This is a genomic window from Paenibacillus ferrarius (assembly GCF_002027705.1).
Taxonomy (GTDB): domain Bacteria; phylum Bacillota; class Bacilli; order Paenibacillales; family NBRC-103111; genus Paenibacillus_E; species Paenibacillus_E ferrarius.
The window spans coordinates 57,672-173,014 of record NZ_MBTG01000034.1 but is presented as its reverse complement, the minus strand read 5'-3'; the positions used below and the strand labels follow the sequence as shown (position 1 = coordinate 173,014).

The window sequence follows — 115,343 nt, the reverse complement described above, 5'->3', positions numbered from 1 at the left end:
CTCCGATCCGTCTGCGAGGAGTCTCGCCTTCTTAATTTTCCCCTTAAGCCCTTGGAAATAAATCGGACCGATACCCCGATCAAATACATGGGCATACAGCATATTGCCGTTCTGCGTATACCGTCCCCATTCTGGCTTAGGCAGCTCAGATGCTCCACATCCATAGATGCTTTGGCCATTACGCTGCATCCAGTCCCCAACTGCCGTCAGGATTTGAAGGGACTGTGTTGGAATCTCTCCTCTAGCATCCGGGCCGACATTCAGAAGCATGTTGCCGTTCTTGCTGATGCATTCTACTAAGGCGCGCACGACCTGCTTCGGTGACTTATAGGCTTGGTCCTTCGCATGATACCCCCAGTTGTCATTGAGCGTGATGCAGGCTTCCCATGGAACATTCAGCCCATTCTCATCAACAATGCCGCCAGGGGGCACGATTTGCTCCGGAGAATAGAAGTCGCCGGCGTACACCTCAGGCTCAGCCGCTTTAATATGACCGCCAAGCCGGTTATCAATAATTATGTCAGGCTGCAGAGAGCGAATCAGATTAACAAGCTCGGTTGCCCGCCACTTTTCTCCCGTCATATCATCATAAGAGAAGTCGAACCACATCACATCGATTTGCCCGTAATTCGTAAGAAGCTCCTTCACTTGTGCATGCATATAGTCCACATAGCGTTCGAACTGAATGCTGCGATCTTTATAGGCTTCATTGTCTCTCATTGGATGAATACGGTCCCCGTATGCGGGATAATCGTCGTGGTACCAATCAATCAAGGAATAATAAAAGCCGACCTTCAAGCCTTCCTCACGAAAAGCTTCGACATATTCCTTGATCAAATCCCGCTGTGCGGGTGTATTCGTTGCTTTGTAATCCGTAAACTCGCTGTCAAACAGACAGAAGCCGTCATGATGCTTCGTCGTCAAGACAGCGTATTGTTGTCCCGCCGCCTTCGCCGCTTTGGCCCAAGCCCGCGGGTCATAACGGTCCGGGTTAAACTCACTAAAGTAAGACTCGTAGTCGCTATTGCTCAATTTCTCAAAGCTGCGAACCCATTCCCCCCTCGCGGGGATTGCATACAATCCCCAGTGAATAAACATGCCGAATCGTGCTTCCCGGAACCACTCAGTTCGCTCCCAACGTTTGTTCATGTTTTTCCTCCTTTTTGAGCTGCGCAGCTGCTTCTATTTCTTATACACTTTGTTGTAAGCATCTTGATAAATTTGGATAAATTGATCCATGCCGGAATCTTTAAGGCCTTTCACGTAAGCATCCCAATCTTTATCGATGCTTTTGGCCCCCATGATGAACTGCAGCATGGACTGTTTGACATAATCCGTAATAATCGGTTTCAACTGCTTCACTTGATTGGCCTGATCATTCGTCAAGAAAATATCCGTCGGGAACTCTTCTTTTGGTTGATGTCCTTCATACAATTCCTTGGTAGCTTTGTACAAGCGAGTTTCCAAGCCATCCATCGTATAGAGATCCTGACTGGCAGCGTACGCAGTTTCGCGATATTCAGCCGAACGAAGGTTAGGTCCCATTTGATTCCAATGGTCATTCTGAACTTGACCTACCCCGTAAGAGGTTTCTTTCACTTTGAACTTGGCTGCTGTTCCACGCGTATTTTTGTCGTTCGCTTCCGCCTTGACCCAATTGCGGCCTTCCTCTCCAAAGTTGGACAATGTCGTGCCTTCATCCGAGTACAGATAATCGGCGAGACGAATGGCCGCTTCCGGATTTTTATTTTTGTTCGTCACAGCAAACACGGAGTTGCCGATACCGATGTAGTGCGGCGTGAACGAAGCTCCGTCTGGTCCTGTAAGTGGTGCGATCGGATCATAGTCTTTGTGCCGTGTTGCCGTAGGCGAGGCATCGGTGAATTCACCGAACCAGCCTGCCGGAATAGCGCCGGCAATCGCCGTATCAGGGCTATTCCCTTTCTGCGAAAGCGCATCCGATTTTTGCGTAAATGCTTCCTTGTCAATCAAGCCTTCCGCGTACAGTTTGTTCAAGAATTGCAGACCTTTTTTGAACCCTGGCTGATCAACAGACGTTGCCAGCTTGCCGCCGCTCATCATGAAATAGTTGTTATCCGCATTGTAATAAACGAACGCGTTCATAATGAACGTTTCAACATCCGTATGCCAACCGGTCGGCGATCCTGTTAACGCAATTTCATCAGCTTTGCCATTCCCATTCGGGTCCTTTTCTTTAAAAGCTTTCAGCATATTGTAGAAATCATCGGTCGTCTTCGGCGCGGTAAGGCCAAGCTTCTGCAACCATTTCGTATTTACCCACATCTTAGCGGAAAATTGGCAATGGTAGCACTCATTCACGGAAGGGATCGCGTAGATATTGCCATCCGGTGCCGTGATCGCTTTCTCCAAATACGAAATGTCTTTAAACGCCTTCTTAATGTTTGGCGCATATTGGTCAATCAACTTATTTAAAGGAATCAGAACGCCTTGTTGCCCATAGAGCAGCTGCTCTTCTTTCGTTAGATCCCCTGACATGAAAATATCGGGATAATCGCCACTGGCTAGCAGCAGCTGTTTCTTTTCCTTCAAAGCGGCTGCTTCTCCCGGTACAAGCTGCCAGTTCAAATGAATATTCGTCTTGCCTTCCAAATATTTGGTAAACCAATTCGTATTCAAGTCAGCAATATTAGCGGATTGCGGCGCGAAAGCGCTCATATTTATTTTATTTTTGGCGATTGGAAAGCCTGTTGCATTCACATTGCTTCCTCCGTCTGCGCTTCCACCCCCATTAGGGCCAGCACTGCCTTTGGGCTCATCGCTAGTGGATGTGCAGCCGATTATGAGCAAAGTAATGGATACAATCAGGACCACCAATAACCCTGTTCTTCTGGTTCCTTTACTTACCATATGCAAAACCCTCCTTGTTTTTCATCGCTAATCAACTGTGGGTGAAAATCTGATCTGTTCGCTGCCCCGCATCCCTCCTCTCATTAGGGCGCTTCATTCAACCTTTCAGAGAACCAATCAATAGCCCCTTCACGAAATGCTTCTGTACAAAAGGATATAGAATGAGAACGGGGGCGCTTGCGACGACAATCAGCGAGTATTTCAACAATTCCTTCAAGCCTTGTCTTTCGGCTAGCTCCCTGACATCCTTAATCATCGTAGGATCGATCGAGTTCAGGATCAGAATGTTCCGTAATATAAGCTGAAGCGGATACAAATTAGCCGTTTTCAAGAAAATCAACGCTTCAAAGTAGGAATTCCAGTAGCCGATTGCATACATAAGTACGAGTACAGCAATGATGGGTTTGGAAAGCGGGATCACAATACGAAGCAAAAACTTGAAGTCGCTGCATCCGTCCAAATGTGCGGCCTCCGTTAATTCCGATGGAATCGACGTCTGGAAAAACGTCCTGGCGAGAATCACCTGCCAGACCGAAATCGCACCTGGAATAATCATGGCCCATCTCGTGTCGAGCAGTCCCATCCCTTTAACGGTCAAATAATAAGGAATTAATCCCCCATTGAACAACATTGTGAAAATGAATAATGCGGTGATGACGTTGCGTCCATAAAAGTTTCTGCGCGATAGCGGGTACGCTGCCGTAATCGTCAAGGAAACGCTAAGCAGCGTCCCGAAGAATAGATAGAACAAGGAGTTGCCGTACCCCGTCAAAATTTGCGGATTTTGAAACACCGCTTTGTAGCCACGAAGGGTAGGTTCAACTGGGAACAGCCACACTTTGCCTGAGATAACGGCTGATGACGAGCTGAAAGATGAACTAATAATGTAAACAAGCGGATAGGCCACAATGACTAAGCAAATGCTCAAAAACAAGTAGACAAAAAACAAATACACTCTGTCGACACTATTTTCAAGAATGCGGGTAGAAGTCTTCTGCGCCTCTAGCTTCAATGTCTGCTCTGGATGGACCATAATAGTTACCTCCTACCACAAACTCGTCTCGGAATTTTTCCTTGCCACATGGTTGACCACAATGAGCAGCAGCAAATTAACGATTGAATTAAAAAGTCCAACCGCAGCGGAGAAGCTGAAGTTCGCTCCAACCAAGCCCATTTTATAAACATAGGTAGAAATGACCTCGGACGCGCCAACATTAATCGCATTTTGCATCAGATATACCTTCTCGAATCCAACATTCATGATTTGTCCTGAATTCAGAATGAGCAAGATGACGGCCGTTGGCATTAGGCTTGGCAAATCGATATGAATCACCCGCTGGAACCGGGATGCCCCGTCCACCTTGGCCGCCTCATACAAATGGGGATCCACGCCTGCCAGAGCGGCAATGTAGATGACCGAGGCATATCCTGTGAACTGCCAAACGTCGGATAGGACATAAACGGTTTTGAAATACTCGGGCTTGGACATAATATTTTCCGCTGGAAATCCGAATTTATCCGCTAAGAGATGAACGAAGCCAAGCTGCGGAGAAAGGAACAGCATAATGATCGAAACCATGATGACCGTGGAAATGAAATAAGGCGCGAAGGTGACCAGTTGTACAGTCCGCTTAAAAACCCCATTTTTCAATTCGTTTAAGGCTAAGGCCAGAATAATCGGCGCCGGAAATCCGACAAGCAGCGAGTAAAGGCTGAGCAGTGACGTGTTTTTGATAACCCTCCAAAAAATGGGCAGATGGAAAAAGTCGATAAAATGCTTAAAACCGATCCAATCACTCCCCCAAATCCCTTTGGTGACCATATAGTTCTTGAAAGCGATTTGCACTCCAACCATCGGTACGTATTTAAAAATAAGTAAGTAAACGAGTGACGGCAAAATAATCAGATAAAGCTGCCAGTTTTTCTTTGCCAATCTTAATGCTATACTCATGATATTCCCCCTCACTGCATTTACAATTTGCTATTATTAAGCGCTTACAGAATCTATGATAAAGGAGCTGCAAATAAATTTATAGTGCTCATTCTTAAGCAGCAGTGTCCGTTTATAAGGTGGTGTGCGGTGTGAAAAAGAAGCCTGCTTTTAACTATCAAAATTTGTCAATTGTGAAAAAGATGGCCATAGGCTACATTGTTATTATCTTCATCCCGATTATTTTATTCGGCCTCTTTCTCTACAACCAGAACTACAACAGCTTTCTCGAAGAATATGCGCAAGGCCGGCAAAAAATTGTTAATCAAGTGCTTAACAACGTTAGTGTCAGTACGGTGCAGATTGAATCCGCTTATCAATTATTTCAAAATAATTCGAATACAATTGCTTATTTAAGTGGGAACTATCGAAGCGATTTTGAGCAAGTATCCAATTTCTTGACCTACATCAGACCTTTGTTTTCCTATATTTTGTCATCCAATCGAATGATCGATAGCATGACCATTTACATGGAGCAGCAGAACGGTATGATTTTCCGGCCAGAAATGGCCAAGATGGACGAGTTCAAACTGGACGAGAGCATGAAAAAGCTCCCGCTTGGCGTTGGCAAATGGATTACTTATAATAATGGATCAGAGCCAGATATCAACCTCCATTATTTCCACAAAATTGGAAACCGCAACTTTGAACAAGACATCGGACTTCTCGATATCAAGGTGACTCCGAATTTAATAAAACCCTTGTTGGAATCGCTGAATACGAACAGCAAAAGCAATCTATATGTCCTTGATCAGGATCGTCAAGTCATAAGTCATATTGAAAAGATCTCCTTATCCAAGGATTCAGAGAAAGCCTTGCTTGCCGATGCTTTCCAAGCCAACACTAAATACGCCTATCAAAATGTGAACGGGAATAAGCTGCTGATTGAATCGTTTTATGCCGACACGCTTAAGCTGCATTTTGTCATGATGGAGCAAGTGGACGACGTCTTTATTGGGATCAAGAAAAACAAATATGTGCTTGTTTTGACGGTCGCTACCCTTCTATTGCTTCTTTCCGGTATATACTACTTGATCGCCAGTTCTATTACGAAGCGCATTTTGAAGCTTTCCAAACATATGCGGCAGGTTGATGAGAACTATTTCCCTCTCTATCGTGGGGAAATTAATAAAGACGAAGTCGGACATCTGACTTCCTCTTACAATGCAATGATCAGGCGTATGGATGAGTTGGTCAATACCGTACATCGTTCGGAAATGCTGCGAAAGGAATCGGCTTATCTCATGATGCAAGCACAAATCAAGCCTCATTTTCTGTACAATACGCTCGAATCGATTCGTATGATCGCGGAGGCCAACGATGACCCTGAAGCAGCCGAGATGTCCTATACGCTAGGCAAGCTGTTCCGCTATAGTCTGTCAGGGACGAAAAGCGAGACTTCCCTGCGGGAAGAAGTAGACAATGTCAAAGACTATATCAAAATCCAGCAAATTAGGCTGGCTGACCGGCTGCAAGTATCTTTTGACATTGACGCAGCTATCGATAACTTTATATGTCCCCACTATATGCTGCAGCCAATCATTGAAAATAGCATTGTCCACGGGATCGCAAATGTAAGAAAACAAGGCTCGCTTTCGATTCGCATTTGGGAAGATTATACGTTCATGTTCATTGCCGTTGTTGATTCTGGTGCAGGTATGGAGGAAGAGCGCCTCGCACTTATCCAAGCCGTCTTAAATGGAAGCATGGATGCCAAACTTTTGCAGAAGGGTGAAGGAGGCCTCGGTATTATGAATGTAAACGAACGCGTGAAAATGTTTTATGGCGAGCGATCAGGCATTCAAATGGAAAGCAAGCTTAACGCGGGGACGACATGTTTACTCAAGCTAGCTAAGGGGGCAACGCAATGAGGCTGTTGGTTGTCGATGATGAACCTATCATTTTGAACGGAATTATCCGTATGATCCAAAAAGCGCATACACCGTTTATCGAGATCGTCGGCGCCGCTGACGGCATTGATGCGCTGCAGAAGCTTGCCCACTTTCAGCCCGATTTGATCCTCACGGATATTCACATGCCGGAAATGGACGGACTTGCTCTAATTAAGGAAATACAAGAGCTGAACCTTTGCAACCGATTCGTTATCTTGACCGGTTATGGCGATTTTGCGTATGCCAGACAAGCACTGCGATATCAAGTTCTCGATTATTTGTTGAAGCCGATTAACAAGGATGAACTAATCAGCGTACTGGGGCGAATCGGGAGTACGATTGAGGAAGAGCAGGAACGAACCGTCGCGCGCGACCTGCTGCTGCTCAAAGAGCATATTCTATACAACACACCTTTGGAGGAACTGCCGCTCAGGGCCGAGCAATTGCAGCTTCTTCTTCCCCATCCGTGTACAACCATCATCGTATTTCAGGCTTGCGAAAGTGAACCGCCTCTTGCGGCCGAACGTCTCGAGGGTATCCTTCATGCTTTAGGGCCTGTTAGCCAAAAGCTCTACATTACGCAGTCGCACTTTTTACGGCAAACCGTCCTCATTGCGAATGATACGCATATTTTGACGGATGATGAGCTGCACCGTGCCTATGGCGAGTTTATCCATACGAAGGACAGCGGCTATTGCATGGGGGCCAGCGGGAGCAAGAATGATAAGGGAAACATGCGCAATCTGTATATAGAAGCGATGGCATCCCTGTTATTCAACCGGTATTTTGGCAGCTGCGGCTTAACCGTCTTCAAGGAGAACATCTATAGCTGCTATGACAATCTTGTGCATTATATTGAACATTCGCTGCAGCATCAAATCTCGATAGAGCAGATCGAGAAGGACATGCAGCCGATCCTTCTATATTTCTCCGGCGATTCCGATTGCCAAAGCAAGCTGCGCGAGCAGTTTCTAGTCTGCGTCGGACTCTATTTGCAGAACGTCGGCCTTGCGCCTGAAGCGATCTGGGGCGAGCAAGCGGCAGCCAATCTATTTTCATCCAGCGGTGCAGTCCTTGAGGATGCCCGTGTAGCGGAGATCCTTTCACAGCTCATTCGCTATTTGCGCCGAACCAACGATTATCAGCCTAATATACAGGCCATTGATAAAATCGTCGCTTTCGTGGAACAAAACTACAAGCTGGATTTATCGCTCGATGCTGTTGCCGATCACGTGCAAATGCATCCAAATTACATCAGCATGTTGTTTCGCAAAGAGATGGGACTGACCTTTCTTCATTATTTGCATACGTTTCGACTTGCCAAAGCGAAGCAAATCATGCAAGAGAACCCGGAATGGCCGATTAACACGATTGCCGAGCTTGTTGGCTACGAAAATCCGCGGCACTTTTTCAAAGTGTTTAAAAAATTCGAAAACATCACACCTGGGCAATTCAGGCTTGGAAATGCCTCTTGTTGAAGAGCGTTCCACCCGCATGCCCCTCTAAATGAAGATAGGGCTGTCCCAAAGGTCATAAGACCTGATGGACAGCCCTTCCCTGTTCGGCAAATAAGAGCCTCTATGAGCTTCTATTTGTCCAAAAAATGGTTGTTGTTCGCGAATAGAAGTCTTTGCAGACTCCTATCAGTGGTCAAGACCACCACTCCCAAGCTTGAAAACAGAAAAATGGGGCGTCCTGCCAAAATGTGGAGGCTTACGCCTGAGGCCAATCGACTGTTTCCTGATGGACATGGCGATCTTGTCGTCAGTTTAATTGAATCCATGAAGGAAGCCTTCGATGAAGAAGGATTGGAGAAACTGCTGGAAATTCGCAATCAGAAACAGGTAGCACAATATAAGAATAAACTAGCATCCTGCGTTCTTTTGCATGACAATTTAATAGCTCTGGCAGAATGCCGCACAACGGAGGGATACATGGCGGAAGTTGCCGAACATGCGGATGGATCTTTTTCTTTCGTGGAGAAACACTGTCCGATCTGCGAAGCAGCCAAAGCATGCTCAGGTTTTTGCAGCAAGGAGTTGGAAATGCTCCAGCAGGTCTTGGGTAACGATGTTGAAATTGAGCGGATTTCACATATGTTATCAGGCAGCAACCGCTGTGTGTATGCGATTAAAGCTGTTCATTGAACTCGGGAAGCGTCGAAATTCCCAGCGCCTCCATACAAAAAGATACCCATAGATTAAACACCTTTGTCGTGTCTAGTCTATGGGTATCTGTTATTCAACTATCAAGGTCATAAATTTGCTGTGAAATGCGTTTTGTTGTCCTTGCCAACAAATGTCCTTTTCAGAAAGACATTCAATCTTTCCGAAAACAGGAGCATGGCTGCTGCGCACAAAACGAGATACAAAGGAAGGATACTGATCGTTGCATAGGAAGCAAGCAATCCGAGAAGTGGAGGCATAAATGTACTGCCCGTATACGCCACAGCCATTTGATAGCCCATAATGGTCTGGGAGTGCTTTTTCCCAAAACGTACAGGCGTTTCATGCAGCATACACGGATAAATCGGTGCCAAGCCTAGACCTATGATCAGGAAACCTGCAAGCGAGAAACCAGGCTGCAAAGGCAGAATCAGCAGCGCTGCCCCAATGAGTGCCGTGATTTGACCTGAGCGTATGAGCAGACGGTTGCTTATTTTGAAGGTGATAAAACCTGTTATCAATCTGCCAACTGTTATCCCTGCGTAATAGAGTGAAATCCATTGTGCGGCGGTGGCGGCGGGCAAATCCTTGATATTGACAAGGAAGCTGCTTCCCCACAAGCCAATCGTTGCTTCAACTCCGCAATAAAACAAAAAGGATACAAGAGCCAGCTTAACCCCCTTAATCTGCCATGGTTTCACAGGTTTGCTAATTTCATTATTTATTAAGCTATCTTCAACTTCCGGCACATCACTTAAATGTACCTTGCTGTTTTTTGCAACCCGATTCCACAAAGGCAATGTGAAGAAGAGAATGACAACTAAGCCAAATTGAATACCGGCAACTGTCAAATAACCGTGTCTCCAAGTGTTTTCCCCTGAAATAAACTGCGCCATAATGATCGGGCCCATCGTAGCCCCGACTCCCCAGAAACAATGCAGCCAACTCATATGATGTGCTTTGTAATGCTCAGCTACGTAATTGTTTAGCCCTGCATCTACGGATCCTGCGCCTAATCCAAGAGGGATGGCACATATCATTAGCCAAATAAGCGAAGGGGCAGCTGCAAAACCAAACAGTGCACCAGCTGTCAGCAGACAACTGACAAGAGTTACCTTGCCTGTGCCAAATCGTTTGAGTACGGCTCCGCTTGCCAAACTAGACACAATCGTACCTGCTGCGATGACCATGAAAAGCAAACCAGCGGTCTCCAGCGGCGCTGCGAAATCCAATTGCATCACAGGCCAAGCCGTCCCCAGCAATGAATCCGGCAATCCCAAGCTAATGAAGGCCAAATAGATAATTAATAAAAAGAATGTAGCCATAATTTGCTCCTGCTCATCAATAAGTTTTAATTGCTTTTTCCAAGTCCGATACTTATTAAATAACTTTAATAAGTATCGTCATAATAGCAGAAATTGAATGATTGCGCAATGAAAAAACAAATTCAGCCAACTTCCGATTCCTAGTTATCGGCAGTTGGCTTCCATTTTACCCGCTTGCGCCATCCATTAACTTTCCATAGTCTATTAAAGGGATAGTAACTTTAATCTCCGTTCCTACTTCGTTGCTCTTTAATATTTCAATATAGCCGCCGTGAGAATTCAAAATGCGCTGAGAAATGGACAATCCGAGTCCCATCCCCGCTTCTTTGGTCGTATGAAATGGCGCGAATATGCGATCCCATTCATTTCTTGGAATTCCTGATCCGGTGTCAGTAAATATAATATTGATAGCATTGTCACTCGTATACGTGTTAATTTTGATGATTTTAAGTTCCTTTTCATCCATTGCTTCTATGCTGTTATTAATTAAATTAATAAATACTTGTCTCATTTTATCTTTATCTATGTTCGCAACCCTATTTTTCTGTTCATTCAGTTCGATGAATACATCCTTTTCTTTTATTTTTATGGACGTTAATACAATCGATTCTTTAATAATTTCCATAACATCGGTTTCTTCTGTATTAATTTTACCGCTTTTTATAAATTGATTATAGTTGATGATAATGCTGTGCATGTGGGCACCAGCTATTTTAATTTGCCCAACCATCCCTTTGGCACTTACATCCAACTGTTCGTTGCGTGACAGAAGTTCTGAATACCCTTTCATAATCGTTAAAGGATTACTGATCTCATGAATTAAGCCAGAGGTGGTTATCTCAATTTGCTCTTCTTTTTCTTTTCTTTTTAAGATTTGGGTTGTTTCCCTAATCATCTTCGTACTCATATGAACAAAAATAAAGAAAATAAAGATGGAAAAAATCATCACAGCAATCTGACTTGAATAAATAAAAGTTCCTGCCTGCAAATTTAAGACGCCAATCAAATAGGTCAGAAGAAACGTCAGACTAAATAAAGTCAGAAAATTTTTCACATACTTATCGGTTACTTTTCTGCTCGAAATGAGTGTTAATAGAATACTAACGATCAATAGTTTAATGTGGTTTACAAATAAGTAACTCCACTCACCGTAAACGGGGTAGAGAACGCTAATCGCGCTTCCAAACCCTTCAATTTTCTTCAAACTTAATACACCATGATCGGTCCAATTGATCACATAAATGAATAACGACCAAGCACTATACACGCCTAGGGTGTACTTATTGATAACCCAGTTCATCCATTTCGCTTCTTCTTTTGTCAAATACTTCAATGTAACATAACCAACGTATAGAAAAGCTGGAGGAAGCATAATCGAACCTATCCGAAAAAGCTTAAATAAAAAAAACAGGCTCTCTTCCTTCAGCAAGTCAATGCCATATAAAACACTTACATCCAACTGCCATAAGCTCATAAAAATCATAAAGACTAACATGGCGTTAGTTAATTTTGTTTTAAACAACATTTTACAGGACATTCCTAAGAACAGCGGTATGAAAGACATTGCTGCCATAAGGATAAAATTCATAACTTAACCTACTTTCGATACCACAATTGTATTATTATTCCCACCATATCCATGAGAAGTGATTGCGATATTCTGAATGTCACAATTCATTGCTTCTTTGACAATATTCACATGCTCATAACCTTTGAAATCACTCAGTGTTGTTGGTGGAATAAAGTGCTCCCGCAAACTGATTAACGAGGAGATGAGTTGGGCAACGCCAGAAACAGCGAAGGGATGACCGATCATTCCTTTAATGGACGTGATAGGTGTATGGGCACCTAACTTTTTCATATGATTTTTGGCTTCATTTTCGTCTTGCAAATCAAGTCCGAGCGCTAGACTATTCGTATATGTAATTTTTTTGCTTCCAACAGCTTGATCAAATGTTTGATATAATCGTTCGCCATTTTCGTCCATTTGATGAATGCTCACACCATCGTTATTCGCAGCGGCACCTGTTAAATATCCATAAATGTGCTTGTTCTCCTGATTGGCTTGCTGCTCTGTCTCCATAACAATAACTGCTGCACCTTCAGAAATGACGAATGAATTGCTGTTTTTGGAAAAGGGATTCCCTGTTTCTCCAATATTGACATTGAATTTGATCGCTTTCTGTTTGGCAAAACTCGCTATAGCGGAATCACAAAAAGGTGTCTCCGCCGCACCAACAATGCAGATGTCAACCGTGCCATTCTCTAATAGTGTCTTTCCTAAGAATATGGCATCCGAGCCTGACGAACAACCGTTAGTTAATGTAAATACAAGATTGCCATCTCCCAAGCCAAAATAATTGGCTATACCAGAAGAAAGACTATGAATATTCGTCATCCCTGCATTGAAAGCACTGATTTTATTATATTGATTGCTTCTATACATATAAGAACATTGTTCTATTTCAGGAAGACTTGAAGTCGAAGTACCTATAATAACGGCTAGTCTCGCCTTCGGACTCGCAATTTTTGCTTGTTCCAGCGCTTCCTTTGCCGCAGCGATACCGAGTAGAGCGGCTCTAGGGTATCCATGCAGTTTTCTTTCACGGGCTTCTTCCAGCTCATCTTCAATCATTCCGCAGACCAGACTTTCTTTCTTGGGGCCTATTCCAGTGACAATCGATTGTGTACAAATCCCATTTCGCAACACCTTTTCAAATTGCACAACGTTTTGAATTTTAGGTAGTCTGAGTCCAAAACCTGTAATGACTGTTTTGTTTTTCACGGTTTGTAGCCCCTTCACTGACAATATCTATACATCATCGTCCATTGAAAAAAAATAGGCCTACAACGGTTAAAGTTGTAAGCCCAGTTTGTATGACAGAGCTGAACAATTAAAGTATTAATCCTTCTGGCTCAATTCAATTTGTACTCAACAATGCAGACACAGCAACTCCTGATCATCAATATGAGTAATCAAATACGCGAGAATTATACCATATCTTCCGTGCGCGTGGAATGGCAATTGTAAAGATTATACTAGAATTGGAACTAGAGATGAATTAAATTTTATCAATCCAATTGTGCCGAAGATACAGATGCTGTTGTGACGGATGCAGCAACAACTGTCACATCCACGATCGTCATCGAATAAGGCTTCAATTGGATCTCTCCAGCGAAACTGGAAGATGGCGTCTCCGGTAGTGGATTAACTTGTGGCGCATCCAACCAACTCGCATTCGGGTTCGTCAGAAACGATGGCAAAGGATTAGCGCCCCCATAAACCCAATTCGTCTTGAGCTCCCAGCCTGGTATTGAAACATTGACAGGGTTCATGGTCCGATTGGCGAAAACGACCTTCTTAATGCCATTTGCATCACCAAAACCCCATGCACCAACATCCGCAACGTTGTAATAGACATCCGTTGCTATGAACCGCAGCTTTTCATTTTGTACATCGCCTTGTGAAAGATTGAGCTTGAAGTAGCTGCTATTGGTATTTAGCAGACCTCCCAAAGCTTTAAATACATAATAATTCGGTAATTCAACGAGTTCACCCGCCGCGGTTTGCTGAACGATGCCAAACCCTTGTGGATCTACCATCGCATGTACGTCAGTAATCGTCACTGCGCCCGACTCGATCATTTGCAGCACCCGTTCCATATTGTGCATCGCAAATGCCGGGGTTTTCATAAATTGTTTGCGTGCCTTTTCGTTAGGGTCTTTCTCGCCGAATAGGACGGTTGGAAGAGATGACCATTCCGTAACCCATATTTCCTTGCCAGGGAATTGGTTTTTCTGAATAGACAGACCTTCCAATGCACTTTGATTATACGTGTATAAGTATCGCATCATTTTGCTGTTCGTTAGATCAAATAGACTGGGAATCGGTGAATACACATGAACGATGATGGCGTCGTAAAAACTGCTGTCTGTCATTAGCGTTTGATTCCAAAGCGCAACTCGTCCCCCTTGTGTAGATCCCCAATCCACATCAGGGTCTGGCAGATTATTAGGGTCGGCAGCTATTCGGTCTTCCAAATCTTTGGCCACAGCCACAATTCCGATTCGAATGGTCGGATCTATGTCTTTGATTCCCTGATAGATCAATTTGCATTTAGCTATATATTCAGAAACTGATGGGAAGCTTGCATCGAACAAGATGGAATAAAGCTCGTTCCCCATTTCCACATAGATGGGTTGTGTCGTTTGCTGCTTCATCTGCTGGACTTGTGTCAGGATTTCACTCACTGACTGAGAGATTACATTTAGTACAAATATGTAGGGAACCTCCAGCGTATTGGCGAGATGATAGGAATCCGCAAGATATAACCCCGGGTACCCAGGCTGGAGATTCACACTCTCTACCGCCCCAACAGTTCGATTCCCATAGAATTGCTGATACCGCGGATCTTTGGAATTCATGACCGTACCTTCGTTGTACAAATAGTAATTCGCCCCCGTACCATCGGGTCCACGAACATTTTGCAGCTGGAGGTCCATTCCTAGATTATCAAAGCTTTCCAGTTGAAAATCAGTCACCCTTCCAACCTTAACGAGTTGTTCGTTATGTGCTCCTAAGAAATGGGACGGCAGAGCATTCGGATTCGGATCAATCGCGAATTCGGCCATCGATACGGTTGGTTCCGGCACAGCATTCACAACTACTTGCGTCGAAGCCGAAAATCCGCCATCTACGGTAGTAACGGTGATGACCGCAGTGCCTGCAGACAAAGCTTTAATCGCTTTGGAAGTACTCGAACCTCCTGCCAAACTGACCACGGAAGGATTACTGGACGTCCATATGGTCAACGGGTTATCTACATCCGACGGGCTAACCGCCGCAGTAAGCTCCTCAGCTTCCCCCATGTATAGGGAAGTACTAGGCTTGTTGAGGGTAACCCCTGTAGGCCGGACATATACGACGATATCGCTCTTTTCCTGATAAGAATTATCATAAGTTGCCGCAGTTACGACTGTCTGACCCTTCACTATAGCTGTAACCACTCCCATCTGATCTACTGTCGCCACCTGCGTATTGCTTGAAGTCCACGCCACACTTTTTTCTGTCGTATTGTTCAGCTGCAGCGGTTCGCTATTCCCACTTGCAATCGCAGTTAGTTTGGCGCCCAAGACAAAGGGCGAACTTTCATGATTCCATATTTGGATGTGATCAAAAGCAGCCTTCACATTGTAAGTTGTCAGCTGCACCTTGCCGAAGGCATAGGAGACATTGGAAATGGCACCTGCATACGTATAGTCGAGGTCAGTTGCGCTTTTCACATAAACCTGAACCCAATTATCCAAAGCGACCAATTTAATATCGTAATCCGTATCCATGTTAAAAGTCATGGCATACATCGACTGCTCTGTGCCACCCGCTTTGACGTAACTTAATCCCGTGCTTCTGATTAGTAAACGTGTATAATCGACCTCGCTGACATACCTGAATTTCACTGAAATAAAGTTGCCTGCCAGATTTTCACCCCGATTAAACCTCATAGCAATCGTCTGGTTCCTCCACATTGCTTCTGCCCCTTTCATTTCGATCAATGAGGAGGCCGTTGAGGTGGAAGATAGCCGAGAATTATCAACCTTCCAAGTCCCATACACCGCTTTCCAAACGCTCATGCCCTCGCTGAAATCGTCCTGGAACTGCAAGATACCAGTAGGATTAATCGGATCCATGACCACGATTTCAGCTTTATCCTGATAGATGCTGTCATTCGTTGCTGCGGTAATGATCGCCTGCCCCCGCGCGAGCGGGGTCACAGTTCCAGTCTGATCTACGGTCGCTACCTGGTTGTCGCTTGAACTCCAAATCACACTTTTCCCGGTCGTATTCGTCAACTGCAGCGATTCGCTATCGCCCTTGTTGAAAACGCTTAACTTTTTGCCTAGCATAAGCGGTATCTTTTCAAGGTTCCATATTTGAATGTTGTCTAAAGCCGCCTTGACATTGTACGTTGTCAGTTGTACTTTGCCGTAATTATAGGAAGCATTGGAAATCGCACCCGCAACAATGTAATTAGGATCAGCAGCGCTTTTTACATATACTTGCACCAAATCGTCAATGGCTACCAATTTGATATCATAATCCGTTCCCGTATTGAAAGTCGTTGCATAAAAAGACTGCTCCGCTCCACCTGCTTGGATATAACTTAATCCCGTGCTTCTAATCAGCAATCTTGTATAATCCGCCTCGCTGACATACCTTAATTTGATCGAAATGAAATTGTCATTTGAGCTTGTGGCGAGTCTATTGAATCTCATGGCTACCGTCATGTTCCGCCATTTGGTAAATATCCCTTTCGGCTCAATCAGTGAGGACGAAGCGGCCGGAGAAATAAGCTGCGAATGGTCAATTCCCCATGCTCCGGATGCGGCATGCCACAAACTCATGCCGTTGCTGAAATCGTCCTGGAACTGCAACACGCCTATCGAATCGAGGGGATCCTTCACATAAATATCAAATCTGACTTGTTCCAGACTATCTGCCGTGGAAGCCGTAATCGTCACCAGACCCCTGCCGGCAGCAGTGACCACACCATTGCCATCTACGGTTGCCCTTGTCGTGTCACTTGATGTCCAGGCAACGGCTTTACCAGTTGTATTGATTAGCGGCAAAGCAGATTGACTTCCCAAATTCAAAGATGACAACACGCTTCCATTCGCCATAAAAGCGGAAGATTGCGTATTCGATACTTTGACATTATCCAGCAGCACCTTGTCGTTGGAGGTTTGGAATTTCAGCTTTCCGCTTTGTACGGGCAGTCCCGCAATCGTCCCCGCGCTCGTGTAATTGGATTCCCAATCCTTCTTGGCATAAATGGTTGCCGTGCTTCCAGACAGCATCATCTTTACGTCATAGTTAGTACCCACGGTAAATGTATAACTGGAAAGGTACGACTCCGCAGCTCCATTTATTGTATAGCTTAACCCCGTAGGTCTGATCAACAAGCCCAAATTGCTTGTGTTACTCACATATCTTGTAAAAACTCTTGTAAAACCGCCTCCTGGCGCTCCCACTATTTGGATGCGAAACTCGACGATTTGATCCTGCCAAATGGAATTCGATCCCTTAGGCTCTATTTCGTTAGTGCTGCCCGAGGTAACCCGGAGAGCACCGTTGTCAACCACCCATGATCCTTTTACCCCCTTCCATAACGACATACCATCGCTAAAATCGTCTTGAAATTGCAGTACGCCCATATCTCCAACCCCAACAGCCAGGCTTGCTGGTGCTCGGAATAACCATGCAGCCAAACAAATACTAATAATCACACCCCAGATAACTTTTTTAGACATACCGCAAACAGCCTCCTCTATGAATATGAAAATTTAACATAAATTGTAAGCGCTTTAGTTTTATCGTAAAGCGAAAACAACAAGGTTGTTCCGTGCCGACTTGAACACAAAGCATCCTTGCTGTTCCCTCTTTGCAGTTACCTATTCCACAATTTCACATACAAGTTCATTGGCTCCCAAACGAATTACTCGGTTCTGGAAAGAGATCAACTTCTCCTCCGTGGAATCATTCCAGAATACGAAGAGTCTTCTCGTCTGATGAACGTATTCCGTTTTGACGACTCCCTCAGGCAGTTCCATATCAGTATCCAGCGAGAAAGTCCCGTGATAGAAAAATTCGGAGTAACGATCGCGTAAGGCGATCAGTTCCTTGACGTGGCTCGCATAGGCCGGAGCCGCAGTCACTGTCGCCCGAGAGCGGTAAATGGCAATGTCAAAGCGGTATCCATACACAAAAGCGAAGTGAAGCTGCTGCTTAAAATCGCTTCTTTCATCATGCATGTAGCGATTGGACATAATCGTCTCGGGGAACGTTTGCCGATAAAGCTCTGGGAACGATTCCTCATCTTTAAAGCTCGCATATTGGCAGCTATGATGGAAATCCAGAAGAGGCGCATAGCAATCGACAACGAATTCAGAGCCGAAAGCTTTATCTCCTGTGCATAATTCACGCATTTGCTGCAAATTGCGCCGCCGATAAACCGTCTCGTTATCTCCACGGTTTCCATGATCATGCGAAGCATCGAAACAGAGATGTGGAAAATGTCCAGCAATCTGATCGTAGAAAATAGAGTCCGGATTGTAGCTTAATTTTTGTTGACCGATCTGGGTAAGATGCTTATTCCATTCATCGGTGGCCTGACAGGCAGACACAAAGCTTTTATAGCCAAAATTGCGCAGCAGCATGCCGTCATTGTTGAATTTATAATGCTCCCTGTACTCCATGCCATCAATATTTTTGCGGCAAATCCGATGCCCGGTTTCCTTGTAATAGTCGGATTTCACATCGATCAGCACACCATTTGTGTAGAGAGCAACCCGTCCCCCCCGACGCTGCACTTCCGAAATCGCTGCTTTAAACCCTTCTTCTCCGCCAAGGGCAGGGTCAGGCTCATAGACGGGATAACCGTTGTCGAATCCGCCTTTCCACCAACCGAAGAGCAGAATCATTTCCACCCCGACTGCTTTGCCTTCCTCGTAGACGCGCGGTAAATCTTCATACCGGAAGTAAATTTTGCCGAACTGATGCTTCATGATGATGCGCTGCCAACCGGGAAGCTCCTGTACCCACTCAGGTTTCTGCGGTTCACTGAACCAACCGTCAGCCCATTGCCGGTAAATGGCCGAGCCTTGCCGCCAATCTCCGGGAACGAACGCTACGACAGAGGTCGGAGAGGAAACCTCTTCTCCGCTTTGCACTAATGGGAACTGAGAAACGGCTAGAACAAGACGCGGATCGCTGTTGCGCGGACCTATTCCTGCGGCCAACACACAAGTAGTGAAGTTGTCATCATGCCGACCTACATATAGGAAATGCGAACCACTCTGCACGCCAAACCATGCCATGCTGCCGAAACTCGGATAGGTCATGTCGAGCCAAATCTCATGGTCATCACTGGACATGTATTCCGTGTGAGCCTTGTCAATTGCCGGCCAAGGATCTGCAAGCCGGTGTCCATGCCCCTGACTGCGGAATAGGACATCTCGAGAACGCTGTTCATCTGCAACGACGGATACATCTACGAATGGAAGTTTGACCTCATTGACCCGTACTTCGCTTTGATTGGTTACCTTGTAGGAGAAGTGCAATTGCTCGCCTACTACCAGGACCTGCACCCGAAACAATACGGGATACGTATTGCCGTCCTCTGCTTCGAGCTGATTGTATTGAATAGCCAATCCACCCTCAATTTCGGTTACGGTCCCGCTTTGAAAACTTGAACGAACGGACATGTCGCGAAACTCGCCGTCGTCGAGTTGAATTCTCCAGAAATCTGCTCCTGTGCTCTCTTGTAATAGAAGTCCCTCAGCCGACCAACGTACGAACCGCCCCTGCGAATCCAGGGCAAACTGTAACTTCCCTGCCTTAATTGAATGTGTCATGTCCCAATCTGTCCTTTCCTTATCTTAAATATAGACCGCCGTTCACATCCAGAATAACTCCGGTAATGTACCTAGCTTCGTCGCTTGCCAGGAATACCGCTGCAGCCGCAACGTCTTCAAGCTTCCCTAAGCCTAGGGGAACAGACTCCGTTAAAATCTTCACCTTCTCATCCCCATGCGTTTGATGCAACAATTCAGTTTCGATGATGCCCGGAGCGATCGCGTTAACAGTAATGCCATAAGGAGCAGCCGTCCGAGCGAGCGTTTTCGTGAAGCCGATCTGTCCGCTTTTACTAGCAGCGTAGTGAACATGGCCATATAAAGCACCCTGATGTCCAACGACGGAACTGATGGAAATAATCCTGCCGCTTTTTTGCGGCATCATGATGTCCATGGCATACTTGGAGCATAAGAAGGTGCTCGTCAAGTTGTTGTTAATAATTTCATTCCAACTTTGCAGCGAGGTTTCGACTATCGTTTCCGCCCGGGAAGTGCCGGCATTGTTGACCAGTATATCTAGGCGTCCATACTTCTCTACCGCCATATGAAACAATCTCTGGACATCCGCTTCCTGGCTGACATCCGCTTGGATCACAATGGCATCCCGCCCCATCACCTTGACTTGCTCAACAAGTTGAAGTGCGCTTTCCGTAATCTCCAGAGCGTTAATAATCACATCAGCTCCCGCTTCAGCCATACCTAAGATCATCCCGCGTCCGAGACCTTGCGATGATCCCGTTACCATGACCACTTTGCCAAATAAATCAAACATAACGATTCTTCACCTCGGTTTCTAAAATGACTTAAAAGTAGTGCTCGGCAGCCGGCGGTCGAATTTGAATAAGTTGCCCGTTATAATGCCTTAAATCGTGCGGGGCATAAGGATGCTTAATGGCTGAGTCTTCATACAGTTCAATGCCTAAACCCGGTTTATCCGGGATTGTCATATAGCCATCCTCGAAATGCAACTGTTCGTCCGTGATCTCTTTGCGCCAAGGCACATCACTTGCCATAATTTCCAGATAGAAAAAGTTAGGCGTGCAGGCGGCCAATTGCAGTGTAGCTGCGTTAGCTACAGGACCGCTTGGATTGTGCGGGGCGAATGGAATATAGTTCGACTCCGCCATCGCAGCAATTTTGCGGCATTCCATAATGCCTCCGGCATGGCTGATATCCGGCTGCACATAGTCAAGCGCTCTTCGCTTGAACACTTCGCTAAATGCTTCGCGTGTAAACAATCGTTCCCCGCCTGCGATGGCCACCGGAGATTTCCGCCTTACGTCTACCATGGCGTCCAAATTATCAGGTGGAACCGGTTCTTCGAACCACACCGGTTTGAAAGCCTCAATCTCCTTAGCGATCTTGATCGCAGTAGGTACATTAAAACGGCCATGCCCTTCAATGAATAGATCCATATCATAACCGACGGCATCTCTCACAACGCCAATGCATTCGAGAGCCTTATCCAGTTCCTCATTCGAGAGGGTCATGTACGCTTTGCCGAACGGGTCCCACTTCAATCCCTTGAATCCTCGATCCATCGCTTCCTTGGCTTTAATCCCAAAATCCGCTACACAAGTGGCACCCGCAAACCACCCATTGGCATACACCTTCACCTTGTCGTGAACCTTGCCACCAAGCAGCCTGTGAACCGGAACGCCCAGTGATTTACCGTTAATGTCCCACAAAGCCATTTCCACTGCACTGAGCGCAGACATCAGAACGGCTCCACCCCGCCAGTAGGCATCGCGATATATATTGTGATAATGAGCTTCGATATCAAACGGGCTTTTACCGATCAGGTACCGTTTAATATCTTCAATTGCCCCAACTACAGCATTCTCTTTATACTCCAGCGTCGCTTCGCCAACCCCTGAAATACCTGCATCTGTATAGATTTTAACGAATACGAAGTTTGTACGGTAACAATCGACGACAAACGTATTCACGCCAGTAATTTTCATCTACGCACCCCTATGAACCTTGTTTTTAATTTATCACTCTATTTCTTCTCTGGATGTTCCTTTTTATAAATTTCGGTGGCTTGCTCGATCCATTTCTGACCGCCAGCGTCCAAATATTTTTTCTTAAACGACTCGTATTCTTTGTCGAGATCGCCTTTCGATAAAATCAAAGAGGAAAAGCCTTCTTTCGTAATATCCTGCAAAACTTTTCCCGTATTGCGTTCGATTTCCGGTATATCATAGAGATAAGCGTCTTCGATCGCATTGTCTGATGAAAGCTTCAAGCCGGCTTTTGTTTGATCGTTCAACAATTGAACCGAGAAGCCATTGATACGATTCATCACTCCGTTGTAGGCGAACCCACCCTCATTTCGCAAACTGGCGGCATCGTCATATGGTTTGATCCACTCGAATTTCCCGTTCTCCATTTTGTAATGCTTGCCTTCGATCCCTGCCCAAGTCAATTTGTCGCCTTCATCGCTGATCAAGAAATCCAACACCTTCATAACTTCTGCCGGATGCTTGGAAGCTTTGCTGATATGCATCCACGGACCGGAATCCTCAAGATATAAACGCTGGGTACCGCCTTGATTGTTCGGGCCTTTAATTACGGTAAACTCAAATTGCGGTTTTGGATTTTCTACGTAACGGGTCAGCCAGTTTTGCGTAATCCCGTTCGGGGTGAATTCAAACGTCCCCATCTTTCCGTTCCATAACTTCTCAAATTCCTTCAAATTAGAAATCGTAGCAAACTCGGGATCCATCAAACCTTCTTTATACAATTTATTCAGGAATTTGATTCCATCCATAAATCCGGGCTGCAATACCCAAGGTATCACTTTCCCGTCAATTAGCTTGCCCCTTCCGACCGGAACGCCGTAAGCTGCGAAGATATGAGAAAACGTACTGTAAACGTCGCTCTCTTTTCCTCCCGCAAAGTAAGCACCCACGCCAATCGTATCCTTTTGACCGTTGCCGTCAGGATCCTGATTAGCGAATGCTTGCAGCACCTTATAGTATTCATCGATTGTCTTAGGCACGGGCAGCTTCAATTTATCCAGCCAGTCTTTACGAATGGTCAACACGTTTCCGAATCCCCAACCACGCGGAATGGCGTACACTTTGCCATCAACTTGAGAAGCGCCTTTTAATATGGAACCCTTGTTGTCCAAAATATTTTTCCCGTTGGATTTCAGTAAATCATCCATAGGAATAATCACTTGATTACTAACCAAATCTTTGATTTTTGCTTTATTCGGGTTCAGGAACGCATCGGGCATATCACTTGACGCGATCATCGTATTTAATTTCGTTTCTAAATCCGGAGCATCCACGGTCAAGAACTGAACATTCACGCCCGTTCTTTTGCGGATTTCCTGAACAACTGTGTTATCTTCAGGAAAATTAGTCGTTTTGTCGATCAAAATTCGTACCGTTACTGGTGCTGCAGGTTTGCTGCTTTCACCTGTTTTATTGTCTTCTTTTCCTGTGGTTCCTGGAGCAGTGCAAGCGACCGCACTCATCATCATCACGCTGATTAAACTAAAAGTGACTGTTTTCTTCAATTTCAATTTCACCATATATATACCCCCTAAGTAATGTATCTATTTTGAGAGCTTGCAATAGCTCTTCAAAACCTAACCTTTGATGGATCCTACCATGACGCCTTTAACGTAATATTTTTGCAAAAACGGATACACGATCAGCATTGGAATCACGGAAACAACAACCGTAGCCATTTTGACCGATTCTTCCGTGACCAATCCGATTGAGGCAGCAAAGTTATCTGTCCCCTGAACCTGCTGTAAGGAGCTGCTCTGCAGCATCGTTCGCAGAAACACTTGAAGTACTTGTTTCGCATCAGAGTTGATGTAGAGAATAGCATCAAAATATGAGTTCCAATGGGCTACTCCGTAAAATAAAGCGATTGCAGCAATAACAGGACCCGATACGGGCAGGATGATCGAAAATAAAATGCGCATCGGAGCGGCCCCATCGATGTTTGCCGATTCCTCGAGCTCAGCGGGCAAGCTCTGAAAGTAATTTTTCAAAATAATCAAGTTCCACGCACTGAGAGCAGTTGGAATAATGAGCGACCAAATCGAATCGATCAAACCGAGCTCTTTGACAATCAAGTAAGTCGGGATCATGCCCCCGCTGAACAGCATAGTGAAGAAAATCATGAGCGTAATGAAGTTTCTTCCCACAAATCTTCGAATGGAAAGGGGATAAGCCAACATCGCGGTCAACACAATATTAATCGCGGTTCCGATTACTAAGCGAAAAATGGAGTTTCCATAAGCATAATAAATCCCTTTGCTCTTAAGCAGCAGTTCATAGGAAGTAAGAGAGAACCCTTTCATCCATAAAAACAGCCCTCCACCCATTGCTAGCTTGGGATCACTTAACGAATACATCAGCACATGCCAAAATGGATACAAGGTAACGATCGATAACAGCAGCATGCCTGCGTTCAAAATGAAATACCATAAACGTTCCCCAAATGACTCTCTCATCAGGTGAACCTCCTTCGTACGAAATCGGTTACATCAAACCACTATCTGAATCAATTTTTTTGGCAATAAAGTTTGTAAATAAAACTAGGACTAGACTAATTAACGATTTGAACAAACCTGAGGCGGTAGCCAAATCATATTTGGCATCTTGAAAAGCCAATTTATAAATATACGTGTCTAAAATTTCACTAACCTCGTAAACCTGAGGGTTATAGAGCGCAAACACTTGATCCAGACCCGTGTTGAGCATGCTGCCCACACGAAAAATAAGTAAAATGACAATCGTCGTCCGTAAACCCGGCAGCGTTATATGCCAAATTTGCTGCCATTTCTTTGCGCCATCCACTTTGGCCGCCTCGTACATCTGTTGATCAATCGTTGCAATGGTAGCTAGATATAGGACCGTACCAAAGCCCGCTTCCTTCCAGATATTCGATATGACAAGCAGGCTCCGGAAATATTCCTTGCTGCTCAGCAGGTTGAAGGTGAAATTCTCATATCCGAAAAACCCTGCGATTTCTTTGATTACGCCAGTAGAAGGCGATAAGATGGCAAACAAAATACCTGAGATAATAATCCATGACACAAAATGAGGCAGATAAATCGACGTTTGAACGAATTTCTTATACAGTTGATGCCGGATTTCATTCAGTAGAATAGACAAGATAATTGGAAACGGAAAAGCAAACACCAATTGGTAGAGCGAAATGATAATGGTATTCTTGAAAGCTCTGTCGAATCCATACATAGTGAACAACGTTTTGAAATTATCCAACCCAATCCATTCGCTGGCGAAAAATCCTTGATAGATGTTGTATTTTTTAAATGCGAGCAAAATGCCGTACATCGGTATGTAATGGAACACGATAAAGAACAAAATCCCTGGAATAGCCATGAGGTATAATAGCTTATCTTTCCGAATATGGGACCATTTCCTCTTCCGCTCCAGTGACTTTGAAGACACCTTAAGTTTTGTCACCGTTTGATCATACAACACGCTCAACCCCCTTCTCTTGTAAGCGTTTTAATTTCTGAGCGAAACGGCCATCTAAGTTTTAGATGGCTTTCCCGTTGCTTTCATTCTTGCAATCAAATCCTCTTTGGCCTTATTGACATGATCTCTGGCTATGTTGGCGGCAGCTTCAGCATCTCGATTTTTCAAAGCCTCCAGCAGCATCCGATGATCGTTAACAATATCGCTCCCACGGTTCGAACCAAAGATTTGGCGCATGCTGTCAATCAGTCCCCAATGTCGGTCAATAATGCGAATCGCTTCGGGATTTTCCGCCAGGTTGTTAATGATTTTGTGAAAACTCTCATTAAGTTTGAGGCATAATAACAAGTCACCTTCCTCGGCTGCCTTTTCGTACTGCTCTTGAATGGCAGCAAGTCTGTTGTAATCACTATCCTTCATGAAAGGCACGCCATTCTGAACTAACATCGTTTCAATCGCCATGCGAATATCGTACATATCAGATACGAACTTCTCATTCACCTCCCGTACACTTGCTCCTTTATGAGGCAGCAAACTAACAAGTCCTTCCCCTTGAAGCTGCTGGAGAGCTTCCCGAATCGGCATCACACTAACGCCGTAACGATTGGATAAATCGACGATCCGCAAGCGTACGCCAGGTTTAAATTCACCGGATAAAATATCTTCACGCAGTTTATCGCGAACCCGTGAATAAGTCGTTTCATTTAATGCTGATTCCGTTGTTACATCCATCTTTTTTTCTCCTCTTCATTTCATTCATTTGATATTTGATATAATATCACATCTGAATTAGCGATGTAAACACAATATTTGATATTTGATCAAATATCAAATATATAAGGTCTCACTAAAGATGGACTGTCACATATGCCAAATTTAGTGTTTTAGCGTCGATAGATTATGGGATTGATTACTTTACAGCTCCACGCGGGATTTTTGGGTATCCAGTTCGGTTCCCAGACTATGAAAACCTGCATAAGTGCAGGAATTTCCGGACGAATTCGGTTAAAAAGTGGAAATGCCTGCAATTGTGCAGGTATTTTCATCTTTTTCGACCGCTGATCCAGAAATAGCCTCAAAAACATGCACAAACGCAGGAATTTCATGATTGAGGTTACTTCAAGAGTAAAAAAGATGCACAATTGCAGGTTTATAAAAAAACTTCCGAATTTCAATAAAAAAGAGCTGCCCTCAAGTAGGTTTATCTACTTATGGGACAGCTCCTTCCCTGCAATCTTCCATCCACTACTGAGTCACTTTTACAATCATCGTATCGCTGGACGTGGCACCTGCATGATTAATGATCTCACCGCGATACTCATAGGTGCCTTTTACTCTGCTCGCTATCGTTGTTTCTGCCGATTGGGCAGAAGGAGTATGATTCGTCAGCACTTGCGTATAAATAAGAACACCGTTCTCATATAAATGATACGTCTCACCATTGATTCCCCACCACATGTTCATGCTCACTTTGAAGTTTCCGTCGCCATCCCAGTTATCGCTCGATAAAACCGGTTTGTCAGGCGCTGCTTTCGTAACAGTAACAATGTGCGTACTGCTCGTCGTTGTACCGTAAGCGTTCGTTAACTCGGCATAGTAACGATAAGTTCCATTATTCTTATCGCTAATGGGGGTAGTCATGTCTTGTGCAGTTGGTGAACTATCTGCTAGAACTTTCGTATCTATTAATACATCATTCTCATAAAGCTTATAGATTCTACCGTTTTCTCCATACCACATGTTCATCTTAATCATGTAATTACCGTCTTGCAGTCCCGTATCGTAACCATTGTCATCGGAAAGGATGGGTGCTCCCGGTTTGGCCTTGCTCTTCGATACAAGATTATTGACAATTGCCGTCGCAGTGCCCTTCCTGCCATTGAAATCAACAAACTCGAAAGTAAAGCTCCCATTGAAGTAGAAGGTGTAGCTGCTTGAACCGCCATTATTCGTGATGGTCACCGGTTTGTTCGGTGTCATCGTTGCATAAACAGCTTGAGTTGCAGTCGTGCTTGTCTGATAAGCCACTGTCGCGGTTGGAACGCCTTTATCCATATTGCTGATCACATAATTGGTCTCATTGGAAATGTTGCCGGCAGCATCCGTTCCTCTTGCATACACCGTACTATTTTCTGAAACGACAACGGGTGTCAAATAAGCAGTCCATATGCCGTTTGCCCCTATTTTGTATTCATTCACCGCAGAGTCATCTGGATAACGGATCGTTATGGTGACGTCGGCGTCAGTCGGTGCTGTCTTATCTGCAGCTAATGTTGCTTCTGCCGGAGGTGTTTTATCAATCTTAATGATTGCCGTATGACGGGCTTCAATATTTCCCACGCTATCTACACTCCAATAAACAAGCGTATGAATACCTTCCGCTGTCAATGTAACCGTGTTACCGGTTTGTTGCGGACCGCCATCTACGATGTAGTTAATAGCTGCGATCCCTGATTCACTATCACTTACGTTCAAGTTTACGGTTACATCGTGGTTTACCCAACTTGTCGGCGCATCGTCTGTTGTCGTTGGTGCTGTCTGATCGACCTGTGTAACTTCTACTACAGCTTCAGCGTAAACAGACGTCAATGGATTCATGACGCGGATCACCGCGCTGCCAACAGCCAGAGCACGCAGATGTCCTGCGGCGTCAATGGCTGCCACATCGCTATTCGTGCTGCTCCAAACCAGATATTGATCCGTTGCATCGATCGGAGTTATCCCAGCCATAAATAGATGCGTATCTCCTGTTTGCAAATCAAGTGCTTGGGTATCCAAGCCGATGCCCGTAGCAGGGATGAACTCAAACTTGGCCGCGTCCGCACGAAGCGGTCTGTCATGAGCTGAATTCGCATCCTCGACCGAGATGTAGCTGGCACTTCCTCGCGGCAAATCATAGATGCCCAGTATCTGCCACGAGCCTTGTAGGGTAGATTGATCGACAATCTTGGAATCGCTTTTTAGGCCATCGATATAAATCGAGTATTCGGCTGCTTTCGTCGTATAAACCGGAGTCGCGGGCGTTCCAGGCAGATAAATCGATACCCTGTATCGTCCGGGTTGGATAATTGTTGGTGTCCATTTGGCCGAAGCACCTGTTGGATTCGTAATCGCTCTTGATATGCCGCCGTTATAGCCTTGGAGAACCGTAGAAGTCACCCACTTATTCGTAGCGATTCCTAGTGGCCCATTGACCTCCGTGTATCCCCCATTTGTGCCATAACTATTATAAATCGTCACCTGCTTTATGATGGGCATCGTTACTTGGATCTTCGCTTCGGCATAAAGGGAAGTTAACGGATTCGTGGCACGAATCACCGCCTCTCCGACCCCCGTCGCATTCGCATGCCCCTCGGCATCGACAGTCACGATTTGACTGTTCGAACTGTTCCAAACCAGCGTCTGGTCTGTCGCCTCGGCAGGAGTAAAGACGGCCTTGAAGGCATGCGTATCACCTACCCCCAGGTCCAGTGAATCGGTATCCAGAGCGATACCTTTCGGAGGGATAGCCTCTAGCTTAATGACATCCGCCCGAAGCGGTCGATCGTGAGCCGGGCTTGTATCTTCGAGCAGGATATAACTGCTTGCTCCCCTTGGAAACTCATACGTACCCAATACCTGCCAAGATCCTTGTAGTGAGAATTGATCAACATTTTTTACTTCCTGTTTTATTCCGTTGATATAGATCGAATACGCAGCCATCTTCGTGGTATTCACCGGGGTGGCGGGCGTTCCGGGAAGATACGCTGAAACTCGGTACCGTCCGGACGCAGACACATTTGGTGTCCATTTGGCCGATGCGCCCGTTGGGTTCGTAATCGCCCGCGAAATACCGCCATTATAGCTTTTGATCACGGATGATGTTACCCATTTGTTGGTAGCTGTTCCAAGCGGCCCATTGACTTCGGCGTAACCTCCCACGCTGTAACCGCTATATAGAGTGATCGGATTGGTAATCGTCGGCGGAATCTCTTCGATATAAGGAGCCTCCAACCCACCTTTGACATAAAGCGGATTCTCATCCAGCCGCAGCCGTACATAACCATTCGTTGGCGTATACGTTAACGTATTCCCCATGATGTCTGTGACATGAAGAGGGCTGCCGGTATAAAGCTTGAGATCGGCTCCCGCAGGAGCGTACATAACCCGAATATCCTCCAATGCTGTATGAAACTTATGACTATACACGCCAGGTCCAATATCCTCCGATGTTAAGAAATCCGCTCCCGTTAATGCACGGGTCATAGTCGCATAAGCGGCATAGGCCGGCTTCGGAACATAAGCCCCTTTGGCATCGTCAGGATTCCGAATCAAACCGAACGTTCCCTCAAATTCATTCGGAACCGTAGATTTATTTTGCAAATTATAAATATTGATTTTTTGGATACCATTTGCCAAGGCAGTGACAATTCTTCGAGCCACATAGTTGGCTTGGACATGCTCGTCGAAATTAAAGTTGCTAAATCCTGTCTCCGAAAGATTAATAGGAATCGTTTGATTGTTGTTATAGGTTTTCATAATATTTCTATGCCTATTGATATCTTTAACGAAATCCTCTGGATTCCTCGTATACGAATGAAACGAATATTCATCCAAATAATTCAGCGCGCCTTTTTGATAAAGCGCTTCCAAAAATGCGTCTGAACCCAATTCGCCAAAGACAAATCCTGTTATTTTCACATTCGGAAAAAGGGGATGTATTTGTTCGTAGGATGTTTTTAACAAATTAAAGTAAAAATCTGCTTTCTCTGCCTCAGTGCTAAGTCCCTTCCCAAACGAAGGAATGTCCGGTTCATTCCAAATTTCCACCTGGCCAATTTCCGGGTACCTGCTCAATACTTGCTTGCCATATTCGGCAAAGGCCATCCTTCCTTCCGAACTCGTAGGCGCATTTCCTCCATCATAGAAATCATTATATAACGCAAGAGTGATATAGGGCTTGAGATCGTTCGCCGCTACACGCGACATGAAATCATCATGGAAGGATTTAAAACGATAAACCCCCTTCGCCGTATCCTCGATGTCCCCCCACCGCAAGGCATCCCTGACATACTTAACCCCCATTTTCTTGGCAATCGGAATTAGAGCTGCAGAGTCTTGAGCAATAAGATCCGTTCGAGCAGCGTGTGTTTGTACGGAAAAATGCGAATCCGCCACTTGGCTTAGATCGAAATTCGAGACGACAGCGAACGTGGTTTCTTTTGACGTCAAAACGTTCCCGTTCTGCTTGGCTGTAATCACTAAGTTGAACCATCCATTTTTCCCAGGATTAACGGTTAGCAGGGTCGTTCCATCGCTTACAGGCTGACTTCCGGACTGCACGGTGTTATTCCAATAATCGGAATACACCCAATCAATCGAATCCCCATCCGTATTGATTCTAAATGTTTTGGCATCGCTTTCATAAAAAATGTTCCCAACTGTGGTTTGCTCAATGGTTAATGATGCAGCATGGGCCACTTGGTTTCCTGAAATTAGAGTGATCCCGTATGTTGCTAGCAGAGCAAACACCATAAATGCAGAACTCAAACGGCTTAACACCTTCTTCATTGCCATACATCTCCCTTCAAATGTAAATCATTTTCAACAGAATTCGAAACCGTGTCTGTCCTCTCACCTCCCTCATCCATTCAAAATTTAAAAAGGCATACACCGTTCATCGTATAGCGCCCAGTATATGCCTTTTTTCTTCATTTACTTAACCAACACATGTGTTTCCTTGACAGGACCTTCTACGAATTGGCCCCGGGTTTGCAGAATATACCGAATCTCATCGGCAGAAACCATACGAACATCACTGAAGCCAGATTTGACGGTTACGGCTGCTGCGGTTCCTGCTGCTTCGCCGATAGCACTGATTCCTGACATCACACGATAAGAAGCGTGAGCTTCAAATGTACCGCTAATGCAGCGCGAGCTTAATAGCAGATTGCCAAATCCTTTGGCGATAAGGCTGCGATAAGGAATATGATAATACCCTGGGCTTGGCAAAATCGTCATATACTCTTGGTGATTTTTTTCCCCATCTGGATCATGTACATCCACATCATAAGCACACGCCGCCACCATATCCTCAAACTTGCGAACTTGCAGACAGTCTTCTCCGGTTAACATGTAGTCTCCGACAACTCTGCGGCCTTCACGAACCCCTAACTTCGTAAAAATAGTCTCGATCTTCGCATCACGAAAAGCAGGATGCTCCCTGATCGCTTCAACTAATTCATATACTTGAACTTTGCCGATTTCAAACGCGCTTTCAACCGATCCTGGAATCGTGGGATCAACATCGTTCACAGCCGTCGAATTAAATAGGAATGCTTTGCCATCTGGATAAGGGAATGCTAATACGCCCTGACGCATATTCGTGCTGTTCGTTCTCTGTTTCATCGCCATGTAATAAGGCTTGAGCGTCTCTTCCAGCCAAAAAAAGCAGCCCCAGCTTGTGACATCCTTTACTTTAAACAGCGAGGGATCGAATCCAGTGAGCTTGAAAGTAACCGTCGCCATCTGCATCTTCCCATCTTTTTCTCGCCCCTTTTGAAACTCTGCCCCTGCCAATGCAGACAAATTTCCGTCTGCCGTGCCGTCAAGGAATACACGACCGAATACACGCGTTTGCTTAGATCCAGTGATCGTCACTGAGCGAATATTCCCATCTTCCACTTGTACAGCGTCCACTTCACAGTCCGTCCATACGGTCAGATTCTTCTCTTTTTGAATTAATCGATGGTACGTTTCTTTTAATTCCTGTTCGTCATAGCTGGATACCGTTTCCTCGTCAAAGGTCAAGCCCGTATTCTGATAGGCCTGAGGGAATAATTCCTTATGAATTCCCGTGTTCACACATCTTCCATCATGATCACGAAACTTGCATACCAAAGCGATTGCCGCATGGACACCTGTTCCGCCAATCTCACTCATTTTTTCAATAAGCAGCACCTTGCTGTGTAATCTTGAAGCAGCCAAAGCTGCACAAATGCCTCCTATGCCTGCCCCAACAATTACAATGTCAAAATCGTTTGTCAAATCATTCATGGGTATCACTCCTTTTATAAATTTCACCTTATATAGGGGGGCTTACCCCTTCAAGCCGCTGCTGGCAATGCCTTCAACAAAAAATCTTTGGAAGATGGCTACGACGATGATAAGAGGAAGCAGCGCCGAGACCGAAGCAGCCATAATCAACGAATAATTCGCACCATATTCATCTACAAAGCTGGAAAGACCAATCGGTAGAGTGAACAATTCACTCGAACGAAGGAAGATCAACGGATTCTCATATTCGTTCCAATGCCATGTAAAGGTCAGTATGAGAAGTGTTACGATGGCAGGCTTCGTTAATGGCAAGCAAATTTGCCAATAGATCCGGAAAAATCCTGCTCCATCCACTTTTGCCGCTTCAAGAAGCTCACTCGGGATCGTACTGAAAAATTGCCTCATCAGGAACGTTCCGAATACAGTAAAAATCCCTGGTAAAATGACGGCCCAGTGGGTGTTCACCAAGCCAATGCGATCGAACAGGATAAACCTAGGGACAAGCAGCACCTGAGCAGGGATGATCATGGTAGCCAAGTACATCAGGAAGATAAAGTCTCTTCCCTTAAAATTCAGTTTGGCGAATGCGAACCCAGCCAGTGAACTGGTGATAATGGAGCCGACAACCGTAAAGAAGGTGATTTTGGCCGAGTTCCAGTAAAACAAAGCAAATTTATATTTGCCGCCCCAAACCTCTTCGTAGTTTGAGAGAATCGGATTCTGAGGAATCCAATTGATCGGGTATTTGAATAAATCAGCTTGGATTTTGAAGGATGAAGAAATCATCCAGATAAACGGAATCAAAACTGTGACACCCAAAGCCAACATGACAAGGGTAACGCTTAATTTTCGCAAAGAACCCACAACAAACCCACTCCTCCATTAAAAATGCTGCTGCCACTTCTTCTGACTGCGCCACTGAACCAAAGTAATCGAAAAAATGATGATGAATAAAACCCAAGACATCGCTGCCGCATAACCCATTTTGTAATTTTGGAAGGCAGTGAGATAAATATGATACGCGATAACCATGGTCGAATTGACCGGTCCGCCTTGTGTCATCACATTCACAACGGCAAAGACCTGGAAAGTGGAAATAATCAGTGTAATAGCAATCAAAAAGGTCGTTGGCTTCAGCATGGGAACCGTGATATTGAAAAACTGCCTCATCCCTGTGGCTCCGTCAATCGAAGCCGCTTCATATAAATCTTTGGGGATTCCTTGCAGTCCCGCCATATACAGCACCATTGTGTATCCGATGTAAGTCCACACGACCATAATGATGATAGCTGGCAAAGCCCACGCCGTACTCCCCAACCACCCGGGAGGATTGTCAATCCCCAGCGATCTAAGAAACGCGTTGATTGGGCCATCTTGGGCATTGTAAAGCACGCTCCATACCACAGAAACGGCCACCAAACTGCTGACATAAGGCAGGAAAAACAAAGTTCGTAATAAACCTTTGGCATAGACATGTCGATTCAGCAGCACAGCTACAACCAAACCTATCGCCATAGCACTAGGCACCGTTACGCCTGTTAGAATCAGATTGTTCCGCAGTGCGCGCCATAAATACACGTCATTCACTAATTTCTCAAGATTTCCTAGTCCAGCAAAACTCAGCCCAGCAAAGCCTTTTAAGTAATCCCAATCTGCAAAAATCAGCATAAAACTGAAAAGCAGAGGTAGAATGACGAAGAAAAAAACGCCGAGAAAATTCGGCAAAATAAACAAATAACCCGCCAATTGTTCCTTCCTGTTATGCTTGGACACTCGTCGCATGATGCCACCTCATTTAGCAATATTAAACCCATACCCGTATCATAATCAGTAGCGAATCAGAGTGGAATGGCGTGATTTAGGTTGTTACAGCGTTGATTTTAAGATGTAGGGAAACGAATCAGAAAAGACAGAAAAGGACCTGACAGACTTCAATTCGAAGTCCGTCAAGCCCCTTTTTTACAAACTAGTTATTTTTTCTCAGCCTTAATCGCTTGATCCGCTCTGGTCTTCATATTCTGAATGGCTTTGTCCAAGGGCTGTACACCCATGACATATTTCTCTGTTTCCTCGTTAATAATTTTGGTCATTTCCGGTAAAGCGGTGGAAATCGTTTGAACGGGGAATGTATAATCGCCTTTAATTAAAGACTTCAGAGAATCTGCGTTTATCAGGTTTGCTGCGTCTCCGACCATAAGCTCAGTCACTTTGTCTACATCGATTTTCTTGGAAGATGGCAATCGTCCACCTGGAATCATCAGAAGATTGCCTTCGGTTAGGTACCACGAAATAAATTGGAAAGCTTCGTCTTTGTTCGAAGACGTATTGTTAATAGACATGAAGTCGTTGAAGCCTGCCGTATTCACTTTGCCGCCTTTCTCCAACTGAGGCACCGGGGCAAATATGGTTTTGAACTCATGAGGGAAGCTTTTCGTGTCCTTCACATTCCTTAGCAAATGTGTCCCTCCGAAGATCATCGCCGCTTTACCAGTCAGGAGCTCATTGGGAGGAAGCAGTTTGTTGGCGATAATTTCCGGCCACTTCACGGATAATCCTTTGTCCTGCAGCGCTTTTTGATACTCCAAGCCCTTCTTGACGGCAGGACTGTCGAAGGTGGACAATCCATCCGCGGTGTAATAGGAATCCACTGGCTTATTCTCAAGAATGGCGAAACGCACCATATTATCGTCTGGAACCTTGATAAAGCTGCCCTTCTGAGCAGCCGTTTGCAGCTTCTCGGCAAGGGTCATGTAGTCGTCCCAGGTCCATCCTTGAGCCGGAATCTTCTCTCCCGCTTTCTCCAAAGCCGTTTGATTAATCATAACGGAAGATAACAGCTTCATGGCCGGCAAATAATGCGTTTTCCCTTTGAACGGGACGACATTATCCTTGCCAATTATATCATCCACATTAAACTTATATTTGCTAATCAAATCATCCAATGGAAAGGTGACGCCAGCGTTCGCTCGGCGATTGTAATTCGTTTCTCCATAGCTGAAGAAGATGTCCGGCGCATCGGAGTTGCTGATAAGAGCCGTATCTAGCTTCGTGTTGCCGCTATCGTCGTTCACATAACGTGTATACTCCACTTGGATGTCAGGATGTGTACTGTTCCATTTCGTGACCACATCCTTGGGCCCACTCTCTTCAGGAATGCCGCCCCACATCTTAAGTTTGACAGCCTTTTTCGGAACTGCAGAGCTTGCTGTGTTCGCCGCAGCGGGCGATGGGCTTGTTTGGCTGTCGCTCTTAGCACAACCTGAAAGCATCAAACTAAATGCCACAGTGAGTGATAATGTGGAATAAATCGTTTTCTTCATACTGGTAAAACCCCTCTCTTACTTGTTTTCATCCGTCTGGAACATCATTAGCATAGCAAAGTGATCATTCCTGCGTAATGAATTCATTTAAGATCTTACCTGTCTTGTTTTATCCAATTTTAGTGAATATAACGCTTACGATATTCTTGCGGGTATATGCCTTCAATCTTTTTGAACAACTTAGCGAAATAATTAGGGTCCGAATAGCCGATTGCGTCGGCAACTTCATAAATTTTAACATTGGGATCCTTAAGCAGTTCTCTGGCTTTCTTCATTCGTATACGGATCATGTAGTCGATCATCGTTTCGCCAGTTTCCTTCTTGAATAAGGAGCTTAAATACGGTTCCGTAAAATTAACTTCTTTGGCCAAGTCGGACATTTTAAAGGAGGTGCTGTACTTTTCTTCGATCATCCTTTGCACGGTCCTAATTTCCGGACGAGGTTGATGAACCACGCATGAGCGCAAATGCTCGAAAAAGACTGAGATCCAGCCAACCAACCACTCACTTATTTGTTGTATGGATTCCGCTGTCCTAACCATATGATGAGGATAATTTCCTTCGTAAGACTCAATCGAGTAAAGGTCCCCTCCTTTATGTTGAAGATGCAGCTCGAATAGATGTACAATATGCAGCCAACGTTCTCTGGCTAATTCGGGATAAAGTCTGGGTGCACCGTCATCCAAATAAGCGTCCGCCATATTTCTTATGGCATTCTGAAGCGATTCTATGTCTTGCCGAGCCATCATATCCAGCCATTCATCCTGTGACGAGATGGGTAAAGCTTGGTGAGCAAACATTTGCGCTCTATAAGGAATGACACGATTCAAGTCATTGTAAAATCTCTCCAAAAGCGCTTCTTCGGCAAATCTACAAGCTTCATACAGGTCGTATGCTCGTTCAACTGGGGAATACGTACCGAAATAGACAGACAGTTTGAGATAGCGTTGTATACATTCCGTCATCTCCTGAAGCATCGTTTCAGCCCCTGTACCAGATATCATGCCGAAACGTCCCCCACCTAGTTCCACAATGTGTCCACCCATATATTTGCGCATAACTTCCCGAAGGATATTCAACGCGGAAAAGTGCAGCAGCTTTTCACTCTTGAAACGATTCTCATCTACAACCGCCTCGTATCGGTCGATTTTCATCATCGAAAACGTCCATGGAAATGAGGGAAGTAAATTCGCATATTCCTCTGAGAGATCATCCGCTTCCCGCTTCGAGTACTGCATGGTCATGAGATCACGCAAATGTTTTTCAATGGTTATTTCTTGGCGAAATTGAACCGCTGTCCGATTAAGCAGTATTGTTTCCTCCTGTTTTTTACGCTCATTCTCGATTTCCTCTTGCATTTGCTGCAGCTTGGTTTGAAGATCATCCGGCTGCATGGTCAGCTTCAAAATATAGTCGGAAGCACCTAACTGCAAGGCCCGCCTTACATACTCAAAATCATTATAATTGGATAAAATTAAAATTTTGATGTGCGGATATAACTCCTTCACCCGTTCCATTAACGTGATTCCATCCATATTCGGCATGGAAATGTCCGTAATCAAGAGGTCACATGGCTTTTCGGCCAGAATGGCAAGCGCATCTAATCCATCCACCGCCTCGCCGATCAATTCAAAACCAAATTCCTCCCAAGGAATAAACGTCTTGAGTCCGAGCCTCACCAGAAATTCATCTTCCACTAATAAAAGCTTGGTCATTCTGGATCCTCCATCCTGTTCCAAGGCAGCTTAATAACCGTCTCCGCTCCAACATCCGTGCCATTGCGCATAAATAATCCATAGGGTTCCCCGAAATGCATCCGAATCCGACTTTGAACATTTTCAAGTCCAATTCCACTATATTTCCCTTGTCTGATGGGATCGGATTCCTCCGTAGCGCCGGCTGCAAGCTTTCGCTCAGACAGCCCTTGTCCATTATCTGTAATCGTAACAAACAATAAGTCATCTTCCTGATAAGCCGCAATATGGATGCTTAGAGGCATACGATTCCCATGGATTATACTGTTTTCCACAATAGGCTGAAGGGTGAATTTAAGCATGCACGCCGACAATAGACTTTCATCGACATGGATCGACAATTCTATGTTATCGTTAAACCGGATTTTTTGCAGCGAAAAATAATGCTGTATAAAATCAAGCTCATCTCGCAATGTAACAACTTCGTTCTCCTGCTTCATACTGTAGCTCAGCATAATACCCAGGGACGTAATCATATCCCCAACGTTTTTGGCACCCGAAAATAAAGCCAGCCACTTAATAGAATTCAGGGCATTAAATAAGAAATGAGGAGAAATTTGGGCTTGCAGGGCATGAAATCTCGCTTCCTCTTTAAGCTGCTGCTCTTCGCGGAGTGTCGTAACCATTTCCTTCAAACTTGACAGCATACGGTTAAAATGGTGGTTCAGCAGTCCAATTTCATCGTTTCCTCCTGCCAAAGCGGGCTTCTCGAAATTTCCTGATGCTGCCTTCCCCATTGCCTGCACGAGAGAGCGAATAGGCTTCATCAAACGCAGGGTAAATAAGACATAGATGAAAAGAAAGCACGCGAATACTACGATAACACTCCATGTCGTTGCAGTGCGTACGTTTTTCAACTGCTGCACCCATTGCTCCTGCATGGGGATCCATCGCAATTGCCAGCCAGTAGCTTTTAAGGTTTGTGCAAATGTGGATGCTTCATCTCCGGATTCCGTCCTGTTCCACAATTCATTCCGCCCCCACAGCAAGCGGTTGTTATCGGATATTAGGAATTGGGCAGGTGAATCCTCCTCTAAACCATTGGACACGAGAAACATTTCCTTGATTGGAAAGGCGATAAAGACCAAACCATACCCCTTTGTCGTCTCCCCCTTAATTAATCGGACCATAGTAATAAAGCCCCCTTCTTGGTTCCCTTCAAGGCCTTTCACTTTCAAAGAAGGGTTCACGTCCCAAGCAGGAGCTCCATTTTTGTCTTTGGCTTGTTTCACATAATCGGGCATCACTTTAAGAATCTGTTCGTCTTGATTGGTCGCATACATGCTGCCATTAAATCCATAAACCGCAACTATGGCATGGTTGTCCAGAATATAGGAGATCAGGTTGTCCATCTTGTTCTGTAGCCCAATTACCCTCTGGTAGGTTGGATAATCATCTAAGTCCGACTGCCCCGAACTTCTTAGCAATTGCAGAACATCATAGTCATTAGTGAGCAAATTCGAAACATTTAAAGTCCGATTGAGCATGTCGTCAGCTCGGTCCGTAACCCGCTTTAGAACCTGGGTTTGTGTGTCCGTCATTTGTTTCATAAATATTTTGTCAGATTGAACGAAGTACAGATATAACATTAATAAAATGGGGGCCACAATAAACAACGTAAAAACGAGTAAAAACTTTAGACGCAAAGAGAAAAATAACTGCCTTTTGTGTATGGTCATCCCTCTTTCCCCCTTTGAATCCAATGGGCAATGGCAACCGTCCACCGAACGGTTGCCATTAGCAATTATATATGTAGTATTATAGCTTACACATTACGTATATAACTAGGTGCTGTTTAATGATTAAACACGGTTATATTTAATTTCCTAATCGATCAGCATAAAAGGCGGATTCGTATCCATATATTCCTTTGTAATACTGGTCGCCACGCGGCAGCCCTCCATCCGATAACTTACTGTTTAGTAATCATCCACGTGATACCGAATTTATCTACGACTTCCCCATAATAAGCCCCCCATGGCTGCAGAGCGAGAGGGTACTTGCTTTCGCCGCCTTCGCTTAGTTTGGCATATGCCGTTCTGGCTTCTGACTCATCGTCATAGTTCAGAGCAAGGCAGATGTTGCGGTTGTACGAGACCCTCTCAAATGAATCAGACATCATTAATGTATTCGTACTCGCCACTGTCAAAGCCAAATGCATGACCTTATCCTTCATCGCATCGGGTATTCCCGGCGTCTCGCCGAATGTGGTCAGAAACTGAATTTCGCCACCAAGCGACTCCATATAAAAATTCGCCTGACCTCTGGCATCCTCCGACATCAAATAAGTGTGAACTTGTGCTCCCATAAAAATTCAACAACCTTTCCACTTGAAATTGTTCTTTCATGAATACGACGAATGAACAATGGTGGAATCGACAAAGGAAATCAAAAAATTACAGATTAATCCTACGATTATCCTTTACTATCAAAGACTTGATGTTATCCTGACGGAGCATATTCAAAATCATCGGTTTACTTTGTTTTTCGAATCCTGTATTCCATTTGAACATCTTCATAAAAATATGAAAGCTTGGTGTATAGTTGGCTTTTTCGGTATGAGCGCCTTCTATAATCCATCGGTCAGAACGAATTATACGGTCTAAGCACTCATCTCGTTCCGCGTCAGATCTTCTTATGTCTTCAGATTTATGCCTTTTCCAAACCACGTTGTCTAATTCATAATACGGAACACTGATCTTACGGGATAAATTTCTAGCAAGTGTTGTTTTTCCGCTCCCGACTGAACCTATGATATGTATTTTATTTGGAATATTCCTATTCAGATTGATCCCCGCTTTTTGTGAAAGTTGTTATTCCTTAATTCTTCAGAACAACTTCAATTTCCTTCCATATGGCATCAAGGTCTGCCCGCTAACACAAAGAAGGTGCCCCAGCCATTTTCATGGCTTTGGGACACCCTCTTCTTGTTGTGCTAGCGTTAGTTATTTTAACTCTGCAATCAGACGATCCACTTCACCTGAAGGGGTATTCAATGATTCATATACTCTAACAATGACATTGCTTTGAATTTGATCTGAAGTCAGATTGCTAAACGTTAGCGTCTGCTTCCCATTCACTAAACGGTCGGTGCCCGTGAACGGGAATGCCTTGGAACCTAGGATACTTCCGGAAGAATCCACGAGTTCAAATTTCAACTTCGAGAAGTTGTTGTCTACCAACACTTTCGGATCGCGAATGAGATCCATAAATAATTGCAATTTATACGTATAATTGATTGCAATTGTCTGTCCTGGGGACACAATCTGACCCAAATAATAATCTTTAATATTTACTGTGTATGGAAATAACGATATTTTATGTCTGTCGTCTTGACCTTGTGCTGTCACCTGATAGGAAGCAATCGTTGATTTGAAGGTTGGCGTCGTTTCTCCGCTTGCTTCCGCATTGATTACATTTTGCACTTTCATCGTGAATGTATCACTAGTTTCAGCGACAGGCAATACAAAGGCATAACTAACAACCGTCGATGTTCCAGGGGAAATAGACTTCTGCACGTTACTTTGTCTAGATCCTGTGTAATCAAAACCTGTTGAACTCGACAACAGCGTTTGGAAGGCTGGAACAGGAATATCACTTAATCCCTTATTCGTCAATGTAAATTTGGCAAAAGCCAGCTTGCTTCCCTGGTCTTGGTTATCTGCAATATGAAGCTCCGCCAAGGCAACGTCCAGATCCTGATTAATGACGTTGTTCCATTTCTCGAAGGCAATCGGAGTGCCATAGCTATAGCTGCCCACCGCGGTCTTCGTACTAGGCAAGCCTACATTCAGCTTACCAATATGGAAAGACGAGGTCTTCACGTTGCCAGCCGCATCGGCTTGTGTAAAGCTTTCCGAGGTCAGAATATTAACACTGTCCAGTACAGTATCCATGTCCGCGCGAATAGCATAATGCACATATTTGCTCTCGCCTGCATCAAGCTTCACAGCGTCTGTCTCTACCTGTTTGCCGGCATATACATTGGTTTTGGACTTCCCGTCCAATTCCAGCATTGGCACCGTTTCAGCTTGATCGCTCGGGTTGGAAACCAAGAGTTTCACGACATACACAACGCCATCATTGCTGTTGCTTTTCGTAATATCCACCGTTTTGTATTGCAGCGGTGAATCCAGTGTCGGTATAGTGAAGATTTCCCCCCACTTCTTCATCAGCGACGCATCTTTGAACTCTCCATGATTGTCATTCCATACCGCTCCGTCTAACGGAGTCTTAAGCAATACGGTCTCCTGCTTCGGATACACATTATAGTTCACATCAACAAGGGAGAGATTGCTCAAATTCACTTCTGTTTGTCGGTTAACTACTTTGAAATAAGTCAACTTGACTTCCGAATCGGGCTGCACTCCACGTGCATTCCCACTGCTTGCACGCAAGCTATAAACAATACCATCTGTCGTCGTTACTCTAAGCTCATAATCAGGAATACGCAGCGTTTGACCGCTAGTGTTATTGACTCGGATAACAGCGCCGATACGCACGCCGTTCGCCGATTTCTCATTATAAACACCCTCCACCGTTACTTGAAGGTTATCACTTATTTGATGAACTACAGCTGCATTTCCAGTTGCAGTTGCTGCATCTCCTTGATCTGCTAAAGCAGGAATCCCCGAAATTAGCAAAGAGGAAGACAATACGAATGTCATAGCTATCTGTTTGAATTGGATTCTCATCGTTCATTTCCTCCATAAATACGGATCTTTGATCGTAGATCAAAGTCTCTCCGCTTTCATTTACATTTCAATCATGACATGGTGCTGAGCATCCGAATTGGCGCTTTCCTCAGCTGCTGCGTTCTTTTTCTTTTTCTGTCTCATGAAAAAGACTAAAACAATGGCAATGAACGCAGGTATTGCTGAAAGCATCAACGTGTCGGCAATCGCTCTTGTCAAAGCTTCTTTTTGCACCAGTCCGTATAATACACCAACCACACCACCGGCCGCAGAACTTGCATCTGTCCCAAGTTCCAAATAACGATTTACGACGTTCGTCTGAAGATCCGTATACGCCGGTGAAATCGTAGATATGGACTCATTGAATCTGGCTCCATATTGTGTCGCTTGATTATTCATATTGCTGGTCAACACCGCAATACCCAGCGATGCCATGACATTACGGATAACATTGGATACCGAGGACGCCCTGCCAATCAGATGATTAGGCAAAGTGTTCATTCCCGCTGAAGATAACGGCATCATACATAAGCCAATGCCAATACCGCGGATAATGAGCAAACCGCTGATCCAATGCGTAGAAGTTTGTTGAGAGAGCACATGCAGTTCTAAGGTCGTACAACCAATAATGGCTAAGCCTAATATGCCAAGCGGAACCACACCGTATTTGGAAACGAGTTTTCCTGCAACGGGCATCATGAAAGCCATCGCAATGGACTGCGGCATCATAACCAATCCCGTTTGCATAGGCGTTAAGCCCGTGACATTTTGCATAAAAATCGGCATCATGTAAATACCGCCCTGCATGGAAATCATAACAAAGCTCGAAGCAGCCAAACTTAGCGTGAAAATGGGGTTCTTGAACAACCGGAAATCCATGATGGGATTATCTTTGCCAAGCTCCACCCAAATCAATAGGATAAAACTAAAGATAGAAATGAAAAACAAGCTGACAATGTAGAGTGAGGTCCATCCGTCGCTTTGACCGTCTGTTAATGCCAGAAGCAGGGTGCTGAACACAATCATGCATAAAATACTGCCGACATAATCAAATTTGAGCCCTGCTCGCTTGGGTGTCTCTTTCAAAATAATGAATCCAAGCGTTACAGCTATAATTCCAATTGGAACATTGATGTAAAATAAATAACGCCAGCTAAAGTTATCAACTAAATATCCGCTTAACGTAGGTCCCATGGCAGGAGCCGCCATAGCGGCAATCCCCCAGATTCCCATCGCAACTTGAATTTTGCTGCGCGGCATAATCTGGTAGAGCATCGCCATACCGACAGGCATGATGAAACCTCCGCCAAGTCCTTGAATAATTCGAAAAACGATGAGACTCGTGTCGCTCCAAGCTATCCCGCACAAAATGGAGCCAATAACAAAGGCAATTACCGTCGTCAGAAAAGTTGTTTTGTAACCGAATCGATCCGATAAAAACCCGCCCATGGGTACAACAACGGCTGAAGCGAGCATGTAACCCGTAACAACCCATTCAATTTCTGTCGACGTAGAGCCAAACACGGCCATCAGCTTTGGTATAGCCACATTCATCAAACTGTTATCTAAAATGGCGAGAAACGTTCCCAGAATGAGCACTAGTAGAGCTAACCATTGGTAACCTGTTATTTTCTCCTCTTGTTTCTCAACTTCGGGGGTAGCCGCTGCTGTCGTTGCTGATGACATCCTTGCAGCCTCCTTTACTCGGCACGAACCTTGGTACCATCTGTTAGCTTATCGCTTGGATTCAAGACGATCTTATCATTGGGTTTCACTGCCGCATCCCCTTTGAGGTATACCCAATCTTGGTTCTTATCTTCTGTCTGCAGCTCTACAGGATGAACGGTATCACCGCTAATCTTATAAACGACTGTCTTGCCGTCTTTTTGCAAAAGGGCGGCTTTCGGTATTTCAACGCGATTATCGGCACTGCTTGCTCCAAAAGCAACACTGGCGACAGCTCCCGCATGCAAGGATCCATCAGGATTGCCCACCGTTAACTTAACAGGGAAGGTGTTGTTATTCGTATCCGAAACCGGACTAACGAATGTAATGGTGCCTTCGAACGTTTTACCTGGAATGCTAGGTACCGTCACGGTTCCTTTCGCTCCTTGTTTAATGGAGCCGACCATTCCTTCAGGAACACTGACTTCCACTTTCACTTGATCTATGTTTACAACCGTCAATAACGCTGCTCCTGCTTGGGCCATTTCTCCTACATTGACATTCTTCTTTACAATAACACCATCAATTGGCGAAACTACCCCAGCATTCTTCACCGCATTCTGAACTAGCGTCAAAGCGGCTTGCTTCGCCGAGACATCGGCTTGCAATTGCTCCAACGTATTGGCTGTCGCGCCTTCTTTGGCCAAACTCAGCTTAGCCTCTGCGGCAGTCAATTGAGCGTTCGCTCCTTGCTGCTGCGATACAGCAGAATCATAAGCTGCTTTTGCTTTTTCATAATCCATTGTCGCTTTATCCAGATCGTCGGTGCTCACATCGCCTTGATCATAGAAGTTTTTCGCATGATTGTACCCTTTGGTCACAAGATCATAAGCTGCTTTCGCTTGCGATACTCCAGCTTTGGCTTGATTGATTGCCGCTTTGGCTTGCTCAACTGCCGCACCTGCCGCTTGCAAATCCTGTGAGCGCGCGCCTGCTGCCGTATCTGCCAATTTCGCCTGCGAAGCCGTCAGTCCGGCTTGTGCTTGATCCAACTGCTGGCTTAAATCTTCGGTATCGAGTTGGACAAGTAGATCGCCCTTCTTGACTTTCGCACCTTCATCTACAGCAACAGAAGTGATTTTACCTGCTATTTTGGACACGACTTGAACCGTTTGGTCTGCCGCTAATTTACCGCTCGCCCCAGCTGCATTCGTACTGCCGATCGTAATCACTTTGACTGAAGGCGTTGTTGATTGCGCAGCGCTGGTTTGTGAAGAACTGCAACCGCTGATAAGCATAAGGGAACCAGCCAGAACACTTAAAGATATAACGACGTTAAGATGTTTTTTCATGGGTAATCCTTACTCCCCTTTGATATGGATTTTGATCGAAGCATTCATGCCTGGCGCCAGATCCAATCCCTTATGATCGTCAATAGATATTTTTACATTCAAACGCTGGGTAACTTTTGTGAAGTTCCCGCTTGAGCCCGTTGTCGGAAGCAATGAGAAAGTAGACGCTGTGGCTTGACCAATCTCCGTTACTCTCCCCTGGAACTCTGTTGCACCGTATGTATCCACGTCAAACGTTACCAACTGTCCAACATGTATCTTTTTGATCTTCGTTTCATCAATATCTGCCGAAACGTATAAGGCGCTCTTATCCACAATCATTGCGACTGATTGCCCGGGAGCGACTACTTCGCCAACTTTCGCAGCCGTTTGAATCACAGTGCCTCCGATCGGAGTGCGCAAAGTCGCTTGATCAAGCAAACTATTCGATAAATTCGTAATATCTTGCTGTCCGACAATTTGATCAGCCACAACCGTATCGCCTACTTTGATGCCCAGCGTATTAATTTTGCCTGCAATTCGAGGCATAACACGGTAAATATCTCCCGCTAGACGGGCATTGTCTGTTGCTATATAATTAGCGCCCTGATACCAGTAATATCCTCCAATACTGGCCCCGCTAATAACCATAACAGCTAGAATAATAATTAGAACCAATTTACGTTTCATTTCGTTCCCTCCAGCTTTTTCTCCAAATGTTCAATGAGTATTCCGATCACTTCTTTACATGTCGCAATCTGCTCGACTGTAAATGTTGTCTCCAAACCTGTGTAGAACTCTTTGGTAATCGTCTCAAGCTTCGTTTTCTTCATCTGTTGACAGAAATCTGTCGTACCAATCCAGACAATTCTTCGATCCTGTTTATCTCTTTTGCGTTCAACCATCCCATCACGTTCCAGCCGATCCACAATACCGGAAACCGTACTATTGCTGAGCTGCACGGATTGGGCGAGATCCCCAAGCTTTCTTGGTTCATTCATAAACAATTCTCTTAAAATAAACAACTGTGGTCCCGTTAACTCTTCCCGTTGGAGTTCCCGATACATTAAAGATACGCGCAGCTTGTGCAGCCTCGTAAATTCAGCCACAAGATCTCTAACTTCTTCCAAACCACTTCCTCCTTAAAAAAAGTAATAAAAATAAATATTTCGAATACAAATGTTTCGCATGCGAAATATAAATATTGTATTGATCGTAACACGCATCTATGACTTTGGAAATATATACTTTATGAATTATTTGTGACTACAAAATAGTCGCAAGCTATCGCTTCCGACTCCATGTTCTGTCCTAAAATGATGGTTATTTCGAGAGAAGGCTGCCGATCTTATGCTGTCGGCAGCCTTCTCCTGATCTTATTTAGCTAATGTTTCCTGTTTCCTGTTAAACAAACAAGCTGCCTGCCCTTATCTCAGTGTCGGGATGTACTTGGGATAGGTTTCACTTCTACTTGTACGGGTGATAATTGGAGAGACCATTCCGATCCAAACAGTCCATGCAGATCAAAGCCCCACATCCATAAGGAACCGTCTTTCTTGATGACAGCATCCGTATTATAACCCGCAAATACAGTAGTAACGTCCGCTAAACCCTCCACTTGGTAAAGAGGTCGATAATTTCTCTTATTCCCCACATCAAGTACATGATCTCGTGGAAAATTCCCCATAGACCAAACAGTTCCATCTTTCTTCAGCGCTAAAATGTGATCACTGTTTATAGACATATCAATAATATCGGTCAAACCATCTATCGGGGCTGGCGGCTCATCTATTCCGGAGCCATCATATTTTGGATTCGACAGAGAACCGCCTCCCCAGATCCACACGGTGCCATCCTTTTTCAGACCAAGCTGATCAGCGGAAGAACCGTGACCTAGCTTCACGATGTCTGTGAGCCCTTGAATCTGTATCGGATTGTTGGAGCGCATCACGTTGAACATATCACAACCCCTGAGGCCGCATTCCCAAGTCCAAATCGTTCCATCGTCCTTGAGAATCGTTGCGCCTGTTAGATCTTTAATATGGTCGATTCCGTTGACTAGTACTGGTTCTGTCTGCAAGGATGGATGAAACTTTTCCCAGTCGTCAGTTTTCCAAAAACTAGGTATATCTTTCCATATCCAGAGTCTACCGTCCTTATCGACAGCCCTGTACGGTTCAATTATCACAATGTTCTCCAACTTGGGAACTTGGGTCAACAATTTTGGAGTTCTCATCCCCCATTTGTCTTTTTCGGCGCTCGTGGATGACTCTATGTATTCAACATTCCACACTGTACCGTCTTCTTTTAAAGCAAATGCAGAGTTCACATTAGCAGCGATGCTTGTGATCTTGTTCAAGCCCTCCACTTTCTCCAGATGGCCTGGGTCGCGAATAAGATCCATCCTATACGCACGCGATGAAATGGAGGTGCCCCAAACGTCACCTTTATCGTCCAGTACATATGGAAGATTGCCTACATCAGTTATATGCACTGCTTTAGTGCCGACTGTCACAGGCGTTGTGACTTCAGCTTGCACGGAAGGCGATGCCCCGGCGAATAACGACAAAACCATTACGAGGCTCAAGGATGCCGCAGATTTGGCCATCCTATTTGCCAACAAAAATAATTTCATTATACAAACCTCCACGTCTAGTTGTACCAATTTACAATCGGTTACCTATATCAGACGCGTTCCAGCAAAGAAAGTTTCTCCTTTTAATACATAAAAAGGAAAATATCTTGGTATCAGGTTTTAATCATATATCATGTCCTGCCACTGGTGTCCACAAGAGAGACACTTTGTAATGGTGTCATTTCTTCCCACTAACCCGGCAAGCATTCCGGGAGCTCCGAACCGGACGACACCCCTTAAGCTTCTGCGGACATTAAAGCCCTTTTTCTCGTCCGCAAGGCTGGGTGATCCGCATTTCGGACATGCATGGCTTTCCGCTCCGGGATCGGATTTCTTTTTCCCGCTAAGCCATCTTCCTCGCTCTCTCCTGCTCATTCTCCTGCCTCCTTGGATTGCTTCATGAGGCAAGTATAAGGCAAATACCAATAAAATTTAGTCCATCCACAGATTGATTTTATTAATCTTGTATCCACCTACAGATATAAGTAACAACGGAAGTCTTATGCAGCCTGAGCTTGCTTATAGGTGAGATCCACCGCTTGCATCAAGCAATTGACTGGTTATCCAACGGCTGTCCGGCGAAGCGAGAAAGGCAACAATATCCGCAACATCCTCGGGTTCTCCCCATCTTTTGAAAGTTGAAAGACCAGCTGCATATTTTTGTCCACTGGGATCTTGCAACGTCCCCGCATTCATCTCTGTATTAATAATGCCGGGCTGAACGGCGTTAACTGTAATGTTGCGGCTACCCAGTTGTTTGGCCAGAAGCTGCGTAAATGTGTCGATGGCCCCTTTCGACATGCTGTAGGTGAACACACTTGGAGAGGCCACTCGCGTCACAAAGGATGAAATATTAATAATGCGCCCTCCGTCTTTTAGACGCGGTAGAGCTTGCTGGGTAACAAAAAGCGGTGCTTTGACGTTAATCTTCATGACTTCATCAAAAGATTCTTCCGTTGTGTCCTCTAGGTTAACGATTTGACCGATTCCAGCATTGTTGACAAGAATATCGAATCCGCTGCCGCCTGTACGTTCCCGAATACCATTATCCAGTGCCGCAAATAAATCATGAATGCCATCGAGAGTGCTCAAATCAGCACCAATTGCAATCGCGTTCCCCCCGCTTTGCTCGATCTGGAGAACAACTGCCTCCGCTTCACTCCGTCTTTTTCCATAGTGCACGACGACGAATGCACCCTCTTGTGCCAGACGCAATGCGATGCTGCGGCCAATTCCTCGGCTCGCTCCGGTTATTAAAGCGATTTTACCTGTTAACTTGTTCATGCTTTTTTCATCTCCTTGTCCGAATTCAAATATAGTTATATCACGGCTCAACATTTGTAATGTTGCTCTCTCATTCAGGACATTCATCCATAATACTTCAAAGTACGATCCCTCTTTGTCCAAGGGGAGGTATAGAACTTATTGCAAACATAAAAAATTAAAACCAGTCCAACACTAAGTTACAGTGTCAGACTGGTTTTCTAGGTTTTCCCTGTTTTCCCATTATCACATGCTGCTAATTTGAGCCTGCTCCGCGCGTGCTTCTTCTTACTAGAAAGAAGTAAGACAGCATTGCAGCAACGCTCGTCAATAATATAATTACGCCCAGCGGAACGGCAGTGTCTTCACCCGCGATGCCCACTAGCGGCGAGACAATCGCTCCGAGCAAGAAGGGAATGACACCAAGCAGCGCAGCTGCACTGCCCGCCATTTGAGCCTGGCTCTCCATCGCCAGCGGGAATGCCGCCGTGGATGTAATGCCGATTGCCGCTACGAAGAAGAATAGCGGAATCACCAAAGCGAAAAGCGGTCCATGGACGATAGCCACCACTAAGACAGCGACACTTGCCAAACAAGCAAGCCATAAGCCGAATAACATAAAGGCTTGTTCGGATACGCGATGCGACATCCGCCCGACCACTTGGGAACCGATGATCAGGCTGATCCCGTTCGATCCGAACAAAAGAGCAAATACGGTCGGCGAAGCTCCATAAATATTTTGATAAATAAAGGGCGTTCCCGAAACATACGCGAAGACCCCCGCGATCATAATGCCCTGTGCCAGCATATAGCCGACAAACTTCCGATCACGCAAAAGCGATCCGTAATTCCGCAGCTGCTGCATGAAATTGCTAGGCTTGCGGCGATCAGATGGCAATGTCTCCTGCAGCTTCCATTTTGTCATCGTCAATAGGTAGATCCCCAGCAGTGCCAGCGCTATGAATACGCCGACCCAAGTCGTGAATGAAAGAATCCCGCTGCCAGTAACTGGTGCCACAAGCGGACCCAAATTGCCAACAAGCAGCAGCAGCGAGAAAAATTTGGTAAGCTCGTGACCGCTGTATAAGTCACGTGCGATCGCGCGGGAAATGACAATGCCCGCCGAAGCGGCAAAACCCTGCACGAACCGGCATGCGATCAACAGGCCGATATTGGGTGAGAATGCGCATGCTAGCGAGGCTATGACATAAACAACCATGGAGATAAGCAGCGGATTGCGTCTACCATAGACGTCGCTCAGCGAACCCATGACGAGTTGACCAATGCCGAGCCCGAGCAAACAAGCAGTCAGGCTGAGCTGCACCAGCGAAGCTGTCGTATCGAATTGCTTCACAATCTCCGGGAACGCGGGTAAGTACATATCAATAGTAAAAGGCCCGAGTGTCGAAAATAAACCAAGCAGTAAAGCAAGTCTAAACACATGCTGATTGTTCTTGTTGGTCATAATAATGAGGGTCTCCTATTCTTCATTCCATATCCATGACTCTTAATCTCTATTTGTCGCTTTCGAATTGGCACAAGATTCGAATTCGGCTTGCACATTTCGAAGCAAAGAGTCTGTTTTTTATCCTATCATAACTGTACAGATTTCGACAACAATTTAAATGTGGAAGCTGCACCCTAATATACGCTTATCTGCATCGGCATAGTTTATCGTTAAAGCAACGAGTGATCATCTCCTGAATACTTGTTTGCAGTGATTGGATAATGGTAGATCTCAATATCCTCTTCAATAAATCCTCTGCGTTGTGCCGCTAGCAATGTTTCATACATATTATTTCGACCCACTGGATTATCAGTATGTAGGAAGATTTTGCTTGCCCTTAGACCATTCTCACAAAAGTATTTAACAAAATCGTAACCATTAGGTAATTCATTTCCGTTCTCATCCTCGCCTGTTCGGAAGTTGAGGGTTATATTGTGCAAATTACTACGTTCATACCGATGCCTACACCGATGTATAAGTCGGAGTGGGATCGGTATATTTTTGTTATTTCGAACAAAGTATTTTATTTGAAATACTACCTTGACAGTCATAGTAGTGTGTCGTATTATGAAGATGCGGAGGTGATTATATGAGCGAGAACAAAATTACATCCGACCTGCTGCGCGGACATACCGATACGATGATTTTACGGCTCTTATCCGAAGCTGACCGCTACGGGTACGAGATTGTCAAACTGATTGCCGAGCGCTCGGGCGGCGAGTATGAATTAAAGGAAGCCACGATGTACTCCAGTGTCCGGCGGCTTGAGACAGATGGCGATATCGAGTGGTATTGGGGTGACGAATCTCAGGGAGGACGGCGCAAGTATTTTAGGATTACCGAAAAAGGCAAGGATACTTACGCCCGCAACAAAAGCAATTGGGAGTATTCGAAGCGTGTGTTAGAAAATTTACTATAAAGGAGATTTGATGTGATGAATCAGAAATTGACGAATTATTTGAACGGCGTTTTTACGCCCTACGATGGAGTAAAAAGCGTCACCGAATTAAAAGCGGACCTCCTCTCCGATTTGCAGGAGCGATACCTTGAACTCAAAGCAGAAGGCAAAGACGATGAAGCAGCCTTTAAAATGACGATTGAGACTATCGGCGACATCGAACAAACGATCCTGGAGGTCGCCAACCTCTCCCGCTCGCTGGAACGGCAAGTAGTGACAAACTTTAACGCAAGCAACCTGACAATGAGCGACTTTGCAGGCGTTAAGGCCCATAAAGGTCAATTTAATGCTAGCGCGTTACGGGGTGCTGACTTTGCAGGTGCTGACTTGACCGGAAGTTCGTTTAAGACCAGTGATTTACGTGAAGCCAATTTTGACGGCGCTAATCTGACGGACTGTACCCTAACTGCAACTGACCTTACGAATGTAAGCTTCAATGAGTCAATCCTTGTACGCACCAACTTCAGCGTTTCGGGGATGGACGGAGCCAAATTTACAGGTGTAAAACTGACCGACGTCACGTTAAACAAGACTGATCTTAGAAAAACAATCTTTGCAGGTTGTATCTTTGACGGCGTGAACTTCGAATATTCCGATCTAAGCGGGCTGCGTTTTGACGGGCAAACCTTTATCGGCGTTAAGTTTGACAAATCGGCAGTAAACGACGTTTCATTTAAGGGCGCTATACTCAAGAATGTGTCTTTTCAGGCGTTCTTTTCGTTGACCAATAAGTATTACCGTGGCATCAAAACCATTTGCTTTGACGAGGCAGTCATGGATAAGCTGACCTACGCTGCGCTTAAAGGCATGGGGGCCGATTTGTCCAAGGTTACAGTTCGATAAGGAGGGGGGAAGTTTATGCAAAACAATTCAATTAAAGTAATTGGGCTGCAAAAATCCTACAAGCAGCATCAAGTCTTAAAGGGCGTTGATTTCGAGGTGGAAAAGGGCAGTATTTTCGCCCTGCTCGGCTCCAACGGGGCGGGCAAGACAACGGTTGTCAAAATCCTCACCACGCTGCTCAAACAAGACAGCGGAACCGCCACCGTTAACGGATTCGATGTTGCGTCAAACCCCGAGAATGTGCGGCAGGCGATCAGTCTGACCGGGCAATTTGCCGCCGTGGACGAAATTTTGACCGGACGGGAAAACCTGATCATGATTGCCAAGCTGCGATACCTCAACAATCCGCGTCAGGTTGCGGACGACTTGCTTAAACGCTTCGGATTGACAGACGCAGCCGACCGCAGGGCGTCTACTTATTCGGGTGGTATGCGCCGCAGGCTCGACATCGCCTTGAGCCTTGTGGGGAAACCGCAGATCATTTTTCTCGACGAGCCTACCACTGGACTTGACCCCGAGGCACGTATCGAGGTTTGGAAAATTGTCAAGGAGCTGGCGGACGGTGGCACGACGGTACTCCTAACCACGCAATATTTGGAGGAGGCTGAGCAGCTCGCCGACCGAATTGCTATTTTGCATGAAGGCAAAATTATCGCCAGCGGCACACTCTCGGATCTAAAAAAGCTGTTCCCATCCGCCAAGGTGGAGTATGTAGAAAAACAGCCGACATTAGAGGAGATATTCCTCGCAATCGTCGGCACAAAGGAGGCAAAGTAAATGGAGACGGTAAAGAAACATTTCTTCAGCGATTTGGGCGTTATGCTTGGGCGTTCCATGCGCCATATTTCCCGCAGTATGGACACCATCATATCGGTCACGATCATGCCTATCGCGATGATGCTGCTGTTCGTTTATGTGTTCGGCGGTGCAATTCAAACCGGAACAGATAACTATGTGAATTACCTGTTGCCTGGTATACTACTGATTGCTATCGCTAGCGGTATATCCTATACGGCATTCCGCCTGTTTACCGATGTGCAACGGGGCATATTCGAGCGGTTTCACTCCATGCCGATCTCACGTTCCACCTTACTGTGGGGGCATGTTCTGACCTCGCTGGTATCCAACGCCATATCGGTTGTCGTCATCATTCTCATAGCGTTGATTATGGGCTTTCGTTCGTCGGCTGGGATACTGTCATGGCTTGCAGTAGCCGGCATACTCGCTCTGTTTACCTTGGCATTAACTTGGGTCGCGGCGATTGCTGGACTGTCCGCCAAATCAGTGGATGGCGCAAGCGCCTTTTCCTACCCGATTATTTTCCTGCCGTTTATCAGCTCGGCGTTTGTGCCGACTGAGTCGATGCCGTCAGTCGTTAGAGCCTTTGCCGAAAACCAGCCGGTGACCTCGATCGTGGAAGCCATTCGTGCGCTACTGTCTGGTCAGCCAGTGGGCAATGATATATGGATCGCTCTTGCGTGGTGCATCGGGATTTTGTTCGTAGCCTATTTCTTTGCAATGAGGGTGTACAAAAAGCGGGTGTGAAAAAGGACAGGTAAAAATACGTGAAGAATTTATTACGATGATTCTCCAATAAAATCCTGGCGCAGCCCCAAGTGCTGACAAATCAGCTCAGCTTAAAGCACCTAGTGGTGCTTTTTATTTTGCCTTACGACTCATTTTTGTAGTCTCCTTCTTCATAATCAGTGTCGTATACATGCTTGAATAAACTGGACATCAGGAACATCTCCGAAGACCGAACTCTGTGATGGAGTTCAACGAAAAAACAGCCGATCATTCTGGCCGGCTGCCGCGGTGTTCATATTGAACTATCGTTCTAGACTAGCTCAATCCTGAGCTGTCCAAACGCTTACATCAACATCACTAAAATATTTGATAAGGCAAATCCGGGACTGAGAATTGTCTATCGTTGCCTTTAATTTTCACCATGACAGGGAATATTCCAGCTTTAACATGGGTCGGAAACCATTCACGTTCTGAATTCACTATAATAAAAAGCCCCTGTTCGTCACCAACAGGCTGAAAAGAGATGCCATTTCCTTTCCATAAAGGAAGATTAATTTCTGATTCTAAGATTGACGCTGCGCTTGAAACATCCAGCACAGGTAGTCCAACTTCACTCACACAAAGAATGTCGTTGTTCGTAAATTCATCTTTGGAATTACTTTTCATATTGTGGCGTGCAATGTATTCCACGATGTTCCCTGAAGGGTCATAAAAATAAACCGCATGTGCGTTCCAATCTACAAATTCAAACTCATCCTGACATTCATTTTGCAACAAAGTTACCCGCTTTGCTAAATACTCTTTCGCTAGTTTAAATTTGCTCTCTTCAATATTAAAAGCGAAATGGTAAAAGGGGCTATCATCTTTTGCATCTGTTTGTACAAAGATAAGGTTCGTTTCACCAGCTGCAACTGTGAATGAACTTTTATCTTCTTTTACTAATTCCAAGTCCAAAGTGTGCATATAGAAATTTTTCAGTTCTTTCAACAAATTTGTTTCAAATTTAACTTCTTCAAAAATCATGATTTATCACACCTCTCGTTCGAAATATTCTTAACCAAGGGAACCTAACTCTATAAACGAGGAGAGCATCTCGGACTTCAATTCCAACAGTGGAAAATTGTCCGGATAAGTGGCATACATAAGCATGATGCCATGCAAGGCGGTCGAGAAGTGAAGCGACTGCAAAGAGGGATTGGCTGCTCCTAGCTTCTTGAAGATATCAATCTGCAGCTTGGATTGGCGAACCATTTCATCTTTCAGCAATTGACTGTATGCAGATACGGTTTCGTCGGCTTCTGGGTGAGTTTGTATATGCAAATAAAAACGATACACATTTGGCCTCTGCTGCACATTAAGAAGGGCATGCTCGACGATGTACGTCAGTTGCTCAACTGGAGTTGGCTTTGCGATGGCTTCGTCCATGACGTGGACGATTTCTTCGATTCGGTTCAGCACCAATTCCTTTAGGAGATCGGCCTTCCCAGCAAAGTAATTGTATAATAAGCCTTTTGAAATGCCAGCACGTTTGGCCACATCATCAATGGATGCCGCATGATAGCCCTTTTCTATAAAAACCTCCACTGCTGCTGTACGTATGTTTTCCTTAGCCAGCTGCCGTATTCGGTCATTTTCCTCGCGCGTTCGCGGCATCTCTCTCACTCCTTCAACATATCCTTTCTCTTTACACATCATCATAATGAACACGGAATGGATAGTCAATAAATGCATTGACTGACCGTTTGTTCAATATAAATCAATGCGCGGTGGTCTAACTATAGATGTGTGAATTTTCGCATATAAGAGCCCCTAGGAGCTTCTATTTGCAAAAAAAGCGGCTGTTGCTCACGAATAAAAGTCTTTAGAGACTCTTATCTCGGGGCAAAACCTCCTAGCTACGGATACAGAAAAAGAAGCTGCCAAGTAGATACATCTACGTATGAGGCAGCCCCATCTAAGCGTTCTTATTCAAATCTATACATATTCTTTGGCGTGATAAGGACCGCCTTCTTTCATTACGGTCCACAATGGGTCCGTATCCTCTTTCATGGACAGCATCATGTCATCATGCCATTCATTTAGCAAGTAGATCGCTTTCAGGCAGATATCGCTTCTTTGTTCAGCAAGATTGTACTGCTCGTAAGGATCATTAACCAAATCAAACAACATCTCTTTGGGGAATCCATGGTGTCCGTCATGGTAGGTTCGGATGTACAGCCAGTTCTCAAATCTGACACTGCGCTGGCAAACATGCGCGCACTGGGACACGACAAGGTACGGCCTGCCCGTATCCGTGCCTTTTGTAATACTATCGGCATAGCTCAACCCATCCCATGAATCCGGCTTAGACGCATCAAGCAAGCTTGCCAGCGTAGGGGCGAGGTCCAACTGATAGTGAAGCCCATCGTCTACGCTTCCTTGCAGACCACCTGGCCAACGGATGATCATCGGAATCCGGCAGGTTCCTTGATCGGCTGTGCCGTGTTCGGAATAAATGCCTAATTCCCCCATGTTTTCTCCATGGTCAGCACTGACAATAATTGCCGTATCCTCGAGAACGCCAAGCCTTTCAAGCGTCTGAATCACTTGTCCGATATGCTCATCCATATAACGAATGGCAGCATCATAATTATCAATAATGACTCTCAAATCATTATGTTCCCTAATCATCTCGCTATGTCGCGGATGTCTATAGTAATGCGATTGGGCGAGCTTATTCATATCTTCAATACTATGCTGCCCTTTTTTGAGCTTGTGCTGCTGAAAGACATCCTCCGTAATCCAAGCCGGCATCGGCTGATCCGCAAACGGGTTACCGAAATGATCCGGGGTTCTGTATGGCGTATGCGGGTCCCAGAAATTCAGATGCAAAAACCAATCATCTGCCTTCGCGTTATCTTCTAACCATTTGAGCGCTACGGGTAAAACTTGTTCAGCAGATTCTCCGCCTCTGCCCCCAACATTCAATACTTCATTAAACCCTGCGTTAAAGGTCCATACGGAATGTCTTTCCGAGAATGTGCTGATCGATGCCGTCTTCATGCCAATCTTGCGCAATACGCCTGGAAGGCTTTCTGTCGCCAAGCGATCACTGAAACCGCGCTCCATCCCTTCACGCCTCATATCCGCTGCTGTCCCACCATGTCCAACTACGCCGGTGTGAATCCCGAATCTGCCCGACATTAATGCCGATCTGGATGGCATACATGGCGCATCGGAGCAGTAATAGTTGTTGAATCGTACACTCTCTTCTGCGATACGATCAATGTTGGGAGATGTCGCACGGTGATAACCATAGCAGCCGAGATGATCTGGACGCAAGGAATCTAAATCCAAATAAAGGATTCTCATAGTTCTTGTAACCTGCCTTTGATGTATTTTGTAGTTGCAGCTTGCCGTTTGCAGCTATAGTTTGTGTCTCATCTGTCGTTAGCCTTTCACTGCCCCGGCAATCCCATCTACAAAGTAGCGCTGCAGGAACAGGAAAATAACAATGATCGGAAGTATAGCGATCGTGCCACCGGCGGCAATCCCCGTCCAATCCACGACATTTTCACCCCGGAGCGCATACAAGCCAACGGCAAGAGGCCGCAGATTAGGCGAACTGAGTGTTAAAATTAATGGGATCATAAAAGAGTTCCAAGACCAGATGAACTGCATGATTGTCACACTACCGACGATTGGCTTCGATAACGGCAGCATAATTGTGAAAAAGGTGCGAAAAAATCCACAGCCGTCCATAATGGAGGCTTCCTCCAGCTCCTTGGGAATCTGGCCGAAAAAAGTAGAAAAGAGCAAAATAAAAATGATATGCGCTCCCCCAGCTTCTGCAAATATAACACCTAGCAAATTGTTCATTAGTCCCAAATGTTTGATCAGATCATAAATCGGAATAATCGCAAATTCCATCGGTACAAACATACTGGCGACGAGAACCCCCAAGACCAGCTTCTTCCCTTTAAATACATATCTGCCAAGCACATATCCGCATGTTGCCGTTGCCAGTAGTACGATGAGGATCGTACTGACGGAAATAACCACACTATTGATAAAATATCGTTCAAAATTGGCTTCATTCCACGCTCTAACCAAATTCCCCATTTGGAAGCTGTTAGGAATCAACCGCAGTCCATTGCTGAAAAATTCGCTCTGCGTCTTGAAGGAAGCGGAAACCATCCATAAGAACGGATAAATCCAAACGATGCAAAAAGCGGTCATGACGACGTGGAACAATGATAATCTGAGGATTTTCATAATTTGGCACGACCTTTAATTCGTTTATTCAGCACGGATTGGATAATCGCGAGCGCACTGATGGTTACTGCAAAGAAGAGTCCGGCAGCAGACGCATACCCAAGTTGCGGAAGCCCTATTTCACTGGAGAAGGCGTAGCGATAAATATAGGTGGACACCACATCCGTTGCGAAGAAAGGGCCTCCGTTAGTCATCGTTTTGATCAAATCGAACACTTTCAGAGAATTGACAACATTGAGCAGTAAAATGACGGCTCCTATAGGCAGAAGCAAAGGTACGGTTATATGAACGAACAATTTAGTCCCTCTTGCGCCATCCACTTCAGCCGCTTCATACAGATCCTTTGGAATCCCCTGAAGCCCGGCAAGCCAATAAATCATATTAATACCGAGATTTTTCCACACCGAAATGAGGACCACGGTAAACATCGACCATTTGGCATCTCCCAGCCAATTAATCGGGGTGCTGAGCAAACCTATTTTCATTAACGCATCATTGACAGCTCCATCGCTGCCCCATATGAAAACCATAATAATACCAACAATCGATGTCGTTGTAACAACGGGCAGGAAGATTAAGGTCCGGTATATGCTGGCTCCTTTTAGCCGGGGACGATTCAATATAACAGCTAGTATTAATGGAATGATCAGATTAAGCGGCACGACACCAAACATAAATTTGAAACTATTTTTAAAAGCGTTCCAAAAGTAGGGGTCCTTCGCCACATTAGCGAAGTTATCCAGTCCGACATAGGTGGCATCGGATGTTAACCCCGACCAATCCAACGTGGCATAGTACAAGCTGGCCGCAATCGGCCAGCCTTGAAACAAGACGAAAAGCAATAACGTTGGAACCAGGAATATCCAACACCACAATTCAATTTTCCACTTGGTTTTCACGATGTGTGAACTCCCCATTATTTGATCGATTTGTAATCTTGTTCTGTGTAATTTTTATCTGGGCTCCAATTGGAGAAAACGAAGTCATTCTTGTCTACTTTGGCGCCTTCCGACTTCGCCTTCGCGATAGCCGTATCCAACGATTTATTAACGAGATCGGAATACTGCTTTAGTGGAGCGGTTGGATCTTTGATCGCCCCGGATACGACGCCTTGCAGGATATCGCCCACACCAGGCTGAACATCCTTATAATTCCCATACACACTTGTAAGCTCAGGGTTTCTAATCTGCGGATTCGGGATTAAACGGGAAGATTTCTGAACAATGTCGTAGTATTGCTTAAACTGCGGAATTTCAGAGGAACTCTCATTAACATCCTTTAAGATCGAGAACCGGTCTCCCGCTTTAACCAATACGGACTGATATTCCTTGCTGAAATATTCCTTCAAATAAAGCGCAGCCTCTTTCGGATGTTTCGATGTCTTCGACATTCCGATCCAAGCACCAATGGTTGACTTAGGCAGATACCCCTTCTGTCCATCGTCCGGCACCGGAGGCATCATCACACCGAAATCCAAATTAGGATTATCCCGTTTCCATACACCGATGGACCATTCCCCTTGCAAAATGAAACCAGCCTGACCTTCGCCAAATAAGGCGCGAGCTTCAGGTGCGGATATGCTCATCGTCTTCGGATGAAAGCTTCCGTCATCTTTCATGCCCTTGAACAAGTTCATGACATCTACAACGGCTTTGCTGTCATAGTTCGCATCATGCGTAGCCAAACTGATCGGCGATTGTTGGTTTAACCCGCTGCCGCCCAGCGCGGACCAGTCCATGGCTGCCAGCTTCCAACGGCCGATTTGTTTGCCACCCTCGATGATACCGTACGCCTTGCCTTTACCCGCTTCTGTAATTTTCTTCGCCGCCTCGCGGAATTCTGTGTATGTTTTTGGCGGGTTGTCGGGGTTTAGCCCCGCATCTCTAAACAGCTGCTTATTGTAATACACAAGCGTACTCGGCACGCTAGAAAGCGCAGGTATGGAATAAACCTTGCCATTCAACACCGTCGAACCTTCCACGAACACGCCATCAATGAATTGGTTCTTAAAAGCATCATCGAGGTACGCATCTAGTGGCTGATACCATTCTCCTTTAACTGCCATACTCAGCGACATATTGCCTGGAATAGGGAACAAATCCGGCGCATCTCCCGATTTAATCGCTGTTGTGATCGTGTTCTGGAATTGATCAACGCTCATTAGCGTATATTCGATTTTGATATTGGGGTATTTCGCTTCAAAATCTTTGATAAATTTCTCGCGATAGGGCTTCTCGCTGTCTGCCCAGTCCATCACTCGCAAGGTAATCTTCTCACCAGTTGGCGCTGCATCGGCTTTATTTCCCGAAGTTCCCGTTGCTGCGGGAGTTCCCGTACTGGCTGTATTCGCAGGAGAGGCAGAGCAAGCCGTAATGATTTGTACAATTAGTGCAGATCCGATTAAAATAGCAGAATATTTCCTTTTTTGTACCATTGATATTTCCCCCTCTTTAAGATTACAAATATTCGCAGATAACCTTGTTTAGTCAACCATTCCGCTAATTGTATGCGCTGTCAAACCCTCCTCACCCTAATCTATACTTCATATGTTATCCTACAACTTATCCGCAGACCATGTAGGCACGATGCCAGTTTTTGTACTTTTGATACTTTTACGAAAATTACTAGGAGACATATGGAACGACTTCTGAAAAACACGATTGAAATGCGACGCGTCATAAAAGCCGCATTTCTGCGAAATTTGCTCGATGGTGTTTTCCTGGTCTTCCAGCATTCGTTTCGCTTGTATTAATCTCATTTTTTGCAGCATCTGCATCGGGGTCAGCTCATATACCTGCTTAAAAGCCCGGCTAAAATAGACAGGATTCATATGGTAAATGTCAGCTAATTCCTCACGCGTAATATTCCGCTCCAAACCCTTCTCAATATAATGAAGCGCATAATTAAAGCGGGCAATTTCGAATGTATCTCTGGATGCACGCTTTTCTCCGATCTTGGAGCTTTCCACAATCTCATGAAGCAGAAACAGCGCCAGAAAACCTGCCTGCACGGACCCCTGTTCATGATCTTTTTGCTGCCACATGTCTTTGAGTTCGTCGAATTTCTTCTCATACAGAGCGGTGTCCCGAATTGTAATTACCTTGTTGAACGAGAACAACTGAAAGAAATCTTCTCCCTCTCTAACATGCAATTCTATACTAAACAGGAAGTGAATCCCTTCCTTTTGCGAAATCACATTAAAAGGCGTATCAGGGCGATGAATCATCACGTCACCAGTTTTGGCGATATACTCCTTGCCGTCGTCTGTCGTGATTACTTCCCCATCTTTGATATAGGATACCGTCAGATAAGGCTGGGTGAAATCAAACATGAACCGGGAGTAGTATTGTATTTTTTTCACATCAAATAACGTTATCGCAAATTGATCCTTCACCTGTGTCGACAAAATAGATTCACTCCTGTCTCTTTTTCAGTGATTATATCAAAAAAACGATCATCCCCGATTAAATATCGAGAAATGATCGTCACTTATGACTAAATCGTTTATGGCATGCTCGTCAAGAAAGTTTTTACCGTGTTTGCAAAGTTATAGCTGCTTGCCCCATCCCAATTAATCGACCATGTCATGGCGCCACGAATATCCGGATATTTCGCTACAGGCTTGTAGCTTCCGCAGTTAGTCCCGGCAGCCAAGCAGCTGAGCGCATTGTTCACGACCGTAGGAGTGACATAACCTCCTCCGGCAGATGAGGCCGTAGCTGGAAGACCCAGCCCAAGTTGGGAAGGCGCTACCCACTGCAGAGTCAAGTCAGATAGTGCCGTCAAGAAATTTATTGTGCCTTGGGAATAACAGAGACCATCGCGACCCAGCATGCAGCCGGAGTTGTAATACTGAACATTAATGACCGTCGTAATATCCTTTAGGTTCGTGTAGAGCTGCATATAGGACGTATTTTGATTCTGCATGTCTATCGTTTGCGGGGCCATGGTCAAAATGAAACCGGAGCCAACTTTCTGCTGCAGTTGACGAATAGCGCTAGTTAAATTCGCAACATTCATGCCGTTCTCCAGATCGATATCGACGCCATCGAACCCGAATTGTGTGATTAGGCCATACATACTATTTACAAAATTGCTCACATTGGGGGAAGCGGCGCTCAAATCAATATTGCCATTTTGCCCTCCGACGGAAATGATCACCTTTTTGCCTTGCGAATGCTTAGCCTGGATATCGCTGATAAGATTAGCATTCGTGTAGCCGCCAAGCGCCGTAGACAACGAAGAATCGACATTAAAAACAACTCCGCCTGGTTTGGTCGCATCCATATCGGCAAAAGCCACGGCAATCAGATCATATTGGCTTGGTACCGCGCTAAGCTTAAGATTCGTTGCACCATTCGTGAAGTTTTGCCAGTACCCTGTGAGGATATGTTTCGGTAGTAGGCCTCCTCCGCCAGAGCTTTGGGTTGTTCCGCTAATCGCCGAACTTGCAGCAGAAACATTGCCAGCAGCATCTTTGGCTTTGACAGTAAAAGAATACGCTGTGCTTGCTGCAAGTCCTGTAACAGTAGCCGTCGTAGCCGTTACAGACACTGACAACGCCGCTCCTACGTAGACGTCATACCCTGTTACGCCAACATTATCCGTAGATGCAGTCCAAGATAAGGAAACACTGGATGATGTAGTCCCAGTTACGCTTACATTCGCAGGAACCGTAGGAGGTTGTGTATCACTTCCCCCCGTATTGGTCGCAGCACTCGTCGAGTTGCTGGCAGCGGACACATTGCCTGCTGAATCTTTCGCTTTAACTGTGTACGTATAAGAAGTGCCCGCACTTAATCCCGTATCCGTGTAAGATAATGTACTGCCGGAAACACTGCCAACTAACGCCGAAGCTCGATAGATATCGTATCCCGTAACGCCAACGTTGTCTGTAGCCGCGTTCCAAGCCAGTGATATGCTGGATGTTGTGGTTCCGGTTGCGTGTAAGTTGGAAGGCGCCGTTGGAGCTTGTGTATCTCCGCCTCCACCTTGAACGAGTCCCCACAAGGCAGGTACGTTTGGCGGTTCCCAGCCTACTAGAGAGGTATGCCCTTGTATGCATTTGTAGCTGCTTCCGCTATAAGTTACCGTATCATTTGCCGCATAGGATACATTAGGCGCCCAAGCACCTCGATCCGCAGCAAAGGCCATTCCCGGAATCAAAGCAATGAGTAAAGCTGCAATCAACAGAAAAGCAACCACTTTCTTTAACCCCGTCGGGTTGTGTGAAGCATTTTTCATAAAATTCCTCCTTTAATTATCTGTACAGTCTCTAATCCTCCATCCGAAAAACGACTGCGGTCGAATTCTACACCCCCTCAAGAATATCCAGATAATATCCAGTTACATTTCCAATTTAATCCATTACCGCACTTCTTCTCAAGTGCAAATACGTATTATAACAGGGATAATATACTCTTACTGGGCTGCCTAGCTCGGCCAACCGGCTTAGCTAAACGATATTTCCAAGCAAACAAAAAAATCCCGTGGGAGCACTATGCTTTCCCTCGGGATTTGATCACCAATTCAAACAAGCAGCAGTTTAATGCCGGACAACCCAAAGCTAACTAGGCAATACCGGTCCGTCCATATCCTTTGGGCACCAGCATCGACCCAACCGATCTTATCCGTGAAGCTGGTCGGTCCGACAAACATGACCTCACCCTTCAGATGATGATGGGGTCCGAACGTATTACGGCCGCTTGTTATTACTTCAATTTCAAGATTCAGCATGTCGTCCACCGGCTCCACGCTCAATTCCAGTTGGTTTGCTCCCCAGAGAACGGTTCCTGCACGTTGTCCGTTCACGGTGACGCCAAAGGCAGGACAGCGCATATTGTCCCATTGCAGGACAAGCCTTTTGCTGTTATTTCGCAGCTCCGTTCGTACACTCTCTGACAAAGGAATGGACTGGTTCAAAACGATGCGCCCCGCATAAAAAGACAGCCCTTGACGCGTGATATCCTCCGCATGGAGCTTCTCCGGCAGGTCAGTCAGCAGAAACGGCCCCTCTGTCCAGAGAGCATCCCCCACTGCGGACTCCCAGTCGACGGCCGGCTGAACGGCAAACGGACCCAGCACATACAGACTCTCGATCTCCACATCGAAGATCAGCTTATTGCGAATGGGGGCCAGGTTGGCTCCTACAACGCCAAAGAAACGATAAGTCTCCTCATTGCACTGAAAAAGCCCGGAGATGCGGATGGCATTCCACCCGGCCTTCACTTGACGTCCAATCGGAATCGTCGGAAAGCTCCTGTCGCCGCCAAGCCAGCCGTCAGCTTCATCCGCGTAGACGGATTGGCCGTTTACCTCCACCTGCCAATACTCGGGACGCTCTATCGCCAGCTTCCATAGCGATTGGTCGGTGTGCAGCAGAAGCTCATCTGCTGTCTCGAACGTGTAGACCATTTCAATGTGAACCGGTCGCTGCATAGCGATGCAGTTCTCTTGAATGTTCAGCACGTATGTGGAAGGCATCCAATCGCCGCCATCTATGCGATATACCGCATAGTCAAGCGTTATAACATTAGGCATGTTCAAACGATACTGCCATGCTGCCTCCAGCGGAATGACGAGGGGGGCAGCTGATGTCTCCTTCGCCACAGGCAAAGCTCCAGCATCTTCGGTACAATCCCGAATCGCGAAAAACTTGGACTCCCCAGGGGCTAACTTTATAGTCGAGGCCATCGCGCGCACATCATCTTTGGATTCCGTTCCCTGTTCCAAGATAAGCTCCGTCCAGCATCGCTTGTCTGCTTCTTGAATTTGCAGCTCGATGAAGCCGGTGTCGCCAGTATGAACAGCATACAGCAGCTTCATTCCTGGCATGCGACGCTCCTGAACATACAAGTACCGCATGGCATCAGGCGAAGCTTCGCTGACCGCTAGCCAGTCTTTTCGTGCCAGCACGTGATCCTCTCGTGCCAAGGAGCTCACATTCGCAACACGGATAACAGCATCGCTCGCAAACCATGACGCCACTTCTCTACAGGGCTTCCCCTCCAAATAACAGGGCGCTTCACCAATAAGTATAACTTTGCCGCTTTCCGCTGCCATTAGCTTCAACAAAGCAAAGGTGGAGACATCCAACGTAAGCAAGCCACTGACGATAACCGTGTCATAATTCTGACAGCCTACATGCAGCAAGCCTTCTGCAGCCTTGCCATAATTGCGAATCAGGGCTTCATCACCATAATCGAAGTCACGCTGAAGAGCCAGCAGTTCAGCGGCTAATGCCTCCATATGCGCTTGCAGATCTTTCACTCTTTGCCCATTCTGCAGCCAAGCCGTGCGAATAGGGTGAAGCACGAGAATACTCGAATTAGCTTCTCCAAGCGTCAACAAATAAGTAAGCCTTGCGAAATAGTCATTGAACTGTTTGTATACGTCCCACCAGGGCTGCTGCACATACAAAGAAGGCGGATAATCCCGCTTGCGGACTCCGCGAATCGAATACGATTGCAAATGCGGACAAAGCCGGTTAACTCCAAGTACAAACTGCCATTCGGCCAGCTTCTTCATCTCGCGGAAGCTCAAATTCCACCCGCAGCAGCCAAACGTTTCCGTAATAACAAAGTCTTTGCCTAGCTGACGGGCAACCGATGCAGCTTGCTTGGGCAGCAGCACACTCCGCGTATCTCGCCCCAGCATGTCGATGCCTGGCATGTGCATCTTCTCATAAAGCGGCATGACGCCTGCCGTATGATGCATTTGCTCAGCTAAAGTATCCTCCCCCATAAAGTGCCCCGTTAACTGCCAGCCGTGCGCGTCACACCAATCAGCGACAAGCCCAACGGAATGCTGGAATCTTTCCGTCACCAGTCTCCAGTATGCATAGCGTAAGCGATACGCTTCTTCCAACACGGGCTGATCCTGTTCATCAGCCTCGGCGAGCAGCCAGCCGACCGCAGCATGTACCGACTCCCCGTAACGTTCCTGATAGACGGTATCGAAACCATCCGACCAAGGAATACCGGAGAACTTGAACTCATCTGTGAAAATGCCGGGAATTCCTCTCTTGCCGAATCGCTCCCCGAAGCGTTGGAAATAGACCTCATGACATGCCTCTATAAAGGCCTCTATCGCCTTTTCCGAAAGAATGTCTATATAGTAAGGATTCACACGACACATGACGGCGATACCTTCGTCCCAGTCCCCCTCTGCCAAGGAAGATTCCAGCATCCGCCACCGCTTCTCTTTCTTATGACGTACGAGCAGATATTTGAAATCCTCGTTCTGGCGAAGCATTTCGATTTGCTCATCTGCGCCTTCGGACATCACCTTAATTCCTTCGAGCGATTTTTGCTGATAACGAAGTCCCAACTGGGGGACTATGCCATTGGCCGTGCCGCTGGGCCACCCGTTTTCGTCATAGCACCAAGCCTCCAGTCCTTGAATCTCAGCCTCATTCACTGCCACTTCAACGGCATCCATGAATGCTTCCCCCATATAAGGGGTAAGCAGCCCCTGCCGGGTATGCATGAAAAAGCCGCCTAATCCAGCGAGCTTCATCTCGCCAATCTGACGGCGCAGTTCATCCGGCTCCAGCTTATCGTTCCATGACCAGAAAGGCACGCTTCGGCAAGCAGCCGGAGGATGAAGAAAGGTCGCCGCTTCGAACAAATTCTGTTTTTTTCCATTTTCAATACGATCCAATGCTATCCGCTCCTCTTCATACCCAATCTCTACATTTCTTCAGCTGTCAGCGAAAAACTTCTGTGGGGAAGTCCCCGTTATTTTTTTGAATAAAGTACAGAAATACTTTTCATTATGAACACCAACAGCCTCAGCCAACTCCAAATTGGAGTAGTTGTTTTTGCGAAGCAGCCCAATAGCCCGCTCAATTCTTCGCTTGGAGACGTAATCAGTGAAATTAACGCCCAACTCTTTTTTGAACAGCTCGCTCACATAGGTGGGATTCAAATGAATATGCTCCGCTACAAGACTGAGTGAGATCGATTCCTTCAGATGATCCTCGACGTATCTCATTGCCTTTACCATTTCAGGACGAAGACCGCTTCCTTCCGCAAGCGTCCCGAGCCGCTCCCCTTGCAGCCGCAAACGCTCCACCAGTTGATGCAGATGCGTACAATCAGCGAAAGTACCCCTTATGGCATCAGATTCGGCATGCTCCGCCGGCAGCAGACCCTGCCGAAGCCGGACACACCAGCCCTCGACATAGTCAACCAGCCTGTCAGGGTTTACTCGGTGATCGTGCAGATGAGGAAGCAGCGGTGCAAGCACTTCGCGGGTAGACTTGGCACTTACCCGCACCAGCGCCCGCTCGAAGTGTTCCGTAAGCTCGCGCCAGTCGTGTTCGGTGTAGCTGAGCCTTCGGTTAAACGTCACGATTGTACCGAAACTGGCATAGAAGGTATCCCTAAGCGCCTCTTTCGCTTCCTCATAAGCGGCCGCAGCTTGACCCCATCCGCTATGCATACGGCTAACACCGACTGAAACCGATATCCTCAAATAGGTTTTGATGGCGTCGCGAACATTGACGCCAAGCTCGTAACAATTGTTATCAAACATTTGTTCACTGCCGGCATGAATAGTGGCAAAGGCCACCATGACACTAGGCTGCAGCTCGCAAGCGAAACAGCCTCCCACCCCCTGCAGCACTTCTTCAATAATGTTCAGCATGCCGTATTTCAGCATGTTGCGGTCTGACGGAGAGAATTCCGAGCAGAAGACGTCGTAGTTATCGAAGCGGATGGCAAAGCAGCCGTATTGACGCGGCTCGAAGCCAGGCGCTAATTCCATGCTGCGACGTTCCATGACAGAAACCGACACTTCGCCCCGCACAAGCTCTTCCAGCAGATGCTTGCGCAAACGATGTGAATTCTCCTTTACGGAACCGCTCAGGCTTTGAATCCTATGTTCCTTCTCTTCTCTGGCAATTAAGTTATCCCGCGCTTTGGATAAGGCGGTGAATACATCCTCTTCACGCAGGGGTACTTTCACCAGATATTCGAACACGCCTATGGCGATAGCTTGCTTGGCGTAGGCAAAGTCGGAATAAGCGCTTAGAATAATGACCTCTACGCTGGGCATACGCTCGCGAAGCTCGCGAATAAGCTCAATGCCGCTCATCCCCGGCATGACGATGTCCGTCAGAATGAGGTCCGGCCGCAGTTCGGCAGCTTTCTCCAAAGCTTCGTCGCCGGAATAAGCATAGCCGACGAGTCGAAAGGGCAGCTGCCTTTCCGCCCAACGCTCGAAATACTTCTCCAGCCGGCGCACCATGGGCGGCTCGTCATCCACGATCAGGCATGTCACCTCTCTCATGACTCCACTCTCCTATCCAGAACTTCCTGCTTCGCAAGCTGCTTTTCGGCCTCATCCGGGAACGTGAGCGTTACGCTGGTTCCCCGGCCCGGCTCACTCCAAACGCTTAGTCCGTAAGGCTCCCCGTAGTTCAACCGGATACGCTGATGAATATTGTATAAGCCAATTCGTTTACGCTTATCCCAATTTCTCTCTACGGGATCCTCTATCAGCAAATCTTTCGTTTTTTCAGTTGTCATCCCGATGCCTTCATCCTCAACAACAATCACGAGCATGCCTTCGCGGATAGCCGACGACAAGCGTATCGCTCCGGACTTGCGGCCTCCTGCGTAACCGTGGAAGATGCTATTTTCCACGATCGGTTGAAGGGCCATACGAAGCACTGGCAGCTCCAGCGTATCTGGATCAATTTCTTCCACAAGATCGAACTCGCAATCGTACCGAATCATTTGAATATAGATATAATCTTTCACATTCTTGAGCTCCTGCTCCAGACTGACACGGTCGGAAAATTCCGTTATTCCGTATTCCAAAATGGATATCAGCGCTTCAATGATGTTATCCACCTCATGATAGCGGCCGAAAGCCACTACATTGCTGATTGACCCCAGAGTGTTATATAGAAAATGGGGATTGATCTGCGATTGCAGTACCTGAATCTCCAATTCTTTCTTCTTGCGCTCACCGCGATTCACATGCTCAATTAGCGTCCGAATCTGGTGCAGCATGTCATCGAATGTTTGTGCCAGCTTGCCGAACTCATCCTGGCGCGTGCTTGATATGTTGACATTCAGATCGCCATGATTGACCTGGTTTATTTTGCGGATGAGGTAATACACGGGCGTTCGGATCATCCGAGCGACAAGACCTGCCGTCACACCGCTGAGCAGGAAGCCAAGCAGCAGCAGACCAACAAAAAAAGTTTCCAACCGATTTAAAGATTTCTGCAGATCGGTGCCGTCGTAAAGGGCAAATACAATCCATTTGGTACGTGGATTAATGCTCTTCATGATCGTTACCACCGTCCCGTTTATCCGTTCCTCAAAGACATCGTCCTTGGCTTCGACAAGCTTGCGCCCGTCCCAGTCATCAAAGCGGAGCCGATGATCAACAACATTGAACAACCGGCTGCCGGTAGGCTCCAGAATTACGCGTCCTTCCTTATCCATAATCCCCAGCTGCAAATCATTGCTGCCCTCTCCTACCCGCTGCAGCCTCTCTTGCAGGGCTGTCAGGTTGAGATCGACGGCAAACGCCATCGGCTCTCCGGCAATCACGATCGCCCGGGTGAAGGTGACCGTCCAGCCAGAAAAAAAGTTAGCATAAGGCTCGCTGACCTTCACTGCACCATTAGCAGATCTGTAAGCCATCTGATACAGCGGATCTCGGTCCTCCCTGGCGTCATTGAACACTTTGCTGACCGGGTTGCCGCCTAGGATAGACAAATCCTTGCGGATCAGGTACACATCAGAAAGCATCACGGAGTTTTCCCGGTAGACGTTCTCAAGCGCGGCCTGCGCAGCAGTGAGATCATTACGCCACGAATCCGCCGATGAGGATAGCTGGGATATCGTATTTTGCACAAGCAGAAAATAGAGGTCGATATACTCCTCCTCCTTATGCAACAGCTGCGTAGCTTGATTGAGCTGACTGGACGTAATTTCATTTTCGATATACCGGTAGGACAGCGCACTGAGAATGGCCTCCGAGCTAAGTACAAAGACGAAGCAGACCAGAAACAGTCGAAACGAGACGGTATGAAACCATCTCTTCATCCACTTTTTCATGCAACCCGCTCCTCTCCGCTGAAAATAGGGAAAAGAAGAGGCGATCCCCCTTTTCCCTGTCGTTTTATTTTAATACCCCATCATCTTGAAGCTGTTTCGTGTACATGGCGATGGCATCGTTCAGTTTGAATTTATCCTGCATCGTTTTCACATACGTATCCCAATTGGTCAATGGCTCTTTGCCCGTTACGAACTTAAGCATCATTTCATTCGCATATTTCAGTCGGTCCTGCGCCATCGGGTCGTTGTCAACAATACGCGGATTGATATTATTGTCTTTCAAGTAGCTGGTATTGATTTTCTGGTTGGCGTTGGTGACAGCCGTGTTCTTGAAATCAAAGTAAACACTGTCGTTAGCTTTGCGAACGAAGGCATAATTATAGCGCCATTCTACTTCCTTTTCATTGTAAGTGGACTTATCGATCAGCTTCGGCTGACCGTTCGCCACCGTAAAGGTCTTGTCCTTAATGCCATAAGCTAGATAAGGATAAGCTTCTTTACTCGTATACAAGTATTGAATGAACTCCATAGCACGCTTCGCCTTGCCGGCATCTTTCAACGCTTCCTTTGAAAGCCCTACCATGGATTGCTGGAACGGTTTCGTTTCCAGAATCTGGTCGCCATACGGCCCCTTCGGAGGCGCTATTTGCTTCCAGTCGGGTACGCTGCCTCCAGTATCCTGCATTTTTTTCGTATCAGCCGGCTCCAGCCGGCGCCAGTCTGCAATCATGATACCGACCTTGCCCTGATACATCTTATTATCGACTTTAAGTCCATCATCAATAGTCACCCAATCCGGATCCACCACTTTGGCGTCAATCATATCCTTAATAAACTGGAGGGCTTCCTTCGTCTTCGGATCCGTGTTGTATACAACGACTTTGCCATCCTTCACATCGACAAAATTGGGCTGTACGCCGAACATCCAGAAAATTTGCTGAAAGCCTTTCGCACCGCTCGAGCTGTAACCCAGAGTTCCTTCCTTCGGCAGCATGGCGACGAAACCATACGTATCGTTCTTGCCGTTGCCGTCCGGATCATTGAACGTGAACGCTTTCATAACTGTCATAAGCTCCTGCGGATTTGTCGGCACGGAGAGGTTCAACTTTTGCAGCCAGGTATTGTTGACCCACCAACCGTTAACGCCTCCGACCCCTTCGGAAGCAGGTATGCCAATCGTGTGTCCTTTATATTTCATAGGCTCTAGACGGGAAGCATCAAACGCCTTAGGAATTTCCGGGAATTGTTTCAGCAATTCGTCAAGATCAGCCAGCAAGCCTTGATCATAATATTTCACAGCCGAAGCTCGGTCAGGGAAAGAAACGATGTCCGGAATCTGATTGGAGGAGATCAGCAGATTGAGCTTGTCTTTCCAGTTTTCGCCGCCCATGGTCATCTCCAGATCAATATTATTGTCCTTTTCGATCATTTGGCGAATCGGGTCCTGCTCTTTGGCCGGCAGCGGCGTCGTCAACCGGTAACCGATCGTATTATAGAAGCTAAGTTTATATTTCTTGTCAGCTTCCTGTGACTTAGCCGTAGTTTGCGTCTGTCCGGATGCCGATGGCTCCGCCTTATTCTCGGCCTTGCTGCATCCCGCAGCAATCACTCCCATTGCTATTGTCAAACTGAGCAACGTACTAACGCTTTTTTTCCTCAAATTGAACCTCTCCCTTTTTATTATTGTAACATGCTATATCGAGAGTTATCTCTAGATATCTTTGAAATAATGGTTGCTTAACCTTTAATTGAGCCAACCAGCACACCTTGGGTAAAATGCTTTTGAATAAACGGATAAACAACCAGAATGGGCAGTGTCGTGACGACAACAGAGGCCATCTGTACGGAAATAGGATTCACGGCATCGGCAGCTTCAGCTGCGTCCCCGCTGATGGCGACAGATGCAAGCAGAATCTGCCTAAGGAACAGCTGGACAGGCTGACTTTCCGGGTTATTGATGTAAAGCAAGGCGTCAAAATAACTGTTCCAGTGCCACACGGCATAAAAGAGGCCAACCGTCGCAATAATCGGCAGCGACAACGGTAGGACGATGCGCACCAGAATCGAGATTTCCCCTGCTCCGTCAATACGAGCCGCTTCATCGATAGCTTCGGGCAGCTGCTCAAAAAAGCTTTTGACGATCATTAGATAAAAAGCATTAATCAGTCCTGGTATAATCAGCGACCACTCCGAATTCAGCAATCCTATTTCTTTGACGAGCAAATAGCTCGGAATAATGCCCCCGTTGAAGAGCATGGTGAAAACGATAAACAGCAGAAACCAGCTTCGCCCCGGCAAAGATTTACGAGAAAGCGGAAGCGCCGTCAAGACTGTAAAGAGCAAATTAAGCAGGGTACCCACAACAACTCGAAAAATGGTAATTTGATAGGCATCGAGCAGTCTGCCTCCTTGCATGATCTCCCGATAAGCCGTCAAAGTCATATGCGACGGGATTAGAACCAGCCCGTTGTTCTTAATAACCTCCGAGATCGGTGTCAGCGAAACGCTGATGACATAAAGAAACGGGAGCACGCAGGAGGCAGCGAGTAAGATAAGCAATGTGTAATTTAGGCCTTTGGCGATCCGGCCACTGGTTGTCGTGTGCTGCATAAGGCGCTTTTCCTCCTACCATATTTGTCCGTCGAATTTTTTGGCGATGCGATTCGCCCCGAGTACAAGTACGAAGCCGATGACGGATTTGAACAATCCGACCGCTGTGGCAAGTCCAATCCGCCCTTCTTGCATGCCGACACGATACACCCATGTTTCGATGACGTCTGCCTTCTCTTGATTAAGCGGATTCAGCATAATGAAAATCTGATCAAAACCCACATCGAGAATAGCGCTTAGACGCAGCACCAGCATAAGGATAATCACATTGCGGATGCCAGGCAGCGTGATGTGCCATAGCTGACGTGAACGGGAGGCGCCATCCACCTTCGCAGCCTCATACAGGCTAGGGTCAATGCCGGCTAACGACGCTAGATAAATAATCGCCCCCCAACCGATTGACTGCCAGATGTCCGTTGTCACGATGAGCGACCGGATGAGCCCCGATTCCGTCAGAAACGATATCCGATCCAGATGGAAGGCGTTCAATAGTTGGTTGATGAGCCCCGATCCAGGCGCCAGAAAAGCAACCAGCAACCCGTAAATAATGACCCATGAAAGAAAGTGAGGCAGGTACGTCAGTGTTTGAATCGTCCGTTTGAAACCGCCTGAGGTGACCGCATTAAGCATTAAAGCAAGTACAATCGGCGCTGGGAATGAGAAAATTAGCTTATACGCCGAGATGATAAGCGTGTTGCCAATAATTTGTTTCACATACACACCATCGAAAAACAGCTGAAAGTTATGCCAGCCTACCCAAGGACTTTGCCATAACCCTTGAAGAACGTTAAAGTCTTTAAACGCAGCGGCAATATATACCATCGGCACATATTTGAAAATGGCGAAGTATAGCAGACCTGGCAGCATGAAGGCATACATCACGCCGTATCTCCGCATAAGGTTTATTGTTGCGTACATGTGTTTAATCTCCTTTCTGTGATTGTTTGTATCTTTATTGTAACGCCACGAAAACGGATATCCTTTTCATATCTTCGGCATTTGGTCTAAAATCTTAGGAAACTTAAACCTAGTCTGCTTAACTTTAGCTTGCCAATACATAAAAATCCCCCTCCAACCATTTGTGGTCAGTGGGGGATTTTGAACTTTTTGCGCCTCTATAGTCCCAACAAGAGATAAATAATTGTGGCAGCTTCCGCACGCGTCGCATTCAACGAAGTGGAACTCGGATCACTGAAACTTGAATAAGTCGTCAAGATATCCACATTTTTGCCCAAAACCGCAGCCGCTTTTTGCGTTAACGCCACCATCTGCTGCTTCGTTAACGTCTGATTCGGGTTGAAATTACCGGCTTGATCCCGTTCCACGATGCCTTTTCCCGCTGCGGCAATAATGGCCGGATACTCCGTGTAGCCCGCAGCGCTCAAATCCGCAAAAACAGTCGGCGAATCGGAGTAATCATTCGGTATTTGCAAAGCTTTGGCAAGCATAACGGTGAAATCAGCTTTGGTAATCAGCGCTTCCGGCAAATAATAACGCGCCGTTCCACCTGCTACAATTCCTTTCGTAGCAACCGTGTTGATGGCCGACTTTGCCCAATAATTGGCGTTGACATCTTCATAGGTTTTTTCCTGAAGTTTCACCACGGTCATCGTATAAGGTTTCAACGTTGTTGTTGCCGAGAACTGACCGACTGGGACAATTGGAAATGGATTGCTTCGAGGCTCTTGTCTCCAGATGGTATAGTCGTTAACAAGAAAATCAGGCACAGGATCGCCGCCGTAAGACCAGATTGGCATCATTTGCTGACCAGGGAGCGACACCTCGATTTCTTTGTTAGTTCTATTGCTGAACACAACGGTTCTGACACCCTCTTGATCACCTAGGCCCCAAGCGCCAACGTCATTCACTTTCAGATCTTTCCCATAAACATAATCAGCTGGCATGGCATTGTTCATCATTCTGTAATCGCCTGCCGTCATATTCATGTCATAATAATAGTCGTTTTCCTTCAGCAATTTCCCGATTTCCCTGAAGGTGTAGTAAGGAGGAAGTACGACCATCCCTGCCTTATTGCTCGCATCGAACCGATCCTGTACGACGCCAAAAAATTGATTGTCAATGAGACAATGGTAGGCCGAAATTTGGACTTTGCCGGATTTCATGAAATTCAAAAATCGTTCCATATAATGCATGGCAAAAGCGGGCGTTTTCCCTAAATGAATTCTTCCTTTTTCGGTCAAATTAGTTTCGCCGCCAAAAATAAGCCCGCTAATACCGCCATACTCCGTAATCCAAAACTCCTTGTTTGGAAATTGCGCTGACTGCTCTTTAATCAATTGGTAGCGGTTCTCATTATTCACAGTGAGAAAGTCCATGAACTTCTCTTGGGTCAAATTATCAAGATCGTGAATGCCTGTATATTCATGCGGGATGACAGCATCATAAATATCCGGATTTGCGGCAATGGTCCTGTTCCATTCTTCCCATCTGACATAACGGTTATGGGCAGTATCGACCAGATCAAGCGGGTCATTCGGCTTATGCGCGTCAGGGTTGCCAACGATAATCGTCTCTTGCCATTTATCCAAAATAACGATGCCTACTTTGATCGATGGATCAATTTGCTTAATCGCCGTGTACACCTGACGTGCTTTATACACGTAATCGGTCACTGATGGAAAAGCATTGCCATAGTGATTCAGATAAAATTCATTGCCCATTTCGATACGAATTGGCTGCTGGGATAGACTCCGAATTTGCTGCACTTCATCTTTGATATCCTCCACAGACTGATAAGCCACATTGAGCACAAAAGTGCTTGGCAAATTAAGCTCATTAGGGCTCTTAAATATATCGTTGAGATAAATGCCATTTTTGCCGTTATTTTTCCCGTTGACGGAGGTGTACTCGAATCCAGTTGTTACATTCGCATAACGGGGATCGTTCGCATTGACCAGCGAGCCGTCTTTATACAAATAATAATTCGCCGCAGTGCCGTCTGGCACCCGCAGGAGATCAATCCCCAGATCCTTCATCAAGGAAATGTTTCTTGCACTGTACCATTGATCGGATCGGCCCAGATCATTCAGTTTGGGATCATTCATGCCATACAGAGCAGAGGGAATTGCTTGTTTGTCCCCATACACGGCGAATGAAGCCGTACTATGCGCCAGGGCTGCCGCCGGCGTAACCGTGACCTGACAAGTAACGACGATGCTGTTATTGGCTGTTACCGCTTGGATCACAGCGCTTCCTGGCGACACGGCTGTTACGGCTCTCGCTTTTGAAGCGCTTCCAGTTAGCTTCACAATTTGCTCGTTGCTGCTGCTCCATATGACGCTGTCATCATCCAATTCAACATTTGCCGGCTCATAGATGACTCGCAAATTTTCCGTGTCTCCCACACGAAGGTTCATCGTTGTTTTATAGAATTGCAAGCTGCTAAGAACAGGTCCTGTATAAGGGTTATCGGCTGCCGAAGCAAATACCCGCACATCGTCCAGGCTCGGCATCAATAAATTATGACCGAAGGTGATCGTTCTCTTGGCGGCTGTGAATAAGCCGGTATACATCCCCATCGTTTGATAGGCAGTTTCATCCTTTTTCTTGATTTGCACGATGACCGAATTGCCGTCTACCAATAATCTAACATCGTAACTAACCCCTGACTCGATAAGATAATCGGCAAGCTTGGTCTCGCCAACGATGCCTGATTTGTAAAATGAGATTTTATTTTGTTTCACTAACAACGAATCATAATTGCTGCTCTGGCTGTCGCCAAGATCAACTCGCATGAAAGATCCTGCCGCTGAGACGTCCGGGATTATGAGATTAAATGTGAGCAGAAATTTCTTCCATGACTTCCCCTTAATCCGCGCCTTGGACACAGAGTTTGCATCCTTGGCTGCAAACCGACCATCCACATATTGATAATTCATATAATTGCCTGGTGCCGCATCCCACTTGGCAGTCGCTTTGGCAAACGTATCCTCAAAAACATTAGGCCATGATGCTGTTAATTGGTCTACATCGGGAATTTGCGGGAATTCAGCCTCCGGCGAATAGACCTTTACATTGTCCAAGCTAGGCTTCAACAGATTGTGCCCGAACGTTACGGTTCTTTTCTCGGCTTCATACAAATTGGTGTACATGCCTATCGTTTGATAGACGGTTTGATCACTCTTCTTCAGTTGCACGATGGCCGAGCTGCCATCAACCAGTATTTTAAAATCGTAACTGACCCCAGATTCCATCGTGTAGTCGGCAAGCTTGGTTTCGCCAACGATGCCTGATTTGTAAAAAGATAGTTTATTTTGTTTTACTAATAGCGAATCATAGTTGCTGCTTTGGCTGTCGCCAAGGTCAACTCGCATGAAGGAGCCTGCCGCCGAAACATCGGGGATCACCAGATTAAACGTTAACAGGAATTGCGACCAATTCCTTCCTTTGATTCTTGCTTTCGAACTAGCATTGGAATCCTTGGCTGCAAACCGCCCATCCACATATTGATAATTCATATAGTTGCCCGCAGGAGCATCCCATTTGGCCGTGGGGCTGGTGAAAGCATCCTCAAAGACGACAGGCCAAGAAGCGGAAACTTGATCGACATCGGGAATGACTGTGCTTTGTGCGGATACTTGTGACGGCGCAGCGCATATGACACTCAACAATAAAGTAAACACCATAAACATACTCATATATCTTGCAAAATAGTTCATTTTCCATCCTCCCATTCACACATCAGATATTAAAACGCTTACATAAAATACCAAATCGAAACATCCAGTTGATTCTAACAGTAAATTCCTTCATCTCACCCCCCATCGTCTGTTATTTTCCTTTAATTACAGGCTTTATTCACCAAGTGCTGCAATGCTGCATATTCCGACACACATGTGCCCGCCTCAACATCTTCTTCGGTGAACACCGCCATCAGTATTTCTTTGGCCTTCTCCCGTTCCCTATCATAAATGACATAAATAAGGCCTTCTCGATCCTCTACACCATCCGGATAGGAGATATCTGATCTTTCATCAAGAACCAACCCGCCCTTCCACGTAAGTCCATCATCCTCGGACAGCATGGCAGTCAGGTGGCTTCGTCCTTTGAACCCATAGTGGTTAACCAGCAGCAGGCGTCCTGACTGCAGTCTGCGGATGAAGAAACGTGAGCTGGGGCCGCCAAGTACAGTCGGCTTGCCTGGCGACCAAGTACGCCCGCCATCATAAGAAATGCTTTCCCCGATTCCATAAAAAGCTCTGACCAGCATCCAGAGACTGCCGTCTCCCCGCTCAACGATCATATGCTCGTCGAAGTGACGATTCGGAATGTCCGCAGAACCTCGCAAGTGAAAGCTTGCTCCCTCATCCGTCGACACATACACATTCGAGAAGGCTTGCTCCGGCAGCTCGTTCAGCGGCGATTCATGACAAGCCCATACGGCAATCGGCAGCAGCCATTCTCCGTTTTTCAACACCGTTGGTTTATTCATCATAATCCCATCGGCAATACGTCTTGGATTCGTCCAGACAACTGTGTCAGCTCCCGGGTCCGCGCAGACCGAAGCCCATACTCCGCAGCGTCCGTCGTACCAGCTGTAACTTTGGGACCAGAATATCCACAAGCGTCCCGCAGGATCCTTCCACAAACATGGATCGAAAGCTCGCACCTGCTCCGGCGGATCAATCACATAGAGCAGATCAGACCACGACTGTCCGCGATCATCGCTCTTCACAAGTGCGACGTAATTGCTGGGGCCCTCACCTGTACCCCCACTGTAGAAGGCCGCCCACAACCTATTGTCAGGAGCGCATTCGATACCCGGGATTCCTTGCCACTGACGAACACGGTAATGATCTCCGATGACGGGCTGTATCGCTGCCCCTTCCAAAGCTAAATCAAAATTAGGTCTCATGACGCTTCCTCTCTTTCTTTAGCTCATCTAGATAGATAACACCCCCAGAGCTGCTTGCTAGGCAAAGCGATCTTAGGGGTGCGATAAGTTCTAGTAACGTTAATTGCTGTTACTTCAGCGGCTTGAAATCCGGCTGCAAATATTTCTTTAACTCCACCGTTTTGGCTTCCACATTGGCAGTCGTCAATTTATTGAACGCATCTCCAAGCTCCTGCAAAGACTTCTCAATTTCTGGAAGGTCCTTGCCTTTGATAAACAGCTCCGTCATAACATCATTGACAACACCTGACTTCTTGATATCGATGGAACCTACTTTGAGCGGAGGGTTCACAACCGAATAATCCAGTCGTGGCGCCATCGGGTAATTCGTTGACTTCCCGTTGATGACAAAACCTTCTGATCCCTTGCGATCCGCTGGTTGAATCGATTTATCTTGAGCGGCAAGGTTTGTAAAAGAACCAAGCCCCTTTTTGGCCAATGTCACAAACATTTCATCGGAGATGAAGAATTCCCATACCTTCTGTGCTTCTTTTAGATGCTCCGTTTTTTTGTTGATGCTGAATCCGCTGGCTGTCTCGTAGGCAGGACCACCGAGAACTTTTCCTCCCCAGGTAGGGAAGTCTGCCACAGCCCAGTCGATTTTGGCTGGGAACTGATCGTTGAATACCCCGATATCCCAAGTAGCGGCGGACAGCATGCCGATATTGCCCTCGGAGAACTGGGCGCGGATCATATCGTTGTCATAATTTCCTACGCCTGGAAAGACGCTGCCTTCCTTATTCACATCAATCCACCACTTCACATACTTTGCAAAAGGCGAAAAATCAAATTTTCCAGTTGCAGCATTCCAGCCTTCCCTGCCATAAATGTCTCCCGATACGGCTGCCGGATAGATCACATAGTAGCGCCAGAATACCGTCTGCTTGATCGGCAGGCCAAGGCCGAACTTCTTGCCGCCTCCACTGGCTGTTATCTGTTTCGCATATTGCTGCATTTCCTGCCAAGTCGTTGGCGGCTTCTCTGGATCAAGTCCAGACGCTTTGAACAAATCCTTGTTATAAACTAATTTCAAATTGGTTACGTTCTCAAAAACACGGTCCAGTTCACCATTCTTGGAGGTTGGCGGCGCTGTAAGAGCCGATTGATCAAAACGTTTGCGAATTTCCGGTGTAATCAGGGGATTCAAATCCAGCGGATAATCCGCATTGGCCAAATCGGCCGATATATTATAAGCAATATCCGGAAGTTTGCCGGCATTCAGTGCAAGCTTCAGCTGCTCATCATAGTTGTCCGAGTAAACCTTATAGTCAATCTGGATATTGTCAGGGTTCGTTTCATTGAACTTTTTGATCAAACTCTCCCTAACCTCAATATCATGCCTGGTGTTGGCCCAAACCTTGATTGTCACTTTTTCCTTCGGTTTTGCAGTGTCTACCGCTGGCGTGCTGCTTGCATTCTTGCCATTGCTTGTACTGGACGAGCATCCGGCAGACAGAGCCAGCACCACAGCAGCTATCGTAAGCAAACTGCGGTTTCCCCATTTATTTCTACTCAATTGCTTCAACCCCTCATCTTGATTTCAATTACACCCTCATTATAGAAAGGAATCCACCCGCAGTTAACCCCTCAAAACTCGTATTTACTGACAAACTAGCCGCGATTATGACAGCTTATCCACATAGGGAAGCAGCAGCTCGAAGCATTTGCCCTGCTCCAGCTTCTTCATCCGCAGGCCATGGGCTTCGCCAAAATAAAGCCGGATCCGCTCATGAACATTACGAATGCCAAAGGAGTCCGGATCGGGAACCTGTTCGCTAAGCAGCCGCAGCACCCGCTCCTCGTCCAGTACTTGTCCATCATCAAAGACACCTATGCAAAAAGCATCCTCTGCAGCACGCCAGCCTTCAACCTTGATAAGACTTCCTCCCGCCTGACGATTCATTCCGTACATGATGGCGTTCTCTACCAGCGGCTGAAGGGAGATTTTCACAATCTCCTGCTGCATGAATTCCTCAGAGATCTGGATGACAATCGTAAACTGTCCCTTGTAGCGGATTTGCTGCATGCCAATATAGTTATTCAGATGTTTCAGCTCCTGCTCAACGGTCACGATATCGACTTGATCAAGGCCCCCTCGAAGGAAGCCGCTTAGATATTCAATCATGCTGGTAAGCTCCCGATCCTTATGCACCAGCGCTTTCCACTGAATGGTGTCCAGACTATTGTAGAGAAAATGCGGGTTAATCTGATACTGCAGCAGCCTCAGACGATACTCCTTCTTCAGCACCTGCTCCTGGCGAATCTCCATTAACAGTTCACGAATGCCGTCATAGAGGACGCCAATTTCATCCCCCCGCACCAAAGGCGGGATGTGCAGATTGGCTCCGTCGCTTTTCTTGCGGACAACGAGCGAGGCCAGCCGTTCAATCGGCCGCGAGAAATTCCGCGCCAGCCGGATGGAGAGCAGCGTCATCCCCAACAGCAGCAGCACCACCAGACCAATGGTCCATTGATACACCTTGTAGAGCGGCAGCAGCACCTGATGCCTCGGCACAATGCCGAGCAGCATCCATTCCTCTCCGATCGTCCGTACGGAATAATAGCTGTCCCCTTCTGTAAAGCTGTATTCCGGCTTGTAAAGACTCTTCTCTTTGGGAAGACGAAGAATTCTCGACTGGAGCTCCGCATTTTTCTCCGTTCCCGGAGAACGGATTAATTTCCCATTCCCGGCATCGACAATGAGATACTGGCTTTGGCCTAGATGCTGCGGCTCCTCCAGCATCGCGCTCATGGAGCTGTACGGGACGGTAATCAACAGACAACCGTGCAATTGCTGGGCCGCAACACTGCCCAAAGGAACGATCCAGGTGAATTCGCCCGTTGTTTTATCGTCAGACAGCCAGTAAGCGTGTTCGAGCGTTCGTTTGTCCAAGGCAAAGCTCTCAATGCGTGCAGGATCTTCTTTTACGGGAAGTCCGTAGCTGGAAAGATAGTGATTTCGGGGCAAGAGAAAGGAAACGCGAAAATCCGCGTTAATATACTTGATATTGGTCAGGTACTGAGATAGCCGATTGGCCACCTCTACCTGCCTGAGAATAGGAGCTTGCGGATTGGCAAATGCCTGCATCAGCTCTTCATCCTGAAGAAACAGCCCCTCTGCTGTTTGGAATTCCTGGTACAGCTGTCCTAGTGGAGCAGCTGTGCGGGACAGAATCATGTCCGCGCTTTCTTCCAATTGCCGGGTGAATAAATTGGAAGTCACGAGAATATTCACAAGACCAACAGCCAGAAGTGGAAGTAGCGCCAATGCGAGCATAAGCAAGAACAGCTTTTGGTGAAACCGGCGGAAAGGCGGGCGGCGCTGCTTCATACCAGCGCCCCCCGATACTCGGAAGGCGTCATGCCATATTCCCTTTTGAACAACTTCACAAAATGCTCTACCTTGTTGTACCCCACTTTGTAGGACACCTCATACACCTTAAGCGTGGGATCCTTCAGCAGCCTGATCGCTGCGCCCATGCGGGCCCGAAGCAGGTGAACACGGAACGTGACTCCCGTCTGCTGCTTGAACAGCTCGCTCAAGTAAACGGGGGAAAGACCCAAATCCTCGGCAATGGTGGTCAATTGGAGATCCTGCTCGTATTCCTTGCCAATCCGCTCCAGGGCGAGCCGAATCAAGCGATGGATTCCTTTGCCGTGCCGCTGACGGAGCAGATGATGAATCTCATGGGTAAAGAAATATAGAAGTTCCTTGATTTTCGTATGACCGGAGATGCGCATCCGGAGGTCATCTGTATTCGGCAGAAGTCCTTCGCCTTGGGCCTGAGCATGTTCCCGTATCGTGGACAGCCATTCAAAGCACCAGCGCTCGGCTGCTTTCAGCTCCCATTCCATGAAGGCCGGAGCCAATTGGTTGAGCCACTCGATCACTCGGTCTGTATCTCCCTGCAGGATCCATCCAATGAGTTCTGTCATAGGCTTCGTCCATTGCATATAAGTCATTTCGTCGCGAGACGGCAAAAGAAAGCGAACCGGCTCCTCCGGATTCGCCCCCATATAAGCCATCATTTTCTCTGTTTCCCAAAACAATCCAGACAATTGAAGCGGACTTTGTCCAGACTCTGAAATCATAATATGTACTTTCTTCTTGGTAAACCGTTCAATCGAGTCGTATAGCCGCCGGGCAAAAATGAGAAGCTCCTCTTGGGAACTGATGCCTCCCGTAACCAGCAGCCACTTGCCGAAGGAAAGGCGAATCGGGCAAATAGCCTCATATTCGGCTATAAGCTCGAACATCACATTCTGCACGGCAAACTGGTCAATTTTGGCAGACTCCATATGACCGTGTTGATCAGCCCCATCCAACGTAATCAGGTGCAGTCTCAACTCGCCATCCAGCAGCCATTTCAGCCCAACCTGAACACACTCCTCTTTCCACTCATAGCCAGGTTGATCTCCTAATATGAGCTCCTGAATGTACTGTGAACGGATGGATTCCTCGTAATACCGATTGCGGCGGTCACGGTTTCTCAGCACCTTAAGCTGCTCCAGCCTGTCCACCTGTTTAAGGAGAACCTGCAGCAATTCTTCCGGTTTGGTCGGCTTGAGCAGATAGTCGGTTACCCCCAATTGGAGCGCCCTGCGGGCATAATCGAATTCACTGTAAGCACTGAGAATGATAAATTGGGTATTCGGCCGATACGCCTCCGCACGGGCTATCATCTCTAGTCCTGTCATATCCGGCATCCTGATGTCCGTAATGACAATATCCGGAGATACAGCCCGGATCTGTTCGAGGGCGCTTTCTCCATCCTCTGCTACACTGGCAACTACGAGATCGTATTCTTCCCAAGGAATAATTGTGACTAGTCTTTCCCGAATAAAATGCTCATCATCCACAATCAACACTTTATACATGCTGCATCCTCCGATCTGTCAACCCTTCACAGCACCTTGCGCAAGTCCACCTACAATTTGCCGGTTCAAAACAATAAATACGACGAGTACGGGAATGACAGAAATCATCGAACCCGCCAGCAATAAATTCCAGGCCGCTGCTCCTGAACCCATATTCCGCAGTTCAACTACACCTACAGTCAGTGTTTTGGTATCTGGATTGCCGATACTCATGACCAAAGGGAAAATATAATTATTCCATTCCGCAATAAATTCCAATAGGAAAAAAGTAGCGGTAATCGGAGCCATGAGCGGCAATGTCAATCGGTAAAAACGCTTGAAATAGGAGGCTCCATCCACAATAGCCGCCTCGTCCATCTCTTTGCCGAGCGATTTAACGAAACCTTCGTACAGGAAAACACTAGCTCCCAAACCGTACAAGGCAGCAAGAGGGATCGTAAAAATGCTGTCCGTGAGTCCCCAATCCACAGCAAGCTTGAACTTGGGAAACAAGGTCATCGGACCCAGACTAACGAACATCACCCCAATAATCAGCAGCGAGAGAAGTCGTTTGCCGGGAAATTGAGTTCTGGCAAATACATACCCGGACATCGCCCCCATAAACACACTCAGCCCAGAGCTGATCGTAGCAAAAACCACCGAGTTATAGAAATACAGGGAGAAATTCAGCTCTTTCCATACCTCCGAATAGTTGGAGAACACCCACTTCCGGGGCAGCAAGCCGCCGCCTGTAATCAGCTCCTGATTGGATTTGAAACTATAAAACAACACATAAATCACAGGAATCAAGGTTATGATGGCGACGACAGACAAAATTACATACTTTAACCACTTTAACAGATGTTTCACCTTGCTGTCCTCCTTAATTATGATAATCCATTTTCTTGGTTAACTTGAAGTAAGCTATCGAGATCACGACCAGGATAAGTGCGGTAAACACCGCCACCGTTGCCCCGTAGCCATAGTTGGTGCCTGCATCTCCTCCGAAAAACTGATGAAAAATATACAGGAAAGTCAGCTCAGTAGCATGGTTTGGTCCACCATCCGTAAGGACGAGAAAAGGGCCCATTGACTTGAGGGTTCCTAGAATAGACAGGAACAAAATCATTTGCAGAATCCGTCCCATCATCGGAAGGGAGATATAACGCACCCTCGTCCACCCCGTAGCTCCGTCGATATCAGCACTTTCATAGACATCTTTCGGAATGCTGGTGAGGCCTACAAGCAAAAGCAGCATATTGATCCCGAAATTTTGCCATGCGTCCAAAACCATCCCGCTAACAAAAGCTGTCCACCCGCCCGACAGGAAGGCAATGGGTTGATCGATCAAGTTGAGAGCGAGCAGCAGTTGATTAAGCCCCCCGTTGTACGGGTTCAGCAGGATATAAACGACCAAGGCCATCGTTGAGGCCGGCAAAATGTAAGGCATAACAAACATTGCCCGAAACGCATTTTTCCCTCTCAATTGCGAGCTGAGAAGCAGAGCCAGCATGAAGGCCAAAGGCAGCTCAAGAATGATTTTCAGGGAGAAAAGAGCCTGCTTCCAGAGGCTGGACCAGTAGACTTGATCATCCATCAACCTTTGGAAATTAGCGAGCCCCGTAAACCGCTCCGGCCTAACCCCGTCATAGTAATAAAATACGTATTTAACCGCCCAAGCGATCGGGTACAAAGAAAAAAGTACAAAGCAGCAAACAGGAATCAGCAGCATAAGGTAAGCAGCGCCATACTTTCTGCAAAAAAGTCGAAAGGGGTTTAGGGCTCTCACACTGGCTGCTGGTGTCATGTCAGACTCTACGGATAAATCAGTCATAATGGGTATTGCCCCCTTATTTATATTGGTAACGCCATTATAGCACCGCCTTTTTCGACTATCCCCCCCTTAAACTTTATATATACTGCACAGAATACGAGAAATTTAATGACGGGATTGATGCTTCTTCCAAATAACTCCACAAAGGCAAGAAAAGGGGGCTGTCTCAACGCGCGAAGGAAGGCTGCTTCCCCTCCAAAGCACGCTGAGCCTGCCAAAAAGGCCGTCTCCGGAGGGTGACAGCAGCTAACACGCTATGAGCCTGCGGAAAAAGCAGTCTCCACGCGCGAAGTAGGCTGCTTCTCCTCCAAAGCACGCTGAGCCTGCCAAAAAGGTCGTCTCCGCAGGGTGACAGCAGCTAACACGCTATGAGCCTGCGGAAAAAGCAGCCTCCACGCGCGAAGTAGGCTGCTTCTCCTCCAAAACATGGACATGCGCGTCGGGGCAAATGCTTATTTTCTGGAGAGCGGTAATCAAGAAGTTAAAGTCAGTCTGAAGTACTTACGTTTGAAAAACCAAGCACGTAAAAAGCTCCGAAGCGAAAAAGGTAAACCCTTGCGGGGCAGTAGACACCAAAAACAAAGCAGTTCCAGTCCGAGCGTTTCCAGTATCGTCTTGCCTCCCGCATTAGCACAATGGACGGTGCTCGTGGGATACAGTCGGCTGGTTTGGGACTCAGAGTGTGCCCTACCCAAAAAAAATCGGCCTATGACCTGCAGTTCCAGCATGGAACAAACAGGCTCACAGGCCAAGTATATTTTCATTCATGGTGGTGGCGGTCAGGTCATGTTAATTGGGGCAGTTTCTTGTTTGATTAATTTCTACTAGCTATAGCATCTGATTTCATAAATGGCTGCCGAAGGATCTCCATTCGTTGATTGGATCGTGACGCGCAGGCGATCTGCTGCTGCGCTCTCCGGCAGTTCATGCTTGCGGTGCCGCTGATAATTGCCGGCTACCTGAACAACGGTCTTCCATTGTCCTTGAACATAAGTTTCAATTGTATAATCTTTGGCACACTGAGGATCTCGATAGAAAGGTGAGTAAGCATGGTATTCGCGAATCAAATGACCAGGGAAAGTAAGTTCCACATGCCGAATGGACTGCGTTTCTTGCCAAATCAGCTCCAAATAAGCGCCAAGGGGTTCATTCGGTTCCGATCTCCACAGATTCGTGAATTGATGAGGACGGGTTACGCCGCTAAGGACATTCTCAGGCCCGAAACAAGGCTGAGCCGGCGATACTTTAAAGCTCATCGTAATTCCGTTATCATACCTTCGCATGCGATTAAGTCCAATCTCATTAGCAGACATATGCCCCGGTACGATGCATCCCGCACGGTGCCATTCCAGATCTGGATTCCCCAATAAATCCAGTCGAACGTAGCTGCCAGGCTGCAGACCGGTGGCATTTACTGCCCATTCTACCCAAATCCGTTCACCTTCTGGGATCTCCAGCGTTTGTTCATTCAACAAAGTCCCTGTATTTACACGATAATCCCAAATATGATCGACCCTTGCAAGAGCAACTTTAAGCTGCTGTACGTGCCCGGAATTGTTGCTCACACAGAAAGACAGGGTGTCAATATGGTCTGTGCCAACAGCAATCCATTGCCCTCTGCGCTGCAGCAGACGGTCGTGAGGGATTCTATGGTTCTGATCTCTCCAAACGGTTAAGCCCTCATGGAACCCCTTGCTTTCAGGGCCCGCTCCGTACAATAGAGCTTGACTGCTCGCAGATACGGAAGCCTTACGCGCCAAATCGTACGGGTCTTCATTCTTGTAATTGGGCAAGAAGCAGCCATCCCTGAGCAAAGCTTGTTGTACTTCCGTAATGGAAGTATCAGGAACTTCTTGAATCGAGATGCCTTTGCGAATTGCAAGCGCAGCGCTTAAACCTGCCGCTTGCCCCATCAGCGCTGTGGTTCCCATCACTCTCACTGTACCCAACGCAGCATGTGTAACGCTGACGTTGCGGCCAGCCATCATGAGATTGTCCACATCTTTGCTGATCATGATGCGAAGCGGGATACCATAGGGTCCGCAGTAGCTTTTGATGGCGTATTCGCTTGATTGTGTGTAGCCTTCCGCGCTTGCCGGCTCGCTATGAGCTGCCAAGAGTCCGCCTGGTGTATGCAGGTCCAGGAACCAACCGCCGAACGCGATTTCATCGTGAAATACGGTTCGTTCCGCTGGATCGTGTTCGGTCATGAGATACTGCCCCATAATCCGGCGGCTTTCCCGTTTGCCAGGCACTTGACCAATCCAGTCAAGGGCATAGTTGGCCGCCTTTTCTTTCGTTTTCGGATCTTTATTTTTGATCCAATCCCAAATGCCAAGCGTATGACGGGTCAACTCGTGGCGAATATCCTCCGCCTCATAGATTGTATTCCAAGGGACTCCGATCTCAATCCACCAATAGCCGCCCTTCATTTCTTTCGGAAGACGCCCCTGATCGTAGAAATAGCTTGGATCTTCGTGTTTGACAGCCCAATCAGGCGCAGTAAACGGAACCGGCCGCCCCATATCTCGGGCTTTGAAATGTATGGAGTTGCCCATGGTATCCTTGCTTGCCGCTTCAGGCGCATGGAATTCTTGGAATTCATCGCGGCCTTCCGAGCCCATTCTCCACTCGCAGCCGGCCAAATGAGCAACCGTGCCGTCTCCCGTACAATCGATGAAAGTTTTCCCGTGAATCGTCAGCTTGGTTTCTGCATTCGCCACGTAGCAAACGACGGAGGCGATTTGCCGCTCATCTGTCATGTTGACGGACTGGACAGCCGTATTCACATGAAACTTGAGATTCGGCGTTTTCATTGCCAAATCATACATCGTCATATCCCATACGCTGTTCGTCCAACCGTTCTCCCATATTTCTTCGTGATTGGCGGCTCGTTCTTCGATCAGCAGTTCCGACAAAATGCCGGTTTCCCTCGCATAAGCATGAAATGCTGCGGCGCCATGCGGCGTTACGCGAACTTCCGAAGAACTGTTGCCTCCGAACACCGGCCGATCCTGAATCAGGCAAGTTGTCGCACCTTGGCGAGCGGATGAGACGGCTGCGCAAAATCCAGCCAGCCCCCCGCCGCAAACAACAACGTCGTACGTTTCTTGTGTTATTTTCATCTTGTAGTTCCCTCCGCTTCCCATATCCTCTTTCTCTTATTTGGTCATGCCTAAGCTTTTCAACTGCTTCTGCGCCGATTCTTGAAATGCTTTGTAATTGAACTGCGTATCGAGCGTTTTGAGGAATTGGTCATATTCGGATAAAGGCCGCTTGCCATACAAGAATTTGATAATTTCTTCCGTTCCATAACGATCCGCTTCGGCTGGATTATAACCGGACGGAATGTCCAAGTAACCATTCACCGCCTGAATGCGCGGTTGTTTGCTTGTAAAATCAATATAAGAAGCCTGATTTACAAAACGAGCGGATAAATACTCTAGCTCAGGACGACCTGTAAATTGATAAGACCAAATGTAGCCGCCTTCTTTACCCAGCAAATCGGTCGGTTTGGGCTTGCCATTTTCAAGCGTATAATGCTTGCCTTCAATACCGTACTGAACAAGCTCAGCACCCTTGCCTTCAGACACGTAGTTAAGCAAATCAAACACTTTCTGAAGCTTGACAGGGTCTTTCTCAAGTTTCTTCGGAATCCCCAGCATCATTGGCGATTTGCCGCTGTCCCAAGTGCCGTCGAATTGTCCAGCCGGACCTTTTGGCGCAGCAATTTGAATCCATTCCGCTTTCGGATTCACCGCTTTGGTCTGCTCCACGAATTGGTCTTTCTTGATGTTGGCCCAGTCGATGTACACGATTCCTGCTTGCCCCTGAATCGCTTTCTGCTGATGCTGCAACCCTGTATTGGCCGCAACCTCGGAATCGATCACTTTCGCATCAAAATATTTCTTGGCGTCCGTCAAAGCCTCAATCATGGCTGGATCATGATAAGCGTCGACAGCCTTGCCATCCTTAATATATACGCTGCCCGGAATACCTACGCCATGTCCGCCCAGAATCGGAGATATCGCCGCGCCTACACCGCCATTAAAGTTGAAGGTATGGAAGCCGCCCCCGCTTCCTCCCGTAATTCCGACCGTATCTTTCTTCCCATTGCCGTCAGGGTCATTCTCCGTAAAAGCTTTGGCAACCGCATACAATTCATCCAGCGTCGTTGGTACTTTAAGGTTTAATTTATCGAGCCAATCCTTGCGCACCCAGTAGGTCCAATAGTCGATTTGCGGCGCTTTATTAATCGCATATAATTTCCCGTTGTAGTAACCTTTTTTTAAGTTATCCTCGCCTAGAAATTTCTTGACACTCCCAAGTTTATCCAGGTAAGGAGTCAAATCGAGCAGAACATCGGATTGCGATAATTGAGCCAAAGCTTGACGATCGACAATTTGGAACAGATCCGGATAGTTAGCGCTTGCAACTCTTACATTCAGGTTGTTCTGATAGTCGGCAACAGCCGCATAGGAAGTTACCATTAAATTAAGACCAAGGGCTTTGTCCAATGCCTGTTTAATAAAATCTGCATCCGGAGCTGGCATGGCGGCAGCATTCTCAATAACCTCGAGCTTCACAGGATCGCTGGACTTTGCTGCGGGACTGACTGTGGTACTGCCTGCGGGACTGGGAGAAGCACTATCGGCTGACTTGGTACCTGAACTGCTGCAACCTGCTAACGTTGTACTTGCGAGCATAGTGAAAACTGCTAAACCTAAGGCGAAACGTCTTTTTTGGCTAATCATGTATATTCCCCTTTTCCATCTAATCATTTATGAAGGGAGGTCGCCCTCCTAGTCACCGATCATTAACCTTTTACTGCGCCTAAGAGCATGCCTTTCGTAAAGTACTTTTGAATAAACGGGTAGACAAGAATGATCGGCAAGCTTGCCGAAATCACCGCAGCCATCTGCATCGTAACAGCAGGAACCATGCTTTCCGTATTGCTCATGGATGACAGTGTTTGCATCAGAATATCTCGGACGACCACCTGAAGCGGATACAAATTCCGGTCCGACACATACATAATCGCTTGAAAAAACTCATTCCAGTGCGACACTGCGTAAAACAAGCATAAGGTTAAGAAAACCGGGGTAGAGAGCGGCACGACAATTTGCCACAATATCCTAAATTCTTTGGCCCCGTCGATTTTCGCCGATTCGAACAGTTCCTCAGGCAAATTGTCAAAAAAACTTTTCATAATCAGCACATTGTAGCTCCAAATAATATTGGGAACGATCATGGAGAATAGACTGTCCAGCATGCCAGTTGATTTGACAATCAGATACGTCGGGATAATCCCTCCGTTGAATATGAACGTAAACACGATGGCGAATAAAATATATTTCCGTCCTGGAAATCCTTTGCGACTCAGCGGGTAAGCCAGCAGCGTAGTCAGAACAATATTCAGGAACGTTCCCACGACGGTGATAATGATCGTAACTCTAAACGCTCGCGGGATGGTCGATTCTGAAAATAACTGCTTGTATGCCTCAAAGGTTATCGATTTCGGTATGATCACATACCCGCCATTTTTGAGAACCTCGCTGTAAGGCGTAATTGATACGGAAAATACATAAAGCAGCGGAACAAGTGCAATCGCGCCGAGCACGGCAAGCAGCACATACACGAAGGTATTAAAAACAACATCGCCTTTTTGTTTTACCATATGGAACCTCCCCAACGCTTAGCCAGCTTATTCGCGCCGAGCACCAAGACAAGCCCTACAATCGATTTAAACAATCCGACAGCAGCTCCCAAGCTGAAATTCAATTGCTGCAAACCCGTGCGGAATACCCACGTATCGATGATATCGGCAACTGGGTACACCTGAATGTTGTACATAATATAAATTTGCTCAAATCCGGCATCAAGGAAATGGCCCAGACGCAGAATCAGCAGCAGAATAATCACATTCCTAATACCCGGTAGGGTAATATGCCAAATCATTCTTAATCGACCTGCTCCATCCACTTTGGCCGCCTCATATAGCGTAGGATCGATAGCAGTCATCGCTGCCAAGTAAATGATCGCTCCGTAACCGATTTGCTGCCAGATATCTGACCCAACAAGGATCGATCGGAACCATGAGGTAGATGTCAGGAAGGAGATCGCTTCTCCGCCGGATTCAACAATCAGCCGATTCACAATGCCTGAACTTTCGGACAGGAAAGCAATGAGTATGCCATAGATGATGACCCAGGAGAGGAAATACGGCATGTACGTCAACGTTTGAATCAAATTTTTGAACCAAACAATTCTAGCCTCATTCAACAACAAGGCCAATAGGATAGGGGGGAAGATTCCGAACGCCAACTTGTAAAAACTGATTAAAAACGTATTCGTCAGCAATTGCGTAAAATAGGGCGAGTCATAAAATGTTTGAAAATGCTTATACCATGGATTGGCCCATGGGCTTGAAACAATCCCCTTTGTGAAGCTGTAATCCTTAAAAGCAATCAACGTGCCGTACATCGGCAAGTATCGATACACGATATAATACAGAACACCTGGCAAAATCATGACGTATAACGCTTTAAACTCCCATATTCGCTTCCATAGGCTTCTTGCTCTGCTCCCAAACAAGGGCCGTAACGATGCAGGTTTTCCGATACCCGCTTTAGTCTCCACTCTCTCACCTCTTATCTAAATGTTTGCGCTTTCAACTCCCCCTTGCTACTAATCATAACAAGCTGCAAACCGATAAAATATACATGAAAATAGTCAAAATGTACGTGAAATAAACATAAAATCCATGATTGTTCATCATGGATTCGGATGGATAGGAATTTTAATGCGAATAACCGTGCCGGCGCCTTCTTTGCTGATCAGCTTCAAGCCAAATGGGGCGCCATAGTGCAACCGGAAACGCTCATGCACATTAACAAAACCGATGCTGTTGAATCTTCCCTTTCGGTTGCTGCCCTCCCGATTATTAAACAATTGCTGCTGTTTCTGCTTACTCATGCCTACACCATTGTCTGCAACGTAGACGAACAAGGATTGGCCGTGGACTTTCGCCCGAATCTGAATGATGCCCGGCTTCCTGGTCGGCAGAATGCCATGGAATATCGCATTTTCCACGATCGGTTGGATGGATAGCTTCAAGATCTCGCATTGCCGCGCTTCATCAGAGATATCTATTTGTAGGTCGAAATGGGGACCATACCGGATCGACTGAATTTGCACGAACATTCCGATGCTCTCGAGCTCCTGGCGAAGCTGTACTTTCTCCGATATCTTATCGAAGCTGTAAGAAAGCAGTCCACTTAACGAACGGATCGTCGCCTCCACCTCATGAATGCGTTCCTGCTGAGCCAAACTGTGAATGCAAGCCAGCGTATTGTGCAGAAAATGGGGACCGATCTGACTTTGCAGCATTTTGATTTCCAGTTCTTTTCTGCGCTCTGCGTTTTGCTCCCTTTCATTCATCAAACCTACGATGCGATCCATCATCAGATTGTAGCTCGTAATCAAACTGCCGATTTCGTCATTGCGCACATCCAATATTTTCAGAGGAACGTCCAGTGTGCGTACTTTATTCATTTTGACAACTAACTTCTTGATTGGATTGGTGAAATATCGGCTTATTATCAATGTACAAAGAAACAGAGCAGCTACCCATAGAAGAAGCGTATTGCGCGCATTCGTATACAAGGAAGAAACGCTTTGGTAGAAATAGTTCTCGTCATAGATCGAAAACAAATTCCAGCCCAAATAATTCGCCAGCGATTTAACGATAATGAGCTTCCCCTTAGGTCCCTCTACCTCATTATAGCCATACTCCAAATCAGACAATCGTTTCACAAAAGCGGGTTGAATTCTGGAAGGAACAACGGTATTGTCATAGGGCAGGAGCAAGCTCTGATTGTCTTTGGTTACAATATTCCCCTCTTGGGTAATCACCACGAAGGTTTGATGTACGCCGGCAAGCAGCGGCGCCAAGCGTATGGCCAAATTCTCCAAGTCAATTTCCCCTATGACAACAGCTGAAACATGACCGTTATTATCCTTTACAGGCTTCATGAAAGCAACGGTTCTTCCGGATAACAGCGAATTATAAGGTTCACTCCAGGTTAAAGCATTCGCATTCTCCAAAGCGCGCTGATACAGCCCGGGCAAATTGGGATTGCCCAAAATGTCATAATACAATTGACTATTCGTAAATACCTCGCCGTTTTCCGTCACGACATACAGCGTTTTGATATTCAGTTGATTCAAATTGCCATATCGCCTGAGCGTGCTCTCAATTATTTCCTTCTTGTCTTGGGACCACTCCCTTTCTGCTGACAAAATGGAAAGGATGCTCTTAATATTTTCCACATATGCATCGATAAATTGATTGGTCCGAACCATCAGTTCCTTCGAATCATTCGTAATTACCTGTTTGTACAGTACTTCGGAATCTTTATAATTTTTGTAGGCCATGCCGAGAAATAAGGCAACCGTAACGACAAAGAGAATGACAAACAATTTCCATACCATGCCCCAACTCTGAACCCAGACCAACAACCTCTTCAACAGCTTCACCCTTTCTTGAAATCGGATGGTGTGAGCCCTGTCCATTCCCTGAATACATTGGAGAAATATCGGTAGCTGGGGATTCCCACTTTCTCGGCAACCTCATATACTTTTAAATTTGTTTGATTTAACAGGCGAATGGCCGTTTCCATCCGCAGCCGGGTCATGTACTCATTGAACGACTCGCCTGTTTCATCGCGAAACAGCCTGCCCAAATATTGAGGGCTTAGCCCAACTTGCGCCGCTATCGCATTCAGCGTGATCGGCTGTGACAAATCCGCCTCAATCATCGCCTTGACTTCCCGTAGTTCAGATCGCAAGCTGGCGATCGTCCCGCTGCTTCGGATGGCATGCATCAGCACCTCCAGAAAGGATCCCAATGATTCCTCTTGCAGAAGGGAAGCACCGAAGCCGCTTTCCTTGGGATGATACCCCCATTCGCGAAACAACTCCGTGCAAATTCGCACAAGAACCTGTTTGAACTCGGCAGGATTCCATCTCTCGCTTAGCGCATACGGCTTTAGGCCCTCATCGATAAATTGGCAAAGCTGCTCCGGATCGCGGCCTACTTTCCGCAACTCTTCCCGCAAGCTTTTCTCTTGAGCCTCCGTTACGGGCTTTAATTCAGGCGGGGCGCCTTCGAATAGCAGCGGCGAATCCGCTTGGTAGAAAACCGCCTTCTTCCATTTGTATATCGTCAGGTAATCATCACGAACAGATTCCGGCAGGAACGGAGTACTGAGCAGGACGGCGAACCAGCGAATTTCGTATTGCACAAAAGAACATTTATCTTCCATCCGTCTCTGCAATTGAGCTAACAATTGCTCCATATCACTTGTCCAATTCACGCCCGATGACGCCGAGGTTCCCATGAATAGAAACCATTCACCGGACTGGGAAGGAACGAAGCTGAACCCGTCCTGACAGCCTTCGCGTCGCACCAATATATCTTGTACTTCCTTCTCGAGAAGCAGGCTTGCCTGATTCCTGTTTTCTGTGAAGAGTACGGCATACCGCTGTCCTTCCAGATTGCTGACAGGCGCCTGCAAACCTGTTGACGCAATGGTGTATCCGCGGTTGAGATAAAGCATAAGTTCCCGCGCCTTCTCCCAACGGTGCCTCTCCGCCATGGATGACTGGAAAACGGCGGCGCGCTCGAGATTCTCTCTCGCCCGATCGAAGAGCTTCACGAAATCATGCTCCGTGAAGCTCATCTTCAGCAAGTAGTCTAGTGCTCCGTAATGGAGACTTTTGACAGCATAGTCAAAATCGCTATGTGCGGTGAACAACACAACTTGAATCGATGGAAGCTGCTGTTTCAGTGCAATCAGCAGACTGATTCCGTCCATAACAGGCATCGTAATATCTGTGATGACGACGTCTGGCTGAAGTTCTTGGCACAAGGACAAAGCCTCTTCGCCATCTCGTGCTTCTCCGATACATGCTGCTCCAAAAGCAGCCCAGTTCAGGGATTGCAATCTTTGACGCAGCGGCAGTTCGTCATCCACAATTAACACCGTTAGAAGTGCGTCCCGCATTCTTTCTCCATCTCCTCACATTTTCGACACATTTCGATAATAATCCTAATCATAAAACACGATTGGAATCTCAACAAGCTGAATTACGAACCCTATCTATATGGTTGCAGTCGCAGTTGGATAGGCAGTCGAAGGCCATAAAACAGAAGGGGCTGCCTCGCAGTCATTTTCGACTTTTGAGACAGCCTCTGCTGACATGAACGCCTCGTTCTACTGGGCTGCCCAGAATTCAATCGAATTGCCTGGCAGCGTTATGCTCACATTGCTTCCTGTCACATTGCCGAGCGGTAGATCGGCAGTATTTTTGTCATAACGGTGGCCTGCTAGTGTGTACGCGCCTCCAAGATCCATGTTGAATGTGTACGACCCGCCGCCTCTGTTCGTCAGTGCAAAGACAAGTTTGCCCTCTGGCGTTTTCCATGCCATGATGCGGTTGTTAAGTTGAACGGTTGACTCGTCTACCTGATAGCGCACCGAATTCCATGGCATATATTTCACAAATCCTGCGACGGCATGCCAGTTGGTTTTGATATAATCGAAATGCCCTGGCTGGATTTGGCTGTACTTGGAGAAATCCGTATCGTCGGCCGGTCTCCACAGACCCAGTCCATAACCTTCTGATTCCGCGTTATACGTTGGTTTTAGCGCATGCAGCCAGAACCAAGTCGGCGAATTCTCGAACGTCATCCAGTTCATGATGGACTGGGCTGTATTCATCATTTTGTCAACGCTCGTTGTGTTGTCCAGATACTCAAACTCATTGTTGAAAACGGGTTTGCCGGCTGTGTTTGCATTAAAATAAGCGGCATTCGTAATTTGCTCATTGGATGAAGTACCAATTTTATGCCAAGTCCACCCATCTACATATTGAAGTGTCGCGGGATCATTGCGAGTTAATGCCGAACCTCTGCCGTATTGCCCACTCAGACTTTCGGCTTGAATGAACATATTCGGGTATTTCGCTTTCACTTTGGGAGCAGCGATTTTAAACGTATTATAGTACTGCGAATCCGTGTATACAGCCGAAGAGTAAGGTGTCGAATAGGCAGGCTCGTTTTGCAATCCCCACATGACAACAGGTATTCCTTTGCTTTCCAAGTAATCAATATCCCTTACCAAAGCATCTCCAAACTCGTTCAAGAAAGGAGCATCAAACTGTTTCAAGCTGCCTCCGATATAACTTCCATTCGATTTCCAGTAAGGAGCCGGGGACCAATATTCCGCTGCTACCCCTTCCATACCGGACTGCTCAATCATCTCCTTTAGTTCATCAGCTTGGCCTGGGAATCGTTCCACGATGTTATTCTGATCGGGCGTCAACCCGCGGAAATAAAGCCCCATTGCCAAACGCGCATAACGGAAGCCCTTCAACATATCGTTATAAAACCGTGTTTTCTCGGATGGAACCAAATCGTGAGGAACGCTCGTCGTCTTCTCAGGCAATCCGTTATTGCCGGATCCGATGCTGTCGCTTTGAATTTCCACGCCTAAACCTAGAATTGTTTGTTTCGGAATATCTGGGCGGATCTTGTAATTGCCTTGCGGAGGTTTAGGAAGCATATCCTCCGGTACGGCTGGACCGAATTTAATGGCATCTGCGATGACATAGCTGCCATTGGCATTATCCGATAATTCCACATACCCGCCGTTTCCAGCAGCAAATGTGTGATTGCCGAGCACCTTCCATACGCCTCCAGGCGATTCCTGCTCGTTCACATAGTACGTCTGATCTCCTGAAGCATCATGAACCGTGAATGGGGCGTCGTTCACGCGGTCACTTGTCCCATCCGGGATTCTATAATAGACCGCATAGGTGCCCGCTTGCGGCAAATTGGGGGTCCACCTCATCGTTGCCGCTCCCGTACCCGTTGGTTTGGTTGCATAATTCGAACCATAATAGTTGGGCTTAAATGTACTAATATTCCATATTCCCGTTGATGTCGCAGCTGTATTATCCACAATGACTTCTCCAAGTGGGACCACATACTCGAATTTCACTGCGTCTGCAATGACAAATTGGCCGTTAGCATTATCCGATAACTCGACATACCCGGCTGATCCTGCACCGAATGTATGACTCCCCAGCAAAACCCATCCTGCGCTGGGCGATACCCGCTCATCAACACTGTAGGGATGGTCCCCTGTTGTATCGTGTACGTTGAACGGAGCATTGCTTGCCCGATCGCTTGCGCCATCCGGGAGCTTGTAATAAACCTTGTATGTTCCGGCGGTCGGCACATTTGGCGTCCATTTTACTTTTGCTGTTCCACTCCCGGATGGTTTCGTCACATAGTTCGTCCCATAAAAATTCGGTTTAAAGGTGGATGATGTCCATGAACCGACAAGCGCTGCATCCGTATTGTCCACAATGATTTCAGTATTGGCTTGAACGATACTACTTCCGCCTGGGCCTATATTACTGAAGAAAACGCTTACCATTAATACAAAACTTAACAAAGACAACAAACCAAACTTTACTTTACTCATATTTACGCCTCCCCATTCGTTTAATGACCAGCTACAATCTTCCTTACTCTCTCATGAGCTGCTTATCCCCTCCCAACTAATAGGTCTCATCAGATGTATGCGTTTTCAACGATGTGTATTTAGAATAGTTCATATTCCTGCGTTGATATATACATGAAAACAAGAAAAAAGTACGTTTATTGTATAATTACCTGCAAAATGTACACAAAAAACGGTCGGTCATCCGCCCGAAATCTATAAAGACAAACAGCCCCTCCGGATGGGGGAAGTTCGTCTTTTTCGATCCAGGAACGCGCAAGCCGGCTTGGCACATCAGCACGATCATCTGTCCACGGTGGTGAATTTCGTGCGAGATCAGAAAAATGGTTATCCTTTGATACCGCTTGAAGTGATGCCTTCCACAAAGAACTTTTGAGCGAAAACGAATAGCAGGATTGGCAATAAGATAACAAACGCAGCACCAGCCATTTGAAGAGAATAGTTAGAACCATACTGTGTTGAAAAGTATTGAAGTCCGACGGTTACCATTTGCTTCTTCTCGCTTGAAATAAAGATAAAAGGAGTTGCATAGTCATTCCAAATATAAACGAAAGAAAATACAATCATTGTCATCAAGGCTGGAACCGCAAGGGGGAGGATGATTCGAAAATAAACACGATAATGGGAGCATCCGTCAATGATGGCTGCTTCCGTGAGTTCCTTGGGAATTCCCATGAAAAATTGTCTCAAAAGAAATAGAAAGAATACATCAAACACAGCTGGAATAATTAGCGCCCAATGCGTGTTGATTAAATGCATATACTTATAGATTAGAAATCTGGCTACGATTGTTGTATCGGGTGGAATAGCTAATGTGGACAAGGAGATAAGCAGCAGGATATTTCTTCCTTTGAAATTCAATCTGGCAAAGGCATATGCGGCCATGGTAACGACGATCCCGCGTAATACAATCGATAAAGCCACCACTTTCAACGAATTTCCGATCCAGAGAAAGTAATTCGGAGAGGTTAATAAAGTTTGATAATTCCCCCAATAAATCTGATCGGGAATCAGATGTTTAAGCGGTTCGTTAAACGCTTGAGCAGTCGTTTTAAGAGAAGCAGATATCATAAAGATAAATGGAAACATCATCATCAACGCTGCAATCAATACAAATATGGAGTAAGAGAGAGTAGCGATAGATCGTCTGCTTTTATGGATGGATGGCTGAGTAGATTTCTTTGCTATTAATAATGCACCCATTTTTTCTGCCCTCCCCATTGGACCACTGAAATAACCATAATAATCAGAAACAGGACGATTGCTTGTGCTGCAGCATAACTATAGTGATTGAATGAAAAAGCCTCTTCATAAATATTGAGTGAGCTTACTCGGGAAGCTGTCCCAGGGCCGCCTTTGGTCAGTGCGTTGAAAATCGTGAAATTTTGAAAAGAACCGATCGTCGCTGTTATGATCAGAAAAAAGCTTGTAGGAGAGACAATCGGCAAGGTAATACGAACCAATTTGGTAACCTTCGATGCTCCATCCATGTCAGCTGCTTCGTATAAATCCTTGGACACACCTTGTAATGCCGCCAAATAGACAATCATTTGAAAAGGGAAATTCAACCAGACGGCGACCATTGCCGTTGTAGGAATTGCCATTTGGCTACTAGCAAACCACAATGGCGGATTAACAATCCCTAGTCCCTTGAGCAAGGCGTTCACAACCCCTCCGAATGGATCGAACAGCAATGAAAACACCATTGAAATCGCAACGATGTTAGCCACATAAGGCATTAGAAACAAAGATCTGCTAAAGCTCTTCAAATAGAAATGTTTGTTCAAAAGCACAGCAGCAATAAATCCAACGACCGTAAGACAGGGGACATAGAGGAGTGTATAATAAAAACTTTTGAGATAAGATGAGATTGCAATGGGGTCATTCCATATCGCTGTATAGTTGGATAAGCCCACCCATTGAACAGCGTTCAATGGTTTGAAATTATTCAAGTCCACGAAGCTAATAAAAAAGGCATAAAATAATGGCGCAAATTGAAAAATGAGAAATCCCATAAAAAAAGGTAATACAAATACCAACGCGGCTCGTGCCTCTTGTTTCTCCAGACTTCCGATATTTCTCTTTATTTTAAGCTTAGGCATGATATGACTCCTCCTGAAACAAAGGAGCACCCTATCTTCAGAAGTGCCCCTTTCGAATGGATTAGATGATTAATTCTTCGAGGTTTTAGCCTTTTCAATAGCTTCGTCTGCACGCGATTTGATTGCTTTAACCGCATCATCCAGTGGTTTTTGTCCTACAAGATACGACTCGCCTTCCTGTAAAATAATTTTCCCGTATTCCGCAGCAATCGAACCCGTAATTTTCTCTGGTTTGAGACCCAGATTAGGCGTCAGAAATACGTCTTTGAGATCCTCCGTCGTAATCCCATCTGCAGCAGGGAATTTAGCTGCCATTTCTTGGAAAATCTTATCCGTATCTTCTTTGGTTAAATCCACACGCGCTGGCGTTCCGGAGCCGCCATATTTATATTGATTGTCTGCAAGCCAATTCACGAAATCTGCTGCTTCCTTAGGATGTTTGGAATATTTATTGATGCCATTTCCTGAAGTAATGCCGATCATGTTCTTTCCATTAGGATCAACTGGCGGCTGCGTGATACCAACCTTCCAATCGCGTGGATAGGTCTTCATATCTATTGGCGCAAAAGCAAACCATGTACCCGTAAATTGCATTGCATATTTGCCATTCATAAAGGCATCATAAGGAATTTTCTTTGACTTTGTTTCAAGCCAGCTCGGTTGAATTTTCAATTTATTTCCCAGATCACCCAACCACTGTAAAGATTCTTTAAAGGCAGGATCATCATAATTCGATGTACCATCCGCTTTATAACCGCTAATGCCTCTCTGGGCTGCTAATAAATAAAAGGTATTATCGTAATCAGGGAAGCTTGAACCATAGATCCCTTTGCTTGAATCCGTTAATTTCCGGGCTGTTTCCACATATTGATCCCATGTCCATTCGCCCTTTGGATAAGGCACTTTGGCATCATCAAAAATCTTTTTATTATAAAATACGGCCCATGTTCCAGCCCCAGTTGGCAGCATATAAACTTTATCGCTGAATTTGGTTAAATATTTTCCGAATTTCTTCTCATAATCAACACCTGCATCCTTATAAATATCATTCAAGGGAAGGAGAAACCCACTGTTTGCGTATTTAGCATGTATGATTGGGTTCTGTAGAGGGATAACATCTACGGTCCCAGACGTCGAGAGATCAATATCGATCTTTTTGTAAATGACATCTCCATCACCAGCAACGGTTTCTAACTCCACGGTGTTGCCCGAATATGCCTTATAAGCCTCTAATAGTGTCTTTGTTGCTGGCAAGTTGGCATTGCCAGAAGTCGAATACCATTTGAGGGTTACGGCTTCCTTTTTGGCAACAGGTGCGGCCATTTCCGTACTAGCTGGTGAAACGGTTGGGACCGAGCTTGATGCGCCGCCTGCATCATTCTTGCTGCTGCAGCCTGCTAGAGACAAGCCGATCATTCCAAAAATTAATAATGAAACGCTTGCAGTTCTATACTTATTTTTCTCCACTTTTTCATACCCCTTTTCGTTTGGACATCTATTGCCTCTTTACTATAATTCTTTAAAACATCCGTTCAAATGTAATATCTTTCGAATTTTTAACCTTTCTCATCATCTATCCAATAGAACATCATTCAATTTGTAAAATATAAAGAAAAAATGGTTTTTTTTGCACTCTGGCAGGTGGCTGCCAGCGGTTGAATCATTCATGTTAACTTTATTCAAACGTAACTTAGTAATGTCCTAATTCCAGATAGTGATTTTGTGATGTAGTTAGAGTGAGCATAATTCCATTCATAAAAGGAGCTGTTACCTTTGAAATTGCATTATCTAAGCTGCGCAAAAGCGTGGACGGAAGCGCTGCCTATCGGAAATGGCCGACTGGGCGCTATGGTTTTTGGCGATCCGGAAGCTGAGCATTTGCAGTTAAATGAAGATACCCTGTGGTCAGGCCAAGGTCCTGTCGACGGAAACAATCCGAACGCGAAGCGCGTTCTCTCAGAAGTACGCGAGCTGATAGCAGCAGGGCGCTACGCGGAAGCGGACAAGAAGAGCAAGGAGATGATGGGGCCTTACAATCAATCTTATATGCCGCTTGGCGATCTTCACCTGAAATTCCGCCACGGGGGCATTGTTCAGGCCTATGAGCGCAGCTTGGATTTGACAGATGCCATCGCTAGAGTGGCGTATCAGATTGGCAATATTGCGTATACGCGTGAAATGTTTGCTTCCTATCCGGACCAAGTCATTGTGATCCGTATCGAGGCAAGCGCTCCGGGCGCTCTGAATTTCACAGCTCGGCTGGATAGTCCTCATCCGTATCGAACAAGCTTTACAGCAGATCATCTGTATTTGCAAGGTATTTGCCCGGAGCATGTTGATCCTAATTATTACGATAGGGACCATCCCGTCGTATACGGTGAACCCAAAACAACGGAAGCCATGCGGTTCGAGGGGCGTATTGGCGTTCAGCTTGAGGGCGGCGCTTATGCGATTGATCATGACGGGCTTCATATTCAAAGCGCCAAGGCGGTTACGCTGCTGTTCAGCGCGGGAACCAGCTTTCAGGGATATGATAAGCCGCCTGCCAAGGAAAGCGGTGAAATAGCTGCTGCAAATGAGGAGCGCCTGCAGCAGGCGATGGCCAAATCCTATGAGCAGTTACGGCAAGCTCATATAGATGACTACACGGCATTATTCAATCGCGTGGAACTGAGGCTTGGCGCTTCCGAGGAGGCAGAGCGAATGCCGACTGACCGGAGAATCGCCGAGTATGGAGCGAAGGATGCCGGGCTCGTGGAGCTGCTGTTTCAATATGGCCGATACTTGCTGATCGCAAGCTCTCGCGCAGGGTCACAGCCGGCCAATTTGCAAGGCATTTGGAACAAAGAATTGCGCCCGCCATGGAGCAGCAATTGGACGTTGAACATTAATACCCAGATGAACTACTGGCTAGCAGAAACGTGCCATTTATCCGAATGTCACGAGCCGCTTCTTGGGTACATACAGAATTTGTCCAACAACGGCCGGAAAACGGCCGAAGTGAACTATGGCTGCAGAGGCTGGGTCGCGCATCATAACGCAGACATCTGGTGCCAGTCAGCGCCTGTCGGGGACTATGGCCAAGGCGATCCGGTGTGGGCGCTATGGCCAATGTCGGCTGCCTGGCTGTGCCAGCACCTCTGGGAGCACTACGCGTTCACCCAAGATGAACGTTATCTTCGTGAGCAGGCTTATCCGATGATGAGAGAAGCGGCGCTTTTCTGTCTGGATTGGCTGCATCCGGACGAAAACGGCCATCTAATCACATCGCCCTCCACCTCGCCTGAGCATAAGTTTGTGACTGCGGATGGGCAGATGGCAGCGGTCAGTCAGGCAACGACGATGGATATGTCGTTGATTTGGGATTTGTTGACGAGCAGTATCGAGGCTTCGGCCATTTTGAACGTTGACGAGCCCTTTAGAGCTGAGATGGCAGCAGCGCGCGAGAAACTGAAGCCGATGCAAATCGGCAAGCACGGCCACCTGCAGGAATGGTCGAAAGATTGGGATGACGAGGATGTGCATCACCGCCATGTCTCGCATCTGTTCGGAATCTACCCTGGCCATCAATTGACGGAACTGGGAACGCCTGAACTGTTTCAGGCAGCAAGAACCTCCTTGGAGCGGCGTGGTGATGACGGGACAGGCTGGAGTCTGGCTTGGAAAATTTGTTTGTGGGCCCGTTTTCAGGACGGGAACCGAACGCTTGCGCTCATCTCCAATTTGCTGCAGCTAGTGAAGGAGAACGAGACGAACTACCATCACGGTGGGGTTTACGCTAACTTGTTCGATGCCCACCCGCCTTTTCAAATCGACGGCAACTTTGGATTTACCGCCGGCGTAGCGGAGATGCTGGTTCAATCTCATGCCGGCGAGATTTCACTGCTGCCCGCCTTGCCGGATGCATGGCCGACCGGCTTCGTGAGGGGCCTCCGAGCAAGAGGCGCGATGAGCGTTAGTCTATCGTGGGCAGGGGGCGCTCTTCAGGAAGCGGAAATCGAAGCGCAATTCGGCGGCAGCTGCCGTATTCGTACGAAGGGGATTTCGCTCACGGTCGATTCGGAAGGCACGCATGTACCTTACGAAGTTGTGATGGAGGGTGTCATCCGCTTCGATACCGAGGCAGGTAAACGATATACGCTGCGCAGCGTGTAAGTTCATACAACGGCGGACTCCATTCGGATCCGCCGTTTGATTTTATCTATACTTGATCGGTGATTCTCCCACATTTTTTTTGAATACTTTGCTAAAATAATATTCATCCGAGTAACCTACTTCTCGCGCGATTTCAGCGATTTTTAAATCCGTCGTTTTTAATAAGAACTTCGCTTGACTGATCCTAACTTCCGTCAAGTATTCAATTAAATTCTGGCCTGTCTCTTTTTTATAGAGATTGCTTAAATAGGCTGTAGACAACTGTAAATATTCGGCAACCTTTTCCAAGGACAGATCTTCTTTGTAATGCTTATTGATGAATTGTTTGGTTGTAAACACCCGCATATTCTCATTGTTATTTATCAACTGCTCAGTAAAACGCTGCTTCAAATGATGAATCCATTCGATGAAATCAACCTTTAAATTCATTGTATTTATATCCGTGTACATCTCTTTATTGACGATATCTTTGCCTGTTAGTTTGAATTTTTCCATAAAGGTCTGAAATAAATAATAAATGGAATAGCATAATCCAGTTAATAATTCCTTCGTTAAGTTATTGGATTGACGCATTTTCTGAATTAATAGATCTAGAGCGTCCTTAATCGCCTTAATGTCTCCATCCAGAAGCGCGAATTCAACCTTCCTCATTTCTGCAGAAATATCTTCGTTTTCTTGAATCGATATTCGTTTCATTTCACCATAATAAATATTGCTCCCCCTCGGTAAAATAAATTTGTATCCTATTGCTTCTTTCGCTTCCTTAAAGGCTTGCTTGATGTACAAATAATTCGAATGTCCATTGCTAATCCCCATGCAAACGGATGTGTTTAAATATTTTCGCAATGAAGTCCTCATATTGGTTGTCAACTCATGCAACCTTTCGCCACTATCCTCCCTCTCGTTTTTCTTTAAAGCGAAAATGACGACAAATTGTTTGGGATGAATACTTGCCACATGCCCGTAGGCATAACTGGATAAAACCTCCTCTAAGATGTTGAGAATAGAATAATCAAGCAAATGAGGCGCTTCCCCATATTTATCATAAATAGTCAAATCATCAACTTCGACGATCATACAACTGAGCGGTTTTTCCAAAAAATTCAAATTAAGCGCATTTAACTGCTGCAACATTTCATCGCTATTCTGAATAACACCTAGAAGCATATCTTTGAAAAACTTTTCTTTATGCAGGGCTGTATGTATAATTGGATATTCTTGTGCAACAGACGCATTCACAGCCCTATCTTTTGCTGCTGCTATTGAAAGACTTAACTCTTTCATAATCTGAATCAATTGCACGGGCTCCAACTCTAGTTTCAACATATAATCTTCCGCCCCATGCTTCATGGCTTCCTTGACATAAACCAAATCATCATACGCGCTTAATACGATAAATTTCGCCGGATGATTCTCTTGCCTTAATTGCTTGATTAATTCAATCCCCGTCATCACAGGCATTTTAATATCTGTCAAAATAATATCAGGTGAATAGGCTCTAGCCATCTCTAATGCTTTCTTCCCATTTTCCGCTTCACCCACAAGCTCGAATCCCAATTCTTCCCATGGTAGGATCGTTTTAATACCTATCCTGACAAGCGCTTCATCATCAACGATTAATATTTTCAGCAACTTTTTTCACCACCTACTCGGTATGCAAAGATTCATCACTAATATCCAAAGGAAGAACGATCTGAACTTTCGTATAGACACCTAATTGACTATCAATCTGAATGCCATAGAGGTCACCGCAGATCATTTTGATACGAAGGTTTACATTTTGTACACCAATCCCGCCTAAGGAATCTTCCGATCTGATACTACTCCCCAAAATTCGGGACACCTGAAAAGCCGACATTCCTACGCCGCTATCTTCAACTGTAATTTGGAGTGTTGTATGATCAGTGAATATCTTAATTTTAATAAAACCAGGCTCTTCCAGTGGTTCAATTCCATGAAATATGGCGTTCTCAACGATCGGCTGTAGAATGAATTTGACACATTTCTTAAGCAGCAGTTGTTCATCTATTTCATAAGAAACCTGAAATTTCTCACGATATCGCGTTTGTTGAATATAAATATAATCCTTAATCATGCTCAATTCTTCACTTACTGTTGTCAGCGCGCTTTGCTCTTTGAATGTATTCTTCAATAATCTTCCCAGAGCATCTACAACCTCTTTAATGCCGTCTGACTTTTGAATGATAGCCATCCATCTTATTGTATTCAAGGTATTGTATAGAAAGTGAGGTGTGATTTGTCCTTGCAGCGCCTTGATTTCCGCTTTTCTTTTCATGGCTTCTTCTTCTACTGCTTGGCTAAAAAGCGAATTAATCCGCTCAATCATGTAGTTGAAATTAACGCTAAGCAAACCAATCTCATCGATATTGGAAATGTTGGATTTCACCAGCAGATTGGAGCCTTTCACATCTTTCATCGTTAACGTTAACTTTTGGATAGGTTTTACAATCCCCGCTGAAATAAAAAACCAAAGCACTCCTGAAAACAGCAAAGAAAAAATACATACCGCAGTCGTGATTTTAAATACAACTTTATTATCCTTCGTCAACAGTTCGAGAGGAACCATTTGTACGATTTTCCAGCCATACTTATCCAAATCATAATTAGATACCAAATAAGATTTCCCGTTTTTCTTGATTTCGAAGTTCGTAAGATTCTTTTCTGTAGGCAGTATAATGCCATCCGACTCAAGACTCTGGGCGAGCTTCTCTTGCGGGTAGACGATTTTTCCAAGCTGATCAACAATATACAATTGACTTTGTGTATTGGGGGATGCCTTGCTTAAAATATCCGTGAAAACATTCGTATTTAAACTCAAATATAAGCTTCCAATGTTCCTGTTGTTAAAATCCCTGATCAATCGGGAGAGTGAAAACACCTGTTTAAACTGGGTCATTCTTGACTTATTATCATTGTCATGCACGCCAATCCAAAGTACGTTCCCTCCTAAATCCTCCGATTGTTTATACCAATTCGATGCTAGCAGCAGTTTCGTATCTATGGCGTAAGCATCACTCCCATTCCCATATCTAAATTCACTTCCGTTCATGCCAAAAATAAAAAGAGAAGTGACGTATTTATAATAATTTGAATAAAACGCTAAATTATTCATAACCTGATCCACTTTCTTATAATTGGCATAGTAGTCCAATGGATTGTTATTATCCGCGCTAATAGCCTGCTGAATATCTTCGTTTATAAAAATTAAGTCTGTTATTTTTTCTATTTCCGATAAATCCTTTTCAATGGAACTTCCAATATATAGAAGGTTTTCGTGGAATGAATCACTTACTTTCTCTTTTAGTATTTTCACGGATATGAAGTACGAACTTATGCTGATAGATGAAGTAGGTATAATCATAACGAACAGGAAGGAGATCATTATTTTATTGAAAATGCTCTTTTTGAAAAAGCGAATTGGATTCACTCCACCCTCCCCTTACCAAAAACTGTGCTAAGCTCAACAAATCGTTGAGCTTAGCACATGTTTCAAATCATTTTTAATTAATCAACTTCAAATATTGCATCGCTTGTTTGATAAGCACCGCAGCCTCGGCGCGAGTGGCTGCATCTTGTGGAGCGAAGGTTGTTGCTGTTTTCCCATGTACCAAACCTTTGCTAGTTGCATCCGCTACCGCGCTGCGGGCATAGTCCGACAACTGGTCTTGATCGGCAAATTGGGTATTCGTCACAGCCTCCGGTTGCGTGTCTCCCTGAACGAGATGGACAGCTTTCATCATCATGACTACCATTTGCTCTCTCGTAATCCGTTGATCCGGGTTGAATCTGTCTTCGCCAACACCTTGAACCAAGCCGTACTTCGCGGCTGTACCTACTTCTGATGCATACCACTGGGTGGCAGCAACATCGGTAAATACGGATGGTGTCGTTTCTGTTGGTAACCCCAATCCTCTTACGAGAAGTGCTGCAAACTGAGCCCGGGTCACTTGCATTTCCGGCGTATACGCGCGATCCGTTGTTCCGTCGATCACCATTTTGGAAGCCAGGTTCTCAACATCTTTCTGTGCCCAGTGTCCGTTCATATCGTCAAAGGTTTTCTTGTTTTGAACGATCGCATAGAGACTGTTCGTATTTCGGGTTATGGTTGCTTCTGTTTTGCCGTTTTTCACAGTGAACACCGATGGTACAAACTTCAGCTCTCCTGTGATCGGATCGTAAACAACCGCAGTCGCAATCGAAGAATCTTGAATGGTGCCGTCTACATTCATCACACGTGTGATAAAACTATTGCCAAAGTTCGTAATTTCAACTTCTTTATCCTTGGCTTTCAGAATCACTTTGTAATCGATCATATCGCTTACGCGTTTCATACCTTTATTTGCGATGGATTGTTCAAATTGCTTCTCATGCTGCGATTTCGCTTTATCCATGCGAATGATCAGCGTCGCGCCTTCGACATTTGCCAAACTCGCAACATCCTCACGGTTCAGGATGGACAGCGGCAAGTTATATGATCCCAAATGGCTTCTTAGGGTCAGAACCGTTCCTTTATTTTCTTTCATACTGTTGTACAAAATATCAAGCGGCAGCTCTGCGGCATTCCTTTCATACTCGCCTGGCATCTCGAAATTAAGGATAGAGCTCGCTTCAGCCTTGAGGTCTGCAAATTTCTGCGCCAGTCGTTCGCGATCGATGATTGCAGTTACAACTGTTTGACTTTCTTGTACAGGCTCGATCCTAAGTTCCGTATCCTTGGGTACGTACTTAGTTGGATCTTCTTTCACTGGCGATGCAGTTGGATTGCCAGAACTGCTGGAACTGCCAGATCCAGAGCTAGGATCAGGGCCTGAATTGTCATTTTGCCCGCTTATTGAAATCGCCTTTACTCCAAAGACGGCTGAACCATCCGTTGCTGTGGCAACTACCTTCACGGTTCCATCCTTCACGGCCTTCAGTACGCCTGTTAGATTGATGATCGCTTTATCCGTCACTGTTGCGCCATCGGCTTCATAGACAGCCCATGTCACCGACTTATTCATAGCAATGACAGGAAGCACCGCAGCTTGCAATTGAAGGCTTCCGTTCTTCGCGATAATCGCCGACACATTGCCTGCGCTTGTGATATTAATCGTTGCCACTTTCACAGGATCAGTGCCTGGATCGATAATATCCGTTTGACCGCTTAGGGTAATTACCTTTTCCCCATGAACACCGGAACCGTCCGCTGCCATTGCAACGACTTTCACAGTTCCATCCTTCACGGCCTTGAGCAAGCCGGTTTGATCGATGACTGATTTATCCGTTGCCGTGCCACCCACTTCATAAACAGACCATGTCACGGACGGATTCGTCGCATGAACCGGAAGCACTGCTGCGTTTAATTGAAGGCTTCCCCCCTTCGTATTAATGATGGACGACGCGCTGGTGACAACGACCGACAGAACCTGAACCGTCGCATGTTCAACTTTGGAAGCCTCAAACACTTGTAATGCAGCGTTCAAAGCAGTCGTTGCTTGTTCGAATTCCTCTTGGGTAGCAGAGTGATTGTCTGCAACCGACTGCGCGTCGTTAATGGCTGTCTGCAACGCTTGTTTCGAGCCTGTGCCATAATTGCCGGCAGCCGATCCTTCCACGGCGGCATCGTGCTTAGCTTGGGCATTCGCGATCAACGCGACAAGCGCCGTTTTGTGCGCATTTTCCGATACCGTTACGTTAGCAACTGCATGTAACTCAGTTCCCGCTACCGTTCCGTTTACGCTAAAGCTGCCAGCTTGCTCATACTTGGCAGGATCGATCGATTCCCATTGAACCGATTTTTGTTGCGTCGTCGCATCGCTGTATTTAACCGTTACGACCGCCGGCAACTCCGGTTCGATTCCGATAGGCGTTGCTACAGCTACCGGTATGATTTCGGTAATTGCAGTGTTCCACTTGGCGTACAACGTCATGTTCGTACCTGAAACCGTATCCACAACGAAATTCCATGCTTGGGTCAGCGCCGCATCCTTATACCAGTCGACAAATGTGTAGCCTGCTTTCGTTGGTGCTGCCGGAGCTGCAATCTTCGAACCTTCATCTGCAACGACAGGGGTGACTCCGCTGCCTCCATTACTGTTAAAGCTTACGGTCGAAGTTGTCGTAATGAACTTCCACTGCTGGTTTAGACTGCCATTGTCGTACCATTGGAGCGCTAATGCACCATCTGCAGTTGATCCACCATCGAGATCAAGAAACTTACCACTGTTGCGATTCTTGATTTTAAAGTATCCGTCGCCGGCATCAACCAACTGCCACTGTTGGTTCATCTCTTTCGTTCCATTGTCCGGCCATTGTATATTTTGAGCACCATCAGCCGTTGAAGCCCCGCTAATATCCATCATCTTGCCACTGTTCACATTTTTAATCTTAAAGTATCCGTTGCCTGTAGCGATAACCTGAAATTTCTGGCTAGTCAATCCGCTAAAGGTCCGCTGTTCAATTCTTGCACCATCTGCTGTCGAATTGCCTTCTACAGTCAAAGGTTTATTACTATTTCTACTGACGATTTGATAAGTTTTAGTTAAATCAATAGGTGCTTGAGGAATCTCTCCTGAAAACGTAAGTTTAACGACATAAGCATCCGCAGTATACGGTTGAGTTGGCATCGTAATCTTCAAGCCCGAAGTATCTTGTGTAGGGGTTGGAAGATCAATATAGCTGCCTGCTGTTGCACCCAGCAATTGAACACTTGTTAATTTGCTTAAGTTCATACTCGAACTAAGTGATGTAATATTTAATTGAGAGCCCGGCCAGCCCAATACTGTAGCATATAGGGTATTATTAGCTTTGTTTCTTGTAAAACGAATATCTGTATTTTTTCCTTCTATTGGGGTAACAAACTGTCCGCCGCCCATACTAGTAGGCCCTTCTCCGTATGTTGTCCAAGGGCGCGTAGAATAAATCGACTCACCAAATTTCTTGAGATAGTCACCCATACCCAGCAAAATATCTTTTTGTGCTTGAGGGATTGTACCATCCGCCGTTGGCGAAACATTCAAGAGCATATTCCCATTTTTACTAACTCGGTCTATTAAAGAATGAAGCATGGCTTGACGTGAATAATATTCTATGCCATTTGTATAAGACCAGCTTGAACTGCTGAGCGCATCATCCGTTAACCAATATGGGGTAACAATCTCTGCAGGTCCACCTCTTTCATAATCAACCACTTCACCATTTGTGTTAAAAGCAGGATCATGTATTTTATACGTGGCCACCACTTCTTTGTTCCAATCAATTGCTTTATTGTAATAGTATGATAAAAAATTTAAACGCTGTGTTTCAGCTACTTTATTCACATCAAAATCTTGCCATAAAATATCCGGTTGATAACCATCGATAACTTCTTTTAATTTATCATACCAGAGTTGGTCTGATTGCTCTTTCGGCAATTTACCATAAAGCTTTTGTAGCGAAGTCGTGCTCGGAGTTGGGGCATACTCATAAAATCCATTAAAGTTATATGCATGATGCATGGATGCTAATAGTTTCATGTCTTTTGCGCGAATTGCTGTTGCAAATAGACCTAACAGATCAAGCTTTGGTCCAGTTTGTACCGAATTCCATTCATTCACTGTACTGTTCCACATCGAATAACCGTCATGATGCTCCGCAACTGGACCGGCAAATTTCGCACCCGCATCCGCAAAAAGTTGCGCCCATTCATTGGGATCAAAATTACCGCCTGCAGATTTCAATTTAGGTGCAAATTGTCGGAATACACCTGATTTATCGTATCCGCCAGTAATAAATTTATCATAAGGAAATTCAGTCGGTGTACCAAACGTATTGGTATGGTAGGTATTAACGTAGTAATCAGGAATATACATATTTCGACCGTACCATTCATTGTTGAATGCGGGTACACTAAAGGCTCCCCAGTGAAAATATATACCAAATTTAGCATCTTGAAACCACTCTGGGGATGCAGTATGTGTATCTACTGAAGCCCATGTCGGCTGATACGTAGTGGCCGCATTTGCCGTAATAGGTACTGTACATGTAAGTACCATCGCAATCATAACAAAAACCGTCAACATTCTTTTGGCATAGCCTTTTACTTGTTTCATAACTATATCCATCCTTTCACTATAATAATGTCCTGATCTCGGCTCAATATATGATTGAACCAAGATCAGGATATTGAGCTATTTGGTATTAATTAATCAATTTCAAATATTGCATCGCTTGTTTGATGAGCACCGCAGCCTCTGCGCGAGTGGCTGCATCTTGAGGTGCGAAGGTTGTTTCTGTTTTCCCATGAACCAGACCTTTGCTGGCGGCTTCTACTACCGCGCTGCGGGCATAGTCCGATAACTGGTCTTGATCAGAGAATGGGTTATTCGCCACTGCTTCTGCTTTCGCTTCTCCCTGAACGAGATGGACAGCTTTCATCATCATGACGACCATTTGCTCTCTCGTAATCAGTTGATCCGGGTTAAATCGACCTTCACCTACACCTTGAACCAAGCCGTACTTCGCTGCTGTACCTACTTCTGAGGCATACCACTGGGTGGCAGCAACATCTGTAAATACGGATGGCGTCGTCTCTGCCCGTAACCCAAGTCCTCTTACGAGAAGTGCTGCAAACTGAGCCCGAGTGACTTGCATTTCCGGCGTATACGTACGGTCCGTTGTCCCGTCGATCACCATTTTGGAAGCCAGGTTCTCAACATCTTTCTGTGCCCAGTGACCGATCATATCGTCAAATGTTTTCTTGTTTTGCACAATCGCATAGAGACTGTTCGTATTACGGGTTATCGTTGCTTCTGTCTTGCCGTTCTTCACGGTGAACACCGATGGTACAAACTTCATTTCTCCTGTAACCGGATCGTAAACGACCGCAGTCGCAATCGAAGAATCTTGAATGGTGCCGTCTACATTCATTACGCGTTTGATAAAGTGATTGCCAAAGTTTGTAATTTCAACTTCTTGGTCCTTGGCTTTCAGAATCACTTTGTAATCGATCATATCGCTTACGCGTTTCATACCTTCCTTAGCGATGGATTGTTCAAATTGCTTTTCCTGCTTCGATTTCGCTTTATCCATGCGAATGATCAGCACTGCGCCTTCCGTATTGACCGCACTCGCAACATCCTCACGGTTCAGGATGGACAACGGCAGGTTATAGGATCCCAAATGGCTTCTTAGAGTCAGAACCGTTCCTTTATTTTCTTTCATACTGTTGTACAAAATATCAAGCGGCAGCTCTGCGGCATTCCTTCCATACTCGCCTGGCATATCGAAATTGAGGATAGAGCTGCCCGCAGCTTTAAGATCTGCTAATTTCTGGGCCAGTCGTTCACGATTGATGATTGCCGTTACACCTGTTTGATTTTCTTTTACAGGCTCGATCCTAAGTTCCGTATCCTTGATTACGTACTTAGTTGGATCTTCTTTCACTGGCGGTGCAGTTGGATTGCCAGAACTGCTGGAACTACCAGATCCAGAGCTAGGACCAGGGCCTGAATTGTCATTTTGCCCGCTTATTGAAATCGCCTTTACTCCAAAGACGGCTGAACCATCCGTTGCTGTGGCAACTACCTTCACGGTTCCATCCTTCACGGCCTTCAGTACGCCTGTTAGATTGATGATCGCTTTATCCGTCACTGTTGCGCCATCGGCTTCATAGACAGCCCATGTCACCGTTTGATTCGTCGCATTCGTCGGAAGCACCATGACCCCTAACGGGAGACTTCCTCCCTTCACATTAATACTTGTCGATGCGCTTGTGACTGCGATAGACGTCACATTAACAGGACCAGTACCGGAATTGTCATTTTGCCCGCTTATTGAAATCGCCTTTACTCCAAAGACGGCTGAACCATCTGTTGCTGTGGCAACCACCTTCACTGTTCCATCCTTCACGGCCTTCAGCAAGCCGATCGGATTGATGATCGCTTTATCCGTAACTGCGCCATCCACTTCATAGACAGCCCATGTCACGGACGGATTCGTCGCATGAACCGGAAGCACCATTGCGCTTAATGGAAGGCTTCCGCCCTTTACAGTAATAGCGGACGATGCGCTTATGATGTTGATCGACGCCACATTTACAGGATCAGTGCCTGGATCAGGATTCACATTTTGCCCAGAAATTTGAATGGATGTTTCTCCGCGAACCCCCGAACCGTCCGTTGCCGCTGCAGCGACTTTCACAGTTCCATCCTTCACGGCCTTCAGCACCCCGGATTGATTAATGATCGCTTTATCCGTTGCCGTACCATCAACTTCATAGACAGCCCATGTTACTGTCTTATTCACTGCATTTGCCGGAAGCACCTCCGCACTTAGCAGAAGACTTCCTCCCTTCACAGTAATAGCGGACGATGCGCTTGTGATGTTGATCGATGCAACAGTGGCTTGACCGATAACAGAAGCTTCAAACTGCTCCAGTGCCGCGTTCAAAGCATCGGCCGCTTGCTGCAGTTGCTGCTGCGTAGCCGAGCCGTTGTTAGCTGCTTGCTGCGCCGCATCAATCGCTGTTTGCAGCGTTTGTTTCGCGCCAGCCGGATATTGACCGTTGCCGCTGCCTTCGACTGCGCCGTCATGCTTGACTTGCGCATCCGCTACGAGCGCAGCCAGTTCCTGATACTGAAGGTCGCTCACATCCTTGCTGACATTGAACTCTGCCGCAGAAGCGTATCCTCCATGGCCTGCCGTAGCGCTAAGCTTCACATATCGGCTAGCAACCGGTGCAAATTCAGCGCTTTTCTCCGTACTGTCATCGTTCCACGTTCCGCTTGCCGCTGTGTTGAAGGTTACCCCGTCCACACTTGTCGAGATCTCATATGCCGTGATGTTGCCGTTGGCGTTACCGTCTTGTCGCGGTAAGTACTTCAGCTTCGAAACGACATAAGCACCTCCAAGATCGAGGGTAATCGACTGCGGCACATTCCCCGACGAATCCCATTCCGTATGCCAGAAAGTCGCCAGATTTCCGTCGATCGCCTTGGTTGCTTCATTTCCGCTGTGTTGGCTGGTCGAAATCGCTGTCATTTCGTTTTGCGGAATCTCGTTCGGATCATACCCAGCAGCAACGATCCTCGACTGGATGTCCGCGCGGTCTATCGACACAAAGGTATTGTTCGCGCTGGCACTCTTCTGTCCCGTCAGACGGATTCGCAGGACATGCCCCTGGTTCGCCAAATTTTTGCTTTCAAAGAGCAATTGCTGATCCGACCTCGATGAAGCATACGTGTCAACCAGCGTTTCAGGTCCATCGTCGATCGAGATGGCAGCAATT

At 46.1% G+C, this 115,343-nt stretch carries 77 protein-coding genes (2 of these 77 cut by a window edge); 9 read left to right on the top strand and 68 right to left on the bottom strand.

What is annotated here, in order from left to right; translation table 11 throughout:
- The 4 genes from BC351_RS29160 to BC351_RS29145 form a co-directional block, all read right to left on the bottom strand.
- On the bottom strand, positions 1-1,149 hold the 5' portion of the coding sequence (locus BC351_RS29160) for an alpha-L-fucosidase (protein ID WP_079417633.1). The gene continues 156 nt to the left of window position 1, outside the view; the window shows 1,149 of its 1,305 coding nt (coding positions 1-1,149); its start codon is at positions 1,147-1,149; its stop codon lies beyond the left edge, outside the window.
- A gap of 33 nt (positions 1,150-1,182) precedes the next feature.
- Positions 1,183-2,889: an ABC transporter substrate-binding protein gene (locus BC351_RS29155; RefSeq protein ID WP_079417631.1), complete on the bottom strand. Its 1,707-nt coding sequence runs from the start codon at positions 2,887-2,889 to the stop codon at positions 1,183-1,185.
- Between the two features lie 97 nt (positions 2,890-2,986).
- Entirely contained in the window at positions 2,987-3,922 is a 936-nt protein-coding gene (locus tag BC351_RS29150) for a carbohydrate ABC transporter permease (protein ID WP_079417629.1), read from the bottom strand.
- A 12-nt stretch (positions 3,923-3,934) separates the two neighbouring features.
- Entirely contained in the window at positions 3,935-4,840 is a 906-nt protein-coding gene (locus BC351_RS29145) for an ABC transporter permease (protein ID WP_079417627.1), read from the bottom strand.
- A 131-nt stretch (positions 4,841-4,971) separates the two neighbouring features.
- On the opposite strand from BC351_RS29145, the gene BC351_RS29140 reads away from it, so the two are divergent.
- From BC351_RS29140 to BC351_RS29130, 3 genes are all read left to right on the top strand, one after another.
- The gene (locus BC351_RS29140) at positions 4,972-6,750 is read left to right on the top strand and encodes a sensor histidine kinase (protein ID WP_079417625.1); all 1,779 of its coding nucleotides are present in this window, start codon (positions 4,972-4,974) and stop codon (positions 6,748-6,750) included.
- Positions 6,747-8,249 (top strand): response regulator, encoded by a 1,503-nt coding sequence (locus BC351_RS29135; protein WP_079417623.1) that lies wholly within the window; start codon positions 6,747-6,749, stop codon positions 8,247-8,249. The genes BC351_RS29140 and BC351_RS29135 overlap by 4 nt, the downstream gene beginning before the upstream one ends.
- Positions 8,250-8,474: 225 nt before the next feature.
- Positions 8,475-8,918: a helix-turn-helix transcriptional regulator gene (locus tag BC351_RS29130; protein WP_079417621.1), complete on the top strand. Its 444-nt coding sequence runs from the start codon at positions 8,475-8,477 to the stop codon at positions 8,916-8,918.
- 107 nt (positions 8,919-9,025) lie between these two features.
- Here the strand turns inward: BC351_RS29130 and BC351_RS29125 are convergent, their stop codons facing one another.
- From BC351_RS29125 to BC351_RS43600, 28 genes are all read right to left on the bottom strand, one after another.
- Positions 9,026-10,261 carry an MFS transporter gene (locus BC351_RS29125; RefSeq protein WP_079417619.1) on the bottom strand — a complete coding sequence of 412 codons (1,236 nt, stop codon included), beginning with the start codon at positions 10,259-10,261 and terminating at the stop codon, positions 9,026-9,028.
- A 166-nt stretch (positions 10,262-10,427) separates the two neighbouring features.
- Positions 10,428-11,849, bottom strand: a complete 1,422-nt coding sequence (locus BC351_RS29120) for a sensor histidine kinase (RefSeq protein ID WP_079417617.1) — start codon at positions 11,847-11,849, stop codon at positions 10,428-10,430.
- A 3-nt stretch (positions 11,850-11,852) separates the two neighbouring features.
- Entirely contained in the window at positions 11,853-13,046 is a 1,194-nt protein-coding gene (locus BC351_RS29115; protein ID WP_144028562.1) for a beta-ketoacyl synthase N-terminal-like domain-containing protein, read from the bottom strand.
- A 287-nt stretch (positions 13,047-13,333) separates the two neighbouring features.
- On the bottom strand, positions 13,334-17,569 hold the full coding sequence (locus BC351_RS29110; RefSeq protein WP_079417613.1) for an Ig-like domain-containing protein: 4,236 nt from the start codon (positions 17,567-17,569) through the stop codon (positions 13,334-13,336).
- Between the two features lie 141 nt (positions 17,570-17,710).
- Positions 17,711-19,672 carry a DUF6259 domain-containing protein gene (locus tag BC351_RS29105; RefSeq protein WP_079417611.1) on the bottom strand — a complete coding sequence of 654 codons (1,962 nt, stop codon included), beginning with the start codon at positions 19,670-19,672 and terminating at the stop codon, positions 17,711-17,713.
- 19 nt (positions 19,673-19,691) lie between these two features.
- On the bottom strand, positions 19,692-20,444 hold the full coding sequence (locus BC351_RS29100; protein WP_079417609.1) for an SDR family NAD(P)-dependent oxidoreductase: 753 nt from the start codon (positions 20,442-20,444) through the stop codon (positions 19,692-19,694).
- A 31-nt stretch (positions 20,445-20,475) separates the two neighbouring features.
- Positions 20,476-21,636 (bottom strand): galactonate dehydratase, encoded by a 1,161-nt coding sequence (dgoD, locus tag BC351_RS29095; protein ID WP_079417607.1) that lies wholly within the window; start codon positions 21,634-21,636, stop codon positions 20,476-20,478.
- A 38-nt stretch (positions 21,637-21,674) separates the two neighbouring features.
- The gene (locus BC351_RS29090; protein ID WP_079417605.1) at positions 21,675-23,216 is read right to left on the bottom strand and encodes an extracellular solute-binding protein; all 1,542 of its coding nucleotides are present in this window, start codon (positions 23,214-23,216) and stop codon (positions 21,675-21,677) included.
- A gap of 57 nt (positions 23,217-23,273) precedes the next feature.
- Complete coding sequence (locus tag BC351_RS29085) at positions 23,274-24,152, bottom strand: carbohydrate ABC transporter permease (RefSeq protein WP_079417603.1); 879 nt, start codon at positions 24,150-24,152, stop codon at positions 23,274-23,276.
- A gap of 28 nt (positions 24,153-24,180) precedes the next feature.
- Positions 24,181-25,149: an ABC transporter permease gene (locus BC351_RS29080; RefSeq protein WP_244209209.1), complete on the bottom strand. Its 969-nt coding sequence runs from the start codon at positions 25,147-25,149 to the stop codon at positions 24,181-24,183.
- A gap of 51 nt (positions 25,150-25,200) precedes the next feature.
- Positions 25,201-25,878 carry a GntR family transcriptional regulator gene (locus tag BC351_RS29075; protein ID WP_079417601.1) on the bottom strand — a complete coding sequence of 226 codons (678 nt, stop codon included), beginning with the start codon at positions 25,876-25,878 and terminating at the stop codon, positions 25,201-25,203.
- Positions 25,879-26,391: 513 nt separating this feature from the next.
- Positions 26,392-30,696, bottom strand: coding sequence for a golvesin C-terminal-like domain-containing protein (locus tag BC351_RS29070; RefSeq protein ID WP_158082267.1), 4,305 nt, complete (start codon positions 30,694-30,696; stop codon positions 26,392-26,394).
- 144 nt (positions 30,697-30,840) lie between these two features.
- Positions 30,841-32,181, bottom strand: coding sequence for an FAD-dependent oxidoreductase (locus tag BC351_RS29065; RefSeq protein ID WP_079417597.1), 1,341 nt, complete (start codon positions 32,179-32,181; stop codon positions 30,841-30,843).
- Between the two features lie 42 nt (positions 32,182-32,223).
- Complete coding sequence (locus BC351_RS29060; RefSeq protein ID WP_244209208.1) at positions 32,224-33,045, bottom strand: carbohydrate ABC transporter permease; 822 nt, start codon at positions 33,043-33,045, stop codon at positions 32,224-32,226.
- Positions 33,046-33,063: 18 nt separating this feature from the next.
- Positions 33,064-33,963, bottom strand: a complete 900-nt coding sequence (locus BC351_RS29055) for a carbohydrate ABC transporter permease (protein ID WP_079417595.1) — start codon at positions 33,961-33,963, stop codon at positions 33,064-33,066.
- A 188-nt stretch (positions 33,964-34,151) separates the two neighbouring features.
- Entirely contained in the window at positions 34,152-35,501 is a 1,350-nt protein-coding gene (locus BC351_RS29050; protein WP_079417593.1) for an ABC transporter substrate-binding protein, read from the bottom strand.
- Positions 35,502-35,620: 119 nt separating this feature from the next.
- A complete protein-coding gene (locus tag BC351_RS29045) occupies positions 35,621-37,216 on the bottom strand; it encodes a response regulator (RefSeq protein WP_079417591.1) in 1,596 nt (531 codons plus the stop codon).
- Positions 37,213-38,934 carry a histidine kinase gene (locus tag BC351_RS29040; RefSeq protein ID WP_079417589.1) on the bottom strand — a complete coding sequence of 574 codons (1,722 nt, stop codon included), beginning with the start codon at positions 38,932-38,934 and terminating at the stop codon, positions 37,213-37,215. Before BC351_RS29040 ends, BC351_RS29045 begins: the two co-directional genes overlap by 4 nt.
- Before the next feature lie 233 nt (positions 38,935-39,167).
- Positions 39,168-39,563, bottom strand: coding sequence for a VOC family protein (locus BC351_RS29035; RefSeq protein WP_079417587.1), 396 nt, complete (start codon positions 39,561-39,563; stop codon positions 39,168-39,170).
- Positions 39,564-40,200: 637 nt separating this feature from the next.
- Complete coding sequence (locus BC351_RS29025) at positions 40,201-41,949, bottom strand: hypothetical protein (RefSeq protein ID WP_079417583.1); 1,749 nt, start codon at positions 41,947-41,949, stop codon at positions 40,201-40,203.
- Between the two features lie 60 nt (positions 41,950-42,009).
- Entirely contained in the window at positions 42,010-43,635 is a 1,626-nt protein-coding gene (locus BC351_RS29020) for a DHA2 family efflux MFS transporter permease subunit (protein WP_079417581.1), read from the bottom strand.
- Between the two features lie 14 nt (positions 43,636-43,649).
- Complete coding sequence (locus BC351_RS29015) at positions 43,650-44,966, bottom strand: efflux RND transporter periplasmic adaptor subunit (protein ID WP_079417579.1); 1,317 nt, start codon at positions 44,964-44,966, stop codon at positions 43,650-43,652.
- A gap of 9 nt (positions 44,967-44,975) precedes the next feature.
- Entirely contained in the window at positions 44,976-45,635 is a 660-nt protein-coding gene (locus tag BC351_RS29010; RefSeq protein ID WP_079417577.1) for an HlyD family secretion protein, read from the bottom strand.
- A complete protein-coding gene (locus BC351_RS29005) occupies positions 45,632-46,075 on the bottom strand; it encodes a MarR family winged helix-turn-helix transcriptional regulator (RefSeq protein ID WP_079417575.1) in 444 nt (147 codons plus the stop codon). Before BC351_RS29005 ends, BC351_RS29010 begins: the two co-directional genes overlap by 4 nt.
- 302 nt (positions 46,076-46,377) lie before the next feature.
- Positions 46,378-47,580: an RCC1 domain-containing protein gene (locus tag BC351_RS29000; protein ID WP_079417573.1), complete on the bottom strand. Its 1,203-nt coding sequence runs from the start codon at positions 47,578-47,580 to the stop codon at positions 46,378-46,380.
- Between the two features lie 519 nt (positions 47,581-48,099).
- Positions 48,100-48,864 (bottom strand): SDR family oxidoreductase, encoded by a 765-nt coding sequence (locus BC351_RS28990; protein ID WP_079417903.1) that lies wholly within the window; start codon positions 48,862-48,864, stop codon positions 48,100-48,102.
- A 235-nt stretch (positions 48,865-49,099) separates the two neighbouring features.
- Positions 49,100-50,308 (bottom strand): multidrug effflux MFS transporter, encoded by a 1,209-nt coding sequence (locus BC351_RS28985; protein WP_079417569.1) that lies wholly within the window; start codon positions 50,306-50,308, stop codon positions 49,100-49,102.
- Between the two features lie 212 nt (positions 50,309-50,520).
- The gene (locus BC351_RS43600; RefSeq protein WP_341866031.1) at positions 50,521-50,790 is read right to left on the bottom strand and encodes a cyclic-phosphate processing receiver domain-containing protein; all 270 of its coding nucleotides are present in this window, start codon (positions 50,788-50,790) and stop codon (positions 50,521-50,523) included.
- Between BC351_RS43600 and BC351_RS42475 the strand changes: the two genes are divergently transcribed.
- From BC351_RS42475 to BC351_RS28960, 5 genes are read left to right on the top strand one after another with little or no spacing between them, the layout of a single operon-like run.
- Positions 50,785-50,943: a hypothetical protein gene (locus tag BC351_RS42475; protein WP_158082266.1), complete on the top strand. Its 159-nt coding sequence runs from the start codon at positions 50,785-50,787 to the stop codon at positions 50,941-50,943. The genes BC351_RS43600 and BC351_RS42475 overlap by 6 nt on opposite strands.
- Positions 50,940-51,269, top strand: coding sequence for a PadR family transcriptional regulator (locus tag BC351_RS28975; RefSeq protein ID WP_079417565.1), 330 nt, complete (start codon positions 50,940-50,942; stop codon positions 51,267-51,269). The genes BC351_RS42475 and BC351_RS28975 overlap by 4 nt, the downstream gene beginning before the upstream one ends.
- 15 nt (positions 51,270-51,284) lie before the next feature.
- Positions 51,285-52,151, top strand: a complete 867-nt coding sequence (locus tag BC351_RS28970) for a pentapeptide repeat-containing protein (protein WP_079417563.1) — start codon at positions 51,285-51,287, stop codon at positions 52,149-52,151.
- Positions 52,152-52,166: 15 nt separating this feature from the next.
- The gene (locus tag BC351_RS28965; RefSeq protein WP_079417561.1) at positions 52,167-52,928 is read left to right on the top strand and encodes an ABC transporter ATP-binding protein; all 762 of its coding nucleotides are present in this window, start codon (positions 52,167-52,169) and stop codon (positions 52,926-52,928) included.
- The gene (locus BC351_RS28960) at positions 52,929-53,696 is read left to right on the top strand and encodes an ABC transporter permease (protein ID WP_079417559.1); all 768 of its coding nucleotides are present in this window, start codon (positions 52,929-52,931) and stop codon (positions 53,694-53,696) included.
- Positions 53,697-54,035: 339 nt separating this feature from the next.
- Here the strand turns inward: BC351_RS28960 and BC351_RS28955 are convergent, their stop codons facing one another.
- The 32 genes from BC351_RS28955 to BC351_RS28790 all read right to left on the bottom strand — a co-directional run bounded on the left by BC351_RS28955 (position 54,036) and on the right by BC351_RS28790 (position 101,389).
- Positions 54,036-54,701: a VOC family protein gene (locus tag BC351_RS28955; RefSeq protein WP_079417557.1), complete on the bottom strand. Its 666-nt coding sequence runs from the start codon at positions 54,699-54,701 to the stop codon at positions 54,036-54,038.
- Positions 54,702-54,731: 30 nt separating this feature from the next.
- Positions 54,732-55,331 (bottom strand): TetR/AcrR family transcriptional regulator, encoded by a 600-nt coding sequence (locus tag BC351_RS28950; protein ID WP_079417555.1) that lies wholly within the window; start codon positions 55,329-55,331, stop codon positions 54,732-54,734.
- Positions 55,332-55,652: 321 nt separating this feature from the next.
- Complete coding sequence (locus tag BC351_RS28945) at positions 55,653-57,029, bottom strand: sulfatase family protein (RefSeq protein WP_079417553.1); 1,377 nt, start codon at positions 57,027-57,029, stop codon at positions 55,653-55,655.
- 78 nt (positions 57,030-57,107) lie between these two features.
- Complete coding sequence (locus BC351_RS28940) at positions 57,108-57,932, bottom strand: carbohydrate ABC transporter permease (protein ID WP_079417551.1); 825 nt, start codon at positions 57,930-57,932, stop codon at positions 57,108-57,110.
- Positions 57,929-58,831: a carbohydrate ABC transporter permease gene (locus BC351_RS28935; RefSeq protein WP_208629864.1), complete on the bottom strand. Its 903-nt coding sequence runs from the start codon at positions 58,829-58,831 to the stop codon at positions 57,929-57,931. The genes BC351_RS28940 and BC351_RS28935 overlap by 4 nt, the downstream gene beginning before the upstream one ends.
- Before the next feature lie 17 nt (positions 58,832-58,848).
- A complete protein-coding gene (locus tag BC351_RS28930; RefSeq protein WP_079417547.1) occupies positions 58,849-60,366 on the bottom strand; it encodes an ABC transporter substrate-binding protein in 1,518 nt (505 codons plus the stop codon).
- Between the two features lie 120 nt (positions 60,367-60,486).
- Positions 60,487-61,338 (bottom strand): helix-turn-helix transcriptional regulator, encoded by an 852-nt coding sequence (locus BC351_RS28925; RefSeq protein ID WP_079417545.1) that lies wholly within the window; start codon positions 61,336-61,338, stop codon positions 60,487-60,489.
- A 98-nt stretch (positions 61,339-61,436) separates the two neighbouring features.
- Complete coding sequence (locus BC351_RS28920; protein ID WP_079417543.1) at positions 61,437-63,176, bottom strand: fibronectin type III domain-containing protein; 1,740 nt, start codon at positions 63,174-63,176, stop codon at positions 61,437-61,439.
- Positions 63,177-63,461: 285 nt separating this feature from the next.
- Complete coding sequence (locus BC351_RS28915; RefSeq protein ID WP_079417541.1) at positions 63,462-66,593, bottom strand: glycosyl hydrolase; 3,132 nt, start codon at positions 66,591-66,593, stop codon at positions 63,462-63,464.
- A 39-nt stretch (positions 66,594-66,632) separates the two neighbouring features.
- Positions 66,633-68,225: a response regulator transcription factor gene (locus BC351_RS28910; protein ID WP_079417539.1), complete on the bottom strand. Its 1,593-nt coding sequence runs from the start codon at positions 68,223-68,225 to the stop codon at positions 66,633-66,635.
- On the bottom strand, positions 68,222-70,012 hold the full coding sequence (locus tag BC351_RS28905) for a cache domain-containing sensor histidine kinase (protein WP_079417537.1): 1,791 nt from the start codon (positions 70,010-70,012) through the stop codon (positions 68,222-68,224). Before BC351_RS28905 ends, BC351_RS28910 begins: the two co-directional genes overlap by 4 nt.
- A gap of 64 nt (positions 70,013-70,076) precedes the next feature.
- Complete coding sequence (locus BC351_RS28900; RefSeq protein ID WP_079417535.1) at positions 70,077-71,672, bottom strand: type 2 periplasmic-binding domain-containing protein; 1,596 nt, start codon at positions 71,670-71,672, stop codon at positions 70,077-70,079.
- A gap of 77 nt (positions 71,673-71,749) precedes the next feature.
- A complete protein-coding gene (locus tag BC351_RS28895; RefSeq protein WP_079417533.1) occupies positions 71,750-72,622 on the bottom strand; it encodes a carbohydrate ABC transporter permease in 873 nt (290 codons plus the stop codon).
- A 15-nt stretch (positions 72,623-72,637) separates the two neighbouring features.
- Positions 72,638-73,540 carry an ABC transporter permease gene (locus BC351_RS28890; RefSeq protein ID WP_079417531.1) on the bottom strand — a complete coding sequence of 301 codons (903 nt, stop codon included), beginning with the start codon at positions 73,538-73,540 and terminating at the stop codon, positions 72,638-72,640.
- Positions 73,541-73,737: 197 nt separating this feature from the next.
- On the bottom strand, positions 73,738-77,301 hold the full coding sequence (locus tag BC351_RS28885; protein ID WP_158082265.1) for an S-layer homology domain-containing protein: 3,564 nt from the start codon (positions 77,299-77,301) through the stop codon (positions 73,738-73,740).
- A gap of 122 nt (positions 77,302-77,423) precedes the next feature.
- Complete coding sequence (locus BC351_RS28880; protein ID WP_079417527.1) at positions 77,424-78,497, bottom strand: sialidase family protein; 1,074 nt, start codon at positions 78,495-78,497, stop codon at positions 77,424-77,426.
- Positions 78,498-78,606: 109 nt separating this feature from the next.
- Positions 78,607-80,052: an ABC transporter substrate-binding protein gene (locus BC351_RS28875; RefSeq protein ID WP_158082264.1), complete on the bottom strand. Its 1,446-nt coding sequence runs from the start codon at positions 80,050-80,052 to the stop codon at positions 78,607-78,609.
- 105 nt (positions 80,053-80,157) lie between these two features.
- Complete coding sequence (locus BC351_RS28870; RefSeq protein WP_079417523.1) at positions 80,158-81,867, bottom strand: sensor histidine kinase; 1,710 nt, start codon at positions 81,865-81,867, stop codon at positions 80,158-80,160.
- Positions 81,864-83,414, bottom strand: a complete 1,551-nt coding sequence (locus BC351_RS28865) for a response regulator transcription factor (RefSeq protein ID WP_079417521.1) — start codon at positions 83,412-83,414, stop codon at positions 81,864-81,866. The genes BC351_RS28870 and BC351_RS28865 overlap by 4 nt, the downstream gene beginning before the upstream one ends.
- Before the next feature lie 18 nt (positions 83,415-83,432).
- Positions 83,433-84,263, bottom strand: coding sequence for a carbohydrate ABC transporter permease (locus tag BC351_RS28860; RefSeq protein WP_079417519.1), 831 nt, complete (start codon positions 84,261-84,263; stop codon positions 83,433-83,435).
- Between the two features lie 13 nt (positions 84,264-84,276).
- Positions 84,277-85,227 carry a carbohydrate ABC transporter permease gene (locus BC351_RS28855; RefSeq protein WP_079417517.1) on the bottom strand — a complete coding sequence of 317 codons (951 nt, stop codon included), beginning with the start codon at positions 85,225-85,227 and terminating at the stop codon, positions 84,277-84,279.
- Between the two features lie 824 nt (positions 85,228-86,051).
- Positions 86,052-88,352, bottom strand: coding sequence for an FAD-dependent oxidoreductase (locus BC351_RS28840; protein ID WP_079417901.1), 2,301 nt, complete (start codon positions 88,350-88,352; stop codon positions 86,052-86,054).
- Between the two features lie 36 nt (positions 88,353-88,388).
- Positions 88,389-89,981: a type 2 periplasmic-binding domain-containing protein gene (locus tag BC351_RS28835; protein ID WP_208629863.1), complete on the bottom strand. Its 1,593-nt coding sequence runs from the start codon at positions 89,979-89,981 to the stop codon at positions 88,389-88,391.
- Positions 89,982-90,043: 62 nt separating this feature from the next.
- Complete coding sequence (locus BC351_RS28830) at positions 90,044-90,904, bottom strand: carbohydrate ABC transporter permease (protein WP_079417511.1); 861 nt, start codon at positions 90,902-90,904, stop codon at positions 90,044-90,046.
- Positions 90,898-91,758 carry an ABC transporter permease gene (locus BC351_RS28825; RefSeq protein ID WP_144028568.1) on the bottom strand — a complete coding sequence of 287 codons (861 nt, stop codon included), beginning with the start codon at positions 91,756-91,758 and terminating at the stop codon, positions 90,898-90,900. Before BC351_RS28825 ends, BC351_RS28830 begins: the two co-directional genes overlap by 7 nt.
- A gap of 243 nt (positions 91,759-92,001) precedes the next feature.
- Positions 92,002-93,756 carry a cache domain-containing sensor histidine kinase gene (locus BC351_RS28820; RefSeq protein WP_158082263.1) on the bottom strand — a complete coding sequence of 585 codons (1,755 nt, stop codon included), beginning with the start codon at positions 93,754-93,756 and terminating at the stop codon, positions 92,002-92,004.
- Positions 93,757-93,761: 5 nt separating this feature from the next.
- Complete coding sequence (locus tag BC351_RS28815) at positions 93,762-95,294, bottom strand: helix-turn-helix domain-containing protein (RefSeq protein ID WP_079417505.1); 1,533 nt, start codon at positions 95,292-95,294, stop codon at positions 93,762-93,764.
- Between the two features lie 210 nt (positions 95,295-95,504).
- The gene (locus BC351_RS28810; protein ID WP_079417504.1) at positions 95,505-97,781 is read right to left on the bottom strand and encodes a golvesin C-terminal-like domain-containing protein; all 2,277 of its coding nucleotides are present in this window, start codon (positions 97,779-97,781) and stop codon (positions 95,505-95,507) included.
- A 187-nt stretch (positions 97,782-97,968) separates the two neighbouring features.
- Positions 97,969-98,106 (bottom strand): hypothetical protein, encoded by a 138-nt coding sequence (locus BC351_RS28805; protein WP_079417502.1) that lies wholly within the window; start codon positions 98,104-98,106, stop codon positions 97,969-97,971.
- Positions 98,107-98,147: 41 nt separating this feature from the next.
- A complete protein-coding gene (locus tag BC351_RS44450; protein WP_158082262.1) occupies positions 98,148-99,023 on the bottom strand; it encodes a carbohydrate ABC transporter permease in 876 nt (291 codons plus the stop codon).
- Positions 99,008-99,922 carry a carbohydrate ABC transporter permease gene (locus BC351_RS28795; protein ID WP_079417498.1) on the bottom strand — a complete coding sequence of 305 codons (915 nt, stop codon included), beginning with the start codon at positions 99,920-99,922 and terminating at the stop codon, positions 99,008-99,010. The genes BC351_RS44450 and BC351_RS28795 overlap by 16 nt, the downstream gene beginning before the upstream one ends.
- 69 nt (positions 99,923-99,991) lie before the next feature.
- Positions 99,992-101,389, bottom strand: a complete 1,398-nt coding sequence (locus tag BC351_RS28790; protein WP_079417496.1) for an ABC transporter substrate-binding protein — start codon at positions 101,387-101,389, stop codon at positions 99,992-99,994.
- Between the two features lie 306 nt (positions 101,390-101,695).
- Here BC351_RS28790 and BC351_RS28785 point away from each other — a divergent pair, with 306 nt between their 5' ends.
- A complete protein-coding gene (locus BC351_RS28785) occupies positions 101,696-104,077 on the top strand; it encodes a glycoside hydrolase family 95 protein (RefSeq protein WP_079417494.1) in 2,382 nt (793 codons plus the stop codon).
- Positions 104,078-104,119: 42 nt separating this feature from the next.
- Here BC351_RS28785 and BC351_RS28780 read toward each other — a convergent pair whose 3' ends face one another.
- The 4 genes from BC351_RS28780 to BC351_RS28765 all read right to left on the bottom strand — a co-directional run.
- Positions 104,120-105,709 carry a response regulator gene (locus BC351_RS28780; protein WP_079417492.1) on the bottom strand — a complete coding sequence of 530 codons (1,590 nt, stop codon included), beginning with the start codon at positions 105,707-105,709 and terminating at the stop codon, positions 104,120-104,122.
- Positions 105,710-105,722: 13 nt separating this feature from the next.
- Positions 105,723-107,525, bottom strand: coding sequence for a cache domain-containing sensor histidine kinase (locus BC351_RS28775; protein ID WP_079417490.1), 1,803 nt, complete (start codon positions 107,523-107,525; stop codon positions 105,723-105,725).
- Between the two features lie 73 nt (positions 107,526-107,598).
- On the bottom strand, positions 107,599-112,167 hold the full coding sequence (locus BC351_RS28770) for an alpha-L-fucosidase (RefSeq protein ID WP_079417488.1): 4,569 nt from the start codon (positions 112,165-112,167) through the stop codon (positions 107,599-107,601).
- A gap of 88 nt (positions 112,168-112,255) precedes the next feature.
- On the bottom strand, positions 112,256-115,343 hold the 3' portion of the coding sequence (locus BC351_RS28765; RefSeq protein ID WP_079417486.1) for a glycosyl hydrolase family 95 catalytic domain-containing protein. It continues 3,515 nt past the right edge of the window; only the last 3,088 of its 6,603 coding nucleotides appear in the window; its start codon lies beyond the right edge, outside the window; the stop codon is at positions 112,256-112,258.

What these genes read in the sequence shown, in the direction of transcription:
- BC351_RS28835 (WP_208629863.1), bottom strand. Translation starts at nt 89,981, where the DNA reads ATGATTAGCCAAAAAAGACGTTTCGCCTTAGGTTTAGCAGTTTTCACT.
- BC351_RS28905 (WP_079417537.1), bottom strand. Translation starts at nt 70,012, where the DNA reads ATGAAAAAGTGGATGAAGAGATGGTTTCATACCGTCTCGTTTCGACTG.
- BC351_RS29020 (WP_079417581.1), bottom strand. Translation starts at nt 43,635, where the DNA reads ATGTCATCAGCAACGACAGCAGCGGCTACCCCCGAAGTTGAGAAACAA.
- BC351_RS29120 (WP_079417617.1), bottom strand. Translation starts at nt 11,849, where the DNA reads ATGAATTTTATCCTTATGGCAGCAATGTCTTTCATACCGCTGTTCTTA.
- BC351_RS28795 (WP_079417498.1), bottom strand. Translation starts at nt 99,922, where the DNA reads ATGCCTAAGCTTAAAATAAAGAGAAATATCGGAAGTCTGGAGAAACAA.
- BC351_RS28960 (WP_079417559.1), top strand. Translation starts at nt 52,929, where the DNA reads ATGGAGACGGTAAAGAAACATTTCTTCAGCGATTTGGGCGTTATGCTT.
- BC351_RS29100 (WP_079417609.1), bottom strand. Translation starts at nt 20,444, where the DNA reads ATGTTTGATTTATTTGGCAAAGTGGTCATGGTAACGGGATCATCGCAA.
- BC351_RS28810 (WP_079417504.1), bottom strand. Translation starts at nt 97,781, where the DNA reads ATGAGTAAAGTAAAGTTTGGTTTGTTGTCTTTGTTAAGTTTTGTATTA.
- BC351_RS29135 (WP_079417623.1), top strand. Translation starts at nt 6,747, where the DNA reads ATGAGGCTGTTGGTTGTCGATGATGAACCTATCATTTTGAACGGAATT.
- BC351_RS28955 (WP_079417557.1), bottom strand. Translation starts at nt 54,701, where the DNA reads ATGATTTTTGAAGAAGTTAAATTTGAAACAAATTTGTTGAAAGAACTG.
- BC351_RS28910 (WP_079417539.1), bottom strand. Translation starts at nt 68,225, where the DNA reads ATGAGAGAGGTGACATGCCTGATCGTGGATGACGAGCCGCCCATGGTG.
- BC351_RS29085 (WP_079417603.1), bottom strand. Translation starts at nt 24,152, where the DNA reads ATGAGAGAGTCATTTGGGGAACGTTTATGGTATTTCATTTTGAACGCA.
- BC351_RS29145 (WP_079417627.1), bottom strand. Translation starts at nt 4,840, where the DNA reads ATGAGTATAGCATTAAGATTGGCAAAGAAAAACTGGCAGCTTTATCTG.
- BC351_RS29065 (WP_079417597.1), bottom strand. Translation starts at nt 32,181, where the DNA reads ATGAATGATTTGACAAACGATTTTGACATTGTAATTGTTGGGGCAGGC.
- BC351_RS29050 (WP_079417593.1), bottom strand. Translation starts at nt 35,501, where the DNA reads ATGAAGAAAACGATTTATTCCACATTATCACTCACTGTGGCATTTAGT.
- BC351_RS28885 (WP_158082265.1), bottom strand. Translation starts at nt 77,301, where the DNA reads ATGAACTATTTTGCAAGATATATGAGTATGTTTATGGTGTTTACTTTA.
- BC351_RS28825 (WP_144028568.1), bottom strand. Translation starts at nt 91,758, where the DNA reads ATGATTTTGCCAGGTGTTCTGTATTATATCGTGTATCGATACTTGCCG.
- BC351_RS29055 (WP_079417595.1), bottom strand. Translation starts at nt 33,963, where the DNA reads ATGCGACGAGTGTCCAAGCATAACAGGAAGGAACAATTGGCGGGTTAT.
- BC351_RS28930 (WP_079417547.1), bottom strand. Translation starts at nt 60,366, where the DNA reads ATGGTACAAAAAAGGAAATATTCTGCTATTTTAATCGGATCTGCACTA.
- BC351_RS29015 (WP_079417579.1), bottom strand. Translation starts at nt 44,966, where the DNA reads ATGAAAAAACATCTTAACGTCGTTATATCTTTAAGTGTTCTGGCTGGT.
- BC351_RS28970 (WP_079417563.1), top strand. Translation starts at nt 51,285, where the DNA reads ATGAATCAGAAATTGACGAATTATTTGAACGGCGTTTTTACGCCCTAC.
- BC351_RS28945 (WP_079417553.1), bottom strand. Translation starts at nt 57,029, where the DNA reads ATGAGAATCCTTTATTTGGATTTAGATTCCTTGCGTCCAGATCATCTC.
- BC351_RS29075 (WP_079417601.1), bottom strand. Translation starts at nt 25,878, where the DNA reads ATGGATGTAACAACGGAATCAGCATTAAATGAAACGACTTATTCACGG.
- BC351_RS28950 (WP_079417555.1), bottom strand. Translation starts at nt 55,331, where the DNA reads ATGCCGCGAACGCGCGAGGAAAATGACCGAATACGGCAGCTGGCTAAG.
- BC351_RS28840 (WP_079417901.1), bottom strand. Translation starts at nt 88,352, where the DNA reads ATGAAAATAACACAAGAAACGTACGACGTTGTTGTTTGCGGCGGGGGG.
- BC351_RS29025 (WP_079417583.1), bottom strand. Translation starts at nt 41,949, where the DNA reads ATGAGAATCCAATTCAAACAGATAGCTATGACATTCGTATTGTCTTCC.
- BC351_RS29110 (WP_079417613.1), bottom strand. Translation starts at nt 17,569, where the DNA reads ATGTCTAAAAAAGTTATCTGGGGTGTGATTATTAGTATTTGTTTGGCT.
- dgoD (WP_079417607.1), bottom strand. Translation starts at nt 21,636, where the DNA reads ATGAAAATTACTGGCGTGAATACGTTTGTCGTCGATTGTTACCGTACA.
- BC351_RS29125 (WP_079417619.1), bottom strand. Translation starts at nt 10,261, where the DNA reads ATGGCTACATTCTTTTTATTAATTATCTATTTGGCCTTCATTAGCTTG.
- BC351_RS28895 (WP_079417533.1), bottom strand. Translation starts at nt 72,622, where the DNA reads ATGCAGCACACGACAACCAGTGGCCGGATCGCCAAAGGCCTAAATTAC.
- BC351_RS29010 (WP_079417577.1), bottom strand. Translation starts at nt 45,635, where the DNA reads ATGAAACGTAAATTGGTTCTAATTATTATTCTAGCTGTTATGGTTATT.
- BC351_RS28880 (WP_079417527.1), bottom strand. Translation starts at nt 78,497, where the DNA reads ATGAGACCTAATTTTGATTTAGCTTTGGAAGGGGCAGCGATACAGCCC.
- BC351_RS29090 (WP_079417605.1), bottom strand. Translation starts at nt 23,216, where the DNA reads ATGGTGAAATTGAAATTGAAGAAAACAGTCACTTTTAGTTTAATCAGC.
- BC351_RS28975 (WP_079417565.1), top strand. Translation starts at nt 50,940, where the DNA reads ATGAGCGAGAACAAAATTACATCCGACCTGCTGCGCGGACATACCGAT.
- BC351_RS28815 (WP_079417505.1), bottom strand. Translation starts at nt 95,294, where the DNA reads ATGCGGGACGCACTTCTAACGGTGTTAATTGTGGATGACGAACTGCCG.
- BC351_RS44450 (WP_158082262.1), bottom strand. Translation starts at nt 99,023, where the DNA reads ATGGGTGCATTATTAATAGCAAAGAAATCTACTCAGCCATCCATCCAT.
- BC351_RS29150 (WP_079417629.1), bottom strand. Translation starts at nt 3,922, where the DNA reads ATGGTCCATCCAGAGCAGACATTGAAGCTAGAGGCGCAGAAGACTTCT.
- BC351_RS29155 (WP_079417631.1), bottom strand. Translation starts at nt 2,889, where the DNA reads ATGGTAAGTAAAGGAACCAGAAGAACAGGGTTATTGGTGGTCCTGATT.
- BC351_RS28890 (WP_079417531.1), bottom strand. Translation starts at nt 73,540, where the DNA reads ATGTACGCAACAATAAACCTTATGCGGAGATACGGCGTGATGTATGCC.
- BC351_RS28805 (WP_079417502.1), bottom strand. Translation starts at nt 98,106, where the DNA reads ATGATCGTGCTGATGTGCCAAGCCGGCTTGCGCGTTCCTGGATCGAAA.
- BC351_RS28990 (WP_079417903.1), bottom strand. Translation starts at nt 48,864, where the DNA reads ATGAACAAGTTAACAGGTAAAATCGCTTTAATAACCGGAGCGAGCCGA.
- BC351_RS28830 (WP_079417511.1), bottom strand. Translation starts at nt 90,904, where the DNA reads ATGGTAAAACAAAAAGGCGATGTTGTTTTTAATACCTTCGTGTATGTG.
- BC351_RS28985 (WP_079417569.1), bottom strand. Translation starts at nt 50,308, where the DNA reads ATGACCAACAAGAACAATCAGCATGTGTTTAGACTTGCTTTACTGCTT.
- BC351_RS28855 (WP_079417517.1), bottom strand. Translation starts at nt 85,227, where the DNA reads ATGACTGATTTATCCGTAGAGTCTGACATGACACCAGCAGCCAGTGTG.
- BC351_RS28965 (WP_079417561.1), top strand. Translation starts at nt 52,167, where the DNA reads ATGCAAAACAATTCAATTAAAGTAATTGGGCTGCAAAAATCCTACAAG.
- BC351_RS29000 (WP_079417573.1), bottom strand. Translation starts at nt 47,580, where the DNA reads ATGAAATTATTTTTGTTGGCAAATAGGATGGCCAAATCTGCGGCATCC.
- BC351_RS29105 (WP_079417611.1), bottom strand. Translation starts at nt 19,672, where the DNA reads ATGACACATTCAATTAAGGCAGGGAAGTTACAGTTTGCCCTGGATTCG.
- BC351_RS28920 (WP_079417543.1), bottom strand. Translation starts at nt 63,176, where the DNA reads ATGAAAAATGCTTCACACAACCCGACGGGGTTAAAGAAAGTGGTTGCT.
- BC351_RS29035 (WP_079417587.1), bottom strand. Translation starts at nt 39,563, where the DNA reads ATGGGAGCACAAGTTCACACTTATTTGATGTCGGAGGATGCCAGAGGT.
- BC351_RS29045 (WP_079417591.1), bottom strand. Translation starts at nt 37,216, where the DNA reads ATGACCAAGCTTTTATTAGTGGAAGATGAATTTCTGGTGAGGCTCGGA.
- BC351_RS29130 (WP_079417621.1), top strand. Translation starts at nt 8,475, where the DNA reads ATGTGGAGGCTTACGCCTGAGGCCAATCGACTGTTTCCTGATGGACAT.
- BC351_RS29040 (WP_079417589.1), bottom strand. Translation starts at nt 38,934, where the DNA reads ATGACCATACACAAAAGGCAGTTATTTTTCTCTTTGCGTCTAAAGTTT.
- BC351_RS28870 (WP_079417523.1), bottom strand. Translation starts at nt 81,867, where the DNA reads ATGAAGCAGCGCCGCCCGCCTTTCCGCCGGTTTCACCAAAAGCTGTTC.
- BC351_RS28865 (WP_079417521.1), bottom strand. Translation starts at nt 83,414, where the DNA reads ATGTATAAAGTGTTGATTGTGGATGATGAGCATTTTATTCGGGAAAGA.
- BC351_RS28940 (WP_079417551.1), bottom strand. Translation starts at nt 57,932, where the DNA reads ATGAAAATCCTCAGATTATCATTGTTCCACGTCGTCATGACCGCTTTT.
- BC351_RS28770 (WP_079417488.1), bottom strand. Translation starts at nt 112,167, where the DNA reads ATGAAACAAGTAAAAGGCTATGCCAAAAGAATGTTGACGGTTTTTGTT.
- BC351_RS29070 (WP_158082267.1), bottom strand. Translation starts at nt 30,696, where the DNA reads ATGAAGAAGGTGTTAAGCCGTTTGAGTTCTGCATTTATGGTGTTTGCT.